The sequence below is a fragment of the Streptomyces sp. NPDC002698 genome (genome assembly GCF_042888945.1).
Classification (GTDB): Bacteria; Actinomycetota; Actinomycetes; order Streptomycetales; family Streptomycetaceae; genus Streptomyces.
The window spans coordinates 2,930-118,272 of sequence record NZ_JBIAQM010000017.1; the positions used below are offsets into that span (position 1 = coordinate 2,930).

92 protein-coding genes, 1 tRNA gene and 2 pseudogenes (1 of these 95 cut by a window edge) are annotated in these 115,343 nt (G+C 72.1%); 40 read left to right on the plus strand and 55 right to left on the minus strand.

What is annotated here, in order from left to right:
- The first annotated feature begins 238 nt into the window (after positions 1–238).
- Positions 239–2,890 (plus strand): ATP-dependent RNA helicase, encoded by a 2,652-nt coding sequence (locus tag ACFYW9_RS23425; RefSeq protein ID WP_389153609.1) that lies wholly within the window; start codon positions 239–241, stop codon positions 2,888–2,890.
- On the opposite strand, the gene ACFYW9_RS23430 is transcribed toward ACFYW9_RS23425, so the two are convergent.
- The 3 genes from ACFYW9_RS23430 to ACFYW9_RS23440 form a co-directional block, all read right to left on the minus strand.
- A complete protein-coding gene (locus ACFYW9_RS23430; protein ID WP_351872296.1) occupies positions 2,880–3,872 on the minus strand; it encodes a DUF3068 domain-containing protein in 993 nt (330 codons plus the stop codon). The genes ACFYW9_RS23425 and ACFYW9_RS23430 overlap by 11 nt on opposite strands.
- A gap of 25 nt (positions 3,873–3,897) precedes the next feature.
- Positions 3,898–4,032, minus strand: a complete 135-nt coding sequence (locus tag ACFYW9_RS23435; protein WP_351872297.1) for an SPW_0924 family protein — start codon at positions 4,030–4,032, stop codon at positions 3,898–3,900.
- Between the two features lie 166 nt (positions 4,033–4,198).
- Positions 4,199–5,929 carry a lytic transglycosylase domain-containing protein gene (locus tag ACFYW9_RS23440; protein ID WP_389153614.1) on the minus strand — a complete coding sequence of 577 codons (1,731 nt, stop codon included), beginning with the start codon at positions 5,927–5,929 and terminating at the stop codon, positions 4,199–4,201.
- 240 nt (positions 5,930–6,169) lie between these two features.
- Here ACFYW9_RS23440 and ACFYW9_RS23445 point away from each other — a divergent pair, with 240 nt between their 5' ends.
- The gene (locus ACFYW9_RS23445; protein ID WP_389153898.1) at positions 6,170–7,024 is read left to right on the plus strand and encodes a DUF4184 family protein; all 855 of its coding nucleotides are present in this window, start codon (positions 6,170–6,172) and stop codon (positions 7,022–7,024) included.
- Here ACFYW9_RS23445 and ACFYW9_RS23450 read toward each other — a convergent pair.
- Together ACFYW9_RS23450 and polA are read right to left on the minus strand one after the other, a co-directional pair.
- Positions 6,945–7,721, minus strand: coding sequence for a hypothetical protein (locus ACFYW9_RS23450; protein WP_389153617.1), 777 nt, complete (start codon positions 7,719–7,721; stop codon positions 6,945–6,947). The two genes, ACFYW9_RS23445 and ACFYW9_RS23450, sit on opposite strands and share 80 nt — an antisense overlap.
- A 185-nt stretch (positions 7,722–7,906) precedes the next feature.
- Entirely contained in the window at positions 7,907–10,633 is a 2,727-nt protein-coding gene (polA, locus tag ACFYW9_RS23455) for a DNA polymerase I (protein WP_389153620.1), read from the minus strand.
- Positions 10,634–10,803: 170 nt separating this feature from the next.
- Between polA and ACFYW9_RS23460 the strand changes: the two genes are divergently transcribed.
- The 7 genes from ACFYW9_RS23460 (at position 10,804) to ACFYW9_RS23490 (ending at position 21,026) form a co-directional block, all read left to right on the plus strand.
- Positions 10,804–13,083 (plus strand): FdhF/YdeP family oxidoreductase, encoded by a 2,280-nt coding sequence (locus ACFYW9_RS23460; protein ID WP_389153623.1) that lies wholly within the window; start codon positions 10,804–10,806, stop codon positions 13,081–13,083.
- A gap of 60 nt (positions 13,084–13,143) precedes the next feature.
- Entirely contained in the window at positions 13,144–13,605 is a 462-nt protein-coding gene (locus tag ACFYW9_RS23465) for a hotdog fold thioesterase (protein ID WP_326788392.1), read from the plus strand.
- Between the two features lie 1,475 nt (positions 13,606–15,080).
- On the plus strand, positions 15,081–16,289 hold the full coding sequence (locus ACFYW9_RS23470) for a branched-chain amino acid ABC transporter substrate-binding protein (RefSeq protein ID WP_389153901.1): 1,209 nt from the start codon (positions 15,081–15,083) through the stop codon (positions 16,287–16,289).
- Positions 16,290–16,481: 192 nt separating this feature from the next.
- Positions 16,482–17,414, plus strand: a complete 933-nt coding sequence (locus ACFYW9_RS23475; protein WP_351872313.1) for a branched-chain amino acid ABC transporter permease — start codon at positions 16,482–16,484, stop codon at positions 17,412–17,414.
- A gap of 5 nt (positions 17,415–17,419) precedes the next feature.
- Complete coding sequence (locus ACFYW9_RS23480; RefSeq protein ID WP_351872434.1) at positions 17,420–19,192, plus strand: branched-chain amino acid ABC transporter permease; 1,773 nt, start codon at positions 17,420–17,422, stop codon at positions 19,190–19,192.
- A 5-nt stretch (positions 19,193–19,197) separates the two neighbouring features.
- Positions 19,198–20,313 carry an ABC transporter ATP-binding protein gene (locus ACFYW9_RS23485; RefSeq protein ID WP_389153628.1) on the plus strand — a complete coding sequence of 372 codons (1,116 nt, stop codon included), beginning with the start codon at positions 19,198–19,200 and terminating at the stop codon, positions 20,311–20,313.
- The gene (locus tag ACFYW9_RS23490; RefSeq protein ID WP_351872319.1) at positions 20,310–21,026 is read left to right on the plus strand and encodes an ABC transporter ATP-binding protein; all 717 of its coding nucleotides are present in this window, start codon (positions 20,310–20,312) and stop codon (positions 21,024–21,026) included. Before ACFYW9_RS23485 ends, ACFYW9_RS23490 begins: the two co-directional genes overlap by 4 nt.
- 110 nt (positions 21,027–21,136) lie before the next feature.
- On the opposite strand, the gene ACFYW9_RS23495 is transcribed toward ACFYW9_RS23490, so the two are convergent.
- Positions 21,137–21,793 (minus strand): response regulator, encoded by a 657-nt coding sequence (locus ACFYW9_RS23495; RefSeq protein WP_326788388.1) that lies wholly within the window; start codon positions 21,791–21,793, stop codon positions 21,137–21,139.
- Between the two features lie 101 nt (positions 21,794–21,894).
- Between ACFYW9_RS23495 and ACFYW9_RS23500 the strand changes: the two genes are divergently transcribed.
- Positions 21,895–21,977, plus strand: a tRNA-Leu gene (locus ACFYW9_RS23500).
- An 87-nt stretch (positions 21,978–22,064) separates the two neighbouring features.
- Positions 22,065–22,856: pseudogene (locus tag ACFYW9_RS23505) on the plus strand (helix-turn-helix domain-containing protein).
- A 54-nt stretch (positions 22,857–22,910) separates the two neighbouring features.
- On the opposite strand, the gene pyk reads toward ACFYW9_RS23505, so the two are convergent.
- Together pyk and ACFYW9_RS23515 are read right to left on the minus strand one after the other, a co-directional pair.
- Entirely contained in the window at positions 22,911–24,347 is a 1,437-nt protein-coding gene (gene pyk, locus ACFYW9_RS23510) for a pyruvate kinase (protein WP_389153633.1), read from the minus strand.
- A gap of 241 nt (positions 24,348–24,588) precedes the next feature.
- A complete protein-coding gene (locus tag ACFYW9_RS23515; protein ID WP_389153636.1) occupies positions 24,589–25,317 on the minus strand; it encodes an SIMPL domain-containing protein in 729 nt (242 codons plus the stop codon).
- Positions 25,318–25,456: 139 nt separating this feature from the next.
- On the opposite strand from ACFYW9_RS23515, the gene ACFYW9_RS23520 reads away from it, so the two are divergent.
- A complete protein-coding gene (locus tag ACFYW9_RS23520) occupies positions 25,457–27,262 on the plus strand; it encodes a 5'-nucleotidase C-terminal domain-containing protein (protein ID WP_389153639.1) in 1,806 nt (601 codons plus the stop codon).
- Between the two features lie 147 nt (positions 27,263–27,409).
- Here ACFYW9_RS23520 and ACFYW9_RS23525 read toward each other — a convergent pair whose 3' ends face one another.
- The 5 genes from ACFYW9_RS23525 to ACFYW9_RS23545 all read right to left on the minus strand — a co-directional run bounded on the left by ACFYW9_RS23525 (position 27,410) and on the right by ACFYW9_RS23545 (position 34,719).
- The gene (locus tag ACFYW9_RS23525) at positions 27,410–28,849 is read right to left on the minus strand and encodes a SidA/IucD/PvdA family monooxygenase (protein WP_351872332.1); all 1,440 of its coding nucleotides are present in this window, start codon (positions 28,847–28,849) and stop codon (positions 27,410–27,412) included.
- Positions 28,846–30,309: a pyridoxal phosphate-dependent decarboxylase family protein gene (locus ACFYW9_RS23530; protein ID WP_389153643.1), complete on the minus strand. Its 1,464-nt coding sequence runs from the start codon at positions 30,307–30,309 to the stop codon at positions 28,846–28,848. Before ACFYW9_RS23530 ends, ACFYW9_RS23525 begins: the two co-directional genes overlap by 4 nt.
- Before the next feature lie 434 nt (positions 30,310–30,743).
- Positions 30,744–33,236: an aminopeptidase N gene (gene pepN, locus ACFYW9_RS23535; RefSeq protein ID WP_389153646.1), complete on the minus strand. Its 2,493-nt coding sequence runs from the start codon at positions 33,234–33,236 to the stop codon at positions 30,744–30,746.
- Positions 33,237–33,371: 135 nt separating this feature from the next.
- On the minus strand, positions 33,372–33,797 hold the full coding sequence (locus ACFYW9_RS23540; protein ID WP_389153649.1) for a chorismate mutase: 426 nt from the start codon (positions 33,795–33,797) through the stop codon (positions 33,372–33,374).
- Positions 33,798–33,936: 139 nt separating this feature from the next.
- A complete protein-coding gene (locus ACFYW9_RS23545; protein ID WP_389153652.1) occupies positions 33,937–34,719 on the minus strand; it encodes a serine protease in 783 nt (260 codons plus the stop codon).
- 287 nt (positions 34,720–35,006) lie between these two features.
- On the opposite strand from ACFYW9_RS23545, the gene ACFYW9_RS23550 reads away from it, so the two are divergent.
- The gene (locus tag ACFYW9_RS23550; RefSeq protein ID WP_389153655.1) at positions 35,007–35,900 is read left to right on the plus strand and encodes a hypothetical protein; all 894 of its coding nucleotides are present in this window, start codon (positions 35,007–35,009) and stop codon (positions 35,898–35,900) included.
- A gap of 79 nt (positions 35,901–35,979) precedes the next feature.
- Complete coding sequence (locus tag ACFYW9_RS23555; RefSeq protein WP_389153658.1) at positions 35,980–36,726, plus strand: ankyrin repeat domain-containing protein; 747 nt, start codon at positions 35,980–35,982, stop codon at positions 36,724–36,726.
- Positions 36,727–36,729: 3 nt separating this feature from the next.
- On the opposite strand, the gene ACFYW9_RS23560 is transcribed toward ACFYW9_RS23555, so the two are convergent.
- Both ACFYW9_RS23560 and ACFYW9_RS23565 read right to left on the minus strand, forming a co-directional pair.
- On the minus strand, positions 36,730–37,644 hold the full coding sequence (locus tag ACFYW9_RS23560) for an SDR family oxidoreductase (protein WP_389153661.1): 915 nt from the start codon (positions 37,642–37,644) through the stop codon (positions 36,730–36,732).
- Positions 37,641–38,417, minus strand: coding sequence for an SDR family oxidoreductase (locus ACFYW9_RS23565; RefSeq protein ID WP_389153904.1), 777 nt, complete (start codon positions 38,415–38,417; stop codon positions 37,641–37,643). Before ACFYW9_RS23565 ends, ACFYW9_RS23560 begins: the two co-directional genes overlap by 4 nt.
- A gap of 100 nt (positions 38,418–38,517) precedes the next feature.
- Between ACFYW9_RS23565 and ACFYW9_RS23570 the strand changes: the two genes are divergently transcribed.
- The 4 genes from ACFYW9_RS23570 to ACFYW9_RS23585 are packed head-to-tail and all read left to right on the plus strand — an operon-like array spanning position 38,518 to position 42,048.
- Complete coding sequence (locus tag ACFYW9_RS23570; protein ID WP_389153664.1) at positions 38,518–39,270, plus strand: enoyl-CoA hydratase family protein; 753 nt, start codon at positions 38,518–38,520, stop codon at positions 39,268–39,270.
- Positions 39,267–40,133 (plus strand): CoA transferase subunit A, encoded by an 867-nt coding sequence (locus tag ACFYW9_RS23575; RefSeq protein ID WP_389153667.1) that lies wholly within the window; start codon positions 39,267–39,269, stop codon positions 40,131–40,133. The genes ACFYW9_RS23570 and ACFYW9_RS23575 overlap by 4 nt, the downstream gene beginning before the upstream one ends.
- Positions 40,130–40,954 carry a CoA-transferase subunit beta gene (locus ACFYW9_RS23580; RefSeq protein ID WP_389153670.1) on the plus strand — a complete coding sequence of 275 codons (825 nt, stop codon included), beginning with the start codon at positions 40,130–40,132 and terminating at the stop codon, positions 40,952–40,954. The genes ACFYW9_RS23575 and ACFYW9_RS23580 overlap by 4 nt, the downstream gene beginning before the upstream one ends.
- Positions 40,954–42,048: an NAD(P)H-dependent flavin oxidoreductase gene (locus tag ACFYW9_RS23585; protein ID WP_389153673.1), complete on the plus strand. Its 1,095-nt coding sequence runs from the start codon at positions 40,954–40,956 to the stop codon at positions 42,046–42,048. The genes ACFYW9_RS23580 and ACFYW9_RS23585 overlap by 1 nt, the downstream gene beginning before the upstream one ends.
- Before the next feature lie 45 nt (positions 42,049–42,093).
- On the opposite strand, the gene ACFYW9_RS23590 is transcribed toward ACFYW9_RS23585, so the two are convergent.
- Genes ACFYW9_RS23590 through ACFYW9_RS23600 form a run of 3 tightly spaced genes read right to left on the minus strand, consistent with a single transcriptional unit; the run spans position 42,094 to position 44,707 of the window.
- Positions 42,094–43,251: an acetyl-CoA C-acetyltransferase gene (locus ACFYW9_RS23590; protein ID WP_389153676.1), complete on the minus strand. Its 1,158-nt coding sequence runs from the start codon at positions 43,249–43,251 to the stop codon at positions 42,094–42,096.
- 31 nt (positions 43,252–43,282) lie between these two features.
- On the minus strand, positions 43,283–43,900 hold the full coding sequence (locus ACFYW9_RS23595) for a TetR/AcrR family transcriptional regulator (protein ID WP_351872368.1): 618 nt from the start codon (positions 43,898–43,900) through the stop codon (positions 43,283–43,285).
- Between the two features lie 15 nt (positions 43,901–43,915).
- Complete coding sequence (locus tag ACFYW9_RS23600) at positions 43,916–44,707, minus strand: SDR family oxidoreductase (RefSeq protein ID WP_389153684.1); 792 nt, start codon at positions 44,705–44,707, stop codon at positions 43,916–43,918.
- A gap of 58 nt (positions 44,708–44,765) precedes the next feature.
- Between ACFYW9_RS23600 and ACFYW9_RS23605 the strand changes: the two genes are divergently transcribed.
- Positions 44,766–45,911, plus strand: a complete 1,146-nt coding sequence (locus ACFYW9_RS23605; RefSeq protein WP_389153687.1) for an acyl-CoA dehydrogenase family protein — start codon at positions 44,766–44,768, stop codon at positions 45,909–45,911.
- Complete coding sequence (locus ACFYW9_RS23610; protein WP_389153690.1) at positions 45,911–47,017, plus strand: acyl-CoA dehydrogenase family protein; 1,107 nt, start codon at positions 45,911–45,913, stop codon at positions 47,015–47,017. The genes ACFYW9_RS23605 and ACFYW9_RS23610 overlap by 1 nt, the downstream gene beginning before the upstream one ends.
- Here the strand turns inward: ACFYW9_RS23610 and ACFYW9_RS23615 are convergent.
- Entirely contained in the window at positions 46,989–48,710 is a 1,722-nt protein-coding gene (locus tag ACFYW9_RS23615; RefSeq protein ID WP_389153693.1) for a cytochrome bc complex cytochrome b subunit, read from the minus strand. The two genes, ACFYW9_RS23610 and ACFYW9_RS23615, sit on opposite strands and share 29 nt — an antisense overlap.
- Before the next feature lie 263 nt (positions 48,711–48,973).
- Here ACFYW9_RS23615 and ACFYW9_RS23620 point away from each other — a divergent pair, with 263 nt between their 5' ends.
- A complete protein-coding gene (locus ACFYW9_RS23620; protein ID WP_351872380.1) occupies positions 48,974–49,894 on the plus strand; it encodes a rhomboid family intramembrane serine protease in 921 nt (306 codons plus the stop codon).
- A gap of 493 nt (positions 49,895–50,387) precedes the next feature.
- A complete protein-coding gene (locus tag ACFYW9_RS23625; RefSeq protein WP_389153697.1) occupies positions 50,388–51,212 on the plus strand; it encodes a chitosanase in 825 nt (274 codons plus the stop codon).
- A gap of 138 nt (positions 51,213–51,350) precedes the next feature.
- Here ACFYW9_RS23625 and ACFYW9_RS23630 read toward each other — a convergent pair whose 3' ends face one another.
- The 3 genes from ACFYW9_RS23630 to ACFYW9_RS23640 all read right to left on the minus strand — a co-directional run bounded on the left by ACFYW9_RS23630 (position 51,351) and on the right by ACFYW9_RS23640 (position 58,525).
- Entirely contained in the window at positions 51,351–52,811 is a 1,461-nt protein-coding gene (locus tag ACFYW9_RS23630; protein WP_351872385.1) for a glutamate synthase subunit beta, read from the minus strand.
- Complete coding sequence (gltB, locus tag ACFYW9_RS23635; RefSeq protein WP_389153701.1) at positions 52,804–57,399, minus strand: glutamate synthase large subunit; 4,596 nt, start codon at positions 57,397–57,399, stop codon at positions 52,804–52,806. Before gltB ends, ACFYW9_RS23630 begins: the two co-directional genes overlap by 8 nt.
- 394 nt (positions 57,400–57,793) lie before the next feature.
- Positions 57,794–58,525, minus strand: coding sequence for a VIT1/CCC1 transporter family protein (locus ACFYW9_RS23640; RefSeq protein WP_351872391.1), 732 nt, complete (start codon positions 58,523–58,525; stop codon positions 57,794–57,796).
- A gap of 270 nt (positions 58,526–58,795) precedes the next feature.
- Between ACFYW9_RS23640 and ACFYW9_RS23645 the strand changes: the two genes are divergently transcribed.
- The 7 genes from ACFYW9_RS23645 (at position 58,796) to ACFYW9_RS23675 (ending at position 66,930) form a co-directional block, all read left to right on the plus strand.
- On the plus strand, positions 58,796–59,908 hold the full coding sequence (locus ACFYW9_RS23645; RefSeq protein ID WP_389153705.1) for an ADP-ribosylglycohydrolase family protein: 1,113 nt from the start codon (positions 58,796–58,798) through the stop codon (positions 59,906–59,908).
- Positions 59,909–60,225: 317 nt separating this feature from the next.
- Complete coding sequence (locus tag ACFYW9_RS23650; RefSeq protein WP_389153907.1) at positions 60,226–61,476, plus strand: ADP-ribosylglycohydrolase family protein; 1,251 nt, start codon at positions 60,226–60,228, stop codon at positions 61,474–61,476.
- A 7-nt stretch (positions 61,477–61,483) separates the two neighbouring features.
- Positions 61,484–62,653: an ADP-ribosylglycohydrolase family protein gene (locus ACFYW9_RS23655; protein ID WP_389153708.1), complete on the plus strand. Its 1,170-nt coding sequence runs from the start codon at positions 61,484–61,486 to the stop codon at positions 62,651–62,653.
- Entirely contained in the window at positions 62,641–64,005 is a 1,365-nt protein-coding gene (locus tag ACFYW9_RS23660; RefSeq protein ID WP_389153712.1) for an ADP-ribosylglycohydrolase family protein, read from the plus strand. The genes ACFYW9_RS23655 and ACFYW9_RS23660 overlap by 13 nt, the downstream gene beginning before the upstream one ends.
- Entirely contained in the window at positions 64,002–64,895 is an 894-nt protein-coding gene (rbsK, locus tag ACFYW9_RS23665) for a ribokinase (RefSeq protein ID WP_389153715.1), read from the plus strand. The genes ACFYW9_RS23660 and rbsK overlap by 4 nt, the downstream gene beginning before the upstream one ends.
- On the plus strand, positions 64,892–66,094 hold the full coding sequence (locus ACFYW9_RS23670) for a CaiB/BaiF CoA transferase family protein (protein ID WP_389153718.1): 1,203 nt from the start codon (positions 64,892–64,894) through the stop codon (positions 66,092–66,094). The genes rbsK and ACFYW9_RS23670 overlap by 4 nt, the downstream gene beginning before the upstream one ends.
- Positions 66,091–66,930: an HpcH/HpaI aldolase/citrate lyase family protein gene (locus ACFYW9_RS23675; RefSeq protein WP_389153721.1), complete on the plus strand. Its 840-nt coding sequence runs from the start codon at positions 66,091–66,093 to the stop codon at positions 66,928–66,930. The genes ACFYW9_RS23670 and ACFYW9_RS23675 overlap by 4 nt, the downstream gene beginning before the upstream one ends.
- Before the next feature lie 100 nt (positions 66,931–67,030).
- On the opposite strand, the gene lgt is transcribed toward ACFYW9_RS23675, so the two are convergent.
- From lgt to hisI, 11 genes and pseudogenes are all read right to left on the minus strand, one after another.
- Positions 67,031–68,200, minus strand: a complete 1,170-nt coding sequence (lgt, locus tag ACFYW9_RS23680) for a prolipoprotein diacylglyceryl transferase (RefSeq protein WP_389153724.1) — start codon at positions 68,198–68,200, stop codon at positions 67,031–67,033.
- 118 nt (positions 68,201–68,318) lie between these two features.
- The gene (locus ACFYW9_RS23685; protein WP_351872411.1) at positions 68,319–69,095 is read right to left on the minus strand and encodes a thioredoxin domain-containing protein; all 777 of its coding nucleotides are present in this window, start codon (positions 69,093–69,095) and stop codon (positions 68,319–68,321) included.
- Between the two features lie 270 nt (positions 69,096–69,365).
- Entirely contained in the window at positions 69,366–70,181 is an 816-nt protein-coding gene (trpA, locus tag ACFYW9_RS23690) for a tryptophan synthase subunit alpha (RefSeq protein ID WP_389153729.1), read from the minus strand.
- Entirely contained in the window at positions 70,178–71,470 is a 1,293-nt protein-coding gene (trpB, locus tag ACFYW9_RS23695; protein WP_389153732.1) for a tryptophan synthase subunit beta, read from the minus strand. Before trpB ends, trpA begins: the two co-directional genes overlap by 4 nt.
- A 352-nt stretch (positions 71,471–71,822) precedes the next feature.
- Positions 71,823–71,993: pseudogene (gene trpM / locus ACFYW9_RS23700) on the minus strand (tryptophan biosynthesis modulator TrpM); the annotation flags it as partial.
- Between the two features lie 217 nt (positions 71,994–72,210).
- Positions 72,211–73,020 (minus strand): indole-3-glycerol phosphate synthase TrpC, encoded by an 810-nt coding sequence (trpC, locus tag ACFYW9_RS23705; RefSeq protein WP_389153735.1) that lies wholly within the window; start codon positions 73,018–73,020, stop codon positions 72,211–72,213.
- 164 nt (positions 73,021–73,184) lie between these two features.
- Entirely contained in the window at positions 73,185–73,634 is a 450-nt protein-coding gene (locus ACFYW9_RS23710) for a DUF2752 domain-containing protein (protein WP_328668557.1), read from the minus strand.
- Between the two features lie 93 nt (positions 73,635–73,727).
- A complete protein-coding gene (locus ACFYW9_RS23715) occupies positions 73,728–73,973 on the minus strand; it encodes an HGxxPAAW family protein (RefSeq protein ID WP_389153739.1) in 246 nt (81 codons plus the stop codon).
- A 159-nt stretch (positions 73,974–74,132) separates the two neighbouring features.
- Positions 74,133–74,786, minus strand: coding sequence for a TIGR02234 family membrane protein (locus ACFYW9_RS23720; protein WP_389153742.1), 654 nt, complete (start codon positions 74,784–74,786; stop codon positions 74,133–74,135).
- A gap of 242 nt (positions 74,787–75,028) precedes the next feature.
- Positions 75,029–76,516 carry an anthranilate synthase component I gene (locus tag ACFYW9_RS23725; protein ID WP_389153746.1) on the minus strand — a complete coding sequence of 496 codons (1,488 nt, stop codon included), beginning with the start codon at positions 76,514–76,516 and terminating at the stop codon, positions 75,029–75,031.
- A gap of 11 nt (positions 76,517–76,527) precedes the next feature.
- Positions 76,528–76,941: a phosphoribosyl-AMP cyclohydrolase gene (gene hisI, locus ACFYW9_RS23730; protein ID WP_351867340.1), complete on the minus strand. Its 414-nt coding sequence runs from the start codon at positions 76,939–76,941 to the stop codon at positions 76,528–76,530.
- 142 nt (positions 76,942–77,083) lie between these two features.
- On the opposite strand from hisI, the gene ACFYW9_RS23735 reads away from it, so the two are divergent.
- Positions 77,084–77,719, plus strand: a complete 636-nt coding sequence (locus ACFYW9_RS23735) for a TIGR03085 family metal-binding protein (protein WP_351867344.1) — start codon at positions 77,084–77,086, stop codon at positions 77,717–77,719.
- A gap of 213 nt (positions 77,720–77,932) precedes the next feature.
- Here the strand turns inward: ACFYW9_RS23735 and ACFYW9_RS23740 are convergent, their stop codons facing one another.
- From ACFYW9_RS23740 to hisD, 12 genes are all read right to left on the minus strand, one after another.
- The gene (locus tag ACFYW9_RS23740; protein ID WP_389153910.1) at positions 77,933–79,240 is read right to left on the minus strand and encodes an MFS transporter; all 1,308 of its coding nucleotides are present in this window, start codon (positions 79,238–79,240) and stop codon (positions 77,933–77,935) included.
- Between the two features lie 51 nt (positions 79,241–79,291).
- The gene (locus ACFYW9_RS23745) at positions 79,292–80,710 is read right to left on the minus strand and encodes a helix-turn-helix domain-containing protein (RefSeq protein ID WP_351867353.1); all 1,419 of its coding nucleotides are present in this window, start codon (positions 80,708–80,710) and stop codon (positions 79,292–79,294) included.
- A gap of 112 nt (positions 80,711–80,822) precedes the next feature.
- A complete protein-coding gene (locus tag ACFYW9_RS23750; protein WP_389153751.1) occupies positions 80,823–83,081 on the minus strand; it encodes a LuxR C-terminal-related transcriptional regulator in 2,259 nt (752 codons plus the stop codon).
- Positions 83,082–83,444: 363 nt separating this feature from the next.
- Positions 83,445–84,425, minus strand: a complete 981-nt coding sequence (locus ACFYW9_RS23755; protein WP_389153754.1) for an alpha/beta hydrolase family protein — start codon at positions 84,423–84,425, stop codon at positions 83,445–83,447.
- Positions 84,426–84,828: 403 nt separating this feature from the next.
- Positions 84,829–85,584 (minus strand): imidazole glycerol phosphate synthase subunit HisF, encoded by a 756-nt coding sequence (hisF, locus tag ACFYW9_RS23760; protein WP_389153757.1) that lies wholly within the window; start codon positions 85,582–85,584, stop codon positions 84,829–84,831.
- Positions 85,581–85,997 (minus strand): RidA family protein, encoded by a 417-nt coding sequence (locus ACFYW9_RS23765; RefSeq protein ID WP_351867362.1) that lies wholly within the window; start codon positions 85,995–85,997, stop codon positions 85,581–85,583. The genes hisF and ACFYW9_RS23765 overlap by 4 nt, the downstream gene beginning before the upstream one ends.
- On the minus strand, positions 85,994–86,719 hold the full coding sequence (gene priA, locus ACFYW9_RS23770; protein WP_351867365.1) for a bifunctional 1-(5-phosphoribosyl)-5-((5-phosphoribosylamino)methylideneamino)imidazole-4-carboxamide isomerase/phosphoribosylanthranilate isomerase PriA: 726 nt from the start codon (positions 86,717–86,719) through the stop codon (positions 85,994–85,996). The genes ACFYW9_RS23765 and priA overlap by 4 nt, the downstream gene beginning before the upstream one ends.
- On the minus strand, positions 86,716–87,363 hold the full coding sequence (hisH, locus tag ACFYW9_RS23775; protein WP_351867368.1) for an imidazole glycerol phosphate synthase subunit HisH: 648 nt from the start codon (positions 87,361–87,363) through the stop codon (positions 86,716–86,718). The genes priA and hisH overlap by 4 nt, the downstream gene beginning before the upstream one ends.
- The gene (locus ACFYW9_RS23780; RefSeq protein WP_326788335.1) at positions 87,354–87,518 is read right to left on the minus strand and encodes a hypothetical protein; all 165 of its coding nucleotides are present in this window, start codon (positions 87,516–87,518) and stop codon (positions 87,354–87,356) included. The genes hisH and ACFYW9_RS23780 overlap by 10 nt, the downstream gene beginning before the upstream one ends.
- The gene (hisB, locus tag ACFYW9_RS23785; RefSeq protein WP_266757720.1) at positions 87,515–88,108 is read right to left on the minus strand and encodes an imidazoleglycerol-phosphate dehydratase HisB; all 594 of its coding nucleotides are present in this window, start codon (positions 88,106–88,108) and stop codon (positions 87,515–87,517) included. The genes ACFYW9_RS23780 and hisB overlap by 4 nt, the downstream gene beginning before the upstream one ends.
- On the minus strand, positions 88,105–89,241 hold the full coding sequence (locus tag ACFYW9_RS23790) for a histidinol-phosphate transaminase (protein WP_389153765.1): 1,137 nt from the start codon (positions 89,239–89,241) through the stop codon (positions 88,105–88,107). Before ACFYW9_RS23790 ends, hisB begins: the two co-directional genes overlap by 4 nt.
- A complete protein-coding gene (gene hisD, locus ACFYW9_RS23795; protein ID WP_389153768.1) occupies positions 89,238–90,563 on the minus strand; it encodes a histidinol dehydrogenase in 1,326 nt (441 codons plus the stop codon). The genes ACFYW9_RS23790 and hisD overlap by 4 nt, the downstream gene beginning before the upstream one ends.
- Positions 90,564–90,737: 174 nt before the next feature.
- Between hisD and ACFYW9_RS23800 the strand changes: the two genes are divergently transcribed.
- The 4 genes from ACFYW9_RS23800 to ybaK all read left to right on the plus strand — a co-directional run bounded on the left by ACFYW9_RS23800 (position 90,738) and on the right by ybaK (position 94,948).
- Entirely contained in the window at positions 90,738–92,318 is a 1,581-nt protein-coding gene (locus ACFYW9_RS23800) for an oxidoreductase (protein WP_389153771.1), read from the plus strand.
- Between the two features lie 322 nt (positions 92,319–92,640).
- Positions 92,641–93,681 carry a hypothetical protein gene (locus ACFYW9_RS23805; protein WP_389153774.1) on the plus strand — a complete coding sequence of 347 codons (1,041 nt, stop codon included), beginning with the start codon at positions 92,641–92,643 and terminating at the stop codon, positions 93,679–93,681.
- Positions 93,682–93,692: 11 nt separating this feature from the next.
- Entirely contained in the window at positions 93,693–94,433 is a 741-nt protein-coding gene (locus ACFYW9_RS23810) for an LON peptidase substrate-binding domain-containing protein (protein WP_351867387.1), read from the plus strand.
- A 17-nt stretch (positions 94,434–94,450) separates the two neighbouring features.
- Positions 94,451–94,948 carry a Cys-tRNA(Pro) deacylase gene (ybaK, locus tag ACFYW9_RS23815; protein ID WP_351867390.1) on the plus strand — a complete coding sequence of 166 codons (498 nt, stop codon included), beginning with the start codon at positions 94,451–94,453 and terminating at the stop codon, positions 94,946–94,948.
- A gap of 273 nt (positions 94,949–95,221) precedes the next feature.
- Here ybaK and ACFYW9_RS23820 read toward each other — a convergent pair whose 3' ends face one another.
- The 4 genes from ACFYW9_RS23820 to ACFYW9_RS23835 all read right to left on the minus strand — a co-directional run bounded on the left by ACFYW9_RS23820 (position 95,222) and on the right by ACFYW9_RS23835 (position 99,211).
- Positions 95,222–95,926 carry an AAA family ATPase gene (locus ACFYW9_RS23820; RefSeq protein ID WP_351867393.1) on the minus strand — a complete coding sequence of 235 codons (705 nt, stop codon included), beginning with the start codon at positions 95,924–95,926 and terminating at the stop codon, positions 95,222–95,224.
- Positions 95,927–95,960: 34 nt separating this feature from the next.
- Positions 95,961–96,782, minus strand: coding sequence for an ABC transporter permease (locus ACFYW9_RS23825; RefSeq protein ID WP_389153780.1), 822 nt, complete (start codon positions 96,780–96,782; stop codon positions 95,961–95,963).
- Between the two features lie 86 nt (positions 96,783–96,868).
- The gene (locus ACFYW9_RS23830; RefSeq protein ID WP_328674421.1) at positions 96,869–97,843 is read right to left on the minus strand and encodes an ABC transporter ATP-binding protein; all 975 of its coding nucleotides are present in this window, start codon (positions 97,841–97,843) and stop codon (positions 96,869–96,871) included.
- A gap of 150 nt (positions 97,844–97,993) precedes the next feature.
- Positions 97,994–99,211: an NYN domain-containing protein gene (locus tag ACFYW9_RS23835; RefSeq protein WP_351867399.1), complete on the minus strand. Its 1,218-nt coding sequence runs from the start codon at positions 99,209–99,211 to the stop codon at positions 97,994–97,996.
- Between the two features lie 224 nt (positions 99,212–99,435).
- Here ACFYW9_RS23835 and ACFYW9_RS23840 point away from each other — a divergent pair, with 224 nt between their 5' ends.
- Positions 99,436–99,615, plus strand: a complete 180-nt coding sequence (locus ACFYW9_RS23840; protein ID WP_326788325.1) for a hypothetical protein — start codon at positions 99,436–99,438, stop codon at positions 99,613–99,615.
- A gap of 148 nt (positions 99,616–99,763) precedes the next feature.
- On the opposite strand, the gene dnaE is transcribed toward ACFYW9_RS23840, so the two are convergent.
- Positions 99,764–103,303, minus strand: a complete 3,540-nt coding sequence (gene dnaE / locus ACFYW9_RS23845) for a DNA polymerase III subunit alpha (protein WP_389153784.1) — start codon at positions 103,301–103,303, stop codon at positions 99,764–99,766.
- Between the two features lie 265 nt (positions 103,304–103,568).
- On the opposite strand from dnaE, the gene ACFYW9_RS23850 reads away from it, so the two are divergent.
- Positions 103,569–104,897 carry a DUF2252 domain-containing protein gene (locus tag ACFYW9_RS23850; RefSeq protein WP_328453457.1) on the plus strand — a complete coding sequence of 443 codons (1,329 nt, stop codon included), beginning with the start codon at positions 103,569–103,571 and terminating at the stop codon, positions 104,895–104,897.
- 52 nt (positions 104,898–104,949) lie between these two features.
- On the opposite strand, the gene ACFYW9_RS23855 is transcribed toward ACFYW9_RS23850, so the two are convergent.
- Positions 104,950–106,560, minus strand: a complete 1,611-nt coding sequence (locus ACFYW9_RS23855) for an IS200/IS605 family accessory protein TnpB-related protein (RefSeq protein WP_389153788.1) — start codon at positions 106,558–106,560, stop codon at positions 104,950–104,952.
- Between the two features lie 265 nt (positions 106,561–106,825).
- Here ACFYW9_RS23855 and ACFYW9_RS23860 point away from each other — a divergent pair, with 265 nt between their 5' ends.
- The 3 genes from ACFYW9_RS23860 to ACFYW9_RS23870 all read left to right on the plus strand — a co-directional run bounded on the left by ACFYW9_RS23860 (position 106,826) and on the right by ACFYW9_RS23870 (position 110,341).
- On the plus strand, positions 106,826–107,509 hold the full coding sequence (locus ACFYW9_RS23860) for a hypothetical protein (RefSeq protein WP_389153791.1): 684 nt from the start codon (positions 106,826–106,828) through the stop codon (positions 107,507–107,509).
- A 159-nt stretch (positions 107,510–107,668) separates the two neighbouring features.
- Positions 107,669–108,514, plus strand: coding sequence for a thioredoxin domain-containing protein (locus ACFYW9_RS23865; protein WP_351867412.1), 846 nt, complete (start codon positions 107,669–107,671; stop codon positions 108,512–108,514).
- 159 nt (positions 108,515–108,673) lie between these two features.
- Entirely contained in the window at positions 108,674–110,341 is a 1,668-nt protein-coding gene (locus ACFYW9_RS23870) for an alkaline phosphatase D family protein (protein WP_389153794.1), read from the plus strand.
- A 9-nt stretch (positions 110,342–110,350) separates the two neighbouring features.
- Here the strand turns inward: ACFYW9_RS23870 and ACFYW9_RS23875 are convergent, their stop codons facing one another.
- On the minus strand, positions 110,351–110,920 hold the full coding sequence (locus ACFYW9_RS23875; RefSeq protein WP_389153797.1) for a dienelactone hydrolase family protein: 570 nt from the start codon (positions 110,918–110,920) through the stop codon (positions 110,351–110,353).
- A gap of 127 nt (positions 110,921–111,047) precedes the next feature.
- On the opposite strand from ACFYW9_RS23875, the gene ACFYW9_RS23880 reads away from it, so the two are divergent.
- Positions 111,048–112,187, plus strand: coding sequence for a mechanosensitive ion channel family protein (locus tag ACFYW9_RS23880; RefSeq protein ID WP_389153800.1), 1,140 nt, complete (start codon positions 111,048–111,050; stop codon positions 112,185–112,187).
- A gap of 163 nt (positions 112,188–112,350) precedes the next feature.
- Here ACFYW9_RS23880 and ACFYW9_RS23885 read toward each other — a convergent pair whose 3' ends face one another.
- From ACFYW9_RS23885 to ACFYW9_RS23895, 3 genes are all read right to left on the minus strand, one after another.
- Entirely contained in the window at positions 112,351–113,937 is a 1,587-nt protein-coding gene (locus ACFYW9_RS23885) for a Na+/H+ antiporter (RefSeq protein ID WP_351867421.1), read from the minus strand.
- Between the two features lie 81 nt (positions 113,938–114,018).
- Complete coding sequence (locus ACFYW9_RS23890) at positions 114,019–114,531, minus strand: GNAT family N-acetyltransferase (RefSeq protein WP_389153804.1); 513 nt, start codon at positions 114,529–114,531, stop codon at positions 114,019–114,021.
- Positions 114,528–115,343 carry the 3' portion of an RluA family pseudouridine synthase gene (locus ACFYW9_RS23895; RefSeq protein ID WP_351867424.1) on the minus strand. The gene runs 129 nt beyond the window's last position, so only the last 816 of its 945 coding nucleotides appear in the window; the start codon falls outside the window, past its right edge — the gene reads right to left on this strand; it ends in the stop codon at positions 114,528–114,530. Before ACFYW9_RS23895 ends, ACFYW9_RS23890 begins: the two co-directional genes overlap by 4 nt.

Here is a 115,343-nt window from a genome sequence, read left to right on the forward strand (position 1 = left end):
GGGCCCGGCCGCCCCCCCCCCGCCCGCCCCCCCCCCCGGGCCCGCCCCCCCCCCCCCCCCCCCCCCCCCCCCCCCCCCCCCCCCCCCCCCCCCCCCCCCCCCCCCCCCACCCGTCGTCGCGGTGCCGGTTCATCGTGTCGCGGTGCCGCTTCGTCGCGTCACGCGTGCCGCCCGCGCGCGTGGGGGCTGTCCCGGAGTTCCTGCGCGGCCGGTTCGGCGCTCGTACGAGACTGGGGGCGTGATCCGTTACGAAGCCCTGGACGCGCTGCCCGTGCGCGGCGCCCTGCCCGCTGTGGACGATGCCCTGGAGGGGCACGGCGCCGCGGTGCTGGTGGCACCTCCCGGCACCGGCAAGACGACGCTGGTGCCGATGGCCCTGGCGGGCCTCCTGGACGACGGGCGCCCGGCGCGGCGGGTGGTGGTGGCCGAGCCGCGGCGCATCGCGGCTCGGGCCGCCGCCCGGCGGATGGCGTGGCTGCTGGGCGAGAAGGTCGGGGAGAGCGTCGGCTTCACGGTGCGCGGGGAACGGGTGGTCGGCCCGCACGCGCGCGTGGAGGTCGTCACGACGGGGGTCCTGCTCCAGCGGCTTCAGCGGGACCAGGAGCTCGCGGGCGTCGACGTGGTCGTGCTCGACGAGTGTCACGAACGGCATCTGGACGCCGACACGGTGGCCGCGTTCCTGCTGGACGTGCGGGCCGCGCTCCGGCCCGAGCTGCGGCTGGTCGCCGCGTCCGCGACGACGGACGCAGGGGGCTGGGCCCGGCTGCTGGGCGACGCGCCGGTCGTCGAGGCGGAGGGTGTCGCGTATCCGGTCGAGACGGTGTGGGCGCCGCCCGCGCGCCCCGTACGGCCCCCGCACGGGATGCGGGTGGACCCGGCGCTGCTGACGCATGTGGCGTCCACGGTGCGGCGGGCGCTGGCCGAGCGCTCGGGTGACGTCCTGTGCTTCCTCCCCGGGGTCGGGGAGATCGCGCGGGTGGCCGGGCAGCTGGGCGGTATCGGGGATGTCGACGTCCTTCAGGTGCACGGGCGGGCTCCGGCGGCCGTGCAGGACGCGGTGCTCACGGCCGGTGTGCGGCGCCGCGTGGTCCTTTCGACCTCGGTGGCCGAGTCGTCGCTGACGGTTCCGGGGGTGCGGGTGGTCGTGGACTCGGGGCTCGCGCGCGAGCCGCGGGTGGACCACGCGCGCGGGCTGAGCGCCCTGGCGACCGTACGGGCCTCGCAGGCGGCCGGGCGGCAGCGGGCGGGACGCGCCGGACGTGAGGCGCCGGGCACGGTCTACCGCTGCTGGGCGGAGGCGGAGGACTCCCGTCTGACGCGGTTCCCGGCCCCCGAGATCAAGGTGGCCGACCTGACGGCGTTCGCGCTCCAGGCGGCCTGCTGGGGCGATCCCGGGGCGACGGGGCTGGCCCTGCTGGATCCGCCGCCGGGCGGCGCGATGGCGGCGGCGCGGGCCGTCCTGTCGGCCGTGGGCGCGGTCGACGCCGCGGGGCGGGCCACGGACCGCGGTGTCCGCATGTCCCGCCTGGGACTGCACCCCCGGCTGGCGCGCGCCCTGCTGGACGCGACCCCGCTGGTGGGCGCGGCACGGGCCGCCGACGTGGTCGCCCTGCTGAGCGAGGAGCCCCCGCGCGAGTACGGCGACGACCTGGCCGCGGCCTGGCGCACCGCCCGGCGCGGCGGCGACGCCTATGCGGCCCGCTGGCGCGCCGAGTCCCGTCGCCTCCGCTCGTCGGCGGCCGGCCTCGCACCCGCCTCCACCTCGGCCTCCGCACCCGCACCCGCACCCGCACCCGGCCAGGCGTCCCCCTCGGGCTCCCCCGCCGTCACCTCCGGCTCCCCTTCCTCAGCGGCCTCCCCTGCCCCCTCCGTCTCCTCTTCCTCTCCGGGCCTGCGCGCCGGTGAGGCCGGGCCCGGGGACGACCGGGTCGTCGGGCTCGTCGCCGCGCTGGCGTTCCCCGAACGCGTCGCGCACCTGAGGGGCGGCTCCCACCTCATGGTCAACGGGACCCGGGCCGACGCCGGCGAGGGATCCGTCCTGCGCGGTGCTCCCTGGCTCGCGGTCGCCGTCGCCGACCGCCCCGTCGGCAGGGGGCACGCGCGCGTGCGGCTCGCGGCGGTGATCGACGAGCCGACGGCACGGCGGGCCGCCGCCGGCCTGTACGGCGAGGGCGACGAGGTCCACTGGGCCGGGGGCGATGTCGTCGCCCGGCGGGTGGAGCGGCTGGGGGCGGTGGAGCTGGCCGTGCGGCCGCTGCGCAAGGCGGACCCCGGGCTCGTACGGGGGGCGCTGCTCGAAGGGCTGCGGGAGGAGGGCTTCGGCCTGCTGCGGTGGTCGCCGGACGCCGAGGTGCTGCGGCTGCGGCTCGCGTTCCTGCGCCGGCGGCTGGGTGACCCGTGGCCCGACGTCTCCGGAGAGGCCCTTTACGCGCGCGTGGAGGAGTGGCTGGAACCGGAGCTGAGCCGGGCCGGACGGCGGGCGGACCTGGCGCGGATCGACGCCGGGCAGGCGCTGAACCGGCTGCTCCCCTGGGCCACCGGTGAGGCGGCCCGGCTCGACGAGCTCGCGCCCGAGCGGATCGAGGTGCCGAGCGGTTCGAGGATCCGCGTCGACTACACCGACCCGGCACAGCCGGTGCTCGCCGTGAAGCTCCAGGAGATGTTCGGGCTCCACGCCTCGCCCACCGTCGCCGGCGTGCCCGTACTCGTGCATCTCCTGTCCCCCGCGGGCCGGCCGGCCGCGGTGACCGCCGATCTCGCGTCCTTCTGGAAGGACGGCTACAACGGCGTACGGGCCGAACTGCGCGGCCGCTACCCCAAGCACCCGTGGCCCGAGGACCCGGCGACCGCCGAGCCGACGCGGTACACGAACGCGCGGCTCAGGCGCTGACGGGCTCGGGGTCGGCGGCCGGCGCCGGCGCGGGTTCGCCCGGCCTGCGGCCGCGGGCCTCCAGATACAGGGAGAGGGCCAGCAGGGCCGCGCCCAGGAGCAGGAAGCCCCAGGGGAGGTAGGAGGTCATCATCAGGACGAGGGTGCGGTTGGACTTGACGAGGTCGACCGTGTGCCGGATGTAGTCCTCGCGCATCTTCACGTCCCCGGAGAAGGCGGTCACCTTGTCCCGCCCTCCCAGGAGGGTGCCGCCGCGGAGTTCCTCCTTGTGGCTCTCCTCGCCGTAGACGGGTGCTCCGGTGACCGGCTCGACCCAGAACCTGCGGACGGTGGTGTACCAGCGGGTGGTGCCGGTCTCGGCGAGGGACTCGGGGGTGACGCCCTGGACGGGCATGATCTTGGGGAACTTCACCTTCGTCCAGGGGATGGTCTGCTCGAAGTAGTAGACCTTGACGCCCCGGAACGTCCGGGTGCCCTCGTAGTGGATGGGCGCCGAGGTGCGGGTCTGCGCGTCGAAGTACTCGTAGTCCCGTTTCTCGGTCCTGAAGGGCCACTTGAACTCGATGCCCTGACGGGTGACGGGGTCGCCGTCGACGGACTCGCCGGTGGCGTGGACGGGTTCCTGGCTGTGCGCGTCGAAGATGTAGCGCTCGGGGAGCTTGGAGACCATCTTCCCGTCGGGTCCCTGGACGTAGGACAGGGAGTCCCAGACGACGACGTCACGGCCCGCGGTCCGCTCGATCCGCTCGGAGGCCTCGACGTCGCCCTTGAGGGTCTGGACGACGGTGACCTTGGAGACCTTCTCGGCGGTCATGGTGCCGTAGTCGAGGAGGGTCGCGTCCTTCGCCTCCAGGACCATGTCCTGGTACTGGCCGGCGGGGATCTTGGCCAGGCGCGGGAAGGCGTACCAGCGCAGCAGCGGGGACAGCGCCGCGAAGAACACGGCGAGCGCGAGCAGGATCAGGCTTGCCTTGCGGCGCATCTCGACGGCCCTCCCGGTGCGTGCGTCAGGGGTGCTTGGGGACGGTGGTGAGCAGCGGCTTCGGCGAGGTGTGTCCGGCGGGCGAGCCCATGGCCGTGATGGTCAGGACCAGCGCGAGCGCCACGGCGAGACCCGTCGCGGCGGCGATGAGGGCACGCATGCGGGCCTCCCGGGGCCAGGAGCTGATACACCGTCAGGTCCGGCACCGTAGCAACGGCGGGGCGAGATGAGAACACGTCGCGCACACAACGGATCAGGGCGCCCGCGCGGCGTGAGCCGGGAGGGCGCCCTGGAGGCGAGCCGTGCCGCGCGGTGGCGGCTCCGTCCTAGGAGGCGGCGGGAGAGGCCGTGGCGGTGGCGGGAGCGGCGGCCACCGTCAGTTCGACGGTCAGCGTGGCCCCGCCCGTGGTGGTGATGCGGAGCAGGAAGGTGCCGGTGGTGTCGTCGGCGTACAGCTTCGGCAGCTTCAGCAGGCCGTCCGCGTCCGTGGTCAGGGCGGTGAGGGTGCGTACGGTCTTGCCGTCCGCGTCCTTGAAGTAGGGGCCCTTGTCGTTCTCGCCCGCGTCGTCGGCGGACTTGACCAGGGTCGCGGTCGCGGCGACCTTGCCCGCCGCGGCGCCCTTGTAGGTGGCCTTCACCTCGACCTGGTCGGCGAACTCGCCGCCCGGAACACAGGTCGGCACGGTGTCGGCGGTGCGGGCCAGGGCGTCCGCCTGGCGCGCGGTGACACTCGCCGTGTAGTCGAGGCCGGCCATGACGCGGCCCACCACGGTGACGCGGACCGTGAAGTCGCCCGTCTTCTCGCCCGCCACGAGCGCGGGCGCGCCGGCGATGCCGAGCCCGTTGGTGACCAGCGTGGCGACGCTCTCGCCGCCGGTGAAGGTGGCGTCGGTGTCACCGACGATCGTGAACCGCACCCGGACCTTCGCCACCGGCTTGCCGGCCTTGTCCTCGGTCCGCACGGCGATCTTCTGCGCGAACGTGTCCCCGGCGGTCGCCGTGACCTTCCCGGCGCCCATGTTCGTCAGGTGGTCCACCGTCTCGGTGGGCGTCGGCGTGGGCGTGGGCGTGCCCGTCGGGGGCTGCGTGGTCGGCGGGGCCGGGATGGCGGGAGGCGTCGTCCCCGGGGCGGGGCTCGACGGACCGCCGCCGGGCCGCGGGCCGCCCGGCGGGGACGGCTGCACGGGCGGGGGCGTGGGGCTCGGCGAGGCGGGCTCGTCGCTGTTGTGCGAGGGCAGCGCGCCGGTGCCGTCCGGCACCTCGTGCGTGCCCTTGCGGTAGTACTCCAGCCACGACAGGACGGTGTTGAGGTACGCCGTCGAGTTGTTGTAGCTGAGGATCGCCGCGTTCAGCTGCGCCTGGACCGCCATGTCGTGCTCGAAGCGGCACAGGTAGTGCCCGGCGGCCAGCGCCGCGTCGTAGATGTTGTTGGGGTCCTTCTTGCCGTCGCCGTTGCCGTCACGGCCCGACCACTCCCAGGTGGAGGGGATGAACTGCATGGGCCCGACGGCACGGTCGTAGGTGCTGTCGCCGTCGTACGCGCCGTTGTCGGTGTCCTTGATGTTGGCGAAACCGTAGCCGTTCAGGACCGGGCCGAGAATGGGCGACAGGGTCGTGCCGTTCGCGTCGACGCGGCCGCCGCGGGCCTGGCCCGACTCGACCTTGCCGATGGCCGCGAGGAGCTGCCAGGGCAGGTTGCAGGTCGGCTTGGACTCGCGCAGCGACGCCTCGGCCTGCTTGTAGGCGGCCAGCACGGTGGCCGGGATGCCCGCCTCGGCGGCGCCCGTGGCGGCGGGCGTGCCGCTTCCCGTGGTCGGCGCGGGGTTGGGGCTCTGCAGCGGCGGAAGGTCCGTGTAGTAGCGCCCGTTGCCGGTCGCGCTGCCGTCACCGCCCGTGTCGCCGGTGCCCAGGCCGAGGTCGGCGCCCGCCGACTGTCTGCCGTGGTCGTCGGTGATCACTCCCGGGGCCTGGGAGGCGGACAGAGCCGCGACCGCGGCCGCGGCCACAGCGGTGGTTGCCGCGCCCTTGCGCAGCCTCCTGCCGAATTGCGCCGCCATCGAGTGAACCCCTCCTACGGACGACCGGCGTGACCCGTCGCCTCTCAGTCCTGCGCTGCCACTGCCTCCGGCCGTGCTCCCCGCACGGCAACCCAGGCGACCCTACGACAACTTCCGTCGCCCAGGGACCTGTTCGCGCCCGGTATTCACCAGTTGGCCATGTACCGCCGTCCCGCATACTGGCCTCCGGTGATCAACCGGCCGGACATAGCCGGTCAACAGGAGACGCAGGGGGACGATTTGCCCTTCACCCTCAGTCACGCGGCTGCCGTACTGCCCGCGATCCGCGGGAACGGAAACGGCCGCGGCCGATTGGTTCCCGCCGTTCTCGTGGCGGGTTCCTTCGCTCCCGACCTGACCTACTACGCCGCGAGCGTAGTGCCCGGGGCGATGGAGTTCGGCACGTTCACCCACGCGTTCACCGGCGTGTTCACGGTCGATGTGCTGATCGCATGGACGCTGGCGGGTGCCTGGCTGGTGCTGCGCGAACCCCTGGTGGCGTTGATGCCGGCGGCACGACAGGGGCGCACGGCACAACTCCTGCGCTGTGGGGCCGCGCGCGAGCCGGTGCGCGCGCCGACCGTTCTGCGGTGGTACGCCTCCGCTGTGCTCGGCTCGCTGACGCATGTCGTGTGGGACGCGTTCACCCATCACGACCGGTGGGGGGTACGGCTGTTCCCCGTCCTCGGGGACAGCCTCGCGGGCTCGCCGCTCTACTGGTACGTCCAGTACGGCAGTTCGGCCCTCGCGGCCGTCGTGATCGTGACCTTCGTGGTGCTCGCGCTGCGCCGCGCACCGGACGGCCCCGCCGTCGCGGTGCCCGTGCTGTCCACCGCCGACCGGTGGCTGGCCGCGACGGTGATCGGCGGCCTCGCGCTGGCCTCCGCGGTACAGCGGGCGGTCCGCTGGTGGACGTACTGGAAATCCGTCGCGAAGCCGTGGGAACTCATCCCGACGCTGTGCTTCGGCGCGGGCGCCGGCCTGGTCCTCGGCCTCGGCCTGTACGTCGTCGCCGTCAGGACGTGGCGTCCCGCTCCGGCTCGTCCCGGTCCCGCGGCGGCGCGTACGGAGCCGAGCCGTCCCGCCGCTCGCTGACCGCCCGGCCGGCGGTGAGAGCGCGGAACAGACCACCGCCCCGGAAGAAGCCCCGGTGCACGGCTCGGGCGACCCGCTCGACGACGCGGGCACCGTAGGGCGTCGTCGGATGGTCGTACGACAGGACGATGACACGGTAGCTGCGGGCCGGACCGGTGAAGGAACCGATGCCGTGGACACGCCCGCCGTTCGCGGCCCGGGGCAGCCTGCCGGTCGAGATGTGCGTCCCCGGTCCGCGCGACGGACCGAAGAACACCCTCCGGGGCCGGATGTCACGCAGCCACGTGAACACCCGCGGGCGGCACGCGCCGGCCCTCAGGAACGCGCGGGCACCGGCGGCCACCGCCGGCCACCGCGACCGGTCACCGGCCGTCGTACGGGCCCCGCCGCCGCTCGCGCGGTCGGGCACCGACACCAGGACCGTACCCGGGCGCGCCGACAGGGCCGCCTGGAGATCGCGGGACAACCGGGCTCCGAAATCCTCCTCGCGGTCCTCGTCGCGGGAGGAACCGACGAGCCCCGGCAGCCGGGCGGTACCCGCTTCGGCCGCGACCGCGGGTACCGGAGCGAACAGCACCGGGACGACGGCCGCGGCCACCGTCGCGGTCGCGACCACCACGGTCGTGACCATGACCGTACGGCGGTGGAGCGTGCGCATACCCGTGGCCGTACGGCGGTGGAGCGTGCGTATACCCATGCCCGCATCCTTACGTCACCCTCCGGCCCGGGGCTCCTTGTGCGAGCCACGCGGGTGACGCCCCCGGGCACGCCACGCCCCCGCCCCGAGCCGCCCGGCGTACGGCCGGGAACGCCCGAGGGCCGTGTCCGCGGCACCGCGTGGTGCCACAGACACGGCCCTCGGCCGAAGGCGTCGCGCGCCGCCTAGTGCGCCGCCGACTCCCAGTCCCGGCCCGCGCCGACGGAGACATCCAGCGGGACGTCGAGCCGGACCGCGGACGCCATCTCGTGACGCAGCAGTTCCTCGGTCCGCTCACGCTCACCAGGAGCGATCTCCAGGACGATTTCGTCATGGACCTGAAGCAGCATGCGGGAGTCGAGCTTCGCCTCGCGCAGCGCCCGGTCCACGTTCAGCATCGCGATCTTCACGATGTCGGCGGCCGTGCCCTGGATGGGCGCGTTCAGGGCCATCCGCTCGGCCGCCTCACGGCGCTGGCGGTTGTCGCTGTTGAGATCGGGCAGATAGCGGCGGCGCCCGAAGAGCGTCGCGGTGTAACCCGTGGCCCGGGCCTCGTCGACCGCCCGGCGCAGATAGTCCCGCACCCCGCCGAACCGCTCGAAGTACGTGTCCATCAGCGCACGGGCCTCGCCCGCCTCGATGTTCAGCTGCTGCGACAGACCGAAAGCCGACAGCCCGTACGCGAGGCCGTACGACATCGCCTTGATCTTGCGGCGCATCTCGGCGTCGACCGCGGACCGCTCCACCGAGAACACCTGGGAGGCGACGGTGGTGTGCAGGTCCTCGCCGGAGGTGAACGCCTCCAGCAGCCCCTCGTCCTCGGACAGATGGGCCATCACCCGCAGTTCGATCTGGCTGTAGTCCGCGGTCATGAGGCACTCGAAGCCCTCACCGACGACGAAGCCGCGGCGGATCGCGCGGCCCTCGTCCGTGCGCACCGGGATGTTCTGCAGGTTCGGATCGGTCGACGACAGCCGGCCGGTCGCCGCGACCGTCTGGTTGTACGTGGTGTGGATACGGCCGTCCGCGGCGATCGACTTGATCAGGCCCTCGACGGTGACACGCAGCTTGGCCTGCTCACGGTGACGGAGCATGATCACGGGCAGTTCGTTCTCGGTCTGCGTCGCCAGCCAGGCCAACGCGTCCGCGTCCGTCGTGTAACCCGTCTTCGTCTTCTTCGTCTTCGGCAGGGCCAGTTCACCGAAGAGGACTTCCTGGAGCTGCTTGGGCGAACCGAGGTTGAACTCGTGCCCGGCGGCCGCGTGCGCCTCCTTCACCGCCTGCTGCACCGCGCCGGCGAACATCTGCTCCATGGCCTCCAGATGCGCCCGGTCCGCCGCGATGCCGTGCCGCTCCAGACGCGCCAGCAGGCTGGACGTGGGCAGCTCCATGTCCCGCAGCAGATCCGCCGCGCCGACCTCCTGGAGCCTCTCCCCGAACGCCTCCCCCAGATCGAGGACCGTCCGGGCCTGCGCCATCAGCGCGTCGGCCTCGGCCTGCTCGTCCGCACCGAACGCGAGCTGTCCGTCGGCCGCGGCGGCGGGCCCGAGCTCCCGGCCCAGATACTCCAGGGAGAGCGCGTCCAACGCGAAGGAACGACGGCCCGGCTTGACCAGATAGGCCGCGAGCGCCGTGTCCATCGTCACGCCCTCGATGCTCCAGCCGTGCTCGGCGAAGACCCGCATCGCACCCTTGGCGTTGTGCATCACCTTGTGCCGACCGGAGTCGGCGAGCCACGCGGCGAACGCGTTCTCGTCGGCCTCGTCCAGCCGGGACGGGTCGAACCAGACCGCCGGCCCCGCACCCGCCGCGAGCGCCACCTCGGCCACCGACCCCGAGCCCAGCGCCCACGAGTCGACCGTCGACACACCCAGCACCCCGGTGCCGTGCTCGGCGAGCCACGGCACCAGCTCGCCCGCGCCCAGCACCGCCCCGTCGATCTCCACACCCTCGGCGACCGGCCGCGCCTCCTCGGCCTCCGCGCCCCCCGGGTCAACGGCGAACAGCCGCTCACGCAGCGAGGGGTTACGGATCTCCAGCGTGTCCAGGACCATCGCCACGGCCGTACGGTCGTACGGGGCCCGCTCCAGGTCCGCCACCGTCCGCGGCAGCTCGACGTCCTTGACCATCTCCGTGAGACGGCGGTTGAGCTTCACCGCCTCCAGGTGGTCGCGCAGGTTCTGCCCGGCCTTGCCCTTGACCTCGTCGACGCGCTCGACCAGCTCCGCGAACGAACCGAACTGGTTGATCCACTTCGCGGCCGTCTTCTCACCCACACCGGGAATGCCCGGCAGGTTGTCCGACGGGTCACCGCGCAGCGCCGCGAAGTCCGGGTACTGCGCCGGCGTCAACCCGTACTTCTCGAAGACCTTCTCCGGAGTGAACCGGGTCAGCTCGGAGACACCCTTCGTCGGGTACAGCACCGTCGTGTGCTCCGAGACCAGCTGGAAGGAGTCCCGGTCACCCGTGACGATCAGCACCTCGAAGCCCTCGGCCTCGGCCTGGGTGGCGAGCGTCGCGATGATGTCGTCGGCCTCGAAGCCGTCCACCGCGAACCGCTGCGCGTGCATCGCGTCCAGCACCTCGCCGATCAGCTCGACCTGCCCCTTGAACTCGTCCGGGGTCTTCGACCTGTTCGCCTTGTACTCGGGGAACTCCTCGGAACGCCACGTCTTGCGCGAGACGTCGAACGCCACCGCGAAGTGCGTGGGCGACTCGTCGCGCAGCGTGTTCGCCAGCATCGACGCGAAACCATAGATGGCGTTCGTCGGCTGACCCGTCGCGGTGGTGAAGTTCTCCGCGGGCAGCGCGAAGAACGCGCGGTAGGCCAGGGAGTGCCCATCCATGAGCATCAGGCGCGGGCGGCCCGTACCTGCGGTTTTCTCGGTCTGCTTCGATGCTGTCTCTGCCACACCCCCGATCCTGCCACGGCCCGCTGACAACGAGAGCCCTCCCGGCCCGGCACACCCCCTCCCCGCCCCGCGTTCCCACAACCCACGGCCTTCGCCGTCGGCCACGCGTGCGAGGATCGAAGAGGTACGAACACACGCACACCGACGTGCGCACGCGAAGGGGTTCAGCGATGGCCAGCAAGCCGCCGAAAAGCGATCCGGTCCAGGACGCGCCGCGGGTAGCCGAACCCAAGCACGCCGCGGCCGGGCTCCCCGCCATCGGACACACCCTGCGCATCGCCCAGCAGCAGATGGGCGTCCGCCGCACCGCCCTCACCCTCCTGCGCGTCAACCAGAAGGACGGCTTCGACTGCCCGGGCTGCGCCTGGCCCGAACCCGAGCACCGGCACGCCGCGGAGTTCTGCGAGAACGGCGCCAAAGCCGTCGCCGAGGAAGCCACCCTGCGCCGGGTGACCCCCGACTTCTTCGCCGCGCACCCCGTCTCCGACCTCGCCGGCCGCAGCGGCTACTGGCTCGGCCAGCAGGGCCGCCTCACCCACCCCATGTACCTGGCCGAGGGCGCCGACCACTACGAGCCCATCGCCTGGGAACGCGCCTTCGACATCGTCGCCGAGGAACTCGCCGCGCTCGGCTCCCCCGACGAAGCCCTCTTCTACACCTCGGGCCGCACCAGCAACGAGGCCGCCTTCCTGTACCAGCTCTTCGCCCGCGAGCTCGGCACGAACAACCTCCCCGACTGCTCGAACATGTGCCACGAGTCGTCCGGCTCGGCCCTCAACGAGACCATCGGCATCGGCAAGGGCAGCGTCCTGCTCGACGACCTCTACCGAGCCGACCTGATCATCGTCGCCGGCCAGAACCCCGGCACGAACCACCCGCGCATGCTCTCCGCCCTGGAGAAGGCCAAGGCCAACGGCGCGAAGATCATCACCGTCAACCCGCTGCCCGAAGCGGGCATGGAACGCTTCAAGAACCCGCAGACCCCCCAGGGCATGGTCAAGGGCGCCGCGCTCACCGACCTCTTCCTCCAGATCCGCCTCGGCGGCGACCAGGCTCTCTTCCGCCTGCTGAACAAGCTGATCCTCGACACCGAGGGCGCGGTCGACGAGACGTTCGTCGCCGAACACACCCACGGCTTCGAGGACTTCGCCGAGGCCGCCCGCGCCGCCGACTGGGACGAGACGCTCACCGCGACCGGCCTCACCCGCGACAGCATCGACGAGGCACTGAAGATGGTCCTCGCCTCGCGGCGCACCATCGTGTGCTGGGCCATGGGCCTCACCCAGCACAAGCACTCCGTCCCCACCATCCGCGAAGTCGTCAACTTCCTGCTCCTGCGCGGCAACATCGGCCGCCCCGGCGCCGGCGTCTGCCCCGTCCGCGGACACTCCAACGTCCAGGGCGACCGCACCATGGGCATCTTCGAACGGCCCGCCCCCGCCTTCCTCGACGCCCTGGAGAAGGAGTTCGGCTTCAAGCCGCCCCGCGAACACGGCTACGACGTCGTACGCGCCATCCGCGCCCTGCGCGACGGCGACGCGAAGGTCTTCTTCGCCATGGGCGGCAACTTCGTCTCCGCCTCCCCCGACACCGACGTCACCGAGGCGGCGATGCGACGGGCCCGGCTGACCGTCCACGTCTCCACCAAACTCAACCGCTCGCACGTGGTCACCGGCGCGCGCGCCCTCATCCTGCCCACCCTCGGACGCACCGAACGCGACCTCCAGGGCAGCGGCGAGCAGTTCGTGACCGTCGAGGACTCCATGGGCATGGTGCACGCCTCACGCGGCCGCCTGGAGCCCGCGAGCCCCCGCCTGCTGTCCGAGCCCGCCATCGTCGCCCGCCTCGCCCGCAGGGTCCTCGGCGAGGCCAGCCGCACCCCCTGGGAAGAGTTCGAGAAGGACTACGCGACCATCCGCGACCGCATCGCCCGCGTGATCCCCGGCTTCCAGGACTTCAACGCGCGCGTGGCCGACCCCGCCGGCTTCGCCCTGCCCCACGCCCCCCGCGACGAACGCCGCTTCCCGACGGCCACCGGCAAGGCCAACTTCACCGCCGCACCCGTCGAACACCCCGAACTCCCCGAAGGCCGCCTGCTCCTGCAGACCCTGCGCTCGCACGACCAGTACAACACCACCATCTACGGACTCGACGACCGATACCGGGGCATCAAGAACGGCCGCCGGGTCGTCCTCGTCAACCCCGACGACGCCCGCGAACTGAAGATCACGGACGGCTCGTACGTCGACCTCGTCGGCGAGTGGAAGGACGGCGTCGAACGACGCGCCCCCGGCTTCCGCGTCGTGCACTACCCCACCGCCCGCGGCTGCGCCGCCGCCTACTACCCCGAGACCAACGTCCTGGTCCCCCTCGACTCGACCGCCGACACCAGCAACACCCCTGCCAGCAAGTCCGTGGTCGTCCGTCTGGAACAATCGACAGCCGACTGAGCGTTCGCTCAGCAAGGACATCCACGACGAAGTGGTCCACGACGAACGGAGCCGGGCGCCATGGGCGAACAGCACACCCCGAAGTTCCCGCAAGGGGTCATCGACGAGTACGCCGCACTCGGTGTCGACCTGCCCGCCCTCTTCTCCGCGGGCCACCTCGGCAACCGCATGGGCGTCCAGATCACCGAAGCCTCCGCGGACCGCGTCGTGGGCACCATGCCCGTCGAGGGGAACACCCAGCCCTACGGCCTCCTCCACGGAGGAGCCTCCGCCGTCCTCGCCGAGACCATCGGCTCCGTCGGCGCCATGCTCCACGGCGGCATCACCAAGATCGCCGTCGGCGTCGACCTGAACTGCACCCACCACCGCGGCGTCCGCTCCGGCCTCGTCACCGGCGTGGCCACACCCGTCCACCGCGGACGCACCTCGGCGACGTACGAGATCGCCATCACCGGCGAGGACGGCAAGCGCGTCTGCAGCGCCCGCCTCACCTGCATCCTCAAGGACGCACCCCAGAGCTGACACCCGCACGGCCCCGGGGCGCCGCGAAGCCCTCCGGGGCCGCACGGACCCCCGAGGCGCTCCCAGGCCCTCCGGGGCACGCGGATTCCCGGGGTGCCCTCAATCTCTCCGGGGAGCGAACCCCCCCAGGGCAGCCGGGGGCCTCCAACGCACCCAGGGGGCCTCCAGAGCGCCCCGAGGCGCTCCGGGACGCCCGGCCCGCCGGAGCCGCTCCGAGGCCCTCCGGGTGACACACGGCCCCTCCGAGCCGCCCCGAGGTGCTCCGGGACACACGAACCCTCGGAGCCGAGGCTCTGCAGGGCACGCGGCCCCCGAGCACCATGAGGCGCGCGAACTCCGCCGGTCCCGCCGAGGGCCTCCTGCCGCCCGGCCCTCCCGAGCCCTCCGGCTTCCCCGGCCCGTCCCCGGCCCACCCCGCACTCCAGGGCCACGAAAGTGTTCGCCGAGCTCCACGGGTTCACGGACCGTCAGAGGCTCGCAGCCGGCCTCTCCAGAGGTTCGCCGCCCCCTCCGGATCCACGGATCCGCCGAAGTCCGACCCTCCACCCCTCGGCGCCCGTTGGGACGCGTCCCACCCAGGGCCCGGACCGTCATCGCTATCGCAACCGGCACCCCGTCACCCGCCTCGGCCACCGCCCGTGACCACCGAGCGCACAGCCCACCGCCGCAACCGCCCCGGCGGCACGCGCGCATCCTTCCGCTTCGCGGTCGGCGCCACCCGCCGCACAGCCGCCGGCGCCCGCCAAGTAGGCACCGGAACCGCCGAGTTGAGCGCGAAAACCCACCCCCCGCTGCCACTGACAGTGAAGGCCGGAAACCCCCGCCTCATCGCCTTGCGCGGCGCCGTATACAACCGCGCCGGGCCGCCGCACGCCATCGAGGCCCCCCACCCCGACCTGCCCGTCCACGACAACAACGCACAGCAACAGCAAAGCCTCACTTCGGCGGCACACGGCCGCTCGGCCCGAGGGCCGCACCACGCGGTCCCGGCCGCCCCAACAAGCTCTTCCCCGCACCCACTTCACCCGGCCAGGGCACCGGCCACCGCATCACACGGCGGTAACAGTCGGTTACCTCTGCCGCAATAAAGCAATCCCCGCGCCGCGAGCCGCACCGCACCGCGCTCCGAGCGGCTCCCCGAACCGCCACCACACGTACAGCTTCCGGTATCCACCATCAACCCGGAACAGCGCGTTCTCACCATGCGAACACACAACCGTCCCCGGCCGACACGTCGAAATGCTCCGATCGTCCGCCCCGCACCCCGCGAGGCACCCCCCGGATAACAAGAGCGTCACAGCCTTCCCCACGCTCCTCCCCACCCCCCCAACCTGCGCTTATAGTCACGGCCAGTCACCGCGCCGCCGGGCGCGTCACTGCACGGCCCTGCTTCATCCAGTACGGCCCGGCGAGAAACACGGCCCCCACCCTGGGGTGCCGCGCCAGGGAGAGGATTCAACGTGCGACAGCGTTCTATGGTCATACTCACCGCCGTGCTCACGACAGGGGCACTCACGCTGACCGCCTGCGGCTCGCGCGACGACAGCGGCGAGGGCAAGGGCAGCGACAAGAAGACCGAGATCATCATCGGTGTCGACGCCCCGCTGACCGGCGCGAACTCCGCCACCGGCCTCGGCATCCAGGGCGGCGTCCAGATCGCCGTCGACGACGCCAACAAGAACAACACCGTTCCCGGGGTGACGTTCAAGGTCCAGGCGCTCGACGACAAGGCCATCCCGGCCACCGGTCAGACGAACGCCACCCAGTTCGTCACGAACAACAAGGTCCTCGGCGTCGTCGGCCCGCTGAACTCCGGCGTCGCCACCCAGATGCAGCAGGTCTTCGCCACCGCCAACCTGGTCGAGATCTCGCCGTCCAACACGGCCCCCGAGCTCACCCAGGGCAAGAACTGGCAGACCGAGAAGACCCGCCCGTTCAAGACCTACTTCCGCACCGCCACCACCGACGCCCTCCAGGGCGGCTTCGCGGCCGAGTACGCCTACGGCACCCTGAAGAAGCGCAAGGTGTTCGTGGTCGACGACAAGCAGACCTACGGCGCCGGCCTCGCCAAGCTCTTCAAGGCCGGCTTCACCAAGGCCGGCGGCAAGGTCGCGGGCGAGGACCACGTCAACACCGGCGACACGGACTTCTCGGCCCTCGTCACCAAGATCAAGAGCGCCAAGGCCGACCTGGTCTACTACGGCGGCCAGTACGACGAGTCGGAGAAGCTCACCAAGCAGCTCAAGGACGGCGGAGTCAAGATCCCGCTGTTCGGTGGTGACGGCATGTTCACCCCGACCTACATCGAGACCGCCGGCAAGACCTCCGAGGGCGACCTCGTCACCTCGGTCGGCCAGCCCGTCGACTCCCTGCCCTCCGCCGCCGAGTTCATCAAGAAGTACAAGGCCTCCGGCCTCAAGGGCGACTACGGCACGTACGGCGGCTACTCCTACGACGCCGCCACGGCCATCATCAAGGCCATCGGCAACGTCGTGAAGGACGGAAAGGTCCCGACCGACGCCCGCGCCAAGATCGTCGCCGAGGTCCAGAAGACCAAGTTCGACGGCATCGCCGGCCCCGTCGCCTTCGACGACTTCGGTGACACCACCAACAAGCAGCTCACCGTCTACCAGGTCGTCGACGGCAAGTGGAAGGCCGTCAAGAGCGGCACGTTCAACGGCTGATCCGCAACACCTGGGCCACTCCGGCGGATCGGTCCGAATCCAGGCACGGCGCCCGACGGCATCGCAAGCCCGGTCCGATCCTCCGGACGGCCCTCAGCACAACCCCAGGGCCGCGCGGCCACGACCACACGTCACCGCGCGGCCCGCTTCATACGCCCTGCTCAACTCTCCCCACCACATGGAGGCCATGCGGTGAACACCCTGCCGCAGCAGCTGGCCAACGGGCTGTTCCTCGGCTCGATGTACGGGCTGATCGCCATCGGCTACACGATGGTGTACGGCATCGTCCAGCTCATCAACTTCGCCCACGGCGAGATCTTCATGACCGGCGGCTTCGGCGCACTCACGGTCTACCTGTACGTTCTGCCAAACGGCACATCCATGTGGATAGCCCTCCCTGCGATGCTGATAGGCGGAGGACTCGTCTCCGTCCTCATCGCCGTCGGGGCCGAACGCTTCGCCTACCGGCCACTGCGCGGAGCGCCTCGCCTCGCCCCCCTCATCACCGCGATCGGCCTGTCCCTCGCCCTGCAGCAGGTCGTCTTCAACGGGTTCCCGGACGCCAAGACGGACATCACGTTCCCGCAGCTCCCCTTCGGGACCCTGCACATCGGCTCCGTCAGCATCCAGAGCGGCTCCGTCTTCATCATCGTCGCCGCCCCCCTCTGCATGGCGGCCCTCGCCCTGTTCGTCAGCCTCTCCCGCACCGGCCGCGCCATGCAGGCCACCGCGCAGGACCCTGACACCGCGCAGCTCATGGGCATCGACACCAACCGCATCATCGTCATCGCCTTCGCCATCGGCGGCTTCTTCGCCGCCGTCGCCGCCGTCGCCTACGGCCTGCGCTACGGCACGGTGAAGTACGACATGGGCTTCCAGATGGGCCTCAAGGCCTTCACCGCGGCCGTCCTCGGCGGCATCGGCAACATCTACGGCGCCATGATCGGCGGCCTCGTCCTCGGCCTCGCCGAGACCATGGCCACCAGCTACATCGACGGCATCCCGGGCATGGAGCAGCTCGGCGGCGGCGGCTGGTCCTCCGTCTGGGCCTTCGTACTCCTCATCCTCGTACTGCTGTTCAGGCCACAAGGCCTAGTCGGCGAACGCGTCGCGGACAGGGCGTGAGCACCATGGCAACCACCGAGACCACCGCCTCCGAGCGCGGCCTGATCGCCCTCCCCGAGAGCGCCGCCCGCGCCCTCGTCCTCACCGGCGCCGTCGCCACCATCGCCAGCACCTTCATGGCCTGGACCTACACGTCCGACTTCCCCGGGGACCTCACCTACTACGGCTCCCCGGCCGGACTCCAGATCCTCGCCCTCGTCGCCGGCGCCCTCACCCTGCTCTACACCCTGACCCTCTGGAACGTCCGCGGCCTCGGCTGGCTCAACCCGGCGGGCGCCACCCAGCCCGTCGTCCTCGCCGCCGCCTCCGCGTTCGCCGTGAGCTGGTTCAGCGCCATCGCCATCGCCGTCGACCTCAAGGGCCTCGTCGCACTCGACCCCGGCGCCTACGTCGCCGCCGTCGGCTCCCTGATCGCCCTCCTCGGCACCCTGGCACTCCCCAAGCCCGGTGACACCTTCAAGGACTACGTCACCAAGCCCGACCTCATCCCCCCGGCCGCCAAACTGGCCGGCTGGGTCGAGCGCCTCGTCATCACCGGCGCCACCGCCTTCGCGCTGCTCGTCTTCACCTACGGCATCGGCGTCGACCCCGAGGCAAGCGAAACGTTCCTGGGCTACCTGCTCCTCGTCGTCCTCGGCGCCTGGGCCCTGCTCACCGCCGGACTCTTCGACCGCTTCGCCCAACTGAACGCCCGCCACAAGGGATTCGCCACCACCATGGCGTTCCTCGCCGCGGCGATCTTCCCCTTCGTCGAGAAGAACGAGTACAACGCCAACCTCGGCGTGAACATCCTCGTCGTCGGAACCGTCGCCCTCGGCCTCAACATCGTCGTCGGCCTCACCGGACTCCTCGACCTCGGATACGTCGCCTTCCTCGGCGTCGGCGCCTACGCCGCGGCCCTCGTCTCCGGCTCCGAGTTCTCCCGCTTCGCCGGCGTCCAGTTCCCCTTCTGGGCCGCCATGCTCACCGGCATGGCCGCGTCGCTCGTCTTCGGCGTCCTCATCGGCGCCCCCACCCTGCGACTGCGCGGCGACTACCTCGCCATCGTGACCCTGGGCTTCGGAGAGATCTTCCGCATCGCCGTCAACAACATGGACGGCGTCTCCGGACCCAACATCACCAACGGCCCCAACGGCATCTCCATGATTCCCGACCTCGAGATCTTCGGGTTCGACTTCGGTGCCAGCCACACCATCGCAGGCCTCACCCTCGCCCGCTTCGCGAACTACTTCCTGCTGATGCTGCTCATCACCGCGCTCGTCGTCGTCGTGTTCAACCGCGCCGCCGACTCCCGCATCGGCCGCTCCTGGATCGCCATCCGCGAGGACGAGACCGCCGCCACCGCCATGGGCATCAACGGCTTCCGCGTCAAGCTCATCGCCTTCGCCCTCGGCGCCTCCCTCGCCGGCCTCGCCGGCACGGTCAGCGCCCACGTCGGCTACAGCGTCAACCCGGCCCCGTACCAGTTCGCCGGCTCCGTGCCCCCGAACTCGGCCTTCCTGCTCGCCGCGGTCGTCCTCGGCGGCATGGGCACCGTCAACGGACCGATCCTCGGCGCCGCACTGCTCTACCTCCTCCCGGAGAAGCTCGGCTTCCTCAAGGAGTACCAGCTCCTCGCCTTCGGCATCGCGCTCGTCATCCTCATGCGCTTCCGCCCCGAAGGCATCATCGCCAACCGTCGCAACCAGCTCGAATTCCACGAGGGCGACGACACCGTCCACATCCCCGAACAAGGCCTGCCCGACTCCACCGTCGGCGTCACCAAGGCAGGGGCGTAACCAACATGACCACCACCACAGCCCCCAGCCCCGTCCTCGAAGCCACCGGCGTCACCATGCGCTTCGGCGGCCTCACCGCCGTACGCAACGTCGACCTCACCGTCAACAGCGGCGAGATCGTCGGCCTCATCGGCCCCAACGGCGCGGGCAAGACCACCTTCTTCAACTGCCTCACCGGTCTGTACGTCCCCACCGAGGGCAAGGTCGCCTACAAGGGCAGGGTGCTGCCCCCCAAGCCGCACCTCGTCACCAGCGCAGGCATCGCCCGCACCTTCCAGAACATCCGGCTCTTCGCCAACATGACCGTTCTGGAGAACGTGCTCGTCGGACGCCACACCCGCACCAAGGAAGGCCTCTGGTCCGCCCTCCTGCGCGGCCCCGGCTTCCGCAAGGCCGAAGCCGAATCCCGCGAACGCGCCATGGAACTGCTGGAGTTCATCGGCCTCGCCCACAAGGCCGACCACCTCTCCCGCAACCTCCCCTACGGCGAACAGCGCAAGCTCGAGATCGCCCGCGCCATGGCCAGCGAGCCCGGCCTGCTCCTCCTGGACGAGCCCACCGCGGGCATGAACCCCCAGGAAACCCGCGCGACCGAAGAACTCGTCTTCGCCATCCGCGACCGCGGCATCGCCGTCCTCGTCATCGAGCACGACATGCGCTTCATCTTCAACCTGTCCGACCGCGTGGCCTGCCTCGTCCAGGGCGAAAAGCTCGTCGAGGGAACGTCCGACGTCGTCCAGGGCGACGAGCGCGTCATCGCCGCCTACCTCGGCACCCCCTTCGAGGGCGCCCCCGGCCAGGAGGAACTCGCCGAGGTCGAAGCCGCGGAAGCCGCCAAGTCCGAGGCCGTGACCGAGGACGCGACGGAGACCGAGGACGCCGCCGAGACCCCGGCAGCCACCGAGGCCGAGGACGCGGGCGAAGCCACCGCGACCGAGGAAGCCGAAGAGACCGCGGACCCCGCCGAGGAGACCGAGGAAGCCCCCGAGGCCGAAGAAACGTCCGACGCCCCCGAGGCATCCGACGACTCCGACGCCCCCGAAGCCTCCGAGACACCCGCAGCGTCCGACGACTCCGACGCCCAGGGCAGCAGCACCAGCAAGGAAGGAAACGCCCAGTGACCGCACTGCTCGAGGTCGAAGACCTCAAGGTCGCCTACGGCAAGATCGAAGCCGTCAAGGGCATCTCCTTCACCGTCGAAGCCGGCCAGATCGTCACCCTCATCGGCACCAACGGCGCCGGCAAGACGACGACCCTGCGCACCCTCTCCGGGCTCCTCAAGCCCAGCGGAGGCCGCATCCTCTTCGACGGCCAGCCCCTCGCCAACGTCCCCGCCCACAAGATCGTCGCCCTCGGACTCGCGCACTCCCCCGAGGGACGCCACATCTTCCCCCGCCTCTCCATCCTGGAGAACCTCCAGCTCGGCGCCTTCCTGCGCACCGACAAGGCGGGCATCGAGAAGGACATCCAGCGCGCCTACGACCTCTTCCCCATCCTGGGAGAGCGCCGTAAGCAGGCCGCCGGCACCCTCTCGGGCGGCGAACAGCAGATGCTCGCCATGGGACGCGCCCTCATGTCCCAGCCCAAGCTGCTCATGCTCGACGAACCCTCCATGGGCCTCTCGCCGATCATGATGCAGAAGATCCTCGCCACCATCGCCGAACTCAAGGCGTCCGGTACGACCATCCTGCTCGTCGAGCAGAACGCCCAGGCGGCGCTCTCCCTCGCCGACCAGGCCCACGTCATGGAGGTCGGCAGCATCGTCCTCTCCGGCACCGGCCAGGACCTCCTCCACGACGAGTCCGTCCGCAAGGCGTACCTCGGCGAGGACTGATCCACCGCGGCCCGGCCGCACACGCGAAGAGGCCCGCACCTCCGTCAGGGGTGCGGGCCTCTTCCGTCCGCCACTTCGACGCGGACCAAGCTCTGCTGCGGGGCCAGGTGCTAGCCCTTCGCCGCCTTCTTCTCCTCGGCGTCCTCGATGACCGCCTCGGCCACCTGCTGCATCGACATACGGCGGTCCATCGACGTCTTCTGGATCCACCGGAACGCCGCCGGCTCCGTCAGGCCGTACTCCGTCTGCAGAACCGACTTCGCACGGTCCACCAGCTTGCGCGTCTCCAGACGCTGCGTGAGATCCGCGATCTCACCCTCCAGCGCCTTCAGCTCCGCGAACCGGGACACCGCCATCTCGATCGCCGGCACCACGTCGCTCTTGCTGAACGGCTTCACCAGGTACGCCATCGCGCCCGCGTCACGGGCCCGCTCGACGAGGTCGCGCTGCGAGAACGCGGTCAGCATCAGCACCGGGGCGATCGACTCCTCGGCGATCTTCTCCGCCGCCGAGATGCCGTCCAGCTTCGGCATCTTGACGTCGAGGATCACCAGGTCGGGCTTGTGCTCCCGGGCCAGCTCGACGGCCTGCTCACCGTCACCGGCCTCGCCTACTACGGTGTAGCCCTCTTCTTCGAGCATCTCTTTGAGGTCGAGGCGGATCAGCGCCTCGTCCTCGGCGATGACGACACGGGTCGTCAGCGGAGGCACGTGCGACTTGTCGTCGTCGGGCGCGTCTACGGGCTGGGGCGACTCGGGGGCGGTCACGGGGGCTCCTCATTGCGGGCCGGGCAGGTAGTGCTGCTTAAGAAGACTACCTAGCGGCGGCGCGCTGCGATGACCCGGTATGCTTCCGCAGAGCCACTCACGCCGGGTTGGTGGAAGGGTATACACGGAGGTCTCAAACACCTCTGCCTGAGAGGGCTTGCGGGTTCGAATCCCGCACCCGGCACAGATCATCGCAAAGCGGAGGTCCACGTTCTCGTGGACCTCCGCTTTTTGCTGCACACGGTGACGATCGACAACACACAGTGTTCACATGAACGCGCATGGAACTGAAGTACGACAGAAGGCTCTCACCCTGCTCCGCGACGGGGCCAAGAACACCGACGTGGCACGACGGTTCGGCGTTCCGCCGGGAACGGTCAGCTACTGGAAGCACGTGGACCGAGTCAAACGCGGCGAGCCGGTCACCATTCGCCCGTCGCTTCTCTGCCCGAGGTGCGACGGCCGTGACCTCGACAAGGCCTCGTACAGCTATCTCCTCGGCCTGTATCTGGGCGACGGGCACATCAGTCACTACGCGAAGCACAAAGTGCCCAGCCTCATGATCACCCTCGACGACGCCTGGCCGGGTATTCAGGACGGCACGGAACGCGCCCTGCGGGCCGTGTTCCCCCACAACGCCACGTGCCGTGTGCCGAAGCAAGGGCGCACACAACATCAAGGTGTATTTCAAGCACCTCGACTGCCTGTTCCCGCAGCACGGCCCCGGCAAGAAGCACGAGCGCCCATCGTCCTCGAACCCTGGCAGCAGGAGATCGTCGACGCCCACCCCTGGGAGTTCGTCCGGGGGCTCATCCACTCCGACGGGTGTCGCATCACCAACTGGACGACCCGACTCGTCGGCGGCGAGCACAAGCGTTACGAGTACCCCCGGTACTTCTTCACCAATGTCTCGGACGACATCCGGCAGCTCTTCACGGACACCCTGGACAGGCTCGGCGTCGAGTGGACGCACTGCACCCGCAACGGCAACCCGTACAACATCTCGGTCGCCCGCAAAGCCTCCGTAGCTCTCATGGACGCCCACGTCGGCCCCAAGCACTGACCAGGAAGGGCCCCTCGGGCGGCTCAGGAGGGGCCCGTCGGACGGGGTGCCGTGCTACTTGGGGCTGTCGTCCTCGCCCACGTGGTGGACGCGGACCAGGTTCGTGGTGCCGGAGACTCCGGGCGGGGAGCCGGCGGTGATCACGACGATGTCGCCCTTGGCGCAGCGGCCGTACTTCAGGAGGAGTTCGTCGACTTGGTCGACCATGGCGTCGGTGGAGTCGACGTGGGGGCCGAGGAAGGTCTCGACGCCCCAGGTGAGGTTGAGCTGGGAGCGGGTGGCGGGGGTGGGGGTGAAGGCGAGGAGCGGGATGGGTGAGCGGTAGCGGGAGAGGCGGCGGACGGTGTCGCCTGACTGGGTGAAGGCGACGAGGAACTTGGCGCCGAGGAAGTCGCCCATTTCCGCTGCGGCTCGAGCGACGGCGCCGCCCTGGGTGCGGGGTTTGTTGCGTTCGGTCAGCGGGGGCAGTCCCTTGGCGAGGATGTCCTCCTCGGCGGCCTCGACGATGCGGCTCATCGTCCTGACCGTCTCGACGGGGTATTTGCCGACGCTGGTCTCGCCGGAGAGCATGACGGCGTCGGTGCCGTCGATGACGGCGTTGGCGACGTCGGAGGCCTCGGCGCGGGTGGGGCGGGAGTTCTCGATCATCGAGTCGAGCATCTGGGTGGCGACGATGACCGGCTTGGCGTTGCGTTTGGCGAGTTTGATCGCGCGCTTCTGGACGATGGGGACCTGTTCCAGAGGCATTTCGACGCCGAGGTCGCCGCGGGCGACCATGATGCCGTCGAAGGCGGCGACGATGTCGTCGATGTTGTCGACGGCCTGGGGCTTTTCGACTTTGGCGATGACGGGAAGGCGGCGGCCTTCCTCGTCCATGATGCGGTGGACGTCGTGGATGTCCTTGCCGCTGCGGACGAAGGAGAGGGCGATGACGTCGAAGCCGGTGCGCAGGGCCCAGCGGAGGTCGTCCTCGTCCTTGTCGGAGAGGGCGGGGACGGAGACGGCGACGCCGGGGAGGTTGAGGCCCTTGTGGTCGGAGACCATGCCGCCTTCGATGACGGTGGTGTGGACGCGGGGGCCGTCGACGGAGGTGACTTCGAGGCAGACTTTGCCGTCGTCGACGAGGATGCGTTCACCGGGAGTGACGTCCGTTGCCAGTCCGTCGTAGGTGGTTCCGCAGTGGTCGCGGTCGCCTTCGGCGCCTTCTTCGACGGTGATGGTGAAGGTGTCTCCGCGTTCAAGGAGTACGGGGCCTTCGGTGAAGCGGCCGAGGCGGATCTTCGGGCCTTGAAGGTCGCCGAGGATTCCGACGCTGCGGCCGGTTTCGTCGGATGCCTTTCGGACGTGTCGGTAGCGTTCCTCGTGGTCGGCGTGGGTGCCGTGGCTGAGGTTGAAGCGGGCTACGTCCATTCCAGCTTCGACCAGGGCTTTGATCTGGTCGTACGAGTCGGTGGCGGGGCCCAGTGTGCAGACGATTTTTGCTCGGCGCATGATTCGAGCCTAGGCCTTACCGGTCGGTAGAGAATTGGTCGCGCATGACTACTCAACAACCTTTGCGTGAAGGGTTATTGACAACTGTTGAATTGTGCGCCACGCCGCTCCGATGAGCAGGGCGTTGTTCTCGGTGCGGTCGGCGCGTTCTTCCGCTCGTGCCCGTCCAGTGTGCTCCGGGCTGTGGGGCGGGTGCGTGGAAGAGTTCTGTGGTGACTTTCCGTGATGCTTCCAGGTGTGGCTAGAGCCGTGGCGGTGCCATGGTGAAGCGGGCGTCGACCTGGGCGTGGACGTGCTGGCGCTGGGGTTCGAGGTCGAGGGGGGCGGGTTCGTCCTCGGTGGGGCCGGCGCCGTAGGCGGCCCGGCTGAGCGCGCGGGTGCTCCGGGGGACTCGGGGGTGGGTGTCCTCGGCGCCGGTGTCGGCGAGTTCGACGAGTGCGGTGAGGGTGGTGCCGAGGGCTTCGGCGTATTCGCGGGCGCGTTGGACGGCTTCGCGGACGGCTTGTTGGCGTGCGGTGCGGTGGGCGGGTGAGTCGGGGCGCAGGGCCCACCAGGGGCCGTCCACGCGGGTGAGGTCGAGGTCGGCGAGGGCGGTGGTGAGTTCGCCCAGTGCGGTGAAGTCGTTGAGTTCGGCGGTGATGTGGACGAGGCCGTGGTGGGTGCGGACGCGTTCTCCGCGGCCGTGCCGGCCGAGTTCGGGGGTGATGGTGAGGGCGCTGGTCTCGAGGTGTTCGACGGCGTCGCCGTAGGTTTTGACGAGGTCGAGGGCGAGGGTGTTGCGGCGGGTGAGGTCGGCGAGGGTTTCGCGTCGGTCTTTGCCGCGGGCGGTGACGGTGACGGTGATGCGGGCGATCTCGGGGTCGACTTCGAGACGGGCTTCGCCTCGGACGGCGATGCGGGGCGTGTCGGGGGTGCCGTAGGGGACGGGGGGTGGGGTCGGGTGGGTGGCGGGGGCGGCGTCGGGGGTCATACGTCCCACTCTGTCAGGAGGTGGGGGGTCCGTGGCGCCGTACGGCCACGAGATGGAAACCTCCAGGGTCTTTTGCGGGGGCGGGTGTTGGGCCAGAATCTACGCGCGTCGTTGACCAATTTCCCTAGGAGTTCGAGCCATGCCGTTGAATCGCCGGAAGTTTCTGAAAGAGTCCGCCGTGACGGGTGCGGGGGTGGCGCTCGCGGGTGTGGGCGCGGCTCCGGTGGCGCAGGCCGCGGAGAGGGCGAAGGGGGGCCGGCCGGTGAAGCGGTACGAGCTGACGGTGATGGGGACCACCGATCTGCACGGTCATGTCTTCAACTGGGACTACTTCAAGGACGCGGAGTACGCGGACAAGGCGGGTAACGCTCAGGGTCTGGCGCGCATCTCGACGCTGGTGAACGAGATCCGTGCGGAGAAGGGGCGTTGCAACACGCTGCTGCTGGACGCCGGTGACACGATCCAGGGCACGCCGTTGACGTACTACTACGCGAAGGTGGATCCGATCACCGCCAAGGGCGGTCCGGTGCATCCGATGGCGCAGGCGATGAACGCGATCGGCTATGACGCGGTGGCGCTCGGGAACCACGAGTTCAACTACGGGATCGAGACGCTGCGGAAGTTCGAGTCGCAGTGCCGTTTCCCGCTGCTGGGCGCGAACGCGCTGGACGCGAAAACGCTGAAGCCGGCGTTTCCTCCGTATTTCATGAAGGAGTTCCACGTCCACGGCGCGCCGCCGGTGAAGGTGGCGGTGCTGGGTCTGACGAACCCGGGTATCGCGATCTGGGACAAGGCGTATGTGCAGGGCAAGTTGACGTTCCCGGGGCTTGAGGAGCAGGCGGCGAAGTGGGTGCCGAAGCTGCGGTCGATGGGTGCGGACGTGGTGGTCGTGTCGGCGCATTCGGGTGCGTCGGGTACGTCGTCGTACGGTGACCAGTTGCCGTACGTGGAGAATTCGGCGGCGTTGGTGGCGCAGCAGGTGCCGGGGATCGACGCGATCCTGGTGGGTCACGCGCATCTGGAGATACCGGAGCTGAAGGTCACGAACACGGCGACGGGGAAGACCGTCGTGCTGTCGGAGCCGCTGGCGTACGCGGAGCGGATGTCGGTGTTCGACTTCGCGCTGGTCTTCGAGAAGGGGCGCTGGACGGTCGAGTCGGTGGCCGCGTCGGTGCGCAACACGAACTCGGTGGCGGACGACCCGAAGATCACGCGGCTGCTGAAGGACGAGCACGACGTGGTCGTGGCGTACGTCAACCAGGTGGTCGGTACGGCGACGGAGACGTTGACGACGGTGGAGGCGCGTTACAAGGACGCTCCGATCATCGATCTGATCACCAAGGTGCAGGAGGACGTGGTCAGGGCGGCGCTGGTGGGGACGCAGTACGCGTCGTTGCCGGTGATCGCGCAGGCGTCGCCGTTCTCGCGGACGTCGGAGATCCCGGCCGGGGATGTGACGATCCGGGATCTGTCGAGTCTGTATGTGTACGACAACACGCTGGTGGCGAAGGTGTTGACGGGTGCGCAGGTGCGGGCGTACCTGGAGTATTCGGCGAACTATTTCGTGCGGACGCCCGTGGGTGCGGTGGTCGACACGGAGAAGCTGACGAACGCGAACGGTCGTCCGGACTACAACTACGACTATGTTTCGGGGCTCGCGTACGACATCGACATCGCGCAGGCGGAGGGTTCGCGGATCAAGAACCTGACGTACGGCGGTGCGCCGTTGGACGACGCTCAGCAGTTCGTGTTCGCGGTGAACAACTATCGTGCCAATGGTGGCGGCGCGTTTCCGCATGTCGCTTCGGCGACCGAGGTGTGGTCGGAGTCGACGGAGATCCGGACGCGTATCGCGGAGTGGGTCACGGCGAAGGGTGTGCTGGACCCGAAGGGGTTCGCGTCGGTGGACTGGAAGCTGACGCGTGAGGGTGTGCCCGTGTTCTAGGGCGTTCTTGGTTCAGGTCGGCGGCGTCGGCGCGGTTTCTCGCGTCGGCGCCGTTTGTCTTGGGCGGGTGTAGAAGGCGGTCGGAGGATCCCGGCCTGTGTGTGAACCGATCGGTGGGGCTCGTCCGATGAGGGGATGTGGGGGTGGTCATCGTCCTTCGACGAGGGGGATGAGGGGGACGAGGCGGGTGAGGGTTCGGGGTTCCTGGCGGGCGGCGGGGACGCGGTGGGTGTGTTCGAGGCCGAAGGTGGTGAAGGCGGTGCGGCCGGGGAGGGGGTAGGGGTCTTTGCCGGTGAGGGAGTTGAGGATGGTGGCGCTGCGCCAGGCGGCGAGGCCGAGGTCGGGGGTGCCGACGCCGTGGGTGTGGAGTTCGGCGTTCTGGACGTAGACGCGGCCGGTGACGGTGGGGTCGAGGACGAGGCGGAACTCGTTGTCGATGTCGGGGCGTTCGGCGTTGTCGCGGCGGAGGTAGGGGTCGAGTCCGGCGAGGAGGGGGGCGATGGGGCGTTCGCGGTAGCCGGTGGCGAGGACGACGGCGTTGGTGGTGAGGCGGGACCGGGTGCCCTGCTGTGTGTGTTCGAGGTGGAGTTCGATCTTGGTGGTGGCGATGCGGCCGGCGGTGCGGACGGTGACGGCGGGGGTGAGGACGGCGTCGGGCCAGCCGCCGTGGAGGCTGCGGCGGTAGAGCTCGTCGTGGATGGCGGCGATGGTGTCGGCGTCGATGCCTTTGTGGAGTTGCCATTGGGCGGCGAGGAGGCGGTCGCGGACGGGTTCGGTGAGGGCGTGGAAGTAGCGGGTGTAGTCGGGGGTGAAGTGTTCGAGGCCGAGTTTGGAGTACTCCATGGGTGCGAAGGCCTCGGTGCGGGCGAGCCAGTGGATCTTTTCTCTTCCGGTGGGGCGGTTGCGGAGGAGGTCGAGGAAGACTTCGGCTCCTGACTGGCCGGCGCCGATGACGGTGATGTGGTCGGCGGTGAGGAACCGGTCGCGGTGTTTGAGGTAGTCGGCGGCGTGGATGACGGGTGCGTCGGGGGCTTCGACGAGTGGTTTGAGGGGTTCGGGGATGTGGGGGGCGGTGCCGACGCCGAGGACGATGTTGCGGGCGTGGGTGCGGCCGAGGGCCTGGGTTCGGCCGTGGGTGTCGAGCTGGGTGAAGTCGACTTCGAAGAGCTCGTGTTCGGGGTTCCAGCGGACGGTGTCGACCTGGTGGGCGAAGCGGAGTCCGGGGAGGTTGTCGGAGACCCAGCGGCAGTAGGCGTCGTACTCGGCGCGTTGGATGTGGAAGCGCTCGGCGAAGTAGAAGGGGAAGAGGCGGTCGCGGTCCTTGAGGTAGTTGAGGAAGGACCAGGGGCTGGTGGGGTGGGCGAGGGTGACCAGGTCGGCGAGGAAGGGGACTTGGAGGGTGGCGCCGTCGATGAGGAGGCCGGGGTGCCAGTCGAAGCCGGGGCGTTGTTCGTAGAAGACGGTGTCGAGTTCGGTGAGGGGGTGGGCGAGGGCGGCGAGGGAGAGGTTGAAGGGGCCGATGCCGATGCCGACCAGGTCGCGGGGCGTTTCGGCGTCGGGGCGCTGGGGGTGGGGTGTCGGTCTCATCGGGGGGTGTGTCCTTCCACCAGTTTCAGGAGCGTGGCCAGGTCGCCCGGCCGGGTGTGGGGGTTGAGGAGGGTGGCTTTGAGCCAGCGGCGGCCGTCGAGGGTGGCGCGGCCGAGGACGGCGCGGCCTTGGTCGAGGAGGGTGCGGCGTACGGCGGCGACGGTGTCGTCGGTGGCGCCTTCGGGCCGGAAGAGGACGGTGCTGATGACGGGGTGGTCGTAGAGCTCGAAGCCGGGGTGTGCGGCGGTGAGGTCGGCGAGTTCGTGGGCGTGGGCGCAGACCTGGTCGACGAGGTGGCCGATGCCGTGGCGTCCGAGGGTCTTGAGGGTGACAGCGATCTTGAGGATGTCGGGGCGGCGGGTGGTGCGCAGGGAGCGGCCGAGGAGGTCGGGGTGGCCTGCTTCGGTGTCGTCGTCGGCGTTGAGGTAGTCGGCCCGGTGGGTGAGGGGGGTGAGGTCGGTGGGGTCGCGTACGGCGAGGAGTCCGGCGGCGACGGGCTGCCAGCCGAGTTTGTGCAGGTCGAGGGTGACGGTGTCGGCGCGGGCGAGTCCGTCGAGTTTGCCGCGGTGCCGGTCGCTGAAGAGGAGGCCTCCGCCGTAGGCGGCGTCGATGTGGAGGCGGGCGCCGTGGGCGGCGCAGAGGTCGGCGATGTCGGGCAGCGGGTCGATGAGTCCGGCGTCGGTGGTGCCGGCGGTGGCGGCGACGAGGAGGGGGCCGCGCAGGTCGCTGAGGGCGCTGTCGAGGGCGGCGGGGTCGAGGGTGCCGGCGGGGGTGGGGAGGACGACGGGTTCGGGCAGGCCGAGGAGCCAGGTGGCGCGGTGGAGGGAGTGGTGGGCGTTCGCTCCGCAGACGAGTTGGATGCCGTGGTGTCTCTCGCGGGCGAGGAGGAGGGCGAGTTGGTTGGATTCGGTGCCGCCGGTGGTGACGAGGGCGTCGCCCTGCGCGCCTCGCGTGCCCTCCGCGCCTCGCGTGCCCTGCGCGAGCTTCGTCTCCTCCGTGTCCTTCGTCCCCTCCGTGCCTGAGGTGTGCGAGGTGTCGTCCGGGTCGCCGTAGACCAGGTCGGCGAGGGCCCGGGTGAGGAGTGCCTCGAGTTCGGAGGCGGCGGGCGCCTGGTCCCAGGAGTCGAGGGAGGGGTTCAGGGCGGAGGCGGCGAGGTCGGCGGCGGTGGCGACGGCCAGGGGCGGGCAGTGCAGGTGCGCCGCGCACAGGGGGTCGGCGGGGTCGGCGGCGCCTTCGGCGAGGGCGCGGACGAGGGTGTGCAGGGCGTCGGGGCTGCCGTGGTGGGGCAGGGGGTCGCCGAGGGCTGTGCGCAGGCGCTCGGCGACGTGTGCGGGTCCTCCGGCGGGGAGGGGGCCTCCGCGGGCGGCGGTGCCTTCGGCGAGTGCGTGCAGGACGGTGTCGAGCAACGGCCGCAGTGCGTCGGAGCCTTCGGGGCCTGAGGCGAGGGGCGGCGTGCTCATGGGTGTCCTCCGGTGGACGTGCGGCGGGGTCCTTCCCGGCGTTGCGTGTTTTGGGCAGGTGCGCCCGCCAAGGACAACGATTCGGTCCCGGCGGGGGTACTGCCGTACGGAGGATTTGTGTGACGGGGGCGCACGCGCGGGACGCCGGACGGCTGCGGGGGCAGCTGTCCGGCGTCCGGGTTCGCGTCTGGTGTCCGGTGCCTCTGTGTCCGTCGGCGGCTAGGGCCTGTCGTTTGGATCAGGTTGCAGGGCATCGACGGGACTGCTCTGCGCCGGTGAGCGGGGTCTGGTGCGTGCAGCTGCAAGGCGGAGGAGGGAGCCAACGTGGAGCGTCGGCGACCGACGACAACGCCGCTGGGGGTCCCCCCTGCTCGCAGAGCTTGGGGGAGTGCGTGCCAGACCCCGCGTCTGCGAACTGATCCAAACGACAGGTCCTAGGCCTGCCTCACCCGCAACGCGCGTGCGAGGTCGTCGAGTTGGTCGGTGAGTTTGCGGCGCAGGGCCGGGATGAGGTCGGCGTCGCGCAGGCAGCTCTCGCCGAGGGCGAGGGTCTCGGGGGTGACGGCGCAGGCGGGGAAGGCCCAGCGTCCTGCGGCTTCGGCGATGGCGGGGCCGCGTCGTTCGGCCACGGCCACGGCGTCGGACCAGTAGCTCTCGACGTAGGCGTGGACGAGGCCGGCCTGTTCGGGCTGCCAGAAGCCCTGGGCGGTGGCGGTGAACAGGTAGTTGGAGAGGTCGTCGGTGGCGAACATCGCGTCCCAGGCGGCGCGTTTGGCCTGGGGGTCGGGCAGGGCGGCGCGGCAGCGGGCGGCGCCTTCCTGGCCGGTGGCGCTGGGGTCCTGGACGAGTTCGGCTTCGATCACGGCGTCGTCGACGGCGCCGAGGACGCTGAGCCGGCCGAGGATGCGCCAGCGCAGCTCGGGGTCGAGTTCGGGGCCGCCGGGGACGGTGCCCTCGGAGAACCAGGCGCTGATGGTGTCGGGGTGGACGGCGACGTCGATGAGGTGGCGTACGGCGGTCAGGCGCAGTCCGGGCCGGGAGCCGTCCTCGGTGCGGCGGATGAGGTCGCGGCACAGGTCGGTGAGGGTGGCGAGGGCGGTGGCCCGCTGTTCGGGGCTCAGGTACCGGTCGGCGACGTGGGCGGTGGCGAAGGTGAGGACGCCCTGGACGACGGCGAGGTCGGTCTCGTGCGGCAGTTGGGTGCGGGCGGTCTCGATGTAGGCGGTGGCGGGCAGTTCGCCGTCGCGTACGGCGTCGCGCAGGGCGTTCCAGACGACGGCCCGGGTGAGGGGGTCGGGGAGGCCGGCGAGGGCGGCTCGTACGGTCTGGAAGGACCTGGTGTCGAAGCGGACCTTGGCGTAGGTGAGGTCGCCGTCGTTGAGGAGGAGCAGGTCGGGGCGGCGGCCGGGCCGGGGGTCGGCGGAGTCGTCCTGGGGGACGTCGAGTTCGAAGCGGTCGCGCAGGGTGAGCCGGTTGCCCTCGCCGGGGACGATGTCGTAGGCGCCGACAGCGATGCGGTGGGGACGGCTGCCCTGGTGGGCGACGGTGAGCCGCCACTGGCCGTCGGCTTCGGTGATCTCGGGTGTGAGGGTGTCGACGCCGGTGGTGCGCAGCCAGGCGTCGGCCCAGGCGTGGACGTCGCGTTCGGTGGCGGAGGCGAGGTTGTCGATGAAGTCGGCGAGGGTGGCGTTGGCGAACTTGTGGCGGGCGAAGTGGGTGTTGATGCCGGCCAGGAAGTCCTTCTCGCCGAGCCAGGCGACGAGTTGGCGCAGTGCGGAGGCGCCCTTGGCGTAGGAGATGCCGTCGAAGTTGAGCATGGCGGACGCGGTGTCGGGGACGGCGTCCGGGTCGGGGGCGACGGGGTGGGTGGAGGGGCGCTGGTCGGCGTCGTAGCCCCAGGACTTGCGGGCGACGCCGAAGTCGACCCAGGTGTCGGTGAAGCGGGTGGCTTCGGTGAGGGTCTGGTAGCCCATGTACTCGGCGAAGGACTCGTTGAGCCAGATGTCGTCCCACCAGCGCAGGGTGACGAGGTCGCCGAACCACATGTGGGCCATTTCGTGGGCGATGACCATGGCGCGGGTCTGGCGCTCGGTGTCGGTGACGGCGGAGCGGTAGATGAACTCGTCGCGGAAGGTGACGAGGCCGGGGTTCTCCATGGCGCCGGCGTTGAATTCGGGGACGAACGCCTGGTCGTAGGAGTCGAAGGGGTAGGGCTCCTCGAACTTCTCGTGGTAGCGGTCGAAGCAGGCGCGGGTGACGTCGAGGATCTCGTCGGCGTCGGCGTCGAGGTACGGGGCGAGGGAGCGGCGGCAGTGAAGGCCGAAGGGCAGGCCGCCGTGTTCGGTGCGTACGGAGTGCCAGGGGCCTGCGGCGACGGCGACGAGGTAGGTGGAGATCAGCGGGGTGGGGGCGGCTTTCCAGCGACCGTCGCCGAGGTGTTCGGTGACGCCGTTGGCGAGGACGGTCCAGCCTTCGGGGGCGGTGACGGAGAGCTCGAAGACGGACTTGAGGTCGGGCTGGTCGAAGGCGGCGAAGACGCGCTGGACGTCTTCCATGAAGAGCTGGGTGTAGAGGTAGGTCTCGCCGTCGGTGGGGTCGGTGAAGCGGTGCATGCCCTCCCCGGTGCGGGAGTAGCGCATGGAGGCGTCGACGCGCAGTTCGTGCTCGCCGGCGGTGAGTCCCTTGAGGGGGAGCCGGTTCTCGTCGAGGGTCGCGGCGTCGAGGGGCCGGCCGTCCAGGGTGACGGAGCGCAGTTCGGCGGGCTTCATCTCGACGAAGGTGTCCGCGTCGGCGCGGGCGGTGAACCGGATGACGGTCAGGGAGTCGAAGGTCTCGTCCCCTCCGGTCAGGTCGAGTTCGATCCCGTAGTGGTGGACGTCGAGGAGCTTGGCACGGGTCTGCGCTTCGTCGCGCGTCAGTACGGACATGAGGCCATGCTGCCCGATGGTGCGGGTCAGGACACAGGGGTGGTCCGGTATATGCGCATTGACGCCGACTGGTCACGGACTGCGGTCGGGGCGCGGGAGGGGCGGCCGGAACGGCGGAGCGGCGGCCCGCCGCCGTCACTCCCGCGTGTCGGCCGTGCCGGTCGTGGTTGCCGCGCCGGTCGTGGCGGTATCGGCGGCCGTGGTGGTCTCGGCGATCGGGTCGGCCGTGCCGGTCGTGGCGCCGCCCGCGTCGTCCGCGATGCGCTCGTGGTGCCGGATGACCTCGGCGATGATGAAGTTCAGCAGCTTCTCGGCGAAGGCCGGGTCGAGCTTCGCGCTCTCGGCCAGGCGGCGCAGCCGGGCGATCTGGTGGGCCTCGCGGGAGGGGTCGGCGGGCGGAAGCTGGTGGGCGGCCTTGAGGTGGCCGACCTGCTGGGTGCATTTGAAGCGTTCGGCGAGCATGTGGACGACGGCGGCGTCGATGTTGTCGATGCTGTCGCGCAGCCGGGCGAGCTCCGCCCTGACGTCGGGGCCGGCTTCCTGGGGCGTGCTGGTGGTCATGACAGCCAACCCTACGTGGCCCGCGGGGCCCGATCCTGAGGGGGCGCCGTGCGGCGGTCGCCCGCGACCTGGGTCGCGGGCGCCGCGCGCAGGGGTCGTACGGGTCCTGCGGGTGGGGCGGGCCGTACGGCGGGCGGGGTCAGAGGCCGGCGGCCGCCCTGGCTATGTCGGCGGCGAAGGTCGAGACCTCGCTGTAGACGCCGGGGTATCCGGGCCGGGCGCAGCCCTCGCCCCAGCTCACGATGCCGACCTGGATGTAGGCGCCCGTGTCGTCCTTGCGGAACATGGGTCCGCCGGAGTCGCCCTGACAGGTGTCGACGCCGCCCTGGGCGACGAATCCGGCACAGATCTCGTCGCCGGGGACGAGGTCGCTGCCGTACGCCTGCTTGCAGGTGGCGTCGTCGACGAAGGGGACGGTGGCCTTGAGCAGGTAGCGCTGCTGGGCGCCGCCTTCGCGGGCGGCACCCCAGCCGGCGACGGTGAAGTTGCCGTTGTTGTAGGCGGTGTTGGTGGCGATCTTCAGGGTGGGCAGCGCGATGGGACTGGCGAGCTTGATGAGGGCCCAGTCCTTGCCCGTGCCGTTGTAGCCGGGGGCCTGGAGCACCTTGGTGGACTTGACCTTGACGGCGCTGCTGCTCTGGAGGTCCACGACGCCGGCGGTGGCGGTGATGGAGGTGTTGGTGCCGGAGCCGTTCACGCAGTGCGCGGCGGTCAGGACGATGTTCTGGGTGTAGAGGGCGCCGCCGCAGCCCATGGAGAGGCGGACCATGAAGGGGAATTCGCCCTGGGCGGCGCGGGTGCCGCCGACGACGGGTGCGGGTGCGGCGTGTGCGGCCGTCGGCTGGAGGGAGACGGTGGCGAGGGCGACCGCGGCGACGGTGAGCAGTCTTCTGACGACGCCGTACTTCCTGAGAGACTTCAACGTGCTTCCTTTCGTGGGGGGTTGTCGGCAGGGCGGGTGCACGGGGAATGCTCAATGGCATGCACCTGCCAAGCTGGTGGGGATTATGGGGACCGGCCGCCGCGGCGGGCAAGAGCCTCATTCCGGCCAGCCGCCGCCCGGCCCGCGCGGCGCCCCGTCTCCGGGCGGAACCCCGCTCGCCCCACGCCCCGTCTCCGGGCGGAACGCCACTCGCCCCGCTCCCCCGCCACCGGGCGGAACCCCGCTTACAGTGGAGAGGAGTTCCGGCGTCTTCTGGGGGTGCGGGCGTGGCGAACGGCGGACCCGTCGAGCACGGCTACCCGCATCTGGACACGGTGCGGGCATCGGTCACCGCGCTCTACAAGCGGCTCTCGTACGACACCATCCACACCTTCGCGACCAGCGTGGCGCCCGCCGACGTGGCCTTCGCGGACGTCGACGACCTGCATCTGGGCGCGCAGCGCGTCGCCCGTGAGATGGTGCGGCACTACCGGCTGCCGGACGCCCGGATGATCGTCGGCTTCCGTGAGATGACCCACGCGGCGCATGTCGAACTCGCCGCGGGACCCGAGTACTTCATCGAGCTCAACGACCGCTTCCGCACCCATCGCAGGGACATCGGCGCCGCCCTCGCCCACGAGGTGATGCACGTCTATCTGCACCGCCTGGACCTCTCGTTCCCCGGCACCCGCGACACCGAGATCCTCACCGACACGGCCGCGGCCTACCTCGGCGCGGGCTGGCTCCTTCTCGACGCCTATCGCGAGGACGCCGCGTCCTCGCAGAAGCTCGGCTATCTGACACCCGAGGAGTTCGGTTACGTCCTCGCCAAGCGCGCCCTGGTCTTCGGCGAGGACCCCTCGGTGTGGTTCACCAGCCCGCAGGCGTACACCGCGTACACCAAGGGCATGGAGCTGGCCCTGCGTGACGGGCGGCAGCCCCCGCTGACCGCGGCCGGCTGGGCGGGGCGGCGCCGTTACGCCAGGGACCGCCGTCACGCCCAGGAGCACCACACCCCCGAGCACTCCGGCGTGCCCTACACCTTCGCGCCCGACGACCGCGGACCGCTGCGCGTCTCCTTCCCGTGCCCCACCTGCCACCAGCGCATCAGAGTGCCGGTCCGGGGCCGGGTACGGGCGCGGTGCGCGCTGTGCCGGACGGTGCTGGAGTGCGACACGTAGAAGCCGGGGGCGGGCCGGGTGAGGCAGAACACCCCGAAAGCCTTTGCCTCGCGCGTCCGTGGCGAGCGAGGGTCGAAGGATGAGCACGAACGACCCCACCGCACTCCTCTTCCCCGCCCTGTACGAGGGGGACGAGGACGCGGTCGTACGGCTGCTGCGGGCCGGGGTGAGCCCGGAGGCGGTCGACGAGGACGGCCAGAGCGCCCTGTATCTGGCGGCGGTGAGCGACCGGCCCGGCGTCGTACGGCTGTTGCTGGCCGCCGGCGCCGAGCCCGACCGGCTGAGTCTGGGCACGGACGCTCCGCTGTGCGGCGCGGCCTGCGGCGGCCACACGGAGGTGGTGCGCGCCCTGCTGTCGGCGGGAGCGTACCCGGACACCGTGGAGGCGTTCGGTTTCACCGCGCTGACCTGGGCCCTGCGGCGGGGTCACACCGCCGTCGCGGAGGCGCTCCTGGGGGCGGGCGCGGACCCGGGCCGGCCCGGACCGGCGGGCGAGCCCCCGCTGGTGACGGCGGCGCACCGGGGTTCGGCCGGCTGTGTACGGGCGCTGCTCGCGCACGGGGCGGGCGCGCGGGGCGAGGCGCTGGCGGAGGCCCGCCGGCTGCTCGGCGTCGGCGCCGAGGCGGAGCTGCGGGAGGGGCTGGCCCGCGCGCACGGCTCCGGCCACGCTTTCGTCACCCACCGGCATCCTTCGCCCGAGGGCGTCACCGTCGAGGTCCAGCTCCTGGACGCCCGGGGCCGGCCGTTCGCGGGTGACGACCTCCAGACCGGTCACGCGGAGATCGTCGCCCTGCTGAAGGCGAGCACGACCCGCTCCGGGCACTGAGGCTCACCGCGCCCCGTACACAGCTCCCGGAGTCCCGGCCCGCGTCAGGAGTTCGCGGGCCGTCTCGCCGGCCTCCGCCGGGGTCCACCGGGCGCCCTTGTCGGCGCTGGGGCCCGGCCGCCAGCCCTCCATCACCGTGATCCTGCCGCCCTCGGTCTCGAAGACGCGGCCGGTGACCCCGGCGCTGGCGGCCGATCCGAGCCAGACGACCAGCGGGGAGACGTTGCCGGGGTCCATGGCGTCGAATCCGCTGCCGGGGGCCGCCATCGTGTCGGCGAAGGCGCGCTCGGTCATCCGCGTGCGGGCGGCGGGGGCGATGGCGTTGACCTGGACGCCGTGGCGTTCCATCTCGGCCGCCGCGACCAGGGTCAGGGCGACGATGCCGGCCTTGGCGGCGCTGTAGTTGCCCTGCCCGACCGACCCGAGCAGGCCCGCGCCGCTGCTGGTGTTGACGACCCTGGCGTCGGGCGCGCGGCCCGCCTTCGCCTCCGCGCGCCAGTGTGCCGCCGCCTGCCTGAGCGGCAGGAAGTGGCCCTTCAGGTGGACCCGCATGACGGCGTCCCAGTCGTCCTCGTCGAGGTTGACCAGCATGCGGTCGCGCAGGAATCCGGCGTTGTTGACGAGGGTGTCGAGCCTCCCGTACGTCTCCAGGGCGGTGCGGACGAGGGACGCGGCTCCCCCGGCCGTCGCGATGTCGCCGCCGTGGGCGACCGCCTCGCCGCCCGCCGCGCGGATCTCGTCGGCCACCCGCCGGGCCGGGCTGTCCGCCGCGGGGGTGCCGTCGAGGCCGACGCCGAGGTCGTTGACGACGAGCCGGGCGCCCTCCGCGGCGTACGCCAGGGCGTGTGCCCTGCCGAGCCCGCGGCCCGCGCCCGTGACGATCACGACCCGTCCCTCGCACAGCCGTCGTGCGCTCATCGTGCTTCTCCCCGCTGGTCCTTGTTGGCGGTGGCGGCGTCGAGGAAGGCGGGCCGCTCCCCGCCTCCGTGGACGAGGACGGAGGCGCCGCTGATGTAGGCGGCGGCGTCGGAGGCGAGGAAGACCGCGGCGGCGCCGACGTCGGAGGGCTGGGCGAGGCGGCCCAGCGGGACGGTGCGGGCGACGGCGGCCAGGCCGTCCTCGCCGCCGTAGTGCAGATGGGCCAGTTCGGTGCGGACCATGCCGACGACCAGGGTGTTGACCCGGATCTCCGGCGCCCACTCGACGGCCATCGAGCGGGCCAGGTGCTCCAGTCCGGCCTTGGCGGCGCCGTAGGCCGCGGAGCCGGGCGAGGGGCGCGATCCGCTCACGCTGCCGATCATCACGATCGAGCCCCGGTTCCGCCTGAGGTGGTCGCGGGCCGCGATCGACGCGGTGAGCGGGGCGGTGAGGTTGAGCTCGATCACCCGGGCGTGCCGCTCGGCACCGGCCTCGGCCAGCGGCCGGTAGGGGGCGCCGCCCGCGTTGTTGACCAGGACGTCGAGCCGGGGCAGGGCGTCGAAGAAGGCCTGTACCGCGGCCGGGTCGCGCAGGTCGAGGGGGACGAAGTCGGCCTTGCCGAGGGGGACTTCGGGCGGCCGCCGGGCGCACACCACGACGTGGGCGCCGGCTCGCTGGAAGGCGCGGGTGATGCCCGCGCCGACGCCTCGGGTGCCGCCGGTGACGACGACGGTCCGGCCGCCGAGGTCCACGGCGGATCCGGGCCGGTCCATGGTGTCCGGGTTGTCCACAGGGCCTCCCGCGCGACCGCGATCGCTGCTAGCTTCGCATCACACCTAACAAACGTTTGGTGGAAAGGTAGCTGATGTGCCCATGGGTGTCTCCACCTCGTCCCCGGAAAAGGGGATTTCCGTCGTCACGGTCGACTTCCCGCCGGTGAACGCGCTGCCGGTGCGGGGCTGGTTCGACCTCGCCGACGCCGTGCGCGCGGCGGGCGGCGACCCGGCGGTCCGCTGTGTCGTCCTGAGAGCGGAGGGGCGCGGGTTCAACGCGGGCGTCGACATCAAGGAACTTCAGCGCGACCCGACCGGCCGGGGTGCGCTGATCGGCGCGAACCGCGGCTGTGCCGAGGCCTTCGCCGCGGTGTACGAGTGCGAGGTGCCCGTCGTGGCCGCGGTGCACGGTTTCTGCCTGGGCGGCGGCATCGGGCTGGTGGGGAACGCGGACGCGATCGTGGCGAGCGAGGACGCCGTCTTCGGCCTGCCCGAGCTGGATCGCGGCGCGCTCGGGGCGGCCACGCATCTGGCGCGTCTCGTCCCGCAGCATCTGATGCGGGTCCTGTACTACACCTCGCGCACGGTGACGGCGGCCGAGCTGCACGCGCACGGCTCGGTGTGGCGGGTCGTGCCGGGCGGGGAGCTACGGGCGGCGGCGCTGGAGCTGGCGCGCGAGATCGCGGCCAAGGACGGGCAGCTCGTCCGGCTCGCCAAGGCCGCCATCAACGGCATCGATCCCGTCGACGTGCGCCGCAGCTACCGCTTCGAGCAGGGCTTCACCTTCGAGGCCGCTCTGGCCGGCGTGGCCGCCCGTGTCCGTGACACCTTCGGCAAGGAGGCACCCCGGTGAGCGACAAGACCATGTCGGCGCAGGACGTCGTCGGCCGGCTGGAGAGCGGGATGACGCTCGGCATCGGCGGCTGGGGCTCGCGCCGCAAGCCGATGGCCCTGGTCAGAGCGCTGCTCCGCAGCGAGATCACCGATCTGACCGTCGTGTCGTACGGCGGCCCGGACGTCGGGCTGCTCGCCGCCGCCGGCCGGATCCGCACCCTGGTCGCCCCCTTCGTGACGCTCGACTCCGTCCCGCTCGAACCGCACTACCGCGCGGCCCGCGAGCGCGGCGCGTTCGAGCTGAGGGAGGTGGACGAGGCGATGTTCATGTGGGGGCTGCACGCGGCGGCGAACCGGCTGCCGTTCCTCCCGGTGCGCGCGGGGCTCGGCTCGGACGTGATGCGGGCCGATCCGGGTCTGCGGACGGTCGTCTCGCCGTATCCGGACCCGGTCTCGGGGATACGGGAGGAACTCGTCGCGATGCCCGCGCTGCGTCTGGACGCGGCCCTGGTCCACATGAACCGGGCGGACCGCGCGGGCAACGGCCAGTATCTGGGACCCGATCCGTACTTCGACGACCTGTTCTGCGAGGCGGCGGACGCGGCGTACGTCTCCTGCGAGCGGATCGTGGACACGGCGGAGCTGACGAAGGAGGCGGCGCCGCAGACCCTGCTGCTCCAGCGTTCCTTCGTGACCGGTGTGGTGGAGACGCCGAACGGGGCGCACTTCACCTCGTGCGTCCCGGACTACGGACGGGACGAGGCCTTCCAGAAGCTGTACGCGACCACGCCGTACGCCGAGTTCGCCGAGCGGTTCCTCGGCGGCGGGGAACACGCCTATCAGAGCGCCGTGCGGGACTGGCGGAAGGAGCGGGAGCGGTGAACGCGGAAGGAGCGGGAGCAGGAGCGGGGGCGGTGGGCGTCACCCGGGCCGAGTACTGCGTGATCGCGTGCGCCGAGGCGTGGCGGGGCGACGGCGAGGTGCTCGCCAGTCCGATGGGTCTGATCCCGTCGATCGGCGCCCGCCTGGCCCGGCACACCTTCTCGCCGGATCTGCTGCTGACCGACGGTGAGGCGCTGCTCGTCGGTCTCGACGGCGCCCCGGAGGGCTGGCTGCCGTACCGCAGGCATCTGACGGCGGTGACCGGCGGGCGGCGGCACGTGATGATGGGCGCGAGCCAGATCGACCGGTTCGGCAACCAGAACATCGCGTGCGTCGGCGACTGGTCCCGGCCCCGGCGCCAGCTGCTCGGCGTGCGTGGCGCGCCGGTCAACACCCTGAACAATCCGACGAGTTACTGGATCCCGCGGCATTCCCGGCGGGTGTTCGTGGAGCGGGTCGACCTGGTGTGCGGGGTGGGGTACGACCGGGCCGGCGCCGCGGGGCCGAGTGCCACCCGCTTCCATCGTCTCCCCCGTGTGGTGACGGACCTGGCCGTCCTGGACTTCGCGACGCCCGATCACTCGATGCGGCTGGTGTCCGTCCACCCGGGCGTGAGCGCCGAGCAGGTCGGGGAGGCGACGGGGTTCGGGCTGACGGTCCCGGACGAAGTGCCGTTCACCCGCGAACCGACCGCGGAGGAGCTGGAGTTGATCCGCACGGTGCTCGACCCGAAGAACCTGCGCGACCGGGAGGTACCCGATCCGGAGAACGCCGCACGGAACCGGGAGACACCCGGCGGTCCGGGCGGGGGCGGGCGCTGATGGAGACCGCGCTGACCCGGCTCGTCGGTGTCCGGCATCCCGTCGTGCAGACCGGCATGGGCTGGGTGGCGGGGCCCCGTCTGGTCTCGGCGACGGCGGACGCGGGGGCGCTGGGCATCCTGGCCTCCGCGACGATGACGCTCGACCAGCTCCGTGACGCCGTGCGGGAGGTCAAGTCGCGTACGGACCGGCCCTTCGGCGTGAATCTGCGCGCCGACGCCGGGGACGCGGGCGACCGGGTGCGGATCATCGTCGACGAGGGGGTGCGGGTCGCGTCGTTCGCGCTCGCCCCGTCCCGCGAGCTGATCGCCGGGCTGAAGGAGGCGGGGGTGGTGGTCGTGCCGTCCGTCGGCGCCCGCCGGCACGCCGAGAAGGTGGCCGCCTGGGGTGCCGACGCGGTGATCGTGCAGGGCGGTGAGGGCGGCGGCCACACCGGGGAGGTGGCGACGAGCGTGCTGCTGCCCCAGGTGGTGGACGCCGTGGACATCCCGGTGGTGGCGGCGGGCGGCTTCCACGACGGGCGGGGTCTGGTGGCGGCGCTGGCCTACGGGGCGGCGGGCATCGCGATGGGCACGCGGTTCCTGCTGACCTCCGACTCGACCGTCCCCGACGCGGTGAAGGCGCGGTATCTGGCGGCGACGATCAAGGACGTGACGCTGACGACGGCCGTGGACGGGCTGCCGCACCGCATGCTGCGCAGTGAGCTCGTCGACGCCCTGGAGAGGGCGGGCCGCACGAGGGCGTTCGTCCGGGCCGTGCGCCACGCGGCCGGGTTCCGGCGGATCTCCGGCCTCTCCTGGTCCCGCATGATCCGCGACGGCCTCGCCATGAAGCACGGCCGGGACCTGTCCTGGAGTCAGGTCCTGCTCGCCGCCAACACCCCGATGCTCCTGAAGTCCTCGATGGTGGACGGCCGGACGGATCTGGGGGTGATGGCGTCGGGGCAGGTCGCCGGGGTGATCGAGGATCTGCCGTCCTGCGCGGAGCTGGTCGAGCGGGTGATGGCGCAGGCCCACGCGACGCTGGAGGCACTTCCCGCGGCGGGCGGCACGGATCCGTCGTGGGCCGAGGCCTGCGGCGGGCCGCCCGCTTAGTGCCCGCCGGGCACGCGGGTCCGGTCCCCTCCCGTCGGGGGTCCCTCAGATCCGTTCGATGATCGTCACGTTCGCCTGGCCGCCGCCCTCGCACATCGTCTGGAGTCCGAACCGGCCGCCGGTGCGCTCCAGTTCGTGCAGCAGGGTGGTCATCAGGCGGACGCCGGTGGCGCCGAGGGGGTGGCCGAGGGCGATGGCGCCGCCGTTGACGTTGACCTTCTCGGGGTCGGCGCCGGTCTCCTTGAGCCAGGCGAGGACGACCGGGGCGAACGCCTCGTTGATCTCGACGAGGTCGATGTCGCCGATGGACATGCCGGTCTTCTTCAGGGCGTGGGCGGTGGCCGGGATGGGGGCCGAGAGCATCCGGATGGGGTCCTCGCCGCGTGCGGAGAGATGGTGGACGCGGGCGCGGGGGGTGAGGCCGTGTTCGCGGACCGCCCGTTCGGAGGCGAGCAGCATCGCGGCGGCGCCGTCGGAGACCTGGGAGGAGCAGGCGGCGGTGATGGTGCCGCCCTCGACGACCGGCTTCAGGGCCGCCATCTTCTCCGGGGTGGTGTCGCGGCGGGGTCCCTCGTCGGCGGTGACGCCGGCGAGGGGGACGGTCTCACGGGCGAAGCGGCCCTCGTCGGCGGCGCGGATCGCGCGCCGGTGGGAGCGCAGGGCGAACTCCTCCTGGTCGCGGCGGCTGATGCCCCATTTGGCGGCGATGAGTTCGGCGCCGTGGAACTGGTTGACCGGGCGGTCGCCGTAGCGGGCCCGCCAGCCCTCGCTGCCCGCGAAGGGGCCTTCGGTGAGGCCGAGGGGTTCGGCGGCCTGGCGGGAGGCGAAGGCGATGGGTATCTGGGTCATGTTCTGGACGCCGCCGGCGACGACGAGGTCCTGGGTGCCGGAGAGGACGGCCTGGGCGGCGAAGTGCACGGCCTGCTGGGAGGAGCCGCACTGCCGGTCGACGGTGACTCCGGGGACCTCCTCGGGCAGTCCGGCGGCCAGCCAGCTCGTGCGGGCGATGTCCCCGGCCTGCGGCCCGACGGTGTCCAGGCAGCCGAGGACGACGTCCTCGACGGCGGCCGGGTCCACACCGGAGCGTTCGACGAGGGCTTTGAGCACGTGCGCGCCGAGGTCGGCCGGGTGGACCGCGCCGAGTCCTCCCCTCCGGCGCCCGACGGGCGTACGGACCGCTTCGACGATGTAGGCCTCGGCCATGACGGCTCCCTTGGGGGTGTGAGTGGTGCGCTTACGTCTCCTCGCGGACGGAGATGCCGTCGAGCACCATCGACAGGTACTGCCGGGCGATCTCCTCGGGGCTGTGCTGACCGCCGGGCCGGTACCAGGAGGCGGCGACCCACACGGTGTCGCGCACGAAGCGGTAGGTGAGGCGGATGTCGAGGTCGGCGCGGAAGACCTCGGCGTCGACTCCGCGTTCCAGGGTGCTCAGCCAGGCCTTCTCGAAGTTGCGCTGGGACTCGGCGAGGAAGGCGAAGCGCTGCTGTGCGACGAGGTGGCGGGACTCCTTCTGGTAGATCGCGACGGCGGCGCGGTGCCGGTCGATCTCCCGGAAGGACTCGGTGACCAGGGCTTCCAGGGTCTCCCGGGGTCCGAGTCCGGCGTCGAGGACGGTGTCGTAGCCGTCCCAGAGCTCGTCGAGGAAGGTCCGCAGGATCTCCTCCAGCATCGATTCCTTGGAGTCGAAGTGGTAGTAGAGGCTGCCCGCGAGCATCCCGGCCTCGTCCGCGATCTTGCGGACGGTGGTGGCGTTGTAGCCCTGTTCGGCGAACACCTCGGCGGCGGTGCCGAGGAGTTCGCGGCGGCGCTCGGGGGTGGCGGTCACCTGGGGCTTCTTCTTGGTAGGCACGCGGTCATTGTCGTCCTATGCGTGCTGGCTGCTCACGGACACGACCTCGCCGGTGAGGTACGAGGAGTAGCCGGAGGCGAGGAACACGATCACGTTGGCCACTTCCCAGGGTTCGGCGTGGCGGCCGAAGGCCTCGCGGGCGGTGAGCTCTTCCAGGAGTTCGGGGGTGGTGACCTTCACCAGATGGGGGTGCAGGGCGAGGCTGGGTGAGACGGCGTTGACGCGGACGCCGTAGGCGGCGGCCTCGATCGCGGCGCAGCGGGTGAGGGCCATGACGCCGGCTTTCGCCGCGGCGTAGTGGGCCTGTCCGGACTGGGCGCGCCAGCCGACGACGGAGGCGTTGTTGACGACGACTCCTCCGCCGTCGTGTTCCTTGAGCCGTACGAGGGCGGCCCGGGTGCAGCGGAAGGTGCCGTTCAGGGTCACGTCGAGGACCTTGGACCACTGGTCGTCGGTCATGTCGACGAGGGACGCGGTGCCGCCGAGGCCCGCGTTGTTGACGACGATGTCCAGTCGGCCGTGGAGGCGCTCGGCGGTGTCGAAGAGGGCCTGGACCTGGTCCTCGGCGGTGACGTCGCAGGGCAGTGCGGTCACCTGGCCGGGGCCGAACTCCGTGGCCAGGGTCTCGGCGGTCTCCTTGAGCCGGCGGGTGTGCGCGTCGCTGATCAGGACGCGGGCGCCCTCCTCCAGGAACCGGCGTGCCGTGGCTCCGCCGATGCCGGCGCCCGCCGCGGCGGTGATGACGGCGCTGCGGCCCTTCAGCAGTCCGTGGCCGGGTACGTACGCCGGGCTCTCGACGTCGCTCATGACTCCAAGCTAACCTACCAAACACTTGTTAGGGAAGCTCCGCCGGAAGGTGCCGCCGATGGATCTCACCCGCTCCCCCGCGGACGAGGCGTTCCGCGCCGAGGCCCGTGCCTGGCTGGACGCCCATGTCCCGGCGGCCGCGCTGCCCTCCCTGGAGACCGCGGAGGGCTTCGCGGCGCATCGCGCGTGGGAGGCCGAACTGTCCGCGGACCGCTGGTCGGTGGTGTCGTGGCCGGCCCGGTACGGCGGCCGGGACGCGGACCTCGTGCGCTGGCTGGCGTTCGAGGAGGAGTACCACGCGGCGGGCGCTCCGGGCCGGGTCGGGCAGAACGGCATCAGCCTGCTCGCGCCGACCCTCTTCGGCCACGGCACCGCGGAGCAGCGCGCGCGTGTGCTGCCTTCGATGGCCACGGGCGAGGTGGTCTGGGCGCAGGCCTGGTCCGAGCCCGAGGCGGGTTCGGACCTGGCCTCGCTGAGATCGCGCGCGGTGCGGGTGGACGGCGGCTGGCTGCTGCGGGGGCTGAAGACGTGGTCGTCGCGGGCCGCGTTCGCCGATCGCGCCTTCGGCCTGTTCCGCAGTGAGCCGGGCCTGGAGAAACCCCACCAGGGCCTGACGTACCTGATGTTCGACCTGCGCGCGCCGGGTGTGACGGTCCGCCCGGTCGGGCGCCTGGACGGCAGGCCGGCCTTCGCGGAGCTGTTCCTGGACGATGTGTTCGTCCCCGACGAGGACGTGATCGGCGAACCGGGGCAGGGCTGGCGGGTGGCGATGTCGACGGCGGGCGACGAGCGCGGTCTGACGTTGCGTTCGCCGGGCCGTTTCCTGGCCGCCGCGGACCGGCTGGCCGCGGTGTGGCACGCCCACGGCGACCCGTCCGACTCGGCCCTGCGCGACCGGGTGGCCGACGCGGTGATCGGCGCGCGCGCCTACCAGCTCTTCGCGTACGCCCATGCCTCCCGGTTGCTCGAAGGGGAGGGCATCGGGCCGGAGTCCAGCCTGAACAAGGTGTTCTGGTCGGAGTTGGACATCGCGCTGCACGAGACGGCGCTCGATCTGCTGGGCGCCGAGGGCGAGTTCGCGGACAGCGGGTGGTGCGAGGGGTACGTCTTCGCGCTCGCGGGCCCGATCTACGCGGGCACGAACGAGATCCAGCGCGACATCGTCGCCGAGCGGCTGCTCGGCCTTCCGAAGGGCCGCCGCTGATGCGCTTCCTGCTCGACGCCGAACAGCGGGCCTTCGCCTCGTCCCTGGACGCGATGCTGGCGTCCGCGGACACGCCGTCGGCGGTGCGGGCGTGGGCGGACGGCGACCACGCGCCGGGGCGGGTCCTGTGGTCGCGGCTGGCCGAGGCGGGCGTGTTCGCTCTGGCGGTCCCGGAGGCGTACGAGGGGGCGGGTCTGCTTCCGGTGGAACTGGCGGTCGCTTTCGTGGAGCTGGGCCGGCACGCGGTTCCGGGTCCGGTGGTGGAGACGGTGGCCGCCGCCGTGCTGCTGGGTGAGCTGGGCGAGCCGGGTCCGGCCGAACGGCTGCTGCCGGGGCTCGCCTCGGGCAAGAGCGTGGCCACACTGGTCCTGCGAGACGGCCACGCGCCCGCGTCAGGCGCTTCGGCGCCGTCCGGCGGGCACACGCCCGACGCGACGGCGACACCTTCCGGCGGCCATGTGTCGGAACCGAACCCGGCGGCCCTGTCCGGCGGTTACGCGCTCGACGCGGACGCGGCGACGGTGCTGCTCGCGGTGGACGGCCGGGGTCTGTGGCTCGCGCCCGGACCCGGCCCGGTGCGGGTGTCCGTGGACCGGGCCCGCAGGCTCGCACGCGTGGGGGACGGCGGCGAACTCCTGGCCGCGGGCCCTCAGGTCGCCCGCGCCGCGCTCCGGGCGCTGGCCTGGGCCCGGCTCGCCACAGCGGCCCAGGCCCTCGGGGTGGGCCTCGCGCTCCTCGGCCGGACCGTCGCGTACGTCGGGCAGCGGACCCAGTTCGGTGTTCCCGTCGCCTCGTTCCAGGCGGTCAAGCACCGGCTCGCGGACGCGATGATCGCCCTGGAGTTCGCGCGCCCGCTGCTGTTCGGGGCCGCGCTGTCGATGGCGCCGGCGGAGGTCGCCGCCGCGAAGGTCACGGCGTGCGAGGCCGCGTACGCCACGGCGCGGGCCGCGTTGCAGCTGCACGGCGCGATCGGTTACACGGCCGAGTACGACCTGTCCCTCTGGTTCACCAGGGCCCGCGCCCTGCGGACGGCCTGGGGCACCCCGGCCGCGTGCAGGGCCGAGGCGCTGGCCGGTCTCAGTGGTGCCGGTCGTCCTCGCTCGTGAGCGCCCGGTACTCCTCCTCCGTGGGCTTCGGGATCCTGGTGCCGGGACCGTACAGGGCGCGCGCCAGCCGGGCGCGCAGCCTCCGGGCCGGGCCGACCCGGCGGACCACGCCGTTCGCGTCGACGAGCGGGCCGACCTCGTAGGGCGGCGGCTGTTCGTGCTGGGTGAGGGTGAACCGCTGGGCCCGGGTGAGCGGTTCGTGGACCTCGACATACTCGCCGTGCGGCAGGCGCTTGATGGTGCCGGTCTCGCGTCCGTGCAGCACCTTGTCGCGGTCGGCGCGTTGCAGCCCCAGGCAGATCCGTTTCGTGAGGACGTAGGCGAGGGCGGGCCCGGCGAAGACGGCGACGCGGACGAACCAGGTGATCGCGTTGATCGACAGGTGGAAGTGGGTGGCCCACAGGTCGTTGCCGCCGCCGACCAGCAGGACGGCGTACAGCGTGAGCCAGGCGACGCCGAGGGCGGTGCGCGTGGGCACGTTGCGCGGCCGGTCCAGGATGTGGTGCTCGCGCCGGTCGCCGGTGACCCAGGCCTCGATGAACGGGTAGACGGCGATGGCGGCCATGATGAGCGGGAAGAGCGAGAAGGGGATGAAGACGCCCAGTTGGAGGGTGTGGCCGAAGGCGTTGATCTCCCATCCCGGCATCACGCGGATCAGTCCCTCGGAGAAGCCGAGGTACCAGTCGGGCTGTGCTCCGGTGGTCACCAGGTCGGGGCGGTAGGGCCCGAACGCCCACACGGGGTTGATGGTGGCGATCGCGCCCATGATCGACAGGACGCCGAAGACCAGGAAGAAGAAGCCGCCGGCCTTGGCCATGTAGACGGGCATGAAGGGCATGCCGACGACCGACTTCTGGTCCCGTCCGGGCCCCGGGTACTGCGTGTGCTTGTGGTAGAAGACCAGGATCAGATGGGCGACGACCAGTCCCAGCATGATGCCCGGCAGCAGCAGGACGTGGACGGGGAAGAACCGCGGGATGATGTCGTGCCCCGGGAACTCGCCGCCGAACAGGAAGAAGGAGATGTACGTCCCCACGACCGGGACGGACAGGATCGCGCCCTGCGCGAAGCGGACGCCGGTGCCGGAGAGCAGGTCGTCGGGGAGCGAGTAGCCGGTCAGCCCGGTGATGAGGCCGAGCATCAACAGGGTCCAGCCGAAGAGCCAGTTGACCTCGCGCGGTTTGCGGAACGCGCCGGTGAAGAAGACCCGCATCATGTGCACGAGCATCCCGGCGAGGAAGACGAGCGCCGCCCAGTGGTGGATCTGCCGGATCAGCAGCCCGCCGCGCACGTCGAAGCTGATGTCGAGCGTGGACTCGTAGGCCCGTGTCATGACGATGCCGTTCAGCGGCCCGTAGGAGCCGTGGTAGACGACCTCGACGCCGCTCGGCTCGAAGAACAGGGTCAGATAGACGCCGGTGAGGATCAGGACGAGGAAGCTGTAGAGGCAGACCTCGCCCAGCATGAACGACCAGTGGTCCGGGAAGACCTTGCGCATGTTGGCCTTGGCCAGTGAGTAGACGCCCAGCCGTCCGTCGGCCCAGTCGGCGAGCCTCTCCCCTTTGCCGGTCTCCGGCGCGCGCCGGGCCCGTACGGTCCCCGTGCCACCCGAGGCCCGCGCGGTCCCGCCCCCGGGTGCCTCGCCCGCCGAAGTCCCCGCGGTCCGGCCGGAGTCGATCTCTCGTGCGCCCATTCGCCGCTCCCCTCGGCCCACCAGGGTGGCACGCCGGGCGGTCGAAGCCAACGGGGCGTCACGGGTGCGGTGTTGGCCACTAAACCGGCAGGGTCCGACGTCACGGCGCCGGCCGGTCCCCGGCGCGGGCACCGGCGTTCCCCGGCGGCCGCCGCGAATCGTGGCCCTGCCGTTACCCGCCGTCCGGCACGTTGGATATTTTGATCATCGCCGTCCCCACCGGCTCACTTTCCCCTGTACCCGCGCGTTCCTAGGAGCCGGCCGTGGAGTCCGAGTCCGCCGTCACCACCTGCTACCGCCACCCCAAGGTGGAGTCGCATGTGCGCTGCACCCGATGCGACCGCTACATATGCCCGAGCTGCATGCGCGAGGCCGCCGTCGGCCATCAGTGCGTGGAGTGCGTGAAGGAGGGCGCGAGGTCCGTCCGGCAGGCCCGCACGGCCTTCGGCGGCCGGATATCGACGGTGCCGGCGGTGACGTACGTCCTCATCGGCCTGAACGTGCTGGCCTATCTGGCCGAACTGCTGCGCGCCTCGTTCGTGGACCGGTTCTCGATGCTCGGCGCGGGTCTGGTGGACTCGGACGGGCTCCACTACCTCTGGGACGCCGCGTACCCCGCGTCCTATCACGCGGAGGGCCTCGTCGACGGGGAGTGGTACCGGCTGCTGACCGGAGCGTTCCTGCATCTGCCGCCCACGGAGGGCACGTTCGGGATCGCCCACATCGTGATGAACATGTTCGCGCTGTGGAACGTCGGCCGGATCGTCGAGTCCCAGCTCGGCCGGGTCCGCTACCTCGCGCTGTATCTGCTGTCGGCGCTCGGCGGCTCGGTCCTCGTGCTGCTGATCGCGCCGGACCAGCAGACGATCGGCGCGTCCGGCGCGATCTTCGGCATCAGCGCCGCGTACTACGTGATGGGCCGCCGCCTGGGGGCGGACATGGGGAACATCAACCGGTTCATGGCGGGCCTGCTGATCTGGCTCCTGATCTCGGCGGGGCTCACGTCCTGGCAGGGGCACCTGGGCGGACTGCTGGCGGGCGGGCTCGTGACCGTCGCCTACGCGTACGCTCCCCGCGACCGTCGCCGGACCCTGATCCAGGCGTCCGTCTGCGTGGGCCTTCTCGCCCTGCTGGTGGTCCTCACGGTGCTGAAGGTGTCGGCGCTGCGGACGGGCGCGGTGTAACACGGGAGCGGACGGCGGGGGTCCGCCCTCCCGCACCGGCACGAACCCCCGTCCCGGTGCGGGAGGGCGGGCCCGCGTCACGGTGCGGGAGGGCGGACCCCCGTCCCGGTGCGGGAGGGCGGGCCTACGTCACGGTGCCGGAGGCGGACCCCCGTCACGGCGCCAGAGGCGGGCCCACGCCGCGATGCCCGGCACGGGATCCCGCCGCGATGTCCAAGGGCCGCGCCCGGCACGGACCCCGCGGTGCCCGGCACGGATTCCCGCCGTGGTGCCCGGGGCGGGGCGACGGCCGTCGGCCGCACGCGGGTCGGGCACCGCCGGCGCGACGCGTGCCCCGCCCGGAAGGCCCGGCCCGAACGCTCCGGTGGCCGGACCGGTGACGTGGCCGAAGCCGAGCCCGCGTGCCGGTCCCGGGGGGGGCACATCTGTGCATCACCCGTGCGGCCCCCCGGCCTTCCCGCCGGTCCCGTCGGCCCTGCGTACCGTGTGCGGCATGAAACGCGCGGGTCATCTGTTCATCACCCTCGCCCTCCTGCTGATCACGGCGACGGTCCACCTCACCACGTCCGGGCACGCCACGGCCGACGACGAACGTGTCGCCGGCATGCCGGCGGGCCTCGCCGCTCCGGCCGAGAAGGAGCTCGCCCAGCAGATCGTGGCGAGTGCCGAGAACTCCACGCTGGACTGGCACGAGGCGTACGGCTACATCGAGGACATCGGTGACGGCCAGGGCTACACGGCGGGCGTCGTCGGCTTCTGCACCGGCACCCACGACCTGCTCACCCTCGTCGAGCGCTACACCCGGGCGCACCCGGGCAACGGGCTCGCCCGCTATCTCCCGGCCCTGCGCGAGGTCGACGGCACCGACTCCCACGAGGGCCTGGACCCGAATTTCACCGCGGCCTGGCGCCACGAGGCCGGCCTCGCCGCGTTCCGCAGGGCCCAGGACTCCGAGCGCGACCGGGTCTACTTCGGCCCCGCCGTCCGGCTCGCCAAGCTCGACCGTCTCGGCACGCTCGGCCAGTTCCTCTACTACGACGCCCTGGTGATGCACGGTCCGGGCACCGGCGGCCACGGCTTCCACGGACTGCGCGAGCGCACCCTGCGCGAGACGGACCCGCCGTCCGGGGGCGGCGACGAGAAGACGTACCTCGGCCGCTTCCTGGACATCCGGCGCGCGGCCATGAAGTCCGAGGACCCCGACCGTGACACCACCCGCGTCGACACGGCCCAGCGCCGGTTCCTCGACGAGGGGAACCTCGGCCTGCGCACCCCGCTGGAGTGGAAGGTGTACGGCGAGACCTACCGCGTGCCGTAGGCGCCGGGCGGGTGCGGACATGCGGCGGCGCCTGCCCGGTCGTCCGGTCGGGGACAGTGGGGCAGGCGCCGTCTCGTGTTCCGCACGCCTTTGTGCGGGACGTTCTCGAGTGACCGTGTCAGGTCACGCATCCATGGGTCAGACCGTCAGCGAACGGTCCGTCGGGCGGATCGGGGCCGGCAGGTCGCTCGCTCCGGTGAGGAAGCGGTCGACACCGCGGGCGGCCGAGCGGCCCTCCGCGATGGCCCAGACGATGAGGGACTGGCCGCGGCCCGCGTCACCGGCGACGAACACACCGGGAACGTTGGTCGCGAACTCGGCGTCGCGGGCGATGTTGCCGCGCTCGTCGAGCTCCAGGCCGAACTGGGAGACCACGCCGTTCTCCACGTCCGTGCCGGTGAACCCCATCGCCAGCGTCACCAGCTGGGCGGGGATCTTGCGCTCCGTGCCCGGCTTCTGGTTCAGCTTGCCGCCGGTGAACTCTACCTCCACCAGGTGCAGCCACTGGACGTTGCCGTCCTCGTCGCCCTCGAAGTGGGTGGTGGAGACCGCGTAGACGCGCTCGCCGCCCTCCTCGTGCGCGGAGGTGACCTTGTAGAGCATCGGGAACGTCGGCCAGGGCTGGCCCGGGTTCCGCTCCTCGCCCGGCCGCGGCATGATCTCCAGCTGCGTGACCGAGGCCGCGCCCTGGCGGTGGGCGGTGCCCACGCAGTCCGCGCCCGTGTCACCGCCGCCGATGACCACGACGTGCTTGCCCTCGGCGGTGATCGGGGGCGCCACGAAGTCGCCCTCCTGCACCTTGTTGGCCAGCGGCAGGTACTCCATGGCCTGGTGGATGCCGCTCAGCTCCCGCCCGGGGACGGGCAGGTCACGGGCGGTCGTCGCGCCGGCGGCGATGACCACGGCGTCGTACCGCTTGCGCAGGTCCGTCGCCTTGAGGTCGCGGCCGATCTCGATGCCCGTGCGGAAGCGGGTGCCCTCCGCGCGCATCTGCTCGATGCGGCGGTTGATGTGCCGCTTCTCCATCTTGAACTCGGGGATGCCGTAGCGCAGCAGGCCGCCGACGCGGTCGGCACGCTCGTACACGGCGACCGTGTGACCGGCCCGCGTGAGCTGCTGCGCCGCGGCGAGACCGGCGGGGCCCGAACCGATGACCGCGACCGTCTTGCCCGACAGGCGCTCGGGGATCTGCGGGGCGACGTCGCCCGTGTCCCACGCCTTGTCGATGATCGAGACCTCGACGTTCTTGATGGTCACGGCGGGCTGGTTGATGCCCAGCACACACGCGGACTCGCACGGCGCGGGGCACAGACGGCCCGTGAACTCCGGGAAGTTGTTCGTGGCGTGCAGGCGCTCGGAGGCGGCCTGCCAGTCCTCGCGGTACGCGTAGTCGTTCCACTCGGGGATCAGGTTGCCCAGCGGACAGCCGTTGTGGCAGAACGGGATGCCGCAGTCCATGCAGCGCGAGGCCTGCTTGGAGATGATCGGGAGCAGTGAGCCCGGAACGTAGACCTCGTTCCAGTCCTTGAGGCGCTCCTGGACCGGGCGGGACCTGGCGACCTCACGGCCGTGGTTCAGAAAGCCCTTGGGATCAGCCATTGGTCGCCGCCTCCATCATCTTCTCGGTGATCGCGGACTCGTCGAGTCCGGCTCGCTCGGCGGCGTCCTTGGCGGCGAGCACTGCCTTGTAGGTGCTGGGAATGATCTTGCTGAAGCGCTCCACGGCGGCGGGCCACTCGGCGAGCAGCTTCTCGGCGACCGTCGAGGCGGTCTCCTCCGCGTGCCGGCGCACGACGTCGTGCAGCCACTGCCTGTCGGTGTCGTCGAGCTCCTCGACGGCGTTCACGCTGGCGACGTTCACGTTGTCGCGGTCGAGGTCGATCACGTAGGCGACACCGCCGGACATGCCGGCCGCGAAGTTGCGGCCCGTCTCGCCGAGGACGACCGCGTGACCGCCGGTCATGTACTCGCAGCCGTGGTCGCCCACGCCCTCGGAGACCACCAGCGCGCCGGAGTTGCGGACGCAGAAGCGCTCGCCGGTGCGGCCGCGCAGGAACAGCTCGCCGCCGGTCGCGCCGTAGGCGATGGTGTTGCCCGCGATCGTCGAGTACTCGGCGAGGTGGTCGGCGCCCCGGTCGGGGCGGACGACGACACGGCCGCCGGAGAGGCCCTTGCCGACGTAGTCGTTGGCGTCGCCCTCCAGGCGCAGCGTGACGCCGCGCGGGAGGAAGGCGCCGAAGGACTGGCCCGCCGAGCCGGTGAAGGTGATGTCGATGGTGTCGTCGGGCAGGCCCGCGCCGCCGAACTTCTTCGTCACCTCGTGGCCGAGCATGGTGCCGACCGTGCGGTTGATGTTGCGGATCGCGACCTGGGCGCGGACCGGCTGGGCGTCGGTCGCGGAGTCCGCGGCCAGCGCGTCGGCGGCGAGCTTGATGAGCTCGTTGTCGAGCGCCTTCTCCAGGCCGTGGTCCTGCTCGACGACCTGGTGCAGGGCCGCGCCCTCGGGCAGTTCGGGCACGTAGAAGAGCGGGGTCAGGTCCAGGCCCTGCGCCTTCCAGTGGGTGACGGCGCGCTCCACGTCGAGGTTCTCGGCGTGGCCGACGGCCTCCTCGATGCTGCGGAAGCCGAGCTCGGCGAGGATCTCGCGGACCTCTTCGGCGATGAACTTGAAGAAGTTCACGACGTGCTCGGCCTTGCCGGCGAACCGGTCGCGCAGCACCGGGTTCTGGGTGGCGATGCCGACCGGGCAGGTGTCCAGGTGACAGACGCGCATCATGACGCAGCCGGAGACGACGAGCGGCGCGGTCGCGAAACCGAACTCCTCGGCGCCGAGCAGCGCGGCGATGACGACGTCGCGGCCGGTCTTGAGCTGGCCGTCGGTCTGCACGACGATGCGGTCGCGCAGGCCGTTGAGCAGCAGGGTCTGCTGGGTCTCGGCGAGGCCGAGCTCCCAGGGGCCGCCCGCGTGCTTGAGGGAGGTCAGCGGGGAGGCGCCCGTTCCGCCGTCGTGGCCGGAGATCAGGACGACGTCCGCGTGGGCCTTGGAGACACCCGCGGCGACCGTGCCGACGCCGACCTCGGAGACCAGCTTCACGTGGATGCGGGCCTGCGGGTTGGCGTTCTTGAGGTCGTGGATCAGCTGAGCCAGGTCCTCGATGGAGTAGATGTCGTGGTGCGGCGGCGGGGAGATCAGGCCGACGCCCGGGGTGGAGTGACGGGTCTTGGCCACCCACGGGTAGACCTTGTGGCCGGGCAGCTGGCCGCCCTCGCCGGGCTTGGCGCCCTGGGCCATCTTGATCTGGATGTCGTCGGCGTTGACCAGGTACTCGCTCGTGACACCGAAGCGGCCGGAGGCGACCTGCTTGATGCTGGAGCGGCGCGCCGGGTCGTAGAGCCGGTCCGCGTCCTCGCCGCCCTCACCGGTGTTGGACTTGCCGCCCAGCTGGTTCATGGCGATGGCGAGGGTCTCGTGCGCCTCCTTGGAGATGGAGCCGTACGACATGGCGCCGGTGGAGAAGCGCTTGACGATCTCGGAGACGGGCTCGACCTCGTCGAGGGAGATCGGGGTGCGGTCCGAGGTGAAGCCGAACAGGCCGCGCAGCGTCATCAGGCGCTCGGACTGCTCGTTCACGCGGCCGGTGTACTTCTTGAAGATCTCGTAGCTGCCGGAGCGCGTCGAGTGCTGGAGGCGGAAGACCGTCTCCGGGTCGAACAGGTGCGGCTCGCCCTCGCGGCGCCACTGGTACTCGCCCCCTATGTCCAGGGCGCGGTGCGCGGGCGCGATGCCGGAGGCCGGGTAGGCCTTGGCGTGCCGGGCGGCGACCTCCTTGGCGATGACGTCGAGGCCGGCGCCGCCGATCTTGGTGGCCGTGCCGTTGAAGTACTTCTCGACGAAGGCCTTCTCCAGGCCGACGGCCTCGAAGACCTGGGCGCCGCGGTAGGAGGCGACGGTCGAGATGCCCATCTTGGACATGACCTTCAGGACGCCCTTGCCGAGCGCGTAGATCAGGTTGCGGATGGCCTGCTCGGCCTCGATGCCCTGGAGGAAGGTGCCGGCGCGGACCAGGTCCTCGACGGACTCCATGGCGAGGTACGGGTTGACGGCCGCGGCGCCGAAGCCGATGAGCAGGGCGACGTGGTGGACCTCGCGGACGTCGCCGGCCTCGACCAGCAGGCCCACCTGGGTGCGCTGCTTGGTGCGGATGAGGTGGTGGTGGACGGCCGCGGTGAGCAGCAGCGAGGGGATCGGCGCGTGCTCGGCGTCGGAGTGACGGTCCGACAGGACGATCAGCCGGGCGCCGTTCTCGATGGCCGCGTCGGCCTCGGCGTAGATCTCCTCGATACGGGCGGCGAGGGAGTCGCCGCCGCCGGAGACCCGGTACAGGCCGGAGAGCGTGGCAGCCTTCATGCCGGGCATGTCGCCGTCGGCGTTGATGTGGATGAGCTTGGCCAGCTCGTCGTTGTCGATCACCGGGAAGGGCAGGGTGACGCTGCGACAGGAGGCGGCCGTCGGCTCCAGCAGGTTGCTCGCCGGGCCGAGGGAGGAGCGCAGGGAGGTGACCAGCTCTTCGCGGATCGCGTCCAGCGGCGGGTTGGTGACCTGGGCGAACAGCTGGGTGAAGTAGTCGAAGAGCAGACGCGGGCGCTGCGAGAGCGCGGCGATCGGCGAGTCGGTGCCCATCGAGCCGATCGGCTCGGCGGCTGCCTTGGCCATCGGCGCGAGGATGATCCGCAGCTCCTCCTCCGTGTAGCCGAAGGTCTGCTGGCGGCGGGTGACCGAGGCGTGGGTGTGCACGATGTGCTCGCGCTCGGGCAGGTCGGAGAGCTCGATCTCGCCGGCTTCCAGCCAGTCCGCGTACGGCTTCTCGGCGGCGAGGCCGGCCTTGATCTCGTCGTCCTCGATGATGCGGTGCTCGACGGTGTCGACGAGGAACATCTTGCCCGGCTGGAGGCGGCCCTTGCGGACGACCTTGGCGGGGTCGATGTCGAGGACGCCGACCTCGGAGCCGAGGACGACGAGGCCCTCGTCGGTGACCCAGTAGCGGCCGGGGCGCAGTCCGTTGCGGTCGAGGACCGCGCCGACCTGGGTGCCGTCGGTGAAGGTGACGCAGGCCGGGCCGTCCCAGGGCTCCATCATCGTGGAGTGGAACTGGTAGAAGGCGCGCCGGGCCGGGTCCATGGAGTCGTGGTTCTCCCACGCCTCCGGGATCATCATGAGCACCGAGTGCGGGAGCGAACGGCCGCCGAGGTGCAGGAGTTCGAGCACCTCGTCGAAGGAGGCCGAGTCGGAGGCGTCGGGGGTGCAGACGGGGAAGATCCGCTGCAGCCTGTCGTTGTCCCCGAACAGGTCCGAGGCGAGCTGGGACTCGCGGGCGACCATCCAGTTGCGGTTGCCCTTGACCGTGTTGATCTCGCCGTTGTGCGCGACGAAGCGGTACGGGTGGGCGAGCGGCCAGCTCGGGAAGGTGTTGGTGGAGAACCGGGAGTGCACGAGCGCGATCGCGGAGGCGAAGCGGCGGTCGGACAGGTCCGGGAAGAAGGGCTCCAGCTGGCCGGTGGTCAGCATGCCCTTGTAGACGATGGTCCGCGCGGACAGGGAGGGGAAGTAGACCCCGGCCTCGCGTTCGGCGCGCTTGCGCAGCACGAACGCGGTGCGGTCGAGGGCGATGCCCTGGTTCTCGCCGTCGCTCACGAAGATCTGGTGGAAGGCGGGCATCGTCGAGCGGGCGGTGGCGCCGAGGAGTTCGGGGGCGACCGGGACCTCGCGCCAGCCGAGGACGGTGAGGCCCTCTTCGGCGGCGATCGTCTCGATGCGCGAGACGGCGTCGGCCGTGCCGTCCTCGGGGAGGAAGGCGATGCCCACCGCGTACGCACCGGCTGCGGGAAGCTCGAATCCGGCCACCTCGCGGAGGAAGGCGTCCGGGACCTGGCAGAGGATGCCCGCGCCGTCGCCCGAGTCGGGCTCGGAGCCGGTGGCACCGCGGTGTTCCAGGTTGCGCAGAACGGTGAGCGCCTGCTCGACCAGCGCATGGCTCGCCTCGCCGGTGAGGGTGGCCACGAAGCCGACGCCGCAGGCGTCGTGCTCGTTACGGGGGTCGTACATACCCTGCGCAGCAGGGCGAGCATCCATGAAGGACCACTTCTGGTCGTTCGTGGAGTGCTGGGACGGCTGGCGCGGCGTACGCATCGGCTCTCCCGTCGTCGTCGGGGCGGGGGGTCTCCCAGGCTCTCGGGCGCTGGGGAGACAACTGCCGAGGGACGACTCTGGCCCTCTGCGGGGTGCAAAATTTCGTGCAGGTTACATGATGGAGCGATTCTCGGAAACCGGATACATCGTTCCAACATGCGGACACCACGGGGGCGCGGCGGGGGTACAGCGCCCAGCGGTGGAGAGTTATGGGACCTAAGCGGACAGATCGATGACCATCGGTCCGGTACGCGGCGGAGATCGTGATCCGCCGCGAGAGATGCGGCGCGGGCGTCATTGCCCGCGGCGCTTACGGCTCATTCCCAGTGGCCACGGAATCGAAACCGCCGGGTAACAACTACTTATGCGGTCCCTCGCATAAGTGATCGAGGCCTCATCCTACGGCCGCGCCGAACAAACTGCCCAGGGCGTACGTCACACCCGCCGCGGCACCACCGAGGGCGAGCTGCCGCAGCCCGCTGAACCACCAGGACCGCGCGGTCACCTTGGCCACGACGGCACCGCACGCGAAGAGCCCGATCATGGCGAGCAGCAGCGCCGGCCACAGCACGGTCGCGCCCAGCAGGTACGGCAGTACGGGCAGGAGGGCGCCGAGCGCGAACGAGCCGAAACTGGACACGGCGGCGACGGCCGGGGAGGGGAGGTCGCCGGGGTCTATGCCGAGTTCCTCGCGGGCGTGGATCTCCAGGGCCTGCTCGGGATCGTGGGAGAGCTGCCGGGCGACCTCGCGGGCCAGGGAGGGCTCGACACCGCGGGCCTCGTAGAGCGCGGCCAGCTCGCGCTCCTCGTCCTTGGGGTGCTTGCGCAGCTCGCGCCGCTCGACATCGAGCTCCGCCTCGACGAGCTCGCGCTGCGAGGCGACGGAGGTGTACTCGCCGGCGGCCATGGAGAAGGCTCCGGCGGCGAGACCCGCGAGTCCGGTGATGACGATCGTCTGCTGGGACACGGACCCGCCGGCGACGCCGGTCATCAGGGCGAGGTTGGAGACCAGGCCGTCCATCGCGCCGAACACGGCGGGGCGCAGCCATCCGCCGTTGACATCGCGGTGGGTGTGGTTGTCGCGGTGCGCCACATGGAGCGTCGCCTCGGTCTCGATGATCGCCATACCTGTCCCCCGGAGTGGTTGATTGGACCGTTTCCACTTTTCGACAACTCTGAAAGTACGCCGTGAAATTCCCCGCCGCCAGCAAGGAAAGGCTGGGCTAACCTGCGGTTTTACCTCTCGACGCTCATCCGTGGCATGTCATGCACATATGTCGACCGGGTGACAGTGGAGCCCGTGACGCTCCTGTCAACCGCCAACGTGGCACAGATCCGCAAAGGGTTCCGCGCGCCGCATTCCGCACGCCGGCAGGACCCTGAGAGAGAGGCACGTATGGCTTCCATCGCCTGCATTCCCTCGGCCCCGGCAGCCGGGAGCGCCGCCGGCCTCCGCGACCGGGCACGCGGCGCACTGCTCGGACTCGCCGTCGGGGACGCGCTGGGCGCACCGGCCGAGAACATGAAGCCGTCGGAGATCCGCGCCAGATGGGGCCGGATCACCGGGTACGTCGCCGAGCGTCCGGCCGGGACGGACGACACCGAGTACGCGATCTTCTCGGGGCTGCTGCTGGCCCGGCACGGCTCGGCGCTGACCGTGGCGCACGTCGAATCGGCCTGGCACCAGTGGATCGCGGACCGCGACGAGGGGCCGTTCCGCGGCGCCGGGTTCAGTGAGCGCGGCACGCTGGAGAACCTGCGCCGGGGGCTCGCGGCGCCCATCTCCGCCCAGCACCGGCACGCCTGGAGCGACGGTCTGGCCATGCGCGCGGCGCCCTTCGGCGTCTTCGCGGCCGGGCGGCCCGCCGAGGCCGCCCGGCTCGTGGCGATCGACGGCTCGGTGAGCCACGAGGGCGAGGGCATCTACGGCGGCCAGGCCGTCGCGGCCGGGGTCGCCGCCGCGATGGCGGGCGCCTCCACCGCCACGGTCGTCGCCTCCGCCCTGGCCGTCGTCCCGGACGACTCCTGGACGGCCCGCTCGCTGCGCCGCGCGGTCGCGGTGGCGCACCGGGGCGAACGCGCGGTGCGCTCGGCCGTGGTGATCGGCGGCTACCCGTGGACCGACCTGGCCCCCGAGGCCGTGGCCCTCGCCTTCGGCGCGTACGCGGCGGCGGACGGGGCGTTCGCCGAGTCGGTCCTCACCGCGGTGAACATGGGTCGCGACGCCGACACGACGGCCGCGGTGGCCGGGGCGCTGGCGGGCGCTTCCCGGGGCATGTCCTCGATCCCCGCCGAGTGGGCGGCGGCCATCGGACCTGCCCGCGGCAGCTGTCTCCCCTCCATGGAGGGCCACCACGTCCTGGACGTGGCGGAACTGCTGAGCCCGGAGCACGAGGAGAAGTGGGGCGCCGGGGGCCGTGTACCGCCCACCCCGGAAACCGGGTACGCGGTCCGGACGCCGGACGCGGACAGGCGCTCGTCCACCGGCGACGACGAGGCGCGGTCATGAGCCCCGGCCCGGCCGGAGACGAGTCCGCCCCGTCACCGGACGAGGGCGCCGCATCGACGACACCCCTGGAAGACACCCCGCCCACCGCGGAAGCGCGGCCCGCGCCGCCCACCGCACAGACGGAGCCCGTGGTGCTGGCCGCCGGGGCGAAGGCCGCGGCTGTCGCCGGTGGTGTTCTCGCCGGTGCGGTCCGGGCCGGGGCGCTGCTCGGAGGGGGCGATCCGGCGGACCGCGGGGCCGCGGAGCCGGCCGCCTGCGCGCCGACGGCCTCCGTGCCGGTCGTCTCCGTGCCGGTCGTCTCCATGCCGAGCGTCTCCATGCCGAGCGTCTCCATGCCGAGCGTCTCCATGCCGAGCGTCTCCGCGTCGGGCGCCCCCTCGGTCCGGGAGGCCGGGGGTTCACCGGCCGGGGCGCCCGGGGAACCCGGTGTGCGCCGGATCGAGGGGCTGCTGCTCGGGCTCGCCGCCGGAGATGCCGCGGGCTGGCCCGCCGCCCGCCACCGGGCCGCGCGGATGCCCGAGTGGACCCGGCGGCTGACCCGCGAGCTGGACACCTTCGCGGAGCAGAACGCGACGACGACCCTGCCTGTGCCGATCGCGCTGAACCAGCCCCCCGAACCGCTGCGGCTCGGCCCCTCGGACGACGCCGAGTGGGCGGCGTTCGCGGCGGAGGCCGTCCTGCGGGCCGGGGAGACCACCGCGCTCGGCGACCTGAGCCTCGGCCGCAGGATGCGCGCGTCCATCGACCTGTCCTGGAACGCCGTCGCCAGCGAGGTGGCCGCCGCGGCGGACCGCGCTCCCGAGGTCGAGTCCGCCCTGCTCCCGCTGCGCGCCCGGATCTCGGTGCGCGCCGGACTCGGCAACCTCGCCACCGGTCTGCGCCCGCCCGCCACCGGCCACGACAACCCCCACTACTTCGACGACGCGGCCTGCGTACGGGCCTGCGTACTCGCCGTGGCGCACCCGGGAGACCCCCGACTCGCCGCGGAACTCGCCGAGTTCGACGCCCGCTACACCCAGGACGGCGACGGGGTGCACGGCGCCCGCGCCATGGCCGCCGCCGTGGCGCTCGCCCTCGCCGGGCACGACGTCGGCACCTGCGTGGAGGCGGCCCTGACCGAACTGCCCGCCGCCACGGAGATCGGCCGCAACACCCGGCACGCCCTGACGCTGGCCCAGGACAGCGAGAGCGCCTTCGCCCTGGTCCCCCTGCTGGAGCACCAGATCGTCGACCACGTCTACAGCTATGGGATCGCGGCCGCCGAGACCGTACCCGTGGCCCTGGCCCTGGCGCTGGCCGCGCGCGGCCAGATCGCCGAGGCCGTGCCGGCCGCCGCCTGTCTGTCCCGGGTCGCCGACTCGGCCCCCGCCCTGGCCGGAGCGCTCACCGGGGCGTTCGGCGGCGCCGCCGCGATCCCCGCCTCCTGGCGCGACGCCTGCCGCACCCTGTCCGGCTGCGCGCTGCCCCGGCTGACCGGCACGGATCTCATCGGCCTCGCCGAACTCCTGGAGGCGACGGGACTCGCCGACCCGCGCGATTCCCCGGAACCGGTGACCCCAGAGGGATGATTCGGGCATGACGCCCAAAGGAGAAGGAACGGGAACCCTCGACGAACGGATCACCGGAGCCCTCGTCGGAGCCGCCGTCGGCGACGCCCTCGGCGGCCCCGTCGAGGGGTACTCCCCCGAGCAGATCGCCGAACGCCACGGCGGCCGCGTGCACGGCGTCGTCGGCCCCTGGAACGGCGACGCCTGGCCCACGGCCCGCCCCATCGCCCCCTACCACAAGGGCGACGGACACGTCACCGACGACACCCTGATGACCCATGCGCTGGTACGGGTGTACGCGGAGGTCCGCGACCACCTCGACGCCTACGCGGTCGCCGGGCACCTCGTCCCCGACCTGATGACGACCCCCCGCTGGATCCCTGAACTGGAGGCCGAGGCCCTCCCCCTCCAGCGGATCTTCCTCGCCGAGAAGTGGATGGTCGCCCGCCTCCACTACGGCCATGTGGACCCCCGGGAGGCCGGCACGGGCAACATCGTCAACTGCGGTGCCGCGATGTACATGGCCCCGGTCGGCCTGGTCAACGCGGCGAACCCGGCGGGCGCGTACGCCGAGGCGCTCGACGTCGCGGGCGCCCACCAGTCCTCGTACGGCCGCGAGGCCGCGGGCGTCTTCGCGGCGGCCGTGGCGGCCGCCTGCTCCCCCGGCGCGACCCCCGGCTCGGTCGTCGCCGCCTGTCTGTCGCTGGCCAAGGACGGCACCCGCGACGCCGTCGAGGCGGTCTGCGAAGTCGCCTCCCGGCACACGGACTTCGAGTCCGCCCTCGTCCCGCTGCGCCGGGCGGTGGCCCCCTTCGACACGGTCGGCCCCGACTACCGCTCCCCCTCGCTGGGCGCCCGGCGCCCCTCCCGGCTCCACTCCATCGAGGAACTCCCGGTCGCGCTCGGCATGTTGCTGGTGTCGGGCGGCGACTTCCGGCACGCGGTCCTCGGTTCGGTCAACTACGGCCGCGACTGCGACTCCATCGCCACCATGGCCGGAGCCCTCGCGGGCGCGCTCGGCGCCGAGGTCCCGCACGACTGGGCCAAGACCGTGGCCGAGTCCAGCCGCCTCGACCTGGACGCCCCGGCGCGTACGCTGGCCGAGGTGACCCGGGAGATCTTCGACCGTGACGTCCACCGCCGCCGGGCCCACGAGGCGGCGTACACCGCGCTGGCGGGCACACCGTGCTCCGGCTGACCTGGGTCCAGCCCGAGGACCTCCTCGGGCACGAGCTCAACCAGGCCGTGCAGGACGGCCGCGACCCGGCCCACGTCGCCGCCCGCTGGTACGCGGCGGGCGGGCGGCCCGCCCCGCTGCGCGCGGGCGCGTCGGCGGCCCCGGCCTCGCCGTCCCTGCGCCGGCTGGCGGCCGGGCTCCTCGACGAACTCGCCGCCCTGCCGGGCAGGCTGGCGGACGACGAACCGACGGATCTGGCACTGATCAAGGCCCAGTGTCCCGACTGGCCACCCCCTCGGTACGCGCCGGTGCCCGCTCCCGGCCCGGCCCGCCTGGAAGCGGCCTGGCTCGGCCGGGCCGTCGGCTGCCTGCTCGGCAAACCCGTGGAGAAACTCCCCCTCGAAGCCATCCGGGCCCTCGCGAGAGCCTCCGGCAACTGGCCCCTGCACACCTGGTTCACCGCCCGGGGCGTCCCTGGGGACCTGCTGGAGGCCCACCCCTGGAACCGGCGCTCCGCCGCCACCTCCCTGGCCGAGAACATCGACGGCATGCCGGAGGACGACGACCTCAACTACCCCCTCCTGAACCTCCTGCTGCTCCAGCGGTACGGCCGGGACTTCAGCACCGCGGACGTGGCCCGCCTCTGGCTCGACGAACTCCCCGCCGGCCGCACCTTCACCGCGGAACGCGTCGCGTACCGCAACCTCCTCGGCGGCATCGAGCCCCCGGACACCGCCCGCCGGCACAACCCGTTCCGCGAGTGGATCGGCGCCCTGATCCGCGCGGACGTGCACGGCTGGACCAACCCGGGCGACCCGGCGCGGGCCGCCGAGCAGGCGTACCGCGACGCCGCCCTGACCCACACGGCCAACGGCGTCTACGCGGCGATGTTCACGGCCGCCGCCATCGCCGAGGCGGCCGGCGCGACCCGTGACGTCCACGAATGTCTGCGCACCGGGCTGAGAGTCGTCCCGCCCGGCTCCCGGCTGGCCCGAGCGGTCCGCCACGCCGTCCGGCTGGCCCGTACGACACAGGACTTCGACTCGGTCGTCGACGAACTGCACTCCGCCCACCGGGACTGCCACTGGGTCCACGCCGTGCCCAACACCGCGCTGATCGCCGCCGCCCTGACCCACGCGGACGGCGACTTCGGCGGCTCCGTCTGCCGGGCGGTGTCCGGCGGCCTGGACACCGACTCGAACGGCGCGACGGCCGGAAGCATCGCCGGCCTGCTCACAGGCGACCCCGCCGGGCTGCCCGACCGCTTCACGGGCCCCCTCAAGAACCGGCTCGCCACCTCCGTAGCCGACTTCAACGGCATCGGCTTCGACGCCCTCGCCCACCTCACACAACGGGAGACCGTTCGCCCATGACCCATATCGCCGTGCTCGGCAGCACGAACATGGACCTCGTCGCGTATGTCGCCAAAGCCCCGCAGCGCGGAGAGACCGTCACGGGACGGGAGTTCCGCACGGTCCCCGGCGGCAAGGGCGCGAACCAGGCGGTGGCCGCCTCGCACGCGGGCGCCGACGTCTCGCTGATCGGCGCGGTGGGCGCCGACTCCTTCGGCAGCCAACTCCGCTCCACGCTGGAGCACTTCGGCGTGAACACCGACCATCTGCGCACCACCGAGGGTCCGTCGGGCACCGCTCACATCGTGGTGGACGACGAGGGCGGAAACGCCATCGTGGTCATCCCCGGCGCCAACGGAACCGTCACCTCCCTGGCCCCCGGCGACGAGGGTCTCATCGCCAGCGCCGACGCGCTGCTCCTTCAGCTCGAGATCCCGCTGGAGGCCGTGCTCGCCGGCGCGGAGGCCGCCCGCAGACACGGCGTCCGTACGATCCTGACCCCGGCCCCCGCCCAGTTCCTGTCGCCCCAGCTGCTGTCCACCATCGACCTGCTGGTGCCCAATCAGCACGAGGCCGCCGCGCTCACCGGCTTCACCGACCCGCGCGGGGCCGCCGCGGCGCTGCTGGAACAGGTCCCGGAGGTCGTCGTCACGCTCGGCGCCGAGGGCAGCCTGTACGCGGCCCGGGGCGCCGCCCCCATCACGGTGCCCGCCCCCAAGGTGACCGCCGTCGACTCCACCGCGGCGGGGGACACCTTCGTCGGCACCCTGGCGGTGGCGCTCGCCGAGGGCCGGGAGATGTCGGAGGCCATGGTGTGGGCGTCGGCGGCCGCCTCGGTGTCCGTGCAGCGGCACGGGGCGACGTCCTCGATGCCGTACCGCTCTGAGATCGACACCCAGGCCGGCGCGTGAGCGGGCCCGGCGAGGGCGGCTCCCTCGACGGCGTGCGCGTCCTCGACCTCGCGACCCTGTTCGCCGGACCGCTCGCCGCCACCATGCTCGGCGACTTCGGCGCGGAGGTCGTCAAGGTCGAACACCCCACCAAGCCGGACCCGTCCCGGGGACACGGCCCGTCGAAGGAGGGCATCGGCCTGTGGTGGAAGCTCCTCGGCCGCAACAAGCGCACGATCACGCTCGACCTGTCGAAGCGCGGCGGCCGCGCGACCCTGCTCCGGCTCGCCGCCGAAACCGACGTGATCATCGAGAACTTCCGTCCGGGCACCCTGGAGAAGTGGGACCTGGGCTGGGCGGAGCTGTCCGCGGCCAACCCGCGGCTGATCCTCGCCCGGGTCACCGCCTTCGGCCAGTTCGGCCCGTACGCGCACCGCCCCGGCTTCGGCACGCTCGCGGAGGCGATGAGCGGCTTCGCCGCGATCACCGGCGAGCCGGACGCGCCGCCGACCCTCCCGCCGTTCGGCCTGGCCGACTCGATCGCCGGACTGGCGACCGCGTACGCCGTGCTGACCGCGCTGAGGGCCCGCGACCGCACCGGCGAGGGCCAGGTGATCGACATGGCGATCATCGAGCCGATCCTGACCGTCCTCGGCCCGCAGCCGATCTGGTACGACCAGCTCGGCCACGTCCAGCCCCGCACCGGCAACCGCTCGGCGAACAACGCGCCCCGCAACACCTATCGCACGGCGGACGGCTCCTGGGTCGCGGTCTCGACCTCGGCGCAGTCGATCGCCGAGCGGGTGATGCGGCTGGTCGGCCGCCCCGACGTGATCGACGAACCGTGGTTCGCGACCGGCGCGGACCGGGCCCGCCACGCCGACGTCCTGGACGGGGCGGTGGGCGCGTGGATCGCCCGACGCACCCGGGACGAGGTCCTCGCCGCCTTCGAGAAGGCCGAGGCGGCGATCGCGCCCGTCCAGGACGTCCGGGACGTCATGGGCGACCCCCAGTACCAGGCCCTGGACACGGTCACCAGCGTCGACGACCCCGAACTGGGTCCGCTGCGCATGCAGAACGTCCTCTTCCGGCTCTCCGCCACACCCGGTGCGATCCACTGGGCCGGCCGCCCGCACGGCGCGGACACCGACGCCGTCCTCGGCGAACTCGGCCTGACGACGGCCGAGATCCAGGAGCTGAGGGCGGAGGGGGCGCTATGACCACGGACCTCCTGCCGCTGACCTGGCTGTACGCGCCGGGAGACCGCCCCGAGGTGGTCGCCAAGGCTCTGGCCTCCGGCGCGGACGTCGTGCTCGTCGACCTGGAGGACGCGGTCGCGCCGCACCGCAAGGAGTACGCCCGCTCCGCCACCGCCGACCTGCTCGCCGACGCGCCGCCCGTCCCGGTGCACGTCCGGGTCAACGCCCTCGACGGCCCCTTCTGCGAAGCCGATCTCAAGACGCTCTCGCCGCTGCGCGGCCTGTCCGGCCTGCGGCTGCCGAAGGTGACCTCGCGCGCCGACGTCGTACGGGTGGCGGAGAACGCGATCCCGGCGGAGGGCGGCACGATCCCGCTCTACGCCCTGCTGGAGACGGCTCTGGGCATCGAACAGGCCTACTCCATCGCCTCGTCCCATCGCGCCCTGCGCGGTGTCTCCCTCGGCGAGAGCGATCTGCGGGCCGATCTCGGCGTCCGTGACGACACAGGCCTCGACTGGTCCCGGGCCCGTCTGGTCGTGGCCGCGCGGGCGGCGGGGCTGCCGCCGCCGGCCCAGTCGGTCTTCCCCGACATCCGCGACGTGGAGGGCCTGGCCTCGTCCTGCGCGCGCGGCCGCGCCCTCGGTTTCCTCGGGCGCGCGGCGATCCACCCCCGCCAGCTCCCCATCATCGAGCGGGCCTACCTCCCCACCCCGGCCGAGGTCGACTCCGCCGAGGCCGTCGTCCGGGCGGCCGCCGCGGATCCGGGCGCGCAGGCCCTGCCGGACGGCCGTTTCATCGACGCGGCGGTGGTCACGGGCGCCCGCCGCACCCTCGCCCTCGCCCAGCGCCTGGCCTGAGTCCACGGGCCCGGCACGACAGGGCCGGGGACAAGGCCCGGGACGACACGAAGGGGCGCCGCGTCCCGGACGCGGCGCCCCTTCGTCGTACGGGGAGGACTCAGCCCTTCTTGGCCGACCCGGCCTCGTCGCGAGCCCCGGACCGGGCGCCGGACCCGGCCTCGGACTCCTCGCCGGACTCCTTCTCGGACTCCGCCTCGGCCGCGGACCCGGCGGACTCCGAAGACGTGACGGTCTCCGAAGACGCGGCAGACTCCGAGGACGTGGCGGACTCGGTGGCGGTCTCCTTGCCGAGGTCGACCGAGTCACCCTCGGTCCCGTCCTCGCCCTTGCCCTCGCGGCCGCTCTCGGCCTCGGCCTTGTCCCCGGTCTCGCCCTCGGTCTTGTCGGCGGCCTTGTCGGCCGCGTCCTCGGCGGAGGCGGTCTCGTCGCCCGCGGCGGGCGCGTCCTCGTCGGCGCGGGGCTCCACGATCTCCTCCCGGCCCGGACGCAGCCGGGACGAGATCACGATGTAGACCACCGCGAGGAGGAAGACCACCATCGCGGTCCAGTCGTTGAGACGCAGGCCCAGGATGTGGTGGGCGTCGTCGACGCGCATGTACTCGATCCAGCCGCGGCCGACGCAGTAGGCGGCGACGTACAGGGCGAAGGCCCGCCCGTGGCCGAGCTTGAAGCGGCGGTCGGCCCAGATGACCAGGAATCCGACGCCGACGCACCACAGGGACTCGTACAGGAAGGTCGGGTGGTAGTAGCCGGGGACGCGGCCGTCCGTGGAGGACGTGATGTGCAGCGCCCACGGGAGGTCCGTGGCCCTGCCGTACAGCTCCTGGTTGAACCAGTTGCCCCAGCGCCCGCACGCCTGGGCGAAGGCGATGCCGGGTGCCACGGCGTCGGCCCAGGCCGGCAGCGGGATACCGCGTCGGCGGCATCCGATCCAGGCGCCGAGCGCACCGAGGGCGATGGCGCCCCAGATGCCGAGCCCGCCCTGCCAGATCTTGAAGGCGTCCACCCAGTCACGACCCTCGCTGAAATACAGCTGGTAGTCCGTGATCACGTGGTAGAGCCGCCCGCCGACGAGGCCGAAGGGCACGGCCCAGACCGCGATGTCGGCCACCGTGCCGGTCCGCCCTCCGCGGGCGATCCAGCGCTTGTTGCCGAGCCAGACGGCAAGGAAGACGCCGATGATGATGCAGAACGCGTAGCCGCGCAACGGAATGGGGCCGAGGTGCAGCACACCGTGCGACGGGCTGGGAATGTAGGCAAGTTCCATGGCAGGGTCGACGCTACCGTGCCGGACGCCACCGACGGCGGGCAGCCCCGCAACGGGTCCATAACGTGCGGTGCCCCCGGCCCGTGGAGGCGGGGGCACCGGAGCACTCGGAAGCGGCTCAGCCCTTGTTGGCGTCCTGCACCATCTGCTTGAGCTTGGCGGGGGTCATCGACTGGTCCGCGTAGATGTTCTTGCCGCCCAGGAGCACCGTCGGGGTGCCCGAGAAGCCGCCGGCCTGGAACGCGGCCTGCGACTTCTGGACCCAGCTGTCGTGGGTGCCGTCGTTGACGCACGCGCGGAAGGCCGGGGTGTCCAGGCCGTCGACCTTGCCGGCGAGCTCGATCAGCTTGGCGTTGTCGGCGAAGGCGTCGTCGGTCTCCTTGGGCTGGTTGTCGTACAGCACGTCGTGGTACTCGCGGAACTTGCCGGCGTCCTGGGCGCACGCCGCCGCGTTGGCGGCCTTGAGGGAGCCGCTTCCGCCCATGTTCCCGTCGATCAGGGTGACGAGGTGGTACTCGACCTTCAGCTCCCCCGAGTCGGTCAGCTCCTTGATCGTCGGGCGGTAGGCCGTCTCGAAGGCCTGGCAGGCCGGGCAGCGGAAGTCCTCCCACACCGTGAGGGTCGACTTGGCGCCGTCCTTGCCGACGGGGATCGCGAGGCTGTCCTTGCCGGTGGCGCCCGAGGGCGACACGACCGGACCCGACGTGTCGCTCTTCTTGTCCTTGCCCGAGTTGGCGGCCACCACGCCGATCACGGCGGCCAGGCCGAGGACGCAGATCACCGACGCCCCCACGATCAGCGCCCGCCGGCGCTTGTCCGCGGCCTTCTGCTTCTCTCGCTCGACCGCCAGCCGCTCGCGGGCGTTGCGCTTTCCGTCACGGTTCTTCTCGCTCACATCCGGCAGAACGAACCGGGGAGGCACAGCGCGCCTCCCCGGTCCAAGGTCCACCCGTTCGGGTGAGCGGATTGTCCGTTACGCACGGATCGCCCCAGTCACACACAGAGCGGGTCCGCCCGATCGCGTCCGCTCCGTCGCGTCCGCTCCGTCGCGTCCGCGCGGTCGCGTCCGCGTGATCGTGTCCGCGTGGTCGTGTCCGCGCGGACATGACCGGGCGGATCCGCGCGGACATGACCGGTCGCGTCCGCGCGGATCCGCTCCGTCGCGTCACGCCTTCGTGCGCACACCCTTCGCGAGGTCGGCCGCGAGCTCCCGTACGGCTTCGAGGCCGGCCGCCTCGTCCGGGGCGTCCAGCATCCGCTTCACGAACGCCGAGCCGACGATCACGCCGTCGGCGAAGCCGGCCACCTCGGCGGCCTGCCCGGCGTCGGAGACGCCGAGGCCGACGCAGACGGGCAGCTCGGTGGTGGCCTTCGTACGCGCCACCAGGTCCTGGGCCTGGTGGCCGACCGACGCCCGGGTTCCGGTGACCCCCATCAGCGAGGCCGCGTAGACGAAGCCGCTGCCGGCCGCGGTGATCTCGGCGAGCCGGGCGTCCTTGCTGCTGGGCGCGACGACGAAGACCGTGGCGAGGCCGTGCTTCTCGGCGTGCTCCCTCCACAGGGCCGACTCCTGGACGGGCAGGTCGGGCAGGATGCAGCCCGCGCCGCCCGCCTCGGCGAGCTCGGCCGTGAAGCGCTCGACGCCGTAGCGGTCGATCGGGTTCCAGTACGTCATCACGAGGACGGGCTTGCCGGTGGCCTCGAAGGCCTCCCGGACGGTCCGCATGACGTCCGCGATCCTGACGCCGCCGCGCAGGGCGATGTCGTCGGCGGTCTGGATGACGGGGCCGTCGAGGACGGGGTCGCTGTGCGGCAGCCCGACCTCGACGACGTCGGCGCCGCCGTCGAAGACGGCCTTGATCGCCGCGATGCCGCCGTCGACGGTCGGGAAGCCGGCCGGCAGGTACGCGATGAGGGCGGACCGCCCCTCCGCCTTCGCGCCGGCGAGGGTCTCGCTCAACAGCCCGATGTTGCCGCTCACTTGGCGTCCCCCTCGATCTCGGCGTTCTCGCTGTCTGCGTCCGCGGCGACGACCGCGTCGACGCCGTCGTCGTAGAGGCCGAAGTAGCGGGCGGCCGTGTCCATGTCCTTGTCGCCGCGTCCGGACAGGTTGACGACGATCAGCCCGTCCTCGCCCAGTTCCCTGCCGACCTCCAGGGCTCCGGCCAGCGCGTGGGCGCTCTCGATCGCCGGGATGATGCCCTCGGTGCGGGAGAGCAGCCGCAGGGCCTGCATCGCCGCGTCGTCGGTGACCGCGCGGTACTCGCCGCGGCCGCTGTCCTTGAGGTAGGAGTGCTCGGGGCCGATGCCGGGGTAGTCGAGTCCGGCCGAGATCGAGTAGGGCTCGGTGATCTGGCCCTCGTCGTCCTGGAGGACGTACGACCGTGATCCGTGCAGGATGCCGGGCTCGCCCGCGGTCAGGGTGGCCGCGTGCTCGCCGGTCTCCACGCCGTGCCCGGCGGGCTCGCAGCCGATGAGGCGGACGCCGCTGTCGGGGATGAAGGCGTGGAAGAGGCCGATGGCGTTGGAGCCGCCGCCGACGCAGGCGACGGCGGCGTCGGGCAGCCGTCCGGCGCGCTCCAGGATCTGCCGGCGGGCCTCCACGCCGATGACGCGGTGGAAGTCGCGGACCATGGCCGGGAAGGGGTGCGGGCCGGCGACGGTGCCGAAGAGGTAGTGGGTGTGGTCGACGTTGGCGACCCAGTCGCGGAACGCCTCGTTGATGGCGTCCTTGAGGGTGCGCGAGCCGGACTTCACGGCGATGACCTCGGCGCCGAGCATGCGCATCCGGGCCACGTTCAGCGCCTGGCGCTGGGTGTCGATCTCGCCCATGTAGATGGTGCATTCGAGGCCGAAGAGCGCGCAGGCGGTGGCCGTGGCGACGCCGTGCTGGCCGGCGCCGGTCTCCGCGATGACCCGGGTCTTGCCCATGCGCCGGGTGAGCAGGGCCTGGCCGAGCACGTTGTTGATCTTGTGCGAGCCGGTGTGGTTGAGGTCCTCGCGCTTGAGGAAGATCCGCGCGCCGCCGGCGTGTTCGGCGAAGCGCGGCACCTCGGTGAGGGAGCTCGGGCGTCCGGTGTAGTGGACGAGCAGGTCGTCGAGCTCGCGGGCGAACTCGGGGTCGGCCTTCGCCTTGTCGTACTCGACGGCGACCTCGTCCACGGCGGCGACCAGCGCCTCCGGGATGAACTTGCCGCCGTACGCGCCGAAATAGCCCTCGGCGCTGGGGACTTGACCGTCGGGGTCGGGAATGAAGAACTCGCTGGGCATGCGGACACCTCACAGGGGCGACAGCCCCGGTTACGGGATCGGACAGGGGTCACGGAAGCCGGACGCACCCGCGCTCCGTCGTCACCGGCGCGTTCGCCGGTGACTCCGCCCGCCCTGCCGCGGGTCCGGCCGCGCACCCGACGGACGTACCGTCGCGAGGACCGGGGTGTGCCGGATTCCGGCTCGGTCCCTTGTGCGGGGTGGATGCGGCCCGGTCCGCCTATGCCGTGGACTCGGCCCGGTCCACGTGTGCGGTGGATACGGCCCGGTCCACCGGTCCGGTGGACTCGGTCCGACGCACCCGTGGGGTGGACCGGACCGGGGAGGGCGTGAGCGCGCGTACGCGCTCGGGCCATCGCATGCCGTTGACCTGACCCGGCTCGTCGCCGATGACGTAACGGACCCGGCGCCCGTGCACGCGGCGTGCCGGCGCCCGGCAGCCGCGCGGCCGGCAGCCGCGGGCGAGACGGGCGTAGGGGTCACGGGCCGCCGAGGGCACCGGGAGCACGGCGGCGAAGGGCACGCACAGGCGCCCGTACGGGTCCCCGGGGAGCGGATGGTGCGCGACGGACGGCATCCGGCCCTCGCCCTCCGCCCCGGGCCCGGAGGATCCGGCCCGCGCCCGCGGGAACGCCCCGGCCGGAGCCGGAGCGGCCGACCCCGCGCGCGCCGGTGCCCCGTCGGGGCACTGGCCCGGACGGGGTACGGCGGGGGCGAGGATCGGGGCGGACACCGGCAGGTCAGTCCCGTCCGTGCCGCAGGGCGGGGTGGGCGCCCGCGGCCACCAGGTCGGAGACGGCGGTCTTCGGGTCGCGGCCGGTGACGAGGGACTCGCCGACCAGGACCGCGTCGGCGCCCGCGTTGGCGTACGCGATGAGGTCGTGGGGGCCGCGGACACCGGACTCCGCGATCTTGACGAGGTGGTCCGGGATCTCGGGGGCGACCCGCTCGAAGGTCGTGCGGTCGACCTTCAGCGTCTTCAGGTCGCGCGCGTTGACACCGATGATCTTGGCGCCGGCGTCCACCGCGCGCTCGACCTCGTCCTCGTCGTGCACCTCGACCAGCGGCGTGAGCCCGATGGACTCGGCGCGCTCGATGAGGGACTCCAGGGCGGGCTGTTCGAGGGCCGCGACGATCAGCAGCGCCAGGTCGGCACCGTACGCGCGGGCCTCCCACAGCTGGTACGACGTGACGATGAAGTCCTTGCGCAGCACCGGGATGTCCACGCGGGCGCGGACGGCCTCCAGGTCGGCGAGCGAACCTCCGAAGCGGCGCTGTTCGGTGAGGACGGAGATGACGGCCGCGCCGCCCGCTTCGTAGTCGGCGGCCAGGCCCGCGGGGTCGGCGATCGCGGCGAGCGCGCCCTTGGACGGGCTGGACCGCTTGACCTCGCAGATGACCTTGACGCCGTCGCCGCGCAGGGCGGCCACACCGTCCTTGGCCGCCGGAGCCTTCGCCGCGCGCTCCTTGAGCTCGTCGAGGCTGACGCGCGCCTGCCGCTCCGCGAGGTCGGCACGGACTCCGTCGATGATCTCGTCGAGCACACTCACGCGAGCGGCCCCCTTCCCTGCGGTGGACGGTTGAAGCGGTCGAGCGGACCCGGGTTCAACCGTCTCTGACGGATAAGTCGGGTCACTGCGATGGTATCCGGAGGATGGCTTAGCCCTCGCATCCGGTTGACGCCGGTCCCATTACCTGGACATTTGTCATTTGATCAAGGGTGCAGCCAGCCACCGGACGGCAGGTTCCGGACCACGGTGAAGACCAGCGTCAACGCGCCCAGGCTCCACAGGTGGACCGGTCCGAGATCGAGCCGCGCCGGGCGTCCGCGCACCACGCGGATCACCCAGACGGCCCACAGCACCGCGAAGGCCAGGTAGCCGCCGACGGCGAGCGCGTTGTCCGTGAGCGCCGTGGCGAGGTCCCCGTGCACGAAGGCGTGCGCGCTGCGCAGACCCCCGCAGCCGGGGCAGTACAGGCCCGTGAGGCGCAGCAGCGGGCAGACGGGATAGTGGCCGGGCTGATTGGGGTCGACGGCCCCGACGTACGCGAAGGCCCCGGCGACGGCCGCGAGCAGCCCGCCGGGAACGGCCAGCCGCCGCGCCGCGCCCGCGTCCGGCCCGGTCCGCGTCACCCTCCGGGTTTCGGCGTTCACGCGACGCATTCTGCCTCCCGCGCGGGCCGGGCGCTCGCCCGGGTACGCGGAAGGCGGCCCCGGCGGGTGTGCCGGGGCCGCCTTCCGTACAGCCTCAGTGGGTCAGGCGTCGGCGCCCACGGTCGAGCGCGCCGTGTTCGCGGGGTGCGGGGCGGCCTTCGGCTGGCCGAGGCCCATGCTCCGCATGAGCAGGCCCACGACACCGCCGAGGGCGACGACGACCATGCCGGCCCAGAAGCCCAGCGGTTCGGCCTTGACCATGAAGGCACCCGCGACGCAGAAACCGATGAAGGCGATGATGACACCGGTCCAGGCGGCCGGGGTGTGACCGTGGCTGCTGCCCGCCATGACTTGCTCCTCGTTGCTGTATGCGTGTGTGAGTCGGACACTCACCGCCCATTGTCCCGTACGCACGGGGCCGCCGTGAGCGGGGGGTCACTCCTCGCGTGCCGGTCCGACCGGGTCACGGCGGAGGACCCGGGGCACAGGACTTACCGGACCGCGGACCTATGTCCCGGCCGGGTCGGGGCCGGTGGGGTCCTCGCCTCGGTCGAGTGCCTTCCAGAGGTCCTCGGGGCGGTCCGGGTCGACCGGCTTGGCCTTGCGGGGCCGGGGCCTGCCGTCCCGCTCGTAGCGGCCGGACATGGCGGGCCACGAACGGCCGTGGCGCAGCGCGAGCAGCCCGGCCAGCAGGATGAGCGCGCCGGCCGCCGCGGTCACGTACGGCCAGACGGTGTGGCCGATCCCGGCCGCGGCGGCGGCGGTGTCGCCGGAGGCGGCGGCGGCCCGCTCGTCGAGGGCGGAGCTGTCGCCCGCGCCGAGGACGGAGGCGACGACGATGCCGGCGCCGGAGAGCGCGAGCAGCGCGGAGACCAGGAGGCGGCCGGAGCGGCGGACGGCGAAGACGGCGACGAGCGCGGCGAGACCGACTATCGCGAGCGCCGCGGGCACACCCGTGACGTCGCTGCCCTTGGCGGTCAGCGGGAAGGCTCCGCCGGCCACGGTCGCGGTCCCCGTCGCCCAGCTCTGCCGGGTGGACAGCAGGGCCACGGCCGCGCCGAGCGCGCCGCTCAGGAGGGTCACGGCAAGGCTGCGGCGGCCGGACCGGGCGGGTCCCGCGGCTTCGGATCGGGGGTGAGGTACAGCAGTCACAGACCCCACTATCGCCTGAACCCCGGGCGGACCGTCATCCGGGGTTACGTGAGCCTCGTCCTATTCGGGCGCGGTTCGCACGAGTCGTACGGCTCCGGGCGGGCCCGGAGCCGTACGCCGGGCGTTGCTCCAACTGCCCGCCGCCGGACCGCGCGAGCCGGTCCGGTGGCCCCGGCCGGCCCCGCGCGCGCCCGTCGCGCCACCGCCCGGGGCCGTCCGGCGGCCCCTGGTACCGGAGGCGGCCGGTCGTGCTAGTTCCCGAGGCGGTTCGCGGTGTGGACGGCGCGCAGCACCGCCGCCGCCTTGTTGCGGCACTCGTCGTCCTCCAGCGCCGGGACCGAGTCGGCGACGATGCCGGCGCCGGCCTGGACGTAGGCCGTGCCGTCGCGCAGCAGGGCCGTACGGATGGCGATGGCGGTGTCGGAGTCGCCGGCGAAGTCCAGGTAGCCGACGCAGCCGCCGTACAACCCGCGCCGGGACGGCTCCAGTTCGTCGATGATCTGCATCGCGCGCGGCTTGGGCGCGCCGGAGAGGGTTCCGGCGGGGAAGCAGGCGGTGAGCACGTCGAAGGCCGTACGGCCCGCGGCGACCCGGCCGGTCACGGTGGAGACGATGTGCATCACGTGCGAGTACCGCTCGATGGACATGAAGTCGACGACCTCGACGGAGCCGGGCTCGCAGACCCGTCCGAGGTCGTTGCGCCCCAGGTCGACGAGCATGAGGTGCTCGGCGCGCTCCTTGGGGTCGGCGAGCAGTTCGTCGGCGAGGGCCTGGTCGTCCTGGACGGTCGCGCCGCGCGGCCGGGTGCCGGCGATGGGGTGCACCATCGCCTGCCCGCCCTCGACCTTGACCAGGGCCTCCGGGGAGGAGCCGACGACGTCGAAGCCGTCGAAGCGGAACAGGTACATGTACGGCGAGGGGTTGGTCGCCCGCAGGACCCGGTAGACGTCCAACGCGCTTGCTGTGCAGGGGGTTTCGAAGCGCTGGGAGGGGACGACCTGGAAGGCCTCGCCGGCCCGGATGCGCTCCTTGATGTCCTCGACGGCGTCCTGGAAGTCGGGGCCGCCCCAGAGCGCGGTGTACTCGGGGAGCTCGGAGGGCGGGAGCGCGGCGGGCGGCTGGGACACCGCGCGCGAGAGGTCGGCCTCCATGGCGTCGAGGCGGGCGACGGCGTCCGCGTACGCCTCGTCGACGCCGGTGTCCAGGTCGTTGTGGTTGATCGCGTTGGCGATCAGCTGGACGGAGCCGTCCCAGTGGTCCAGGACGGCCAGGTCGCTGGTGAGCAGCATGGTCAGTTCGGGCAGCTTCAGGTCGTCCCGCTCGCCGGGGCCGATCCTCTCCAGGCGGCGCACGATGTCGTAGCCCAGATAGCCGACCATGCCGCCGGTGAACGGGGGCAGTCCCTCGGTCCCCGGGGTGTGCAGCGCCTCGATGGTGGCGCGCAGGGCCGCGAGCGGGTCGCCGTCCACGGGGACGCCGACGGGCGGGGTGCCGAGCCAGTGCGCCTGTCCGTCCCGCTCGGTGAGGGTCGCGGCGGAGCGGACGCCCACGAAGGAGTAGCGGGACCAGGACAGGGAGGTGCGGCCGTTCTCGGCGGATTCGAGCAGGAACGTGCCGGGGCGCTCGGCGGCCAGTTTGCGGTAGAGCGCGACCGGCGTGTCGCCGTCCGCGAGCAGTTTGCGGCTGACGGGGATGACACGGCGGTCGGTGGCCAGCTTGCGGAACGTCTCGAGGTCCATGGCGGCTGACCTTACTGATTCCCGGCCGGTGCGCCGGAATCGGCGCCCTCGGCCTCGTCGCCGCCGTCCTTCAGCAGCACGTCGGCGTCGAAGCAGGTGCGGGCGCCGGTGTGGCAGGCGGCGCCCACCTGGTCGACGCGCACCAGCAGGGTGTCGGCGTCGCAGTCCAGGGCCACGGACCTGACGTGCTGGAAGTGGCCGGAGGTGTCGCCCTTGACCCAGTACTCCCGGCGGCTGCGCGACCAGTAGGTGCAGCGGCCCGTGGTGAGGGTGCGGTGCAGCGCCTCGTCGTCCATCCAGCCGAGCATCAGCACCTCACCGGTGTCGTACTGCTGGGCGATGGCGGGGACGAGTCCGTCGGCGCTGCGCTTGAGACGGGCGGCGATCTCGGGGTCCAGGCTGCTGGCGGGAGGCGTGCTGGTCATGGGTGCCATTGTGCCGCGCCGGGCCGTCCCGCCCGGCCGTTGTCCACAGGCCGGACCTCCGCGCCCGTCCGCGGGCGGGACCGGTGGGCCGCGCCGCGCTCTCCACTGGGCGGGGCGACCGCCCGGTCGTAGGCTGGCTGACATGTCGACCCATGCGAAGCGCGAACGGCTCCTTCTGGCCGATCTGTTGGAAGCCGTGGGACCGGACGCCCCCACCCTGTGCGAGGGCTGGAACAGCCGGGATCTCGCCGCGCACGTGGTGGTGCGCGAGCGCCGCCCCGACGCCGCCGGCGGTCTCGTCGTCAAGCAGCTCGCGCCCCGTCTGGAGCGGGTGATGGCGGAGTTCGCCGAGAAGCCGTACGAGGAGCTGATCCAGCTCGTCCGTACGGGTCCGCCGCGGTTCTCCCCGTTCACCCTGAAGCAGTTGGACGAGGCGTCGAACGTGGTGGAGTTCTACGTCCACACCGAGGACGTGCGACGCGCGCGGCCGGACTGGAAACCGCGCGAGCTGGACGCGGTGTTCCAGGAGGCCCTGTGGTCGCGCCTGGACCGAACGGCCCGGCTGATGGGCCGCGGCGCTCCGACGGGTGTGGTCCTGCGCCGCCCGAACGGCCAGACGACGGTGCTGAACAAGGGAACGCCGGTGGTGACGGTGACCGGCGAGCCCTCGGAGCTGCTGATGTTCGCGTTCGGCCGGCAGAGCGTGGCGGACGTCGAACTGGACGGCGACAAGGACGCGATCGCCAAGCTCCACGAGGCGAGGCAGCTGGGAATCTGAGAACTCCGGGCCGCTCCGGCCCCACGCCACCCGACCGCGAGGACCCGCGTCGCCGGACGCCGGAGCCCGCGCCGCCGGACCGCCAGAGCCCGCGTCGCCCGGCCGTCGAGGCCCGCTTCGCCGGGGCCCGGGGACCTTCCGGTCACCGGTGGTCTGCCGCCGTCCGCCCTCCCGCCGGCCAACCGGTCCAGGCGGTCAAGGTGGTCAAGGTGGTCACCCGGGGAGTTCGGCGCGCCGCAGGTCCCGTACGCCCAGGGCGAGGACGCCGCCGAGGCCGCACACGGCGGCGCTGGTGACGAAGACGGGCCCGGTGCCCCACCAGCCGATCGCGGCGGCGGTCAGTGGCATGCCGAGGGGCGCGAGGCCCAGGCTGACGATGCCGGAGACGGCGGTGACGCGGCCCAGGTAGGCGGGGTCGGACTGGGTCTGGAGGAGTGCCCCGCACAGGGCTCCGCTGAGCCCGGCGAGCAGGCCGACGAGCAGGGCGACCCCGATGGCGGCCGCGACGTTCGGCACGAAGGCGAGCGCGCCGATCGCGACCGAGCCCGCCAGGATCGCCACCGCGGCCAGACGTGCCGCGTGCGGCAGCCGCCCCCGCACGGTCAGCAGCAGGGCGGCGGCCCCCGCGCCGGTCCCGAATCCGGCGAGCACCCAGCCCATGCCGGACGCGCCCCAGCCCCGCCGGTCGGCCAGCAGGGTCAGGCCCACGTTCAGCGGCCCGGCGAATCCGAGGTCCACGAGGGCGATGGCGACAATGAGCGGGGCGAGGACGCGGTGGCGCCGGACGTAGCGCAGCCCTTCGACCAGGTCCCGCCGGGCGGTGGCCCGTGCGGGCCGCCCCGGCGCGGCACCCTCACGCTCCGCCGCGCCCTCGCCGGCGGCCTTTCCCTCCGCGCCGTCCGCGCCGGCGGCCTCGGGCGCGTGCCCCGTGTCCGCCGGGGCGCCTGTCCCGGCCGCCCCGCCCTCGTCGCCCGCGCGCGGCTCCCGCATGCGTACGGAGACGAGCAGCGGCACCGACGCGGCGATCAGCATCCCCGCGAGACCGAAGGCCGCCGCCGCTCCCCCGAGGGCCACGCCGAGACCGCCGAGCGGTGCGCCGACCACGTTGGCGAAGCGGTTCGCCAGGCCCCGCATTCCCTGGACCCGGACGAGCTGGTCCCGGCTCGTGATGCGGGCCGGCAGGGCACCCACGGCGGGCATGAAGACCGCGTCGACCATGCCGAAGACGAGGGCGAGCAGGGCCAGCAGCCACAGGCTCGGGCCGGTCGCGAACAGCAGCACGGCCAGGGCGAGCACGGCGACGCAGCGCACGGCGTCGCTGCCGATGACGACTTTCCGCGGCCCGAACCGGTCCGCGACCACGCCGCCGCCGAGCATCAGCAGCGCCCGGGGAACCGCGCTCACCGTCATCATCAGCCCTGCCTGCGCGGGTGTTCCGGACTGCACGGCCGCCCAGGACAACGCGAGGTAGCAGACGTTGTCGCCGATCATCGACGAGGCGTAGACGCCGAGCCAGCGCAGGACGTTGCCGTCGCGGTGGGCGGGTCCGCCGGGATCCTGGACGGCGGGCGGTCACGGATCGAGCAGGGAGTGCGCCGCCAGGGCCAGCGACAGTTCGACGACGTCCGCGGGCCGGGTCAGGGAGCGGCCGGTGAGCTGTTCGCAGCGGCGCAGCCGGTTCAGGACGGTGTTGCGGTGGCAGTAGAGGCGGCCCGCGGCCCGCTGGGCGGAGCCGTCGCAGGCGAGCCAGACCGTGAGGGTGTCCAGCAGGATGTCCCGGTCGGACAGGTCCAGCCGCAGCAGCGGCCCGAGAACCCGCTCCGACAGGGCCGCGCCGAGGACCGGGGCGGAGACGACGAGCGCGGCGGGCAGATGCTCCTCCAGCACGACGGTTCCGCCGACGCGCGGGCAGGCCCGCAGCGCCGTGTCGGCCAGGCGGCGGGCGTCGCCGATCGCCGCGAGCCCCTCCACGACCGGGCTCACACCGACCCGGGCCACCGGCGGGGCGGTCAGCCTGCGGGCGATCTCCCCGGCGTCCACGTCGGGCCCGTGCGTCCCGGGGCGCTCCCCGCCCCGGCCGTCCCCGCCCTCGGGCCCCGCCTCGGCCGCCGGAGCGGAGCCCGGCCCGTGGCCCGCGCCGAGGAGCCCGCTGTCGTGACCGCGGCCGGGCTGCTCCCCGTCGTGGGAACGGTCGCCGAGCAGGACGATGCCGTAGCTTCCCTCACCGTCCCGGTCGCGGTCGCGGTACCAGAGGACCCGCAGGCCGGAGATGCTCACCTGGCCGCGTACGTCCGTGAACGCGCGGCCGGACGGCAGGCGGGCCAGCACCACCGCGTACCGGCCGTGTTCGGGAAGCCCCAGGGCGGCGGCCGTGGCCGGCAGATCGGCGATCCGGGCGGTGCCGTCGAGGAGCGCGGCCGTCATCAGCCGCAGCCGGTTCTCCCGGCGCCACATCAGCTCGCGCTCGGTCTGGCGGTAGGCGTCGGCGACCACGGCGCAGTGGTCGTCGACGAAGTTCCAGACATCGGCGGCCACGTGCACGAGCAGGCGCGCGTCGGAGGGATGACGACGGGTCGTCTCGTCGACGAGCTCCTGCCAGATCATGCCGCCGCCCAGCCGGAAGGCGCGCAGCAGGGCGTCCAGCGGAAGGCCGCGCTCGGCGCGGGCCCTGCCGATGGCCCAGGAGCAGCGGTGGGCGGCCTCGCGCAGTTCGCCGGGCTGGATCAGGGATCCGACGTTGAGCCGCAGCGAGCGCCGCACCTCGTCGCGAACGCTCTCCGCGTCCGCCTCCACGGCCGCGCGGTACGCGGGTTCACGCGCCACCAGGAGGTCCACCAGGCGTTCGCCGAGTTCGGGCAGCCCCGCCATCAGCGCCCGGGCGGCGCGGTGCAGCACCGCGAGCGCCTCCGCGTCGACGGCCGGGCGGGCGGCCGGTACCGGGGACCGGGTTCCGGGCTGGGACCGGACATGGGCGGGTACGAGGTGCTGCATCGCTGTCCTCCACCGGAGTCGGCTCGGTCGGGGCTGCCCGCCGGCCGACGCGCGGCACACGGGTGCTCCGGACCTCCTGATCCCGCAGGATGACATACCTACCGGTCGGTACCTAGAGGTGTGCGGTGGTCTTCTCGGCCCGGTCCACCAGACGGGACAGTTCGACGCGGGAGCGGACCCCCAGAGCGGCGAAGACATTGCGCAGGTGGTGGTCCACGGTGCGGGTGCTCACGGACAGGCGCAGCGCCACCTCCCGATTGGTGGCCCCCTCCGCCACACAGCGGGCGATCCGAAGCTGCTGGGGCGTCAGGAGCGTGAGCTGACCTGCCGGTTCGCCCGGTCCGGCGTCGCCGGTGGCCCGCAGTTCGGCCCGCGCCTGCGTGGCCCAGCCGAGTGCCCCGCCCCGTTCGAAGGACACCAGCGCGTCCCGCAGCCGGCCGCGCGCCTCACCGGGTCTGCGCCCGCGCCGCAGCCAGCCGCCGTAGAGGAGCTGGGTGCGGCCGCGTTCGAAGTCCCCGGCCACCTCGTCGTGCCGGGCCAGCGCGGCGGCGAACAGCGCCTCGCGTTCCTCGGGGCCGCTCAACAGCGCACGGCAACGCGCGAGTTGAGCGGGGGCCTGGGGGTCGGCGCCCTGCGCGGCCCAGCGCGCGAACTCGCCCACGGCCGACCGGGCGGCCTCCGTCCGTCCCGTGCGGGCCGCCGCCTCCACGAAGCAGGGAACGGCGAGCATCCGTACCGCGAAGTGGCCGCGGCACGGGCCGGCGCCGACCAGGGGGCCGAGCCGCGCCGCCGCCTCGGGGAGCCGGCCGCGGGCCAGGTCGGCGCGGGCGCGTGCCCACTGGGACAGCGTGGCCGCCTGCGCGAGTCCATGGGCCGCCGCGACACGTTCGGCGGCCGCGGCGTGCTCCGCGACGGCCTCCGGAGATCCCTCCACGGACGCCACCAGCGCGAGGATCGCGTGGTGGTGCGCCGCGAGGTTGTCCTGACCGGCGCCGAGGGCCGTGCGCAGGCCGTCCTCGGCGTGGGCGCGGGCACGGGCGTGGCGGCCGGCCCGCAGCTCTCCGTAGGCCAGCCGCTCCAGCGCCTGGGCGACCAGGACGTACGGACCCCGGGCCCTGGCGACGGCGAGGGCCCGGGAGTTGGCGCGAGCGGCCGCGTCGAGGTCGCCGACGACGAGGGCCGCGTTCCCGGCCCGCAGCAGGGCTTCCGCGCCGTCGGGCACCCCGGCCGCGGCGCCCGCCCCGGCCACCACCTCCCGCAACGGCTGCCGTCCGCTGTCCAGGCGGCCGTGCATCACCGCGGACATCCCCGCCCGGTACGCCGCGAGCAGCGGGTCGGATCCCGGCTGGGCGGGACCCCCGTCCAGGGCCTCCGCGCACGCCGCCGCGTCCCCCATCGCCCAGGACGCCTCGACGGCGGCGAGCCGCGCGGTCTGGGCGAGGTGCGCGTCGACGGGAGCCAGCGACTCGCCGGCCAGCAGCAGTGCCTCGCGGGCGTCGGCGACCGGGCCGTCCTGGAGCGCGAGCAGTCCGCTCACCCGCTGAGCCGCGCCGCGCACGGCGCGGGCCGGACCCTCGCATCCGGCCCGCGCGAGCAACTCCCGCGCGCGGTGCGGCAGTCCGGCCAGCCGGGCCTGGTCCGCGGCGTTGACCAGGCGGGCGGCGCGCAGCCCCTGGCCGACGGCGAGTTCGGCGGACCGCGCCCAGGCCGCCGAGCGCTCCGCGTGCGTCGGTCCGCCGTCCGGCGGCTCCGCCGCGGCGGCCAGCGCGTCGCCGAGGCCCGGTGCGGGGGCGACGGCCGCCGAGGCCCGGTGGAAGAGGACCGGCAGGGCGTGCGGCCCCCCGGTGTGGGCGTCGGCCAGCAGCCGGTGCGCGGCACGCCGACGGGCGGGCGGAACGGCGGCGTACACGGTGCCGGCCAGGCCGGGATCGACGAGCTGGACGCGGCCTCCGGCGAGGCGGATCAGTCCCGCGTCCTCCGCGGCGTCGAGGGCGTCCGCGTCGAGTCCGCCCGCCCCGGCCGCCCCGGCGATCACCGCGGCGTCCGCCCCGGCGCCCCTCGCGTCCCGCTCCCGCTCGGCCGCCACCAGCAGCAGCAGACCCGTCGGGCCCCCGCCCAGGACACCCGGCCCCGGGCACCCGCCCCCGCTCTCACCGGGCACCGCACCGGGCACGCTCCCTTCCCGGGTCTCCGGCACCGGCGTCCGGGTCCCGGCGGCCGGGCGGGGCACCTCGGGCGTGCCGGACGGGCGGGGCGCGTCCGGTCGCGGATCGTGCCCCGGGGTGAGCGGCCGGCCGGGGGCGCGGCGCTGGTCCGAGCGGTCCGGCTCGCCCAGCTCGCCCGGCTCGTTCGGCGTGTGCCGGACGAGCAACGGTAATGAGCTCCGGGCCGCCGTCCGGAGGAGACTTGGCACAGTCGCGTTTCCCGTCACGACCGTCACGTTACTTCCGCGTAAACGATGGCGGAAGCCCCGCGTTCACTTGCGAGACTGGGCCCGGAAAACCCATCCGACCTGGGAAGACAAGGCTCTCGCGGGGACGGCGGGTGGGCGGGCTCCCAGGCCCGGCGGGCCAGGCTTGTGCGTCCGCACAACGGCCGCGGCCCCTCGCGGGCGCCGCGGCCGGACACGCGCGTGACGGCCGCCGGAGGACGGCGGCCGTCACCCCCGCACGGCCCGGGCCCGTACGGACCGGCCCTGTGGACCGGCCGTGCGGGACGGACCGTGCGGGACGGATCAGGAGGTGTGCGGGCAGTTGCCCCGGTACTCGGCGATCGTCAGGGACGCCTGCGGCAGCGGGCACAGGAACTGCTCGTAGCGGGTGTCATTGTCGATGAACCGCTTCAGCCACGAGATGCTGTACTTCGCGATCGTGGTGTTCGAGCTGTTGGGCGTGAAGTGGGTGGCGCCCCTGAGCTCCAGGTACGCCTTGTCGAGCGTGCTCGGCAGACTCGCGTAGAAGGGCTTGGAGTGCGTCGCCACCGGTGCGATCGTGTCGCCGTCGGCGCCCACGACCAGGGTCGGCGTCTTGATCTCCGGCCAGGTGGTGTCCAGGTTCCAGCCGGTGAGCGGGATCGCCGCCTGGAGCGAGGGGCGGCTCTTCGCGGCCTCCAGCGTGCCGCCGCCGCCCATCGAGTGGCCCATCACCCCGAGCCGGCTGCTGTCGATCCTGGTCCGCACGGAACTGCTCTGGGTCAGGTAGTCGAGCGCGGCCAGCAACTGCCGGCCACGGCTGTCGGGCTGGTCGAGGGTGGTGTTGGTGTCGATGGTGAACACCACGAAGCCCTGGGAGGCGAGCCGCGGCCCGAGCCAGGAGATGGACGACTGGTAGGCGGTGTACCCGGGTGAGATGACGACCGCCCCGAAGGTGCCGTCGGCGGTCGAGGTCGGGTAGTAGACGGTTCCGCCGCCGAAACCGCTCACGGACAGCGAGGAGACGGTGGTCTGGGAGACGGCGTACGAACCACGGGAGGCCTCGATACTGGCGTTCGTGGGGGCGGGGCCGCGCTCGTACGGGTTCGCGGCGGCCTGTGCCGAGACGGCCGGTGCTCCGGCGACGGCCTGCGCTCCGGTGGCCTGCGCGGCGACGAGGCCGCCCGCGGCCAGGAGCACCGCGAGACCGGCCCGCGCCAGACGGCTCGTGAGCCGGTGCGGGCGGCGGGGGGACGGATCAGGGCCGATGGGTGCGGCGGGGAAGGGGCGGTTCGGCTGCTGCACGGTGGATGCATCCTCTCGGTGAGGGAGGACGGACCCGCGCCGCGGTCGGAACGCCGCCCTGGCATGGGTGTCGGAAGGCGCACGCTGCGATGACGGCGGGGGTCCGTCTCGGTGGTTGCGGTGGCAACTGTCCGCCCCGGACCCGGCCCGTACATCGGCAGAATCACCGGTCTTGGCCCACCGCGCCCCCTCGCCCCGCCGGGCCTCCCCCACCGGAGCGAGGCTTCACGGTGCGGCGGCAGGCGCCCCTTCCCCGCGAAGCGGCCTCCCCCGGAACACGGCCGCGCGGGCCCCACGCCGGCCCCGGAACACGGCGAACGGCCCGTACCCGGCAGCGGAGGCTGCCCGGGTACGGGCCGTGACGGAGACCGTACGCGGCTGTGAAAGCCGCCGGTGGGGCCGGCTAGCGGACGGGATGCCCCGCCGCGCGCAGGGTCTCCTTGACCTCGCCGATCCGCAGGTCGCCGAAGTGGAAGACGGACGCGGCCAGCACCGCGTCGGCGCCCGCCCCGACGGCCGGCGGGAAGTGGTCGAGCCGGCCCGCGCCGCCGCTGGCGATCAGTGGAACGGTGACGTGCTTGCGTACGGCCTCGATCATCTCGATGTCGTAGCCGTCCTTCGTTCCGTCGGCGTCCATCGAGTTGAGCAGGATCTCGCCCGCGCCCAGCTCTGCGGCTCGGTGGGCCCACTCGACGGCGTCGATGCCGGTGCCCTGGCGGCCGCCGTGGGTGGTCACCTCGAAGGAACCGCCCCCGGTCCTGCGCGCGTCCACCGACAGCACGAGCACCTGCCGCCCGAACCGCTCCGCGATCTCCCGGATGAGGTCGGGACGGGCGATGGCGGCCGTGTTGACACCGACCTTGTCGGCACCGGCCCGCAGCAGCTTGTCGACGTCCTCGGCGGTACGGACACCGCCGCCGACCGTCAGCGGGATGAAGACCTGCTCGGCCGTGCGGCGCACCACGTCGTACGTGGTCTCACGGTTGCCCGAGGACGCGGTGATGTCCAGGAACGTGAGCTCGTCGGCGCCCTCGGCGTCGTACACCTTGGCCATCTCGACGGGGTCGCCCGCGTCGCGCAGGTTCTGGAAGTTGACGCCCTTGACGACCCGGCCGTTGTCCACGTCCAGGCAGGGAATCACTCGGACCGCCAGGGTCATGACCGCGTTTCTCCCTGCTCCGTGGGGTCTGCCCGGAACGCCTCCACCTCGACCTCGACCACCAGCCGAGGGTCCACCAGACCCTCGACGATGATCATGGAGGCGGCGGGGCGGATACCGTCGAACAGCGCCTTGTGGGCGCGGCCGACCTCCTCGACGTCCCGGGCATGGGTGATGTGCATGTGGGTGCGGACGACGTCCTCACGGCCCAGGCCGAGCCGCTCCAGGGCCGCGAACGCGACACCGAAGGCGTTGACCGTCTGCTCGTAGGGATCGTCCTCGACGACGTCGCCGTCGATGATCGAGCTGCAGCCGGACACCAGCACCAGGCCGTTCGGCAGCTCCACCGCGCGGGAGTACCCGAAGGCCTCCTCCGAGGGCGAGCCGGTCGAAAGGCGGCGTACGGCGCTCACCGGGCTACCGCCGCCAGGGCCTCTTCGAGGGTGAACGCCTTGGCGTACAGGGCCTTGCCGACGATCGAGCCCTCGACGCCGAGCGGCACGAGTTCGGCGATGGCGCGCAGGTCGTCCAGCGACGACACACCGCCGGAGGCCACCACCGGGCGGTCGGTCACCGCGCACACGTTGCGCAGCAGCTCCAGGTTCGGGCCCTGGAGCGTGCCGTCCTTGGCGATGTCCGTCACCACGTAGCGGGCGCAGCCCTCGGAGTCGAGGCGCGCCAGCGTCTCGTAGAGGTCGCCGCCGTCGCGGGTCCAGCCGCGGCCGCGCAGGGTGGTGCCGCGGACGTCGAGGCCGACGGCGATCTTGTCGCCGTGCTCGGCGATGACCTTGGCGACCCAGTCGGGGGTCTCCAGCGCGGCGGTGCCCAGGTTGACGCGGGTGCAGCCGGTGGCGAGCGCGGCGGCGAGGGTGTCGTCGTCGCGGATGCCGCCGGACAGCTCGACCTTGATGTCCATCGCCCCGGTCACCTCGGCGATCAGCGCGCGGTTGTCGCCGGTGCCGAACGCGGCGTCCAGGTCGACGAGGTGCAGCCACTCGGCGCCGGCGCTCTGCCAGGCCAGGGCGGCCTCCAGCGGGGAGCCGTAGGAGGTCTCGGTCCCGGACTCGCCGTGCACGAGACGGACGGCCTGGCCGTCGCGGACGTCGACGGCGGGGAGGAGTTCGAGCTTGCTCACAGTGTTCCGATCCAGTTGGTGAGGAGCTGGGCTCCGGCGTCGCCGGACTTCTCGGGGTGGAACTGGGTGGCCCACAGGGCGCCGTTCTCGACGGCCGCCACGAAGGGCTTGCCGTGCGTGGACCAGGTCACCAGGGGTGCGCGCAGCAGCGGGTTGCCGACTTCCAGCGACCAGTCGTGGACGGCGTAGGAGTGGACGAAGTAGAACCGCGCGTCGGCGTCGAGGCCGGCGAAGGCCTCGGAGCCCTCCGGGGTGTCGACGGTGTTCCAGCCCATGTGGGGCACGACGTCGGCCTCCAGCGGTCCGACCGTGCCCGGCCACTCGTCGAGGCCCTCGGTCTCCACGCCGTGCTCGATGCCGCGGGTGAAGAGGATCTGCATGCCGACGCAGATGCCCATGACCGGGCGCCCGCCGGACAGCCGGCGGCCGATGATCCAGTCGCCGCGCGCCTCCCTGAGGCCCTGCATGCAGGCGGCGAAGGCGCCGACGCCCGGCACCAGCAGCCCGTCGGCGTTCATCGCGGTGTCGAAGTCGCGGGTGATCTCGACCTCGGCGCCCGCGCGGGCGAGGGCGCGCTCGGCGGAGCGTACGTTCCCGAAGCCGTAGTCGAAGACGACGACCTTCTTGGACTCGCTCAACTCCACACCTCCAGCCGCATGACGCCCGCGACGAGACACATCGCCGCACCGATGGAGAGCAGGACGACGAGGCTCCTGGGCATGTCCTGCTTGACGAAGGAGTAGATCCCTCCGGCGAGGAAGAGACCGACGACGATGAGAATGCTGGAGAGGCCTGTCACAGTGCGCCCTTAGTGGAGGGGAGGATGCCGGCTGCGCGCGGGTCGCGCTCGGAGGCGTAACGCAGGGCCCGGGCCAGCGCCTTGAACTGGCATTCCACGATGTGGTGCGCGTTGCGTCCGTAGGGGACGTGCACGTGCAGGGCGATCTGGGCCTGGGCGACGAAGGACTCCAGGATGTGCCGGGTCATCGTCGTGTCGTACTCGCCGATCATCGGCGCCATCTTCTCGGGCTCGGTGTGCACGAGGTAGGGGCGGCCGGACAGGTCGACGGTGACCTGGGCGAGCGACTCGTCCAGCGGGACGGTGCAGTTGCCGAAGCGGTAGATGCCGACCTTGTCGCCGAGGGCCTGCTTGAAGGCGGCGCCGAGGGCGAGGGCGGTGTCCTCGATGGTGTGGTGCGAGTCGATGTGCAGGTCGCCCTCGGTCTTCACGGTCAGGTCGAACAGACCGTGCCGGCCGAGCTGGTCGAGCATGTGGTCGTAGAAGCCGACGCCGGTGGCCACGTCGACCTTGCCGGAGCCGTCGAGGTCGATCTCGACGAGGACCGACGTCTCCTTCGTCACCCGCTCCACGCGTCCTACGCGGTTCATGCGCTCTGCTCCTTCGGGGATGTGGGGTTCTCCCCCACAGAGCCCAGTAGTTCACGTACCGCGTCGAGGAACGCGTCGTTTTCCTTCGGGGTTCCGGCGGAGACCCGCAGCCACCCCGGTACGCCGTTGTCCCGGACCAGGACGCCCTGGTCGAGGATCCTCCGCCAGGCCGCGTGGGTGTCGGCGAACCGTCCGAACTGCACGAAGTTCGCGTCCGACTCGGTCACCTCGCAGCCCATCGCGCGCAGTTCGGTGACCAGCCGGTCCCGTTCGGCCTTGAGCTGCTCCACGTATCCGAGCAGGGTGTCGGTGTGCTCCAGGGCCGCCAGCGCGGTCGCCTGCGTCACGGCCGACAGGTGGTACGGCAGCCGGACGAGCTGGACGGCGTCCACGACCGCCGGGTGGGCGGCGAGGTAGCCGAGGCGCAGTCCCGCCGCGCCGAAGGCCTTCGACATCGTCCGGGAGACGACGAGATTCGGCCGTCCTTCGAGCAGCGGCAGCAGCGAGTCGCCGTGGCTGAACTCGATGTAGGCCTCGTCGACCACGACCATGGACGGCTTCGCCGCCTGCGCGGCCTCGTACAGCGCGAGGACCGTCTCGGGCGGGACCGCGTTGCCGGTGGGGTTGTTGGGGGTGGTGACGAAGACGACGTCCGGCCGGTTCTCGGCGATGGCCCGCTCGGCGGCGGCGAGGTCGATGGTGAAGTCCTCGCCGCGCGGGCCCGAGATCCAGGCCGTGCCGGTGCCGCGCGCGATGAGCGCGTGCATCGAGTACGACGGTTCGAAGCCGATCGCGCTGCGGCCGGGGCCGCCGAAGGTCTGGAGCAGCTGCTGGATGACCTCGTTCGAGCCGTTGGCGGCCCAGACGTTCTCGACGCCGACCGGGTGCTTGCCGGTCTTCGTCAGATAGGCGGCCAGCCCGGTGCGCAGCTCCACCGCGTCCCGGTCGGGGTAGCGGTTGAGTCCGCGGGCGGCCTCCCGGACCCGCTCGGCGATCCGCTCGACGAGCGCCTCGGGCAGCGGGTACGGGTTCTCGTTGGTGTTCAGGCGTACGGGGACGTCGAGCTGGGGTGCGCCGTAGGGGGTCTTGCCGCGCAGTTCGTCCCGTACGGGGAGATCGTCGATGCCGGTCACTTGCCCTCGGGTACCTTCCATCCGAACCTTGCCTTGACCGCCGCGCCGTGCGCGGGCAGGTCCTCGGCCTCCGCCAGTGTCACCACGTGGTGGGCGACGTCGGCGAGCGCGTCCTTCGTGTAGTCGACGATGTGGATGCCGCGCAGGAAGGACTGGACGGACAGACCCGAGGAGTGGCAGGCGCAGCCGCCGGTGGGCAGGACGTGGTTGGAGCCCGCCGCGTAGTCGCCGAGCGAGACCGGGGCCCAGGGGCCGACGAAGATCGCTCCGGCGTTCCTGACCCGGTCGGCGACGGCGGCCGCGTCGGCGGTCTGGATCTCCAGGTGCTCGGCGCCGTACGCGTCGACGACCCTGAGGCCCTCGTCGACGCCGTCGACGAGGACGATCGCGGACTGCCTGCCGCTCAGGGCCGGGACGATCCGGTCGTCGATGTGCTTGGTGGCCGCGATCTGCGGTTCCAGCTCCTTCTCGACCGCGTCCGCGAGGGCCGGCGAGTCGGTGACCAGGACGGCGGCGGCGAGCGGGTCGTGCTCGGCCTGGCTGATCAGGTCGGCGGCGACGTGCGCGGGGTCGGCGGTGTCGTCCGCGAGGACCGCGATCTCGGTCGGGCCGGCCTCGGCGTCGATGCCGATGCGGCCGGTGAAGTAGCGCTTGGCCGCGGCGACCCAGATGTTGCCCGGCCCGGTGACCATGTCGGCCGAGGGACAGGACTCGGTGCCGTAGGCGAACATGGCGACGGCCGTGGCGCCGCCGGCCGCGTACACCTCGTCGACGCCGAGCAGGGCGCAGGCGGCGAGGATCGTCGGGTGCGGCAGGCCGCCGAACGCGGACTGGGCCGGGGAGGCGAGCGCGATGGACCCGACGCCGGCTTCCTGCGCCGGGACCACGTTCATGATCACGGATGACGGGTACACGGAGCGGCCGCCGGGCGCGTACAGCCCGACCCGGTCGACCGGCACCCACTTCTCGGTGACCGAGCCGCCGGGCACGACCTGGGTGGTGTGCGTCGTACGGCGCTGTGCGCGGTGGACGAGACGGGTGCGGCGGATCGACTCCTCCAGGGCCGCGCGCACGGCGGGGTCGAGCCGCTCCAGGGCGTCGGCGAGGGCCTGGGCCGGGACGCGTACGGACTCCAGCCGTACTCCGTCGAACTTCTCCGCGTAGTCGATCAGCGCCGCGTCGCCCCGATGATGTACGGCCTCGCAGATCGGCCGCACCTTCTCCAGGGCGGCCGAGACGTCGAAGTCGGCTCGGGGCAGCAGGTCACGCAGGGCGGGGCCCTCGGGGAGGGCGTCGCCGCGCAGATCGATTCGGGAGATCACGGACTCAATTCTCTCAGACGGCGGCGGGGCGCCGGACGCCTGTATCAGTGGCTGATACAAGCCACCTTCGCCTCCGCGGAAGATCCCCCCTCACCAGGAGCGTTCACGCCGTCACTGAGCGGGCATTGCACGAACGTACGAACCCGCGAGTAGCCGGGGAGGAAGTGAGGTGCCGTGACCGATGGTGCCGGCCTGCGGACCGGAGACCTGCCGGACGAGCTGACCGCCGCCGAGGCGGGGATGTGGCAGGCCTTCCGCAACGGCAGTGCGTACGACCTGCGCGACGGGGACACGGCCGTCGACGATCCGCACGGCGGCCGTCCCTGGGGGCCCGAGCGCAGTGTCCGGGCCCGGATAGTGGCCTGGCTGCTGCTCGACGGGCCGCCCGCCCTCCAGGGCCGGGTCCCCTCCCTGAAGCTGACGGGCGTACGGATCACCGGTGTGCTCGACCTCGCGGGCGGCACGGTGGTGCCGTACGTGGAGCTGAACGGGTGCAGGTTCGAGAAGGAGGTGCTGCTGCCGGAGTCCCGGTTCACGACACTGCGGCTGGTGGACTGCGCGGTGCCCCGGCTGGAGGCGGCCCGGCTGCACACCGAGGGCGATCTGCATCTGCCGCGCTGCCGCTTCCACAACGGGGTGCGGCTGACCGACGCGCACATCGGCACGGATCTGCTGCTCAACCAGGCGGTGGTCTACCGGGACCGGCGCGGGCGTTCGATCACCGGTGACGGCATGACCGTCGGCCAGGACCTCCAGGCCGAGATGCTGGAGTCGCACGGCGAACTCAGTCTGCGCGGCGCGACCGTCGGCGTGTCGCTGAGCCTGCGCGGCAGCAGGCTCAGCAACCCGTACACCCGGCTCGCCCTCAACGCCCCCCAGCTCACCGTCAACCGCACGCTCTACATGACCCCCGCGGGCCTCGGCAATCCGCTGATGACCAGCGGCACCACACCGGCGCGCGGCACCCTGGTGCAGCGGTTCGAGTGCCAGGGCGGGATCCGTCTGGACGACGGGCGCTTCGGGGACGCGGTCGACTTCGACCGGGCCCGCTTCACCTTCGACGACGACCAGGAGCTGTCGCTGCTGCGGGTGCAGACGCCCGAGCTGCGCTTCCTCGGCGACCGGCCCGAACGCGGCAAGGTCGTGCTGTCCGGCGCGCGGGTCGTCAACCTGGTCGACCGGGCGTCGAGCTGGCCGGGCCCCGGCAGCCTGCACATGGGCGGCTTCACGTACGAGAACCTGGTCCCGCAGGGCTCCTTCCCGCTGACCCGGCGTCTGGAGTGGGTGGCGGCGGCCACCGCCGAGTACGCCCCGGAGCCGTACGAGCGCCTCGCCGCCGTGCTGCGCGACTCCGGTGAGGACGAGGACGCCCGCGAGGTGCTGCTCGCCAAGCAGCGCCGCCGCCGCGAGACCCTGCCGCTGGCCGCCAAGCTCTGGGGCTACGCGCAGGACATGACGGTCGCCTACGGATACCGTCCCGGGCGCGCCGCCCTGTGGATGGCGGTGCTGTGGGCGGCGACGTCGATCGCCTTCGCACACGCCGAGCACCGGCCGGTCAACCCCGACGGGCACCCCGCGTGGAACGCCTCGCTCTACGCCCTGGATCTGCTGCTGCCGGTCATCGACCTGGGCCAGGCCGGCTTCTGGCAACTGCGCGGCGGCTGGCAGTGGCTGGCCGCGGCGGTGGTCCTGCTCGGCTGGGTCCTGGCGACGACGGTGGCCGCCGGCGCCACCCGGCTGCTGCGCCGCGGCTGACGCCACCCTGTCACCGCGCGGGCATCGCCCGGTCATGGCGCAGGCATGACGCAGGCATCGCCCGGTCATGGCGCAGGCATGACGCAGGCATCGCGCAGGCATGGCACGGACGTCGCACGGACGTCCGTGTCGTTCGCACGGACGTTCACGTTCGGCGCACGGCCGCCCGTGGCCGTCGAACGGCCGTCCGCGGTCGGCGCACCGGAAGCAGCTCACGCTTTGCCCGACCTTGACCATGCGGCGCACAACCAATCGGCTTTACGAAAGCGTCACCGATCGCCTCTGGCACAGCTCCGACCTGCGGTTTTCAATGGTCGACACCATGGCACTCCTGAGCGCGCTCCTCCGTACCGCCCGGATGGCACGGCACACCTCACGCCTCGCCGCCGGACTGCCGGCCGACGAGGAGGTGCTGCTCGACGCCCCCGACCACCGTCTGGCACCGGCACTCGTCGCCGCGGCCCAGGGCGAGTACGCCCCCGCGGCAGCGCTGCTGGCCGCCACCCGCGCGTCCGCCGAGTGGGAGGACCGCGACCGGTACGCCGTACGCCTCGCCGCCTTCGCGCGCTCCCGCGACGAATGGCTCAGGCGGTGGCAGGCCGACGACCCGCACGACCCGGACGTCCTCCTCGTCAGGGCCGAACTGGCCGTCCGCCGCGGCTGGGAGTCGCCCGCGCGGGTGGAACTGCTGCGCGAGGTCGGCCCGCTGATCATGTCCGCCGCCGAGGGCGCCCCGCGCGACCCGGTGCCGTGGCGGATCGCCCTCGATCACGCCCGGGGCACCAACGTCCGGCACACCGAGTTCGAGCGGCTCTGGGCCCAGGCCGTCCGGCGCTCCCCGCACCACTACGGCTGCCACGTGGCCGCGCTCCAGTACCTCTCCGCCGCCTGGTACGGCTCGCACACCGAGTGCTTCGACTTCGCCGAGCCCGCCGCGCAGGACGCCCTGCCGGGCTCCCTGGTCCAGGCACTGCCGGTGCGCGCGGCCTTCGCCTATCTGACCGAGGGCGGCGGTCCCGAGGTGCCGCGCGAGCGCCTGGACGCCGCGGCCGACCTCGCGATCTCGGTGTCGGCCTGCTACGCCGCCGCCGACCCGTGGCCCGCCGAGGTGCGCAACCTGCTGGCCTACGTCCTGGTCCGGCTGGAGCGCTGGCAGGACGCCCTGGAGCAGCTCCGTCTCATCGGCCCGTACGTGACCTCGTTCCCCTGGGCCCGGGTCTCCGACGACCCGCTCGGCCGGTACCTGGAGCTGCGCGACGGGGTCCGTCTGGAGGTGGCCTCGGGGCTTCCGCTGCGGGATCGTGCCCCCAGCCGGATCCCACGGATCGGGTACGGCGGACTCGTCCGCTCCGTCGACCATTAGGCTTTCCCGTCGTGACCACCGTCCGGCTCCCGCTCTTCCCCCTGAACTCGGTGCTGTTCCCCGGGCTCGTGCTTCCTCTGAACGTGTTCGAGGAGCGCTATCGCGCCATGATGCGCGATCTGCTCAAGACGCCCGAGGGCGAATCCCGCCGATTCGCCGTCGTCGCCATCCGCGACGGCCATGAGGTCTCGCCCAGCGCGCCCGGCATGCCCGACGGGACGGCCGTGCCCGACCGCGGGCCCGCCGCCGGGTTCGGGGACGATCCGCTCGCGGCCTTCCACGAGGTGGGCTGCGTCGCGGACGCGGCGACCGTCCGGGAGCGCGCCGACGGCAGCTTCGAGGTGCTGGCGACCGGCACGACACGGGTCCGGCTGCTGTCGGTGGACGCCTCCGGGGCGTTCCTGACGGCCGAGCTGGAGGAGCTCCCGGAGGACCCGGGCGACGAGGCGGGGGCGCTCGCCGAGGGGGTCCTGCGCGCCTTCCGGCAGTACCAGAAGCGGCTGGCCGGCGCGCGCGAGCGCTCGCTGTCGACCGGCGCGGACCTGCCGGACGAACCGGCGGTCGTCTCCTATCTCGTCGCCGCCGCCGTGATGCTGGACGTCCCGGCCCGGCAGCGGCTGCTCCAGGCCCCCGACACCGCCTCCCGGCTGCGCGAGGAGCTGAAGGTGCTGCGCGCCGAGACGGCGATCATCCGTAATCTGCCGTCGTTGCCCGCGTCGGACCTGACGCGCGGCCCGACGAGCCTGAACTGACGCTTGCGAGAAGGTCGATGGCCAAGAAGGCGAAGAAGCAGTCCGGCGGCACCCCCGCCACGGTGGCGCTGACGGAGGCGGGCGTCCCGTTCACCGTCCACGCCTACGAGCACGATCCCTCCCACCCGTCCTACGGCGAGGAGGCGGCCGAGGCGATGGGCGTGTCGCCGGAGCGGGTCTTCAAGACCCTGGTGGCGGACGTGGACGGCGCGCTCGTGGTCGCGGTCGTCCCGGTGGCGGGCTCGCTCGACCTCAAGGCCCTCGCCACGGCCGTGGGCGGCAAGCGGGCGGTGATGGCCGACCCGGCGGCGGCCGAGCGCACGACGGGGTACGTCCGCGGCGGCATCTCGCCCCTCGGCCAGCGCAAGAGGCTCCGCACCGTCCTGGACTCCTCGGCCTCCGGGCACGCCACGATCTGTGTCTCGGCGGGCCGCCGCGGCATGGAGGTCGAGCTCTCCCCCGCCGACCTGGCGAAGCTCACGGAGGCGGTGTCCGCGCCCGTCGGACGGACGTGACCGGCCGTCGGCGCCCGGCGGCCTCACGGCCTGCGCGGCCTGCGCGGCCCCTCGACGGATGCCTTTTCCTCGGTTAAGCACGAAGGGCATGTCGAAGAGAACGCGCAAACGCAAGTGGCGCATCAAGAAGGGCCGTTCCAACCACGGCCGCCGTCCCGCCTGACCCACGCCGTACAGGGAAGGGCCGGCCGGACCGCCGTTCCCACGGCGTCCGGCCGGCCCTGACTCCCCGCGGCGGTAGGACAGACCCTGGTGCCGTGGCAGGCAACGGCTCTAGGCGGCCGGAGGCCCCTGCGGCGGCGCGGCCGGGTAGGGCTTCTGCTGGTACGGATCGGGGTCACGGGGGCCGAACAGGGCCATGAGGCCGAGGTGGACCACCAGGGCGCTCAGGGACCACGCCAGCAGCGCGCCCTTGGCCCCGAGCTTCAGCGGCGCGGAGAACGTGACGCCCTTGCCCACGGCCTTGGCGTGCGCGACCACGTCCTGCGTGGGTCCGAGCCAGATCCCGACCCGCCAGGCGAGCAGCGATCCGAGCAGGCCGCCCAGGGCGAGCGCGATCACCAGAGGCACACCGCCACGCCGTCGCGCGAGGAAGACGACCAGGGCGCTCAGCGCTCCGAAGCCCAGCGCGAGCAGGGTGAAGGTTCCGTCCACGCCGATGGCCTGCTCGCCCTCGGTGTCCTTGATGTACACCGTGGTGGCGTCCGCGATCAACGGCACGTGCGGCGCCAGCCACGACCAGAGCACCCCGAGCAGAGCCCCCGCGAGAGCGACCGCGATCGTGATCACGGCGGCCTCCCGCAGTTCGGTCCTCATCCCGGGTCCGTCCTGTCCGTAGGAGACCTCGTACGCGCCCGGGTACACGGGGTGACCCGCCGGGCCGGGAGCGGGCCGGGTCTGCCAGGCGGGGTACGGTTCCCGCCGGTCCTCGGGGGACTGTTCGTGCGGCGGCGGAGGTGGAGTCAGCGGAGCGGTCACCCTGCCATCGTGCCAGGCGTCGCCTCCGGCCGCGTCACCGGACGGCCGCCCGGCGGTAGGCCCAGGCCGCGAGGGCCAGCGAGACCACCCCGACTCCGGCGCAGACGGCCAGATCACCGAGGACGGCGCCCCACTCGGGTGCCGCTCCGAACGTGCGGGCGAAGGCCTCGACACCGTAGGTCGAGGGCAGCAGGTCCCGGAGGTACTGCACCGGGGCCGGCATCCGGTCCGCCGGGAGAACGCCCAGCAGCAGGGCCGCGGACATGCCCATCTGGCCGAGCAGGGTGGCCAGCTCGGGCCGCGGCGCGAGCAGCCCGAACGCGGCCCCGAGCCCGGCGAGGGCGGCGCCCGCGAGCGGGACGACCGCGGCCAGCACCCACAGATGGGTCAGCGGCAGGCCGAACAGCAGACACCCGAAGACGGCGGTGACGAGGGTGCCGGGCACGGTGAAGGACGCGTACGCGGCCGCGGCCCCGAGCACCACGGCCGCCGGCGGCACCGGCAGCGTCGCGTAGTGGTCGAGCCCGCCGCTCGCCCGGAGCTGCCCGAAGTACTGCGCGAGCAGGTTGAGGGCGACGAAGGCGACGACCAGGACCGTCGACCCGGCGACCACGGCCCGCGCCTCGGCGCCTCCGTCCACCACCCCGCGCATCATGATCATGATGCCGAGGGACTGGAAGGTGGCCACGAACAGCAGCGGGATGCGCGCGACACGGGCCCGGGAGAGCTGCGCCCGGTACACGGCGGCCATCGAGGGCCACAGCCGCGCCCGCGGCCCCAGCTCCGCCGCCGCGTCGGCGTCCTCGGCCAGGGGCAGCACGCTGCCCGGCAGCACTCCAGCGGGTACGGCACTCACGTCGAACTGCTCCCCTTCGTCGGCAGCCGTCCTGTTCCGCACACGTACGACGCCCCTCTCCCGTACGGATTCCACGCCCCGGACACTCACGCCTTCACCAGTCCCTGTGTCGCGTGGCCGCCGAGGGCCAGGTACACGTCCTCCAGGCTCGGCGTGGCCAGCGTGAAATCGTCGAGTGCGGCGAAGGCGGCTCCGCCGGTGACCGTGGCCACCGCCGCGCGGGCCTCCTCGGGCGCGAGCCGCAGGGTCCAGCGGCGGCCGGACTCGACGGCGCGGGCGCGCAGCGCGGCGACCTCGGGGACGTGCAGCGGGGCGGTCTCGCGCCAGACGAGTTCGACCCGCACCTCGCCGGCGACCTGTTCCTTGAGCCCGGCCGGGGTGTCGCAGGCGATGACCCGTCCCTCGTCGAGGACGGCGACCCGGTCGAGGACCGTCTCGGCCTCGATGACGTTGTGGGTGACGAGCAGGACCGTGGCGCCCTGTTCCGCGCGGCGCCGGTCGACGGCGGCCCACACGGCGCGCCGGGCGACGGGGTCCATGCCGGTGGTGGGCTCGTCGAGGACGAGCAGCGGGCGCCGCCCGACGAGGGCCGCGGCGAAGCAGGCGAGCCTGCGCTGTCCGCCGGAGAGCTTCTTCAGGGGACGGGAGGCGAGGGCGGTCAGGCCCAGTTCGTCGAGGACGGCGTCCCGTTCGGCCCGTGCCGCGCGCAGGTCGAGCCCGCGCAGCCGCCCGGTCGTCTCGGCGGCGAGGGACACGGTCAGCTCGTCCAGGGCGGTGGACTCCTGCCCGAGGTAGGCGAGGAGGCGGGCCGCCCGCTCGGGGTGGCGCACGATGTCGTGCCCGAGGATCTCGACGCTGCCGCTGTCGGGACGCATCAGCCCCGTGAGCTGGCGCACGAGGGTGGACTTTCCGGCGCCGTTCGGCCCGAGCAGCCCGAAGATCTCGCCCCGGCGGATGTCCAGGCGTACCCCGTCGGTGGCCCTGACCTCGGGTGTCGCCGGGGTGCCGCGACGGCCGCGGACCGCCGGATAGGTCTTGGTGAGACCTCGCACGGCGCACACGACATCGCCCCTGTGTCCCGTCGGGGCCGTCTGTGCCGTGCGCGTACTCACGAAGGACGAGAGTACGGGGTCCGATGCCCTGTTATGCGCCCGGGGCCGTGGCGGGCACCGCGCAAAGGCCTCCGCGGCCCCTGTCCGGAGGCTCGGGGATCACTCCCCCACGGGCGCGTGCTCCGTCGCGGTGCGCACATCGATCTCCCGCCAGAATCCGGCCCGGATCGCGTAGCGGTCGTGCTCGTCGATCTGGTCGTCCTTGTGCGCGAGCAGGCCGAAGCGGGCCGCGTAGCGCAGCAGTTCGCCGTCCACCCGGTGGGGGACCCGCGGGTACATCGCCGACAGCTTCTGGAGGTGGCCGGGGTCGGTGAGACGCCCCATCCAGCGGCGCGCGAAGACCTGTCCGACCTCGTAGGGGTCGCCACCGACCGTGGTGATGTCCTCCTCGCGGTCCGCCCACCGCTGTTCCGCGGAGGTGAGCTGGGCGAGCGTGGGCAGGGCGGCCGCCTCCGCGGACTCCGTGGTGGTGCCGGGCCGGTCGACCCAGCCCTTGTCCGAGGACCAGCGCAGCGTGGCGTTGGCGGGGTGCTGGGCGGCCTGGGTGCCCGGTCCGCGGAGCGCGGCCAGGTCCTTCGGTGTGGGGACCCCCTTGGCGGAGGGGACCCGTTCCTGGGTGCCGTTCGGCGATTCGGCCGCCTGGTGGTGCTCGGTCTCCTGGGCGGAGCGCTCGGCCGCGGCGGCGAGGGCCGACTCGGGCAGCGGCGCGGAGAGGATGGCGGCGATCTCGGGGCGCGGTACGGGCGGCGGTGCGCAGATCCCGCCGATCTCCTTGGCGCGGACCGCCTTGGTGATCCAGGCGCGGTCGAGCACCCGCCGCTCGTCGGCCTCGGCCACCAGGTCCTCGGACTGGTTGTAGTCGCCGTCCGCGGCCTGCACGGCCCACAGGTGTACGGCCACGCCGTGCTCCTTGGCGGCCATCATGCCCGGCAGCAGATCGCCGTCGCCGGTCACGAGGACGATGTCGGAGCAGGCGCGGTTGCGCGCGAGCTCGGTCAGCTCGGCGTGCATGGCGGCGTCCACGCCCTTCTGCGCCCACCGCCCGTCGCTGCGGGTCAGCGCGCCCAGGCGCACCGTGACCCGCGGCATCACGCGCAGCCTGCGGTGCTCGGGCTGCGGTACGCGGTCGGGGGCGCCGTCGAACCAGTAGATGCGCAGCAGGGGCCGCTCGGTGTCGGACTCGGCGCGCTCGCGCAGTCCCTGGATGAGGGAGGTGTGGTCGACGGTGATCCGGGATCGTGACGGTTCCCCGGCGAGGAGGCTGGCTGCGGCCCCGAGCAGATACCCGGCGTCCACCAGGACGATGCATCGGTCCACGCGGTCCACCCTCTTTCCGGGAGGTTTGCTTCGGGCTTCATTGGAGTCTGCCCGACCGTGCGGAGGTTAACGGCCGGAACTCGATCTTCGGCGTGGCGGATCGGAAGAACACCTGCCGACAGGTCTCATTACGCACGGTAATTCTACGAAATGCGCTGCTTGTCAGCCTATGTGAATCTGGTCGCGGCCCCGGCCCCCAGATCCCCCACAGGAGGCAGATCACCATGGCCAAGAACAAGAATCGCAAGCAGGGCGGCCAGCAGGACCGCTCCTCGCAGGCCGAGCGTGCGCAGGAGCAGGCACAGCGGTCTTCGGCGCAGGCACAGCAGTCGCCGATGTCGCAGGCCCAGGGCAGCCCCGCTGATGTTGCCCGTAAGCATCAGAGGCGTTTCGGCCACAACTGAGGCCGCCGCGCGGGCTGTCGAAGCCCGGGAACGCACCGAGGGGCGCATCCTGTGACGGATGCGCCCCTCGGTGCGTCGGCGGGTCTCCGCCGCGCGGCCGTCGGCCTCTGTCATGGCCGTGCGGCCGTCGGCCTCTGCCGTGCGGTCGTCAGCCGGCCAGGCAGGCCGGGCCGAGCAGCACCTTCAGATCGCCGAAGAGCGCCGGGTCCGGCTTCACGCGGTGCCGGTCGAGCCGCAGCACCGTGGTCTTGCTCGGGCCCTGGAGCCGGATGCGGACCTCGCTCTCGCCCTTGTGGTGGCTGAGGATCTCGCCGAGCCTGCTGACCATCGGCGGAGTCACCTTCAGCGCCGGGATGGTGAGGATCACGGGAGCGTTGGTGCCCGCGTTCGACAGGTCCGGGACCTGGAGTTCCATCGCGACCAGCCGCGGCACGTCCTCGCGCTTGTCGAGGCGCCCCTTGACGAAGACGACCGCGTCCTCGACCAGCTGGGTCGACACCAGCTGGTAGGTCGCGGGGAAGAACATGCACTCCATGGAGCCCGCGAGGTCCTCCACGGTGGCGATCGCCCAGGCGTTGCCCTGCTTGGTCATCTTGCGCTGGAGGCCCGAGATGATGCCGCCGATCGTGACGACCGCGCCGTCCGCGTGCTCGCCCCCGGTGAGCTGGGAGATGCCCGCGTCGGCCTTGTCGGACAGGACGTGCTCCAGGCCGAAGAGCGGGTGGTCGGAGACGTACAGGCCGAGCATCTCCCGCTCCTGGGCGAGCAGATAGGCCTTGTCCCACTCGTCGGTGGTGAACTCCACGTCGAGCCCGAAGCCGGGCTCGCTGGTGTCCTCGTCCCCCATGCCGCCGAAGAGGTCGAACTGGCCCTCGGCCTCCTTGCGCTTGACCGCCACCACGTTGTCGATCATCGGCTCGAACTGCGCGGTGAGGCCCTTGCGGGTGTGCCCCATCGTGTCGAACGCGCCGGCCTTGATCAGCGATTCCGTGGTGCGCTTGTTGCAGGCGACCGCCTCGACCTTGTCGAGGTAGTCCGGGAAGGAGGCGTACTTCCCCTTGGCCTTGCGGCTGCGGATGATCGATTCCACCACGTTCGTGCCGACGTTGCGGACGGCCGAGAGGCCGAAGAGGATCACGTCGTCGCCCTGGGCGGCGAAGTTCTGTTCGGACTCGTTCACGTTGGGCGGCAGCACCTTGATGCCCATGCGCCGGCACTCGTTGAGGTAGACGGCCGACTTGTCCTTGTCGTCCTTGACCGAGGTCAGCAGAGCGGCCATGTACTCGGCCGGGTAGTTCGCCTTCAGGTACCCGGTCCAGTACGAGACGAGTCCGTACGCGGCCGAGTGCGCCTTGTTGAACGCGTAGCCGGCGAACGGGACCAGCACGTCCCACAGGGCCTGGATCGCCTCGTCGCTGTACTCGTTCTTGCGGGCGCCCTCCTGGAAGAGGACGAAGTTCTTCGCCAGCTCGTCGGGCTTCTTCTTGCCCATCACGCGGCGCAGGATGTCGGCCTCGCCGAGCGAGTACCCGGCGATGATCTGGGCGGCCTTCTGGACCTGCTCCTGGTAGACGATCAGGCCGTAGGTGACGGCCAGCACCTCTTCGAGCGGCTTCTCCAGCTCCGGGTGGATCGGCGTGATCTCCTGGCGGCCGTTCTTGCGCTCCGCGTAGTTGATGTGCGAGTTCATGCCCATCGGGCCCGGCCGGTACAGGGCCGAGACGGCGGAGATGTCCTCGAAGTTGTCGGGCTGCATCTGGCGGAGCAGCGAGCGCATCGGGCCGCCGTCGAACTGGAAGACGCCGAGGGTGTCACCGCGGCAGAGCAGTTCGAAGGTCTTGGGGTCGTCCAGCGGGAGCGCGAGCATCTCCAGGTCGACGCCCTTGTTGGCCTTCACCATCTTGATGGCGTCGTCCATGATCGTGAGGTTGCGCAGGCCCAGGAAGTCCATCTTGAGCAGGCCCAGCGACTCGCACTGGGGGTAGTCCCACTGGGTGATGGTCACGCCGTCGGTGTGCCGCACCCAGATGGGCGCGTGGTCGACGATGGGCTCGCTGGACATGATCACGCCGGCGGCGTGCACGCCCATCTGCCGGACCAGGCCCTCGACGCCCTTGGCGGTGTCGATGACCTTCTTCACGTCCGGCTCGTTCTCGTACATCCCGCGGATCTCGCCGGCCTCGCCGTAGCGGGGGTGCGAGGGGTCGGTGATGCCGTTCAGGTCGATGCCCTTGCCGAGGACGTCGGCGGGCATCGCCTTGGTGAGCCGGTCGCCCATCGCGTACGGGTAGCCCAGCACGCGCGCGGAGTCCTTGATGGCGTTCTTCGCCTTGATCTTGCCGTACGTGCCGATCATGGCGACCTTGTCGGCGCCGTACTTCTCGGTCACGTACCTGATCACCTCGACGCGCCGACGCTCGTCGAAGTCGATGTCGACATCGGGCATGGAGACGCGCTCGGGGTTCAGGAAGCGCTCGAAGATCAGACCGTGCGGGATCGGGTCGAGGTCGGTGATGCCCATGGCGTACGCGACGATCGAGCCGGCCGCGGAACCACGGCCGGGGCCCACCGCGATGCCCTGCTTCTTGGCCCACATGATGAAGTCGGCGACGACGAGGAAGTACCCCGGGAACCCCATCTGGATGATGACGTCCATCTCGTACTCGGCCTGCTTCTGGCGGTCCTCGGGGACACCGCCGGGGAAGCGGCGCTCCATGCCGAGGCGCACCTCCTCCTGGAACCAGGTGACCTCGGTGAAGCCGTCCGGGATGTCGAACTTCGGCATGAGGTTCTTCGCCTCGAACATGCCGGTGGTGTCGATCTGCTCGGCGATCAGGAGGGTGTTGGCGCAGCCCTCCTGCCAGGCGTCCGAGGAGTCGACGGCGTACATCTCGTCCGTCGTCTTCAGGTAGTAGCCGGTGCCGTCGAAGCGGAAGCGGTCCGGGTCCGAGAGGTTCTTGCCGGTCTGGATGCACAGCAGGGCGTCGTGGGCGGTCGCCTCGTGCGCGTACGTGTAGTGCGAGTCGTTCGTCACCAGGGGCGGGATGCCGAGCTTCTTGCCGATGTCCAGGAGCCCGTCGCGGACCCGGCGCTCGATCTCGATGCCGTGGTCCATCAGCTCGAGGAAGTAGCGGTCCTTGCCGAAGATGTCCTGGTACTCGGCGGCCGACTTCAGTGCCTCGTCGTACTGGCCGAGGCGCAGCCTGGTCTGGAGTTCTCCGGAGGGGCAGCCGGTGGAGGCGATGAGCCCCTCCGACCACTGGGAGATCGTCTCCTTGTCCATCCGGGGCCACTTCTGGAGCCAGCCCTCGGCGTACGCGTCCGAGGAGAGCTTGAAGAGGTTGTGCAGGCCCGTCCGGTTCGACGCCCAGATCGTCTTGTGCGTGTAACCGCCCGAACCGGACACGTCGTCGCGCTTCTGGTGCGGCTGGCCCCACTGGATCTTGCGCTTGTTGCGCCGGGACTCCGGGGCGACGTACGCCTCGATGCCGATGATCGGGGTGACACCGGCCTTCTTCGCCGTGTGGAAGAAGTCATAGGCCCCGTGGAGGTTGCCGTGGTCGCTCATCGCGATATGGGTCATGCCCATCTCGTTGCACGCGTCGAACATGTCCTTGAGCCGCGCGGCACCGTCCAGCAGCGAGTACTGGGTGTGGACGTGCAGGTGCGTGAACGGCGGCTTCGACACGGTTTCGGCCTCCAGGAAGAACCATCGGTTACAGGCTGCGGACAGTCTGGGGGGTCAGCGTCGAAGTCTATGACGCTGGACTGACACTCCGCGGAGGATCACCCGTACCTTCATGCGGGGGCCGGGGTCACGGGCGTGGATTCGCCGCCGGAACCCGGGCACTCCCGCGTATCTTCGTCCGTTGGAAGTGGACGGACCCCTTGTCCCCGGGGCGGCGCGCCCGCCCTGTCAGCCACGCACCACCTGCACCAGGAGGCACCCAGCGATGTCGGTCCCGCAGCTCAGCGCCGAGCAACGCGGCGAGCAGATCCTCGCCGTCTTCGACACCGCCTTCGGCGAGCTCCTGGCCGCCGACCCGGCCGCGTTCCGTGTGAAGTTCCGCAAGATGGCGGCCTCCGCCTTCGCGTTCTACCGCGGCACCGCGGCGCTCTTCTACCACGACCTCGACCAGGACAGGCGCGGCGGCCCGTACCTGGACGAGCGCACCTCGCGCGTGTGGATCCACGGCGACCTGCACGCCGAGAACTTCGGCACGTACATGGACGCCCAGGGCCGTCTGATCTTCAACGTGAACGACTTCGACGAGGCCTATGTGGGCCCCTTCACCTGGGACCTCAAGCGCTTCGCCGCCTCCGTGGCCCTCATCGGCTACGCGAAGGCGCTCAGTGACGAGCAGATCACCGAGCTGGTGCGGGTGTACGCGGCCGCGTACCGCGAGCGCATCCACGCGCTGGCCACCGGCGCCAAGAGCGACGAGGTGCCGCCCTTCACGCTGGACACCGCCGAGGGCCCGCTCCTGGACGCGCTGCGCGACGCCCGCTCGCTGACCCGCTTCGGGCTCCTGGACTCGATGACCGAGATCCGCGACTTCGAGCGCCGCTTCGCACCCGGCGGCGGCTCCATCGAGCTGGACGCCGCCACCCGCTACAAGGTCCTCGCGGCCTTCGACGGCTATCTGGAGACGCTCCCGGAGTCCTCGCTGACCCGCCCGGACTCGTACCGCGTGAAGGACGTCGTGGGCCGCCGCGGCATCGGCATCGGCTCGGCCGGCCTGCCCTCGTACAACATCCTTCTGGAGGGCAACAGCGACGCCCTGGAGAACGATGTGGTGATCTACATCAAGCAGGCCCAGACCCCGGCCGTCTCCCGGCACGTCACGGACTCCGCGATCCGCGGCTACTTCCAGCACGAGGGCCACCGCACGGTGATCTCGCAGCGCGCCCTGCAGGCGCACGCCGACCCGTGGCTCGGCTGGACCGAGCTGGACGGCGCCGGCCAGCTCGTCGCCGAGGTCTCGCCGTACGCGGTGGACCTGGACTGGGGCGACATCGACGACCCCGAGGAGATCGCCGCGGTGGTCGCGGACCTCGGCCGCTCCACCGCCACGATGCACGCGGCGGCGGACGACGAGAGCGGTCACTCGGAGCTGGTGCCGTTCTCCACGGAACGGGCCATCGACGCGGCCATCGCGGCCGACGAGGACGGCTTCGCCGACCTCCTGGTGGACTTCGCGCACAGCTACGGCACCCGTGCGCGCGGTGACCACCAGATCTTCGTGGACCTGTTCCGCAACGGACGGATCCCGGGCCTGTAGAGCACGCGCCCTGGTCGCCTCACAACGCTCCCGTAACGCACAGGAACCGTTCCTAGGGACTGAGCGGGAGTGAGTCCTGTTGCCAGGACCCGTGCTCAGCCGAACGCCCCGGACGGTGTTGGGCGTTCTGGTCGCCCGCGTTCGCTCCGCATCCGGGCGGCACGGATCGTGTCCGTGGTCCGGGAACGCGGGGGCGGGTTTCCTCACGCCCCGGGGAGCCCGGTTCGGCCTGGACGGTCCGATGCCCGTACCCATCGCTCTGGTGGGTACGGGGCGGTGCCGTCCGTCGCCGGATCGGGTGCCCCAGGGCGCGTCTTCCGATGGCCACGGCGGCAGCGTCGTGGCGGGTGGTCTTGCGTTTGGTGCTGGTGAGGGGTTTCTGCCAGTGCTGGGCACCCCAGCGGGAGGTGTAGGCGGGGTCGACCGCTACCAGCGGGATGCCGAGCTCGGTGGCCATGGAAACCAGACGGGCGCGCAGCCGGGCGACGGGCATGCCGGAGATCAGCTTGCGGAACTTCTTCCGCCGACCGTGTCTCTCCCGGCTGGTCTCGGCGGTGAAGTCGAGGTCCTCGACCGCGATGGCGAGACGGTGGCGTCCAGCCCAGTGGAGCAGGCGGGTCAGCGCGTGGCGCACCTGTGCGTCGCGGTGGTCGGCGGTGCCGGTCAGGTCGTAGGCGAAGCGGCGCGGGGCACCGACCGGGTTGCCGTGCTGGTCCAGCCGCCAGGCTGCCAGGTGGTCGGCGTTGGTGTCGACGCCGACCAGGCCGCCTGCCCGGACTGCGGCCAGGGGCACAGTCTGGGCGGGTGGGATGGCCCAGGAGGCGGTCAGGTACCAGCGTTGCCGCTGGACGTCTTCGTGGATGCGGTAGGCCACCGCCCGGTCCGCCTCGACCCGGTCGCGCCACGCCTGGCCCCGGTGCGCAAACGACACCCGCGCGGTGAGGACATAGCGACTGTGCGGGGCATTGGCGAGATGAGACAGCGGGGCCGGGAGCCTGATGCTGACCTCGCTGTCGGGGCTGATGCGGATGGTCTCGTTGCCGTACCGCTTCCCGGACTCCCCGTCCGCCTGCAGGAACCGGCGCGAAGCCTCCCACCGGGCACGCCACGTGTCCTCGGAGAGGTGGGCCTGTTCCAGATGGTGGCGGCTGTTGAGCAGCTGTTTCCCACCCCGCGCCACCCACACCCGACCGACCGCCCAGTCGGCCCGCGCCCGCTCCAGCCGGTCCTCCAGCACCCGCAGCCGACGCGTCTTGGCATGCCACTCCCGCCGACTGCGATAACCACCAGCCGTCCGCTTACTGCCCTTCTCCCCCAGAGGCAGCGCCAGCCGGTGCCGGATCGTGTTCACCCCGGCTTCGAGCTGCCGGATGTGCGCCTGCTGGCCGCGCCGGGCCAGCGCCCACAGGTCATGCGTGGCCTTCGTCAACGATCCCGCCCACCGCGACGACGACAACCCCGTCAGCTCCCGCTTACGCGCCGCCCAGCTTTCGCTGTCGTGGTCCAGGCCAGCCGCGCACCGCGCCTTCAGATCCCCCGACGACAGCGAACCGAGATGGTCGCCGACCAGCCGCAACACACCCTCGTCCTCGACCGTCAGACCCTTGAGCCGGTCACGGACCGCCACACCCGACGGACCGGGCACCACGAACGACACCCCCACCGCCCGCAACCCACCCGCACCGCCCAACCCGCTCACCCTCGACCCGAACCCCCGACGAACAGCCTGCCACCCCACCCAACGACCACCATCCGCCCTGGTCACTCCTTCGAGACAAGAACTCCCGTTCCCGCCCGCACCCTCATGCGGACGAACGTCGCCGACACTCACCCATGCACGCCAGAACACCCCCATAAGCAGTCAAGAGCAGCAGTTGCCAACCCTTTAGGGGACGCTTACGGGAGCGCGTGGGAGACTCACCTCCGCTATGGACATATCCGGGACCCAGCTCAGAGCCGCGCGCGCGGCCGTGTTCACGGCTGTCGTCGTGACGCTCTCCGCCGCGTCGCACGTGCTGCTGTCCCAGGTGCCGCTGCCGCTGACCACCGTGGCCGCGATCAGCGCCGCCGTCTTCGCCCTCTCCTTCGCCCTCGCGGGCCGCGAGCGGGGCTTCGGCCGCATCGCCGCCCTGCTCGTCCCGCTGGAACTGGCCGCCGACACCGTGTTCACGACGGGCCAGCACGTCTGTTACGGCAGAGCGGGCGGCCCGGTCGCGGGCCCGCTGCGCTCGGTCGGCCTCGACGTGCTGTGCGGCGGCAGCGTGGGCGCCCCGCTGTCCCGGGTGACCGGCGGCGCCCCCGACCGCGCCGCCGCCCTGCTCGCGCACGCCGACCCGGCCGCCGCCTGGCTGCTGCTCGGCGCGCATGTGGCCGTCGGCCTGCTCGCGGCCGCGTGGCTGCGCCGGGGCGAGCGCGCCCTGGACCAGCTGCTGCGCGCGGTGGCCGCCTCGACCTTCCGGCCGCTGCTGCTCGCGGTCGCCGCGGTGACCGTACGACTCGCTCCGGCCCGTCCGCTGCCGCGCACCGCGCCCCGGCCGGCCGTCGCCCGCACCCGCCTGTTCACGCACTCCCTGGGACGCCGCGGACCGCCCCGCCGGGCCGTTCCCGCCTGAGCCGGCCGACGCGGGCGCCCGCCCGCCACGGCTCACCGGTCACCGCTTCCGGGCCACCGCGGGCGAACGGACGTTCCTCCCGACAGCCCTGAGCATCAGCAGTCCCCCTTACGTATTCCGCGCACCACGTTGTGCGCGTCCCCGATGGAGAACACCACTATGAGCAAGCGGAACAACCAGGCGTCGAAGACGGCGGCACGCGAGAGGCTGCGTCTGGAGCGCGAGCGCCAGGCCAAGCGCGACAAGGTCAAGCGCCAGGCGATCGTCGCCGGTTCCCTCGTCGCGGTCCTCGCGATAGCGGGCGGCATCGGCTATGCGGTCGTGCAGAACAACAAGCCGTCCCAGTGGGAGGCCGTCGCGAGCGACAAGGTGGTCGCCCCGGCCAACACCACGGGCAAGGACGGCACGACGGTCGTCATCGGCAAGAGCACCGCGAAGAAGACCCTGAAGCTGTACGAGGACCCGCGCTGCCCGATCTGCGCCACCTTCGAGCAGACCGTCGGCCCGACCGTCACGAAGGACCTCGACGCCGGCAAGTACAAGATCCAGTACATCGGCGGCACGTTCCTCGACGGCGACTCCGACGAGAAGGGCAAGATCCAGATCGGTTCCCGCGGCGAGGGGTCGAAGAGCGCGATGAGCGCCATGGGTGCCGCGCTGAACGTGAGCCAGGAGGCCTTCCTGGAGTACAAGAGCGCGCTGTACTCGGCGAAGTACCACCCCGACGAGACGACCGACAAGTTCAAGAGCGACGACTACCTGATCAAGGTGGCGAACACGGTCGACGCGCTCAAGAACAACACCACGTTCCAGAACGCCGTCAAGAACGGCACGTACGACGCCTGGGCGCTGGCCATGTCCGAGACGTGGAGCACCAACAAGGACGGCGTCAACGGCACGCCGAGCCTGGTGATGGACGGCAAGAAGGTCACCACCTCGGACGGCAACGCGCCGATGACGGTCGCCGACTTCACCACGGCGATCGACGCGGCCCTCAAGGCCTGACCGGCGCCGCGGCGGCCCCCGAGCCGTCCGGAGCGACAACCCCGGTGACGCGAGCGGCCCTTGTGGCCGGTGCGACCTGAGCGGCGAAAAGCCTAAGAGCGGGCGAACTTTTCCAGTTCGCCCGCTCTTGGCGTGTACCGATCGGTAACCTCATCGCCCGTGACCAGTCGACAGAGATCATCCGACTTCGCGGGAGACCTCAACTCCCGCGCCCCGCGCCGCCGTACGGTCGTCAAGGCCGCGGCCGCCACCGCCGTCCTCGCCGCCCCGCTCGCGGCCGCCCTGCCGGCCCGCGCCGCCGAGGCACCCGTCTTCCTGCACGGAGTCGCCTCCGGCGACCCGCTGCCCGACGGCATCCTGCTGTGGACCCGGGTGACGCCCGTCTCCCAGGCGATACCCGGCTCCGGGCTCGGCCCGGACACCGAGGTGAGCTGGACCGTCGCCAGGGACAAGGCCTTCACCACGATCGTCGCCAAGGGTTCCACCATCGCGACGGCCGCCACCGACCACACCGTCAAGGCGGACATCCGCGGCCTCCAGCCCGCCACCGACTACTGGTTCCGCTTCTCCGCCGGCGGCACCGACTCGCCCGTCGCCCGCACCCGCACCACCCCGGCCGCCGACGCGTCCGTGGCCGGGCTGCGCTTCGGCGTGGTCTCCTGCGCCAACTGGGAGGCCGGCTACTTCTCGGCGTACCGCCATCTCGCGGCCCGCAACGACCTGGACGCCTGGCTGCACCTCGGCGACTACATCTACGAGTACAAGTCCGGCGAGTACGGGACCCGCGGCACGGTCGTACGGCCGCACGCCCCCGCGAACGAGATCCTCACCCTCGCCGACTACCGCACCCGGCACGGCCGTTACAAGACCGACCCCGACCTCCAGGCCCTGCACCACAAGGCACCGGTCGTCGCGATCTGGGACGACCACGAGTTCGCCGACAACTCCTGGCCGGGCGGGGCGGTCAACCACACCGAGGGCGCCGAGGGCGCCTGGACGGACCGTCAGACAGCGGCCAAGCAGGCCTACTTCGAGTGGATGCCGGTCCGCCCGGCCATCGCCGGAACCACCTACCGCAGGCTGCGCTTCGGCAAGCTCGCCGACCTCGCGCTGCTCGACCTGCGCTCCTTCCGGTCGCAGCAGGCCTCCACCGCCAGCGGCTCGGTCGACGACCCGGACCGTACGCTCACCGGCCGCGCCCAGCTCGACTGGCTGAAGTCCGGGCTCAAGTCCTCGGACACCACCTGGCGTCTGGTCGGCAACTCGGTGATGATCTCGCCGTTCGCGGTGGGCTCCCTCTCCGCCGACCTGCTGAAGCCGCTCGCCAAGCTGCTCGGACTCCCGCAGGAGGGCATCGCCCTCAACACCGACCAGTGGGACGGCTACACCGACGACCGCCGCGAACTGCTCGCGCACCTGCGCTCCAACGCCATCCGCAACACGGTCTTCCTGACCGGTGACATCCACATGGCCTGGGCCAACGACGTGCCGGTGGACGCCGGCACGTACCCGCTGTCCCCCTCCGCCGCCACGGAGTTCGTGGTCACCTCGGTCACCTCCGACAACCTCGACGACATCGTCAAGGTGCCCGAGGGCGTCGTCTCGGCCGTCGCCTCCCCGGTCATCCGCGCGGCCAACCGTCATGTCCACTGGGTCGACACCGACCGGCACGGCTACGGGGTCCTGGACATCACGGCCGACCGCGCGCAGATGGACTACTACGTGCTGTCCGACCGCACGAACCCGAACGCGACCTCGTCCTGGGCCCGTTCGTACCGCACGCGCAGCGGCACGCAGAAGGTCGAGCGGACGTACGACCCGGTGTAGTCCCCCGGGCTACAGCGAATCGAGGAAGCCGAGCGCCACCTTCCAGGTGGCCTCGGCCGCCTCGGCGTCGTAGTCGGGCAGGTCGGGGTCGGTGTAGATGTGCCCGGCGCCCGCGTACCGGTAGATCTCCACGTCCGCTCCGGTTCTCCGCATCTGGAGATACCAGGCGCTCAGCCAGTCGTCCGTCTCGAACTGGTCGGGCTCGGCGACATGCAGTTGGACCGGCAGTTCGTCCACGGACGCGCTCTCGGCGATGTCCGACGTGCCGTGCAGCAGGAGCAGCCCGCGGGCCTTCTCGTCGCCGAGGGCCAGGGTCTGCGCCACGGAGGCGCCGAGGGAGAAGCCCGCGTAGACCAGGCCGCGGTCGGAGTAGGGCGCGGCGGCCAGGACCGCGCGCTTGAGCAGCTCGTCCTTGCCGGTCTCGTCGCTGAAGGCCATGCCCTCCTCGACGGTCTCGAAGGTGCGCCCCTCGAAGAGATCGGGGGTCCACACCTCGTGTCCCGCGGCCCGCAGCCGGTCCGCCGCCGCGCGCACCGCCGGCCGCAGTCCGTAGGTCGAGTGAAAGAGCATGATGTTCATGGACTCCATGGTGCCAGCCGGTACCGACAGCACCCGTCCGGCCGTCATCGGCGGCGGCCCCTGGGATACCCGGATCCGCCCCGAGAACACATGTTCATGACGCCGGTGGCCGGTTACGTTCTCAGACATGGAGAACGTACTGCGCCCGGTGATCGTCGTCGGTGGCTCGGTCGCGCTCACCCTGCTCATCGGATGGTCCGTGGACCGTCTGTTGCGCCGGGCTGACGACCGGCACAGCGAGACCTCCCTGTGGGGTCTGCTCCGCCGCGGCCGTGTCCCCTTCCATCTGGTCCTGTTCGCGGCCCTGCTCAGAGGGTCCTACGACCAGGCGAAGCTCCTGGTCGAGCACCGGATCGGCATCGGCCGGACCCTCACCCTGATCCTCATCGGCGCCGCCGCCTGGCTGGTGGTGAGCATCGCCACGGCGGTCGTCGAGACCTCGTACAGCCGCTACGCGAACGCGCACCGCGACCCGGCCCGGATCCGCCGGGTCCGCACCCAGGTCACGTTGATCCAGCGGGTGGTCACCGCGGTCGTCGGTGTCGTCGCGGCCGCCGCGATGCTGCTCACCTTCCCCGCGATGCGCGCGGCCGGTGCCTCGCTGCTGGCCTCGGCCGGAATCCTCGGCATCGTCGCCGGTGTCGCCGCCCAGTCCACCCTCGCGAACCTCTTCGCCGGACTGCAGATCGCCTTCGGCGACATGGTGCGGCTCGGCGACACGGTGGTGGTCGACGGCGAGTGGGGCACGGTCGAGGAGATCACCCTGACGTTCCTGACGGTACGGACGTGGGACGAGCGCCGGATCACCATGCCGGTCTCGTACTTCACCTCCAAGCCCTTCGAGAACTGGTCGCGCGGCACTCCCCAGATGACCGGCATCGTCTTCCTGCACCTCGACCACTCCGCCCCGGTGGAGGCGATGCGCGGGAAGCTGCGCGACATCCTGCGCGAGTGCCCGGCCTGGGACGGCCGCGACTACGGCCTCGCCGTCACCGACTCGACGCCCAACACCATCCAGGTGCGCGCCCTGGTCACCGCGAAGGACGCGGACGACATCTGGACGGTACGGGTCACGGTCCGCGAGCAGCTGATCCGCTGGCTGGCCGAACAGCACCCCTACGCGCTCCCCCGCGTCAACACCGCCGAGGCGGCGCTGCTCCCCGGGCAGAGCCCGCGCACGGGGCGCCCTGAGCCGGACGCGGCGGCCTCCCGCCCCCACACCCGCCACGCCCACGAACCACCCCGCACGGGCCCGGGCCGCGGCTGACCCCGCGCCCCCGGTGCCGGACACGGCGGACCGCCCGGACCCGGGGGCCGGGGGCGGAATACGCAGGCGGAACAGGCCGCTCGCCCGGCGCAGATGACCGAGGCGGTGCGCCCGGCGCCGGTGGCTCAGGGGCTCCGGTGGACGCGCCGGCGGGCGTCCGGCGTCAGCGGAGGCTGCGGACGTCGAGGTGTCTGAGGACGCGGTCCACGATCTCCGGGTCGGCCCCGGGCTCGCTCCGCGCGGACAGCACCTCGTGCCGGGCCGCGCTCATCATCTCCCCCTGGATCCGCCGCATCCGCTTCATCCGCCGGACCCGCTGGAGATGCGCCTCGCGCCGCTCCTCGTCCCCCATGTCGGGACTGATCCGCACACCGATCTCGAAGGCCCGGCGCAGCAGTTGCTCGGAGAGTTCCTCCGGCAGCTCCTCCACCTCCTCGATCTCCCGCAGCCTCCGCTTCGCGGCCTTGGCGGCCCGTACCGCGAGCTCCTTCTCGAAGGCCTTCTCGACGTCCTCGTCGGCCCGCACCCCGAGTCTTCTGACCAGCCACGGCAGGGTGAGCCCCTGGAGCACCAGGGTCGCCATGATCACCCCGAAGGCGATGAACACGATCTCGTCCCGGTCGGGAAAGGGCGACCCGTCGTCCATCTCCAGCGGGATCGCGAGCGCCAGGGCCACGGAGGCGACCCCGCGCATCCCGGCCCACCACATGACCACGGTCTCCCGCCATGAGGTCGGGATCTCCTCGTCGTAGTCCCGCTTGGCGTGCAGCCGCTTGGTCAGCCAGGTCGCGGGCAGCAGCCAGGCCAGGCGTACGAGCACGACCACCGCCACGATCGTGGCGGCCCAGCCGAGCATCTCGCCCCAGCGTCCCGACGCCGTGCGGATCGCGTTGTGGAGTTCGAGGCCGATGAGCCCGAAGGCGACGCCGGTGACGAGCGTGTCCACCACGTCCCAGACGGTCGACCCGGCGAGCCGGGTCATGACGTCGTCGGCGTCGGTGGCGTACTCCGCGAGGAACAGGGCGGTGGTGAGCACGGCGAGCACCCCCGATCCGTGCAGTTCCTCGGCCAGCACGTACGCGGCGTACGGCACCAGCAGGGTCAGCCCGATCTGGAGGGTGGCGTCGCCGACCAGCGTCATCAGCCTGTTCGCGGCCCACCCGAGGGCCACCCCGACGACGAGCGCGACGACGGCGGAGAGCACGAGGTCCAGTCCGGCCCGCCAGGGCGAGAAGGTTCCGCTGACCGCGGCGGCGATCGCGACGTGGTACAGCACGATCGCCGTCACGTCGTTGAAGAGCCCCTCCCCCTCCAGGATCGACACGAGGCGGCGCGGCAGCCCGAGCTGTCCCGCGACGGCGGTCGCCGCGACGGGGTCGGGCGGTGCCACGAGGGCGCCCAGCGCGAAGGCGGCGGCGAGCGGCAGGCCCGGCACGATCGAGCTCGCGACGGCCGCGACCGCCAGCGTGGTGACGAACACCAGGGCCACGGCGAGCAGGAAGATCGGGCGTTTGTTCGCGGTGAACTGTCTCCACGAGGTGCGGCGCACCGCGGCGTACAGCAACGGCGGCAGCAGCGCGGGCAGGATCAGGTCCGGCGGGATGTCCACGTTCGGGACGAAGTCCAGCACGGCCAGCAGTATGCCGAGCAGAGTCATCAGGACCGGTGCGGGAAGCCCGAACCGCTCTCCGACCGGGACACTGACCACGGCCCCGAGCAGCAGCACGAACAGCAGGGCCAACTGATCCACGGTCAGCGCTCCGGCGGGGTCTAGACGATCACGGGCGAACCAGACCTCAAGCGTGCCACGCCGCTGCGGCGATCCCCCGGCTCACAGCGCCTTGCGCATCGCGCGGTGCGGCATTCCCGCGTCCGCGAACTCCGGACCGTACGCCACGTATCCGAGCCGTTCGTAGAAGCCCAGCGCGTGGGTCTGCGCGTGCAGGTCCACGGCGGCCAGGCCACGCGCGCGTGCCGCGGTCTCGATGGCCCGCACGAGCGCGGCGCCGACGCCGAGCCCGCGTGCCTCGCGCGTCACGGCGAGCCGTCCCAGCGAGCCGACGACGGGATCCCCGCCGACCTTCGCCGCGGCCGCCTCGCCCTCCAGCAGGCGTCCGGTGCCGAGGGGCACGCCGTCCTCGCGGACCGCCAGCACGTGCAGGGCGCCGGGGTCGTACGCGTCGTACTCGATGTCCTCGGGGACGCCCTGCTCGCCGACGAAGACGTCCTTGCGCACCGCGAAGCAGGCCTCACGGTCGCCGGCGTGCTCGGCGACCCGCACCTCGTAGGCGCCGTCCCTCGGTGCGGAGGGGACGGCGGCCGCCCCGTCCGGACCGTCGCTCACGCGTTGCTCTCCTCGCGGACCTTGTCCAGCGCCCGCTGGAGGTCTTCGGGGTAGCCGGCCTCGAACTCCACCCACCGGCCGTCCGCGGGGTGCTCGAAGCCGAGCCGCACCGCGTGCAGCCACTGGCGGGTGAGGCCGAGACGCTTGGCGAGCGTGGGGTCCGCGCCGTAGGTCAGGTCGCCGACGCAGGGGTGGCGGTGGGCGGACATGTGGACGCGGATCTGGTGGGTGCGCCCGGTCTCCAGCTTGATGTCGAGCAGGGAGGCGGCACGGAACGCCTCGACCAGGTCGTAGTGCGTGACCGAGGGCTTGCCCTCGGAGGTGACGGCCCACTTGTAGTCGTGGTTCGGGTGGCGTCCGATGGGCGCGTCGATGGTGCCGCTGGTCGGGTCCGGGTGTCCCTGCACGAGCGCGTGGTAGCGCTTGTCGACCGTGCGCTCCTTGAACTGGCGCTTGAGCGAGGTGTACGCGTACTCCGACTTGGCGACCGTCATCAGGCCGGAGGTGCCCACGTCCAGGCGGTGGACGATGCCCTGGCGCTCGGCGGCGCCGGAGGTCGAGATGCGGTAGCCGGCGGCCGCGAGACCGCCGATGACGGTGGGGCCCGACCAGCCGGGACTGGGGTGCGCGGCCACGCCGACGGGCTTGACGATCACGAGAACGTCGTCGTCGTCGTGGACGATCTCCATGCCCTCGACGGGCTCGGCGACGATCTGGACGGGCGCGGGGGCCCCGGGCATCTCGACCTCGAGCCAGGCGCCGCCGTGCACGCGCTCGGACTTGCCGACCACCGAGCCGTCGACCGTGACCTT

What these genes read in the sequence shown, in the direction of transcription:
- ACFYW9_RS23430 (WP_351872296.1), bottom strand. Translation starts at nt 3,872, where the DNA reads ATGCGCCGCAAGGCAAGCCTGATCCTGCTCGCGCTCGCCGTGTTCTTC.
- ACFYW9_RS23435 (WP_351872297.1), bottom strand. Translation starts at nt 4,032, where the DNA reads ATGCGTGCCCTCATCGCCGCCGCGACGGGTCTCGCCGTGGCGCTCGCG.
- ACFYW9_RS23440 (WP_389153614.1), bottom strand. Translation starts at nt 5,929, where the DNA reads ATGGCGGCGCAATTCGGCAGGAGGCTGCGCAAGGGCGCGGCAACCACC.
- ACFYW9_RS23450 (WP_389153617.1), bottom strand. Translation starts at nt 7,721, where the DNA reads ATGGGTATACGCACGCTCCACCGCCGTACGGCCACGGGTATGCGCACG.
- ACFYW9_RS23460 (WP_389153623.1), top strand. Translation starts at nt 10,804, where the DNA reads ATGGCCAGCAAGCCGCCGAAAAGCGATCCGGTCCAGGACGCGCCGCGG.
- ACFYW9_RS23465 (WP_326788392.1), top strand. Translation starts at nt 13,144, where the DNA reads ATGGGCGAACAGCACACCCCGAAGTTCCCGCAAGGGGTCATCGACGAG.
- ACFYW9_RS23470 (WP_389153901.1), top strand. Translation starts at nt 15,081, where the DNA reads ATGGTCATACTCACCGCCGTGCTCACGACAGGGGCACTCACGCTGACC.
- ACFYW9_RS23480 (WP_351872434.1), top strand. Translation starts at nt 17,420, where the DNA reads ATGGCAACCACCGAGACCACCGCCTCCGAGCGCGGCCTGATCGCCCTC.
- ACFYW9_RS23485 (WP_389153628.1), top strand. Translation starts at nt 19,198, where the DNA reads ATGACCACCACCACAGCCCCCAGCCCCGTCCTCGAAGCCACCGGCGTC.
- pyk (WP_389153633.1), bottom strand. Translation starts at nt 24,347, where the DNA reads ATGCGCCGAGCAAAAATCGTCTGCACACTGGGCCCCGCCACCGACTCG.
- ACFYW9_RS23515 (WP_389153636.1), bottom strand. Translation starts at nt 25,317, where the DNA reads ATGACCCCCGACGCCGCCCCCGCCACCCACCCGACCCCACCCCCCGTC.
- ACFYW9_RS23520 (WP_389153639.1), top strand. Translation starts at nt 25,457, where the DNA reads ATGCCGTTGAATCGCCGGAAGTTTCTGAAAGAGTCCGCCGTGACGGGT.
- ACFYW9_RS23525 (WP_351872332.1), bottom strand. Translation starts at nt 28,849, where the DNA reads ATGAGACCGACACCCCACCCCCAGCGCCCCGACGCCGAAACGCCCCGC.
- ACFYW9_RS23530 (WP_389153643.1), bottom strand. Translation starts at nt 30,309, where the DNA reads ATGAGCACGCCGCCCCTCGCCTCAGGCCCCGAAGGCTCCGACGCACTG.
- pepN (WP_389153646.1), bottom strand. Translation starts at nt 33,236, where the DNA reads ATGTCCGTACTGACGCGCGACGAAGCGCAGACCCGTGCCAAGCTCCTC.
- ACFYW9_RS23540 (WP_389153649.1), bottom strand. Translation starts at nt 33,797, where the DNA reads ATGACCACCAGCACGCCCCAGGAAGCCGGCCCCGACGTCAGGGCGGAG.
- ACFYW9_RS23555 (WP_389153658.1), top strand. Translation starts at nt 35,980, where the DNA reads ATGAGCACGAACGACCCCACCGCACTCCTCTTCCCCGCCCTGTACGAG.
- ACFYW9_RS23560 (WP_389153661.1), bottom strand. Translation starts at nt 37,644, where the DNA reads ATGAGCGCACGACGGCTGTGCGAGGGACGGGTCGTGATCGTCACGGGC.
- ACFYW9_RS23565 (WP_389153904.1), bottom strand. Translation starts at nt 38,417, where the DNA reads ATGGACCGGCCCGGATCCGCCGTGGACCTCGGCGGCCGGACCGTCGTC.
- ACFYW9_RS23570 (WP_389153664.1), top strand. Translation starts at nt 38,518, where the DNA reads ATGGGTGTCTCCACCTCGTCCCCGGAAAAGGGGATTTCCGTCGTCACG.
- ACFYW9_RS23585 (WP_389153673.1), top strand. Translation starts at nt 40,954, where the DNA reads ATGGAGACCGCGCTGACCCGGCTCGTCGGTGTCCGGCATCCCGTCGTG.
- ACFYW9_RS23590 (WP_389153676.1), bottom strand. Translation starts at nt 43,251, where the DNA reads ATGGCCGAGGCCTACATCGTCGAAGCGGTCCGTACGCCCGTCGGGCGC.
- ACFYW9_RS23600 (WP_389153684.1), bottom strand. Translation starts at nt 44,707, where the DNA reads ATGAGCGACGTCGAGAGCCCGGCGTACGTACCCGGCCACGGACTGCTG.
- ACFYW9_RS23605 (WP_389153687.1), top strand. Translation starts at nt 44,766, where the DNA reads ATGGATCTCACCCGCTCCCCCGCGGACGAGGCGTTCCGCGCCGAGGCC.
- ACFYW9_RS23610 (WP_389153690.1), top strand. Translation starts at nt 45,911, where the DNA reads ATGCGCTTCCTGCTCGACGCCGAACAGCGGGCCTTCGCCTCGTCCCTG.
- ACFYW9_RS23615 (WP_389153693.1), bottom strand. Translation starts at nt 48,710, where the DNA reads ATGGGCGCACGAGAGATCGACTCCGGCCGGACCGCGGGGACTTCGGCG.
- ACFYW9_RS23625 (WP_389153697.1), top strand. Translation starts at nt 50,388, where the DNA reads ATGAAACGCGCGGGTCATCTGTTCATCACCCTCGCCCTCCTGCTGATC.
- ACFYW9_RS23630 (WP_351872385.1), bottom strand. Translation starts at nt 52,811, where the DNA reads ATGGCTGATCCCAAGGGCTTTCTGAACCACGGCCGTGAGGTCGCCAGG.
- gltB (WP_389153701.1), bottom strand. Translation starts at nt 57,399, where the DNA reads ATGCGTACGCCGCGCCAGCCGTCCCAGCACTCCACGAACGACCAGAAG.
- ACFYW9_RS23640 (WP_351872391.1), bottom strand. Translation starts at nt 58,525, where the DNA reads ATGGCGATCATCGAGACCGAGGCGACGCTCCATGTGGCGCACCGCGAC.
- ACFYW9_RS23645 (WP_389153705.1), top strand. Translation starts at nt 58,796, where the DNA reads ATGGCTTCCATCGCCTGCATTCCCTCGGCCCCGGCAGCCGGGAGCGCC.
- ACFYW9_RS23650 (WP_389153907.1), top strand. Translation starts at nt 60,226, where the DNA reads ATGCCGAGCGTCTCCATGCCGAGCGTCTCCATGCCGAGCGTCTCCGCG.
- ACFYW9_RS23655 (WP_389153708.1), top strand. Translation starts at nt 61,484, where the DNA reads ATGACGCCCAAAGGAGAAGGAACGGGAACCCTCGACGAACGGATCACC.
- rbsK (WP_389153715.1), top strand. Translation starts at nt 64,002, where the DNA reads ATGACCCATATCGCCGTGCTCGGCAGCACGAACATGGACCTCGTCGCG.
- ACFYW9_RS23675 (WP_389153721.1), top strand. Translation starts at nt 66,091, where the DNA reads ATGACCACGGACCTCCTGCCGCTGACCTGGCTGTACGCGCCGGGAGAC.
- lgt (WP_389153724.1), bottom strand. Translation starts at nt 68,200, where the DNA reads ATGGAACTTGCCTACATTCCCAGCCCGTCGCACGGTGTGCTGCACCTC.
- trpB (WP_389153732.1), bottom strand. Translation starts at nt 71,470, where the DNA reads ATGCCCAGCGAGTTCTTCATTCCCGACCCCGACGGTCAAGTCCCCAGC.
- ACFYW9_RS23710 (WP_328668557.1), bottom strand. Translation starts at nt 73,634, where the DNA reads ATGCGTCGCGTGAACGCCGAAACCCGGAGGGTGACGCGGACCGGGCCG.
- ACFYW9_RS23715 (WP_389153739.1), bottom strand. Translation starts at nt 73,973, where the DNA reads ATGGCGGGCAGCAGCCACGGTCACACCCCGGCCGCCTGGACCGGTGTC.
- ACFYW9_RS23725 (WP_389153746.1), bottom strand. Translation starts at nt 76,516, where the DNA reads ATGGACCTCGAGACGTTCCGCAAGCTGGCCACCGACCGCCGTGTCATC.
- hisI (WP_351867340.1), bottom strand. Translation starts at nt 76,941, where the DNA reads ATGACCAGCACGCCTCCCGCCAGCAGCCTGGACCCCGAGATCGCCGCC.
- ACFYW9_RS23735 (WP_351867344.1), top strand. Translation starts at nt 77,084, where the DNA reads ATGTCGACCCATGCGAAGCGCGAACGGCTCCTTCTGGCCGATCTGTTG.
- ACFYW9_RS23745 (WP_351867353.1), bottom strand. Translation starts at nt 80,710, where the DNA reads ATGCAGCACCTCGTACCCGCCCATGTCCGGTCCCAGCCCGGAACCCGG.
- hisF (WP_389153757.1), bottom strand. Translation starts at nt 85,584, where the DNA reads ATGACCCTGGCGGTCCGAGTGATTCCCTGCCTGGACGTGGACAACGGC.
- hisB (WP_266757720.1), bottom strand. Translation starts at nt 88,108, where the DNA reads ATGAACCGCGTAGGACGCGTGGAGCGGGTGACGAAGGAGACGTCGGTC.
- ACFYW9_RS23805 (WP_389153774.1), top strand. Translation starts at nt 92,641, where the DNA reads ATGGCACTCCTGAGCGCGCTCCTCCGTACCGCCCGGATGGCACGGCAC.
- ybaK (WP_351867390.1), top strand. Translation starts at nt 94,451, where the DNA reads ATGGCCAAGAAGGCGAAGAAGCAGTCCGGCGGCACCCCCGCCACGGTG.
- ACFYW9_RS23840 (WP_326788325.1), top strand. Translation starts at nt 99,436, where the DNA reads ATGGCCAAGAACAAGAATCGCAAGCAGGGCGGCCAGCAGGACCGCTCC.
- ACFYW9_RS23850 (WP_328453457.1), top strand. Translation starts at nt 103,569, where the DNA reads ATGTCGGTCCCGCAGCTCAGCGCCGAGCAACGCGGCGAGCAGATCCTC.
- ACFYW9_RS23860 (WP_389153791.1), top strand. Translation starts at nt 106,826, where the DNA reads ATGGACATATCCGGGACCCAGCTCAGAGCCGCGCGCGCGGCCGTGTTC.
- ACFYW9_RS23865 (WP_351867412.1), top strand. Translation starts at nt 107,669, where the DNA reads ATGAGCAAGCGGAACAACCAGGCGTCGAAGACGGCGGCACGCGAGAGG.
- ACFYW9_RS23875 (WP_389153797.1), bottom strand. Translation starts at nt 110,920, where the DNA reads ATGAACATCATGCTCTTTCACTCGACCTACGGACTGCGGCCGGCGGTG.
- ACFYW9_RS23880 (WP_389153800.1), top strand. Translation starts at nt 111,048, where the DNA reads ATGGAGAACGTACTGCGCCCGGTGATCGTCGTCGGTGGCTCGGTCGCG.